Genomic DNA, 115343 nt, shown 5'->3' with positions numbered 1-115343 from the left:
TGATCTGCAAATGTCACAGAAGACGAATCTTACATATGAAAATCTGAACGACCACCTTGAGCAGGTCGATGTGACATTACAAAAAGCTCAGGACGAGGAGGGGGTGGAGGCTGTTGAAGATATTGTTATAGATTCAGAGGGAAATCGTGTAAGTGACAAAGATGAGGCCGCCATTGATTTACAAGGTATCAAAAAATTGCTGCACAATGTATGGGATATTGATAAAGAAAAAATCACCATTATTGGGGAGGGGGGGTCATCTTGAAACAGTTTTTACAGAAGTGGCTGCAGACGTCCGATTCAACTGACAAACCGCCCAAAAAATTCAACTATATTCTTATTATCGGTTTAATTGGATTGTTGCTGCTGATTATAGGCAATGTCTTTTCGTCTTCAGATGAAGCTCAGGAAACGCCTATGGATGATGTTCAGGAAGAGACGGACAAGCAGCCTGCAGACGAAACTCTATCGGATAAAGCAGCGGATTCACCTGAAATGGATGAAGTGGAAAAGAGTTATGAGGAAGATTTGCAGCACATGCTGAATCAAATTGAAGGTGTTTCAGAGACAGAGGTAATGGTTAATCTCGACTCAACAAGTGTAAAAGTATTTGAAAAAAATCTGATAAACGGGCAGCAGGTAACTGAAGAAACAGATGAAAACGGTGGAACGCGTGATATTGAAGATACACAAAAAGAAACAGAAGTGGTGCTGATTAACCGTGGTGATAAGGAAGTGCCGCTGCTTGTCCGGACTGAAAAACCAGATGTAAGGGGGGTTTTCATCGTTGCAAAGGGTGTCGATCATGCCACCGTAGAGAAATGGGTTGTTGACGCAATTTCCAGTGTTCTCGATGTCGCAACGCATAAAGTATCTGTCATGCCAAAATAACAGGAGGGAATTATTATGTTAAAAAAACAGACAGTTTGGCTTTTGACCATGTTAAGTTTGATGATCGTCCTGAGTGTTTATTATATGACGTCGCCGGATAGTGATGGTGATCTGGCTTATAATGATCAGAATGAGAAGGCATCCGAGGAGGCATCATCCGATGAAGCATCATCTCCAGATAAACCGAAAAATGAAGGAGATGAGGATGAAGTGGATGCTGAAGCTGAAGCCGATGTCGGGGACATGTCTAATAGAGGTGAAGATCAGTTGTTCGCAAGCATCCGTATGGACATTCAGGATGAGCGGAGCGAAATGAAAGATCAGCTGGATGACGTAGTAGCCTCCAGCACGGCAAGCGTTGAAGAAAAGAGTAAGGCTAGGGATGAAATGAATCAGCTTAATGAGATATCGAAAAAGGAATCAATTTTAGAGAATTCCATTATCGCAGCAGCTGACTATAAGGATGTACTTGTGCGCCATGACGATGATGTGGTCCATGTTCGCGTTAAAGAAACCAAACAGTTAAGTAATTCTGAAGTTGTGAATATTATGCAAATGGTCCGTGATGAATTCGGCGAGATAACGGTTGATGTTGTCCAGCCATCAGAAGATTAAACGTCTCTGTATTCTTAAAAGAGCGATGTAAGAGAACCGGATGGTTTTTCCTCCGGTTTTTGTTTTGTTTCACCACCACATCACCATAGTCGCATCATAAGCGTATGACTGGTATAATCTTCATACTGGGAATGATTAATTCAGGCAGTATCTGCGTAAATGGTGTCTTGCTCGACTTGAAGTTTTTATTCCATTTATCGTAAAATATGAAAAGGAACGATCCGCACTATTAGTAATCTGTAAATAAGGAGTGCCCTGTATGTTAAAAGTTGAAGAACTGCGTGAACTTGTCAAAATTGTTGACCAATCAACCATTGATGAATTCACTTATGAAACGGACGGAACAACGGTTACGATGAAAAAGACAAATGCACAAATGCCGCCAGCTGTAAACGTAAGCCCAGCCAGTACAACTTCAGAATCGCAAGCACCAGTAAGTGCAGCTGAGCCGGAAGTTAAGGCTGCACCAGCAACAAGCAGTTCGCAGACCGATCAGGCTCATGCGGAGACACAAACTGCAGCGGATTTTGATTATGAGATCGTGTCGCCAATGGTTGGTACATTTTACACGAAACCGGAACCTGAAAGTGATGCCTATGTTAAAAAGGGTACGAAAGTGGCAAATGATTCGACTGTTTGTATCGTTGAAGCCATGAAACTATTCAACGAAATCGAGGCGGAAGTCAGCGGTGAGATAACCGAAATTCTTGTGGATGATGGTGAACTGGTTGAATACGGGCAGCCATTGTTCAGAGTGAAGACCAAGTAAGGAGATGTCTCAGTTGATTAAAAAAGTATTGATTGCGAATAGAGGAGAGATAGCGGTTCGCATTATTCGGGCATGTAAAGAAATGAACATAACCACTGTAGCGGTTTATTCTGAAGCTGATCAAGAAGCGCTTCACGTGCAGCTGGCTGACGAAGCTTATTGTATTGGACCAGCCCTTTCCTCTGAAAGTTACTTAAATTTGACGAATATTATGAGTGTTGCTACGCTGACAGAAGTTGATGCCATTCATCCAGGCTATGGCTTCCTTTCCGAAAACGCTGATTTCGCTGAGATTTGCAAGGCATGCAATATTACATTTATTGGTCCATCTGCTGAAGCGATTCAAAAAATGGGTGTAAAAGACGTTGCCAGAGAAACAATGAAGGCAGCTGATGTCCCAATTGTACCAGGATCAGAAGGTATTATTCAAAATGAAGAGGAAGCCAGAACAGTCGCCGAAACAATTGGTTATCCTGTTGTTATTAAAGCGACAGCAGGAGGCGGCGGAAAAGGGATACGTGTTGCGAGAACTGAAGAAGAACTTGTGAATGGCATTCGCATTACACAGGAAGAAGCGGAAAAATCCTTTGGCAACGCAGGGGTTTATCTGGAGAAATATATTGAAGATTTTCGCCATGTGGAGATTCAGGTTTTGGCTGATAAACACGGTCATGTCATCCATCTTGGCGAGCGTGATTGTTCGATTCAGCGCCGTCTGCAGAAATTGGTTGAAGAGACACCATCACCGGCGATCACACCTGCCATTCGCCAAAAAATGGGAGATGCTGCTGTGAAGGCCGCAAAGGCTGTTGATTATGTTGGTGCCGGTACAATTGAATTTATTTTTGACCGGACGGATGAGACGTTTTATTTTATGGAAATGAATACTCGGATTCAGGTTGAGCATCCGATCACTGAGATGGTAACAGGGGTTGATCTGGTTAAAGAACAGATAAGAGTAGCTGACAATGAACCGCTCCCCTTTGCGCAGGAGGATATCACGTATGAAGGATGGGCTATGGAATGCCGGGTTAACGCGGAAAATCCATTTAAAAATTTCATGCCATCACCAGGTAAAATTGACTTGTATCTGCCACCCGGCGGTTTTGGTGTAAGAGTTGAATCCGCAGCCTATACGGGCTACAGCATTCCGCCTTTTTACGATTCAATGGTTGCTAAGCTCGTGACACACGGCAAAACACGTACAGAGGCCATTGATCGGATGAGACGTTCACTGGATGAGTTTGTTGTTGAGGGTGTTGATACAACGATTCCATTCCATCATCAAATCATGGAACACCCCGTTTTCATAAGTGGTGATTTTAACACGAGATTCCTTGAGGAAAATCCGATTAAAGAAAAGGATGAGGACTGATGAGCGAACAGCCTTTGGTTAATGTAAGTGATGATTTAACTTTGGGAGTTGTTGAGATCGCTCCGGAAGTTATTGAAGTAATCGCTGGGATTTCCGCCTCCGAGGTAACGGGGGTATCTTCCATGCGCGGTAACTTTGCCACTGATGTTGTGGAACGGTTTGGCAAAAAAGCGCATAGTAAAGGTGTTAAAGTTGATCTGACTGAAAATGGCATTCTGATTGATTTGTTCGTCGTCCTAAATTTTGGTGTCACTATACCAAATGTGGCAAAACAGCTTCAGGATAACATTCGTCAAACATTAAAAAATATGACGAATCTGGATATCGCTGAAATCAATGTTCATGTTGTTGGCATACAAATGGAAAGTGCGGACGAACAGGAATAAGTCAAAAGATATGATCTTTTGACTTATTTTTTTGTGAAGTCTGGTAAAATGACCAGCCTTCTGATAGGATAATACTCTGTCTGGCTTTAAGAAAGCTGTTCGTGTTATGATTTGAATACGATATAAATTAAAGGAGTTATGGCTGATGAACCGGCATGCAGCACGAGAAAAAGCAATGCAGATTCTATTTCAACTGGATATAAACGACAAAAACCCTGAACAAGCTATGACTGATTATCTTGAGTCACTTGAAATTGATCCTTATTTGCAGGATCTTGTTAAAGGCGCAGCCGCACATAAAAGTGCAATTGACAACACAATTATAACGCATTTGGAAAATTGGACCATCGACCGTATAGCCTCGGTGGAACGCACGATTTTGCGAATTGCTGTTTATGAACTTGACTGGCAGGATGAGGTGCCGCAAAATGTGGCCATTAATGAAGCGGTCGAACTTGCTCATAAATATGGTGATGATAATTCCGGCAGATTCGTCAATGGTGTGTTATCAAACGTTATCGCATAGGAAGGAGTTGACACGATGGCGGCTAATATTATCGATGGAAAAGCGCTCGCTCACAAATTGAGGGAGACGATAACAGAGGACGTATCACAATTGCGGCAGGATGGCGTTATACCACACTTGACAGTGATTATCGCTGGTGACGATCCCGCTTCCAAGTCCTATGTCAGAGGAAAAGAGAAAGCAACCCAGCAGACAGGTATTTCATTTGACGTGATTGATATGCCAGCAGCGATTTCGGAAAAAGAACTTCTGGATTCAATTCGTGAATTAAATCACGACAAATCCGTTCATGGCATACTTGTCCAGCTGCCTCTTCCAGAACATATTGATGAGCAAAATGTTATTCAGACGATTCATCCTGATAAAGATGTAGATGGTTTTCATCCTGTCAATATTGGCAAATTAATGAGTGGACAGGCTACGTTTTTGCCTTGTACGCCCTATGGCATAATGACAATGCTCGAAGCCTATAATATTTCGGTTAAGGGAAAACATGCGGTTGTGATCGGACGAAGCCGTATTGTCGGAAGGCCGGTGGGACAATTGCTTTTGAACCAGGATGCAACGGTGACGTATTGCCACTCCAAAACACACCAGCTGACAGCTTATGCAGCCAGTGCTGACATCCTTATTACGGCAGTTGGAAAGGCTAATATGATTAACAGTGAAGCGATTAAAGAAGGCGCCGTTATTATTGACGTGGGTATGAATCGCCTTGATGACGGGTCATTGACCGGAGATGTGGATTTCTCATCAGCAGCAGAAAAAGCATCTTACATAACGCCAGTTCCAAAAGGCGTAGGCCCCATGACAATTACGATGCTCCTGAAGAATACTGTTCAGGCCGCTAAAGGACTGTCCTATTTTGCAGGATAACTATTTAACAGTCACTGCGCTGACAAAATATATCAAACAGAAATTTGCGACAGACCCGCATTTAAAGCATATATGGCTAAAAGGCGAGATCTCCAATTTCAAACGTCACAGCCGCGGCCATATGTATTTAACCATAAAAGATGACAACGCACGGATTCAGGCCGTTATGTTCGCAGGCAATAACCGCCGTTTGAAATTTCGTCCGGAAGATGGCATGAATGTGCTGATAAGCGGTGAAATCGGTGTGTTTGAACGATTCGGCCAATACCAGCTATACATTCAGCAAATGGAACCGGACGGCCTTGGCTCTCTCTATTTAGCATTTGAACAATTGAAGGAGAAATTGAATCGGCAGGGCTATTTTGTTCAGGAACATAAAAAGGAACTGCCGGCATTCCCGGAGCATATCGGTATTATGACATCACCAACAGGTGCGGCTGTGCGCGATATTATTACGACGATTAAGCGCCGGTATCCGATTGCCCGGACAACTGTTCTGCCTGTTATTGTTCAGGGCGAGAATGCAGTACAGTCAATTGTAGATGGCATTAGCCGGGTTGACAGGGAAACAGACTGTGATGTTCTGATTGTCGGTAGAGGCGGCGGTTCAATTGAAGAACTGTGGGGATTCAATGAAGAAAAAGTGGCGGACGCTCTGTTCCGCTGTACGATACCTGTTATTTCAGCCGTCGGACATGAAACAGATAGCACAATCAGTGATTATGTAGCCGATGTGCGTGCCCCAACTCCAACTGGAGCGGCTGAGATAGCTGTGCCATCACAGCTGGAACTTCTGGATCGTATAAACGGGCACCGTCGATCATTAACGCGGGCTATGACAGAACAGCTGACTTCCTCTAAGCAAAACGTTCAGCGCATCAGTCAGTCATATGCATTTCGTTATCCAGAACATTTAATCCGGCAGAAAGAGCAAGAGCTGGATAAGCTTGTCGAACGCCTGGACAAATCAGTGAACCTTGAACAACGCCGCAAACACGAGGCATTGACCCATTTGAAGTCGCGTCTTTTGGGATCGCACCCCACAAAGCAAATTAATCGCACTGCCCAAGAGGTTGGCCAATTGAATAAGCAGCTCAATCGACTAATAACACAACAGCTGACTGAAAAGTCGTCCAGGCTGCAAAAGACACTTGAAAAATTATCATTGCTGAATCCACTGGAAACCATGAAACGCGGGTACGCTATTCCTTATACCTCAGAAGGAGAGCTGCTGAGATCAGTTGAATCAACGGCACAGTCTGCTAAGATCAGTGTTAAACTTGCTGATGGGACGCTCGATTGCCGTGTATTAGAGATTAAGGAGGAGACTTATGGAGGAGGAGAAAGAAGCTAATCTGTCGTTTGAAGAAGCTATGCAGCAATTAGAAAAAATCGTGGAAAAACTTGAACAAGGTGATGTACCGCTGGAAAAAGCTATTTCTTATTACCAGGAAGGGATGCAGTTATCTAAACTGTGCAATAACAAATTAACAAATGTTCAGGAAAAGATGACTAAAATCATGAATGAGCACGGCCAATATGAGACCTTTGATGTGCAGGAGGAAGAATGATCGTGCAGCAGGAACTAAATGATTTCATCAATACAACGAAACAGCTGATTCAACAGGAACTGCAAAAACGTTTGCAAAATTTGGATATACCGGAGCGTCTAAAAAATTCAATGCTATATTCCATACGGGCTGGCGGTAAACGCATGCGGCCGGTTCTTTTAATGGCAAGCTATGAAGCCTACCATCATGACAGAGAAAAAGCTCTATCTGCTGCTCTCGCACTAGAAATGATTCACACGTATTCACTTATCCACGATGATTTACCAGCGATGGACGATGATGATTTGCGCCGCGGGCAGCCGACTAATCATAAACAATATGATGATGCAACGGCTGTATTAGCTGGTGATGCGCTGCTGACTTTCGGTTTTGAAGTGATTGCTGCTGATGCGTATTTAACAAGTGAGGAGAAAGTGCAGCTAATTCAGTTGTTATCTGAGGCAAGTGGTCCTAAAGGAATGGTAGCTGGTCAAATGCTGGATATGGAAGCAGAAAAAAAACCAGTGACACTGGCAGAACTGGAAACCATTCATTTGAACAAAACGGGGGAGTTGTTCCGTTTTGCGATACATTCAGGAGCCTATCTTAGCGGAGCCACAGCCGAACAGCTGGCTTATCTGGATCAATTCGCTCATTATCTGGGACTTATTTTTCAGGTTCAGGATGATATTTTGGATGTAAGCGGCGATCCGGAAAAGTTAGGGAAACCAGTGGGCAGCGATAATGAGAATGAAAAGAATACGTATGTCAGATTACTGGGTCTTGAGGGCGCTGCCAGCATGAAACAGGATTATGTCCAGAAAGCGTATGATGCATTATATGGTGCCAATGCCGAAACATCACTTTTGAAGTCGCTGACTGATTATTTCAGTAACCGCGATCACTAATGCCGGCAGGAAATAGAGCAGAATCCTGACTAGTATTTTTTATGTAAATATGTTATATTAAACACGTAAAGGAATGGTGCAGTATTCTAGTCAGCCCTCCGTTTCTGAAGGCGGGCCTAAAAATCCGCTAAAGGGCATATCGATGAAGTTCCTTGTGTCGGCTTGAGGCGCCCAGCCTTGGGTCGGTGCTGGGAGTTAAGGTTTTCGGGCGATCCGCAAAGGCATGCGGGCGTAGACCCGATTACCGTGGAGGCCCATATCTGTCGTGTGGCCTAAGCCTAGGTCACATTATGGAATGGGGTATGAACCTGTGGAATAGGGGAAGGGAGACCTTATTTACAGCGTAGCCTGCCTTGAGTGGTGGTGTGGGGATTAGGGTCTTAATTGGCATTTCAGTGGCCACTGAAATGCTGCAGTACCCCTATGAAATCATCACTGCAAAAGAGGCTAAGAAATGGCCAAAGGTTGCTGAGGAAAACTCCTAGACTGTTCATTGACATTTAAAAGGCATTATAGTGTGGACTAAGTGGTAATCCAGTCCGGCTTCCGGCGACGGAGCTGAGATAGGTTTAAAGGGGAACCGCCCATATGGCAACATGGGGTACCTATCTGGGAAAACCTACTGGACCTAAGCTGCAGTTTTCGCCTTTTAAATGACCATTCCTGTCTATACATATTTGATGAAACAGGAGTTAAAATGAAGCCGCGAACTAGAAAATCACTAAAATTCAGTGTTAGTATTGCCGTTATCACGTTTGTGCTAGCGGCTATTTTTTCAATTGCTTCTGAAGCCGTTCTCAGTAATGTTATTTGGTTTATAGGATTGTTCACCGTTTTTATAATAGTGTTTCTGGGTGTAATCTTTGATATGATGGGGATTGCCGCCACTTCGGCGGTTGAAAGACCATTTCACGCGATGGCAGCAGAAAAAATTACTGGCGCCAAAGAGGCCGTCAGCATTATCCGCAATGCTGATAAGTTTGCCAGTTTTTGTAATGATGTTATTGGCGATATCTCAGGCATTATAAGCGGAACTGCTGCTTCTGCCGTGGTGCTGCAGGTTGCCAATTTATACGGTCAGGATGATGGTGCTTCCTTGCAGGTTGTCTTATCCGTTGTGTTGACAAGCCTTGTTGCGGCTCTGACGGTAGGCGGCAAGGCTATAGCTAAGCATATTGCTATTAATTCATCAACAGATCTGATTTTTTTCGCAGGTCGCGTGATTGCTTTTATCGAAAGCCATTTTAAAATCAAAATATTGCCCAGAGCTGAGAAAAATGAAAAAAAATAATTGCCTTCAAATCTAAAAATTAATAAAAGGGTATTTTGAGATGATAAAAAAGCGAGTAGACAGTCTGCTGGTAGAACGTAATCTGGCTGAGACAAGAGAAAAAGCTAAACGTCTCATTATGGCCGGGCTTGTTTTTAACAATGAAGAACGTTTAGACAAACCGGGTACAAAAGTTAGTGAGACAATGCCACTGTATGTTAAGGGACAAGCATTGCCATACGTCGGACGTGGCGGATTAAAATTGGACAAAGCATTACAGAAGTTTCCCATTGAACTGGCGGACAGAACAATGATTGATGTTGGTTCATCTACTGGCGGATTTACCGATTGTGCACTGCAGCATGGCGCAGTGCTCAGCTATGCTGTTGATGTGGGTTCTAATCAACTGGCATGGAAACTGCGTAAGGACCAGCGGGTTATTGTTATGGAACGGACCAATTTTCGTTATGTTACATCTGATATGATCCAGTACGGCTGCCCGGATTTTGCCGCGATAGATGTATCATTTATTTCCCTGAGATTGCTGCTCCCCGTTTTGAAGCAGCTGCTGCAGTATGACAGTGATGTAATCGCTCTAATTAAACCACAGTTTGAAGCAGGACGGGACCAGGTTGGTAAAAAGGGAATTGTCCATGATAAAAGGATTCATACAGAGGTGCTGAATAGGATAGTTGACTTTGCGGAAAGAGAAGGTTATCAACTGTTAAACCTGACATACTCACCGATAACAGGCGGTAATGGAAACATTGAATTTCTCGCCCATTTAGGCTGGAAAAAAGATCAGGCATCGATTAAGCAATGGACTGACATCGAAACATTAGTCGAAACAGCCCATGCTGAACTGCAGGCAAAAGCAACAGAGTAATCAGGAGTGGGGATATTGTATGAGTAAAATTCAGCGTCATATCAAAATCCGTCAGTTGATAACTGAAAACGAAATTGAAACTCAGGATACACTTGTGGATAAGCTGATAGCACTTGGTTATCATGTGACACAGGCGACCGTTTCTCGTGATATTAAGGATTTGCATCTTGTCAAAGTGCCTTCATCCAATGGCCATTATAAGTACAGTTTGCCTGCCGATCAGCGTTTTAACCCACTGGATAAACTTAAACGCCTGGTTCAGGATGCGTTTGTGAAAATGGAGTATACAAGCCATTTCATTGTACTGAAAACACTTCCAGGAAATGCACATGCCATTGGTGCTTTGATTGATAATCTGGAGTGGGATGAAATTATGGGTACGATTTGCGGTGATGATACATGTTTAATTATTTGCCGTACAGAAGATGATTCAGCTGCGATCCAACAACGCTTCCTGAGTATGCTCTAATGACGGGGTGACTATATGCTTACAGAGCTGGCGATTCGGGACTTTGCTATTATTGATGACGTCTCAATCACATTTACAAACGGTTTAACGGTTTTATCAGGTGAGACGGGTGCGGGAAAATCCATCATTATCGATGCCGTCCATTTGCTGTCAGGCGGACGCGGTTCTGTTGAATACGTTCGTCACGGAACAAAAAAGGCTGAAATCGAAGGACTTTTCACACTTGATTCGGATAATCAGCCTTTATTGGACACTGCAGATATCTATGGCGTCGATATCCAGGACGGGATGGTTGTTCTGCATCGTACCATAACAGCTGCAGGAAAGAGTATTTGCAGAATTAACGGCAAATTAGTAACACTGGCTATATTGAAGGAATTTGGCAAGTACTTAATTGATATTCATAGTCAACATGAGACGCAATCATTGCTGAATGCTGATAATCATATACAACTCCTCGACCTATACGATGAGAAAGCTATTTCCCAAACAAAAAGTGAATATACGGATTTATATGAAAAATTAACCACGTTGCAGAAACGCTATAAAGAATTAAGTGAAAATGAACGGGAAATTACACAGCGACTGGACTTGCTCACGTTTCAGAAGAACGAAATTGAAGGCGCTAATCTGGTGCCGGATGAAGATAAACAACTTGAAGAAGAGCGTAGTCAGCTAGCCAATTTCGAACGCATTTATACCAGTCTTCAGGATGCTTATAATGCTCTCTACGGTGAACAGAGGGGCTTAGAATGGCTGAGCACTGCTAATCAGGCACTGCAAAACAGCCGTGAATATGATTCCTTTATTGCCGAAAAAGCTGAAGAAATGTCTAACCATTATTTCCTGATGGAGGAATTGGTATACGATCTACGTTCCTACACTGAAACGCTGCAGTATGATTCCGGAAGACTGAATGAGATTGAATCGCGTCTGAATGAAATCAGCCATCTCAAGAAAAAATATGGCTCAACCGTTAATGACATTTTGGAATACCTCGGTCAGGTAGAAGAGGAATTGGAAGAAATAACACATAAAGATACCCACTTAACAAAATTGGAACAGCAAATTGCTGACACACGGGAAGATGCCTATCTGGAAGCGAAGCAGCTGCATGATTTGCGTCAGAAAGCAGCTGATGCATTAACAGAGGATATTCATCATGAACTTAAAGATTTATATCTGGAAAAAGCCTCTTTTTCAGTTTCCTTTAATACATCTGAAAAATCTGGGGAAACAACAAAACTTCATCGAAATGGCTTTGATGTGATTCACTTCCGGATTTCAACCAATCCAGGTGAACCTCTAAAGCAGCTGCACAAAGTCGCATCTGGCGGTGAATTGTCCCGTATTATGCTCGCATTAAAAAGATTGTTCGCTAAACATCAGGGTGTGACCAGTGTTATTTTTGATGAGGTAGACACCGGCGTCAGCGGAAGGGTTGCACAGGCCATGGCTGAAAAAATTCAGGAAGTTTCCAATCAATCACAAGTCTTGTGTATCACGCATTTACCTCAAGTTGCAGCTATGGCTGATACCCATAAGCTGATTCAAAAGTATGAAGAAGAAGACCGTACCTCAACCACTGTGGAAGAGTTATCGACAGATGACACCATTACAGAACTGGGCAGAATGATAACCGGTACTAAATTGACGGATACAGCCAAAGATCACGCCACAGAGTTGCTCGAACTGGCTGATAATTACAAAAAACAACATGGATAAAGAGCCGGAATTGGATTTTTCGGCTCTTCTTTTTTCCAGACAATTAAATAATTGTCTCCTTGTTCACTGATCCCACAGTCACAGGAAATGTTACACATCTTTTCTTGAATTTGACCTGTTTAAAACACAAGCGGATCGGTCAAATTAGAAGTACAGAGATAAAGTATTGATATGGGGTTAGGAGGAGGAGAGTGAATTAGGTGAATTATGACAATAAAGTACGGTTCATGGCAGGAATATTGTTTCTCATAACAGTTTTGGCAATTCCTTTCATCTCACCGTTTAATCATTACTTTTCCATTCCTGATCAGGTTATGGCTCATTCAGCAAACAATGATATCGGACCGGCCGACGCTTCTGCAGAACATGTTCAAGCATTTGGATCCAGTGTGTTCTATGCAAAACAATCCAAAAATCGTATGCCTGTTCAACAAACTGCGACTGAAGCAATGACGCAAGCCGATCAATCAGCACTTGAAGATGTAGAAATTGTTCCCGGTGGTCAATCACTTGGTGTACAGCTTAACACGCTTGGTGTCCTTGTTGTCGGTTATCATCAAATTGAAGGCGAAAACGGAAAAATGTCGCCTGGAGAAGAAGCCGATGTTCAAGTTGGTGACATGATTTTGGAGATAAATGGCAAAGACGTGGAAGACATGGAAGATGTTAAGCCTTTTGTTCAAAAAGCAGGCAAATCCGATGAAGAAATGGCTATAACCATTAAGCGGGACAATAAAACTTTTGAGACAGCAATGGAACCGGCAAAAGATGCTAAAGATAAATATCGGATTGGATTGTATATAAGAGACTCGGCCGCGGGAATTGGAACGATGTCTTTTTATGATCCTGCATCCAAAAAATATGGTGCACTTGGCCACGTTATCTCTGATATGGATACACAAAAGCCGATCGAGATCCATAACGGTACCATTGTGCGTTCCAATGTCACGGCTATTGATAAAGGAAACAGTGGAACCCCAGGTGAAAAGCAAGCAAAATTTTCAAATGAAGACGAAAAAATTGGAAACATTACAAAAAATACGCCATTTGGTGTTTTTGGTGAGCTTAACAAATCATTATCGAATAGTCCATACGATGAACCAATGCCGGTTGCATCGCCAGATGACGTCGAAGAAGGTCCGGCAAAGATTTTAACTGTTCTGGAAGGAGAAGAAGTGCAGGAATTTGACGTTGAGGTTGTCAGCAGTGTCCCCCAGAAGTATCCTGCCAAAAAAGGCATGGTTATTGAGATTACAGATGATGAACTGCTGAACGAAACAGGTGGTATCGTGCAAGGCATGAGTGGCAGTCCCATTATTCAGAATGACAAGATCATCGGTGCTGTCACCCATGTATTTGTAAATGATCCAACAAGCGGATATGGTGTTCATATTGAATGGATGCTTCAAGAAGCTGGTATCGAGGGAATACAACAAGGAAACCAGGCGGCTTGAAGAAAGCTGAACTTTAACAAAGGCTTGCTGCAGTGATTTACCCTGTGGCAAGCCTTTTTATATCGGAATCATTTCCAACAAAAGATATCAACTTTTGTCAGATTTCGTCAAATAAGACCGATATTTAAAGAAATACAGAGCAAAAATGCATATTAAGGAAAAATATGAAATTTTTTTATAATAAAAAAAGGATATTCCAATCTTATGTCGAATATATTGTATGGAGATGGTTCGAAGTAAAGGAGGAAACTTGTGTGGAAGAAATTTCAGTTTGTTTAGTGGACGATAATAAAGAATTTGTGGAACTTATGGAAGAGTACTTTTCTGATCTTCAGGATATTAACGTTATCGGAACTGCGTATAATGGTAGGGAATGTCTGGAAATGCTGGAGAAAAAGGAGCCGGATGTTCTCGTTTTAGACCTTATTATGCCGCATATTGATGGTTTGGGTGTTTTAAAAACAATTCGTGATTCAAATCGTAAAAATAGTCCAAATGTTATTATGCTTACTGCCTTTGGGCAAGAGGAGGTTATGAAAAAAGCAGGAGATCTGGGAGCTTCCTATTTCATTTTAAAACCATTTGAACTGGATAATTTAGCTGAGCAAATACGCCAGGTCAAGGGAGCTAAAACAGCCAAGCCATCAATATCAAAAAGGGAAAACAGTCAGGAGCGCAATAAAAAAGATCTTGAAACGAATATTACAAGTATTATTCACGAAATTGGCGTTCCGGCCCATATAAAAGGTTATATGTACTTAAGAGAAGCCATTACAATGGTTTATAATGATATTGAACTTTTGGGTTCGATTACGAAGGTGCTTTATCCAGATATTGCAAAAGCGTACAATACAACGGCATCGCGCGTAGAGAGGGCGATCAGGCATGCAATTGAGGTGGCCTGGAGCCGGGGGAATGTTGAGTCAATTTCACAGTTATTTGGCTATACCGTTAATATTTCCAAAGCTAAACCAACCAACAGTGAGTTCATCGCCATGGTGGCTGATCGTCTGCGTCTGGAACATAAGGCCAGCTGACGGATTCACAGAGACTCACTGAACGATAACACCAAAATATAAAACGCCTTCCTTTATCAAATAATAATGCCAAGTTGATAAGGAAAGGCGTTTTCTGTGATCTGGCTGCCAGTTAATTAAAAAATTTATTGTACAACGCTTTTATAGCTTTATGAAGCTTATCTTTACGTATTCCAAACATAACCGATACTTCAGATGATCCCTGGTTGATCATCTCAATACTGATATTGGCATCAGCAAATGCTGCTGTTGATTTTTCGGCAATTCCGACAGCACTCATCATCCCTTCGCCAACCACCATAACCATCGCAAAGCCATAATCGATTGAGATGGTATCCGGATTCAACTCCTCATGAATTCGGTTGATGACGCTGAGCTCTTTTTCCGCCGTCAGCTCATCATCCCTTATAATAACGGACATATTGTCAATTCCGGATGGTGCATGTTCAAATGAAATGCCTTCGTCTTCGAGGATTTGCAGCAAGCGCCGTCCAAAACCGAGTTCACGGTTCATTAAATACTTACTGACATATAAATTGGAAAAGCCAGTATCACTGGCAATGCCGACAACACCTCTTGATTCTTCATTTTTATTAGAAACGATCATTGTACCTGCACTTTCTGGATTGTTGGTATTTTTAATACAAACCGGTATTTCCGCCTGAAAGGCAGGCATGAGTGCTTCATCATGAAAAACACCAAACCCGGAATATGACAGCTCACGCATCTCTTTATAGGTCAATGTCGTTACTTTTTCGGGGTTTGGGATGATTCTCGGATCAACAACATAAACAGAATCAACATCGGTGAAATTTTCGTATAGATCAGCTTGGACCCCTGCTGCCACAATGGAACCGGTGATATCTGATCCGCCTCTGGAAAATGTCATCAGTTTACCATCCGTTGTAAAGCCAAAAAAGCCAGGTATAACCATAATGCCCTTCTGTTCTCGCATTTCGTATAGTGTTTTGTAGCTGTCTGGTAATATTTGAGCGTTTCCCGGCTCATTACTGACAATAATACCAGCTTCTTCTGGATTAACATATTGCGCATTTAAACCAATGGTATTTAAATACCTGCTGACGATTTTAGCACAGCTGTCCTCACCAATGGATTTTAAAATATCCGTTTTTCTTTGCTGATCAGCTGTTTCAACGCTTGCTGCAGTGTCAATGGCTTCACTAATTTCTGTAAGAATCTCATTAGAAATATCAAGCTCATGGACGATCTTAGCAAAACGTTCTATAATTTTATCTGAAATGCTCTTGTATTCTTTCGTATTAAATTCAACATAACTTAATTCAATTAAACGATCTGTGATCTTTGTATCCGTATCAAATTGTTTGCCAGGAGCGGAAACAACGACAAATTTACGTTCTGTGTCTTCTGCAACGATCGATCCTGCTTTTTTTATTTGTTCACTGCTGGCTACAGAACTGCCCCCAAATTTAGCTACTTTCATGTGACATCTCCCCGTTTAGGCTAATCTCATATTTAGTCATTTTTTTTCGCTTGCTCCCGTTTTTTTCGGTCGCGATGGACGATGAAGCCGCCGACAAATGCAACTCCTCCAAGAAATAACAGCAGGCCGACAACAAACTGAACGTCTGTATGTACAAAAATCGGATAAAATTCGCTGAACAACGCATCACGCATCAGCTTAATACCATAAGCTGAAACAATGCCTGGAATGAGCAGCATCAGAACTGCGATAATACGAATCATAGTTTGTTCTCCTTTTATGCATCTAAGGCCAAACCTTTTTAATTTGTATAAACAGACTCCTCTCAGTATAGCAAAAGTTAGGTAAAATATGAACTGTCTGACTAACTTTTCAGGATAAATATCATTTGTTAGTATAACAGATTGTCTGGTTGCAATATGTTTCAGGATTTGGTACTTTAAAATAAAGCGCTTTCAAAATGAACAGTCGGCGTTAACTTTGGTTAAATATAAGGTTGAGGGATGCATGTCAAAAGTAAAATGGTTGGAACTGGTGTTCATATGCGATATAGTACTATTATGACATATGCATCTGTCAGCAGTTGGTTCTAATACTCAGATAGAAGGCAGGGAGATGCAAGGATGGAACTATTGAATTCTATGGAAACAGATGATTATGAACAACTCGTTTTTTGCCAGGATAAAAATTCAGGGCTGAAAGCAATTATTGCTATACATGATACAACACTTGGGCCGGCACTCGGCGGTACACGTATGTGGACATATAATTCTGAAGAAGAAGCTATAGATGATGCACTGAGACTGGCCAGGGGAATGACATATAAAAATGCTGCGGCAGGTTTGAATCTGGGCGGCGGTAAAGCCGTTATTATTGGTGATCCGAATAAAGATAAAAATCCAGAAATGTTTCGTGCTTTTGGCCGTTATATTGAAAGCTTGCATGGTCGTTTTATTACAGCTGAGGATGTGGGAACAACAGTCGAGGATATGGATCTGATACATGTGGAAACAGATTATGTAGCAGGTTTGTCGCCTGAGGAATCAGGTTCTTCAGGTAATCCGTCCCCTATTACCGGTTATGGGCTTTATACAGGTATGAAAGCAGCAGCAATGGAGGCATTTGCTGATGACTCTTTGAAAGGACGGACAGTTGCTGTTCAAGGGGCCGGCAATGTAGCTTATGCTTTAAGTGATTATTTGCATCAGGAAGGTGCCCGCATCATTGTGACAGATATTAATGAACAGGCTGTTCAGCGAGTGGTTGACGATTTTGGTGCTGAAGCGGTTGCGCCTGATGACATTTACAGTGTAGACTGTGATATTTTTGCTCCGTGTGCGTTGGGTGGCGTACTCAATGATGAAACGATACCGCAGCTAAAAGCAAAGGCAATTGCAGGATCTGCCAACAACCAGCTTAAGGCGGATGCGCATGGTGATAAACTGCACGAGATGGGTATTGTTTATACGCCTGATTTCATTCTCAACTCTGGCGGTGTCATTAATGTGTCAGATGAGTTGAATGGCTACAATGAAAAGCGGGCGATGAAAAAGGTCGGAGCCATTTATGATAATTTATTGCAAGTGTTTTCGATAGCAAGACGTGACAATATACCAACTTATGCTGCTGCCGATCGCATGGCAGAAGAACGCATTCAATCATTGCATGCATCACGCAGTCAATTTTTAACGACTGATAAGAATATCCTGAGCAGACGCAATTAATCATTGGAAAACAGTTGCTTCCACTGGAACATTTTAATTGTCATTTAACGAAGCAACAGCTTATGATGCAGGAAGAGAAGGAAACGCCAGCAATACAATGTGAGAGGGGTTTATCGGTCATGTCAGAAGAATACGATCTCATAATCCTTGGAGGCGGCACTGGTGGCTATGTGGCAGCTATTCGTGCATCGCAGCTGGATATGCGGGTTGCCGTTGTCGAAAAAGGTGAGCTGGGCGGAACGTGTTTGCATCGCGGCTGTATTCCGTCCAAGTCCTTGCTCCAAAGTGCTGAGATCTTCAGACAAACGAAAGAAGCAGGCGAATTTGGAATAGATACAACGAATGTTACACTTAATTTCGCCAAAGTTCAGGAACGAAAAAATCGGGTTGTAGACAGCTTGTACCAGGGCGTAAAAGGTTTGATGAAAAAAGGTAAAATTGATGTATACGAGGGACTGGGCAGAATTTTGGGACCAAGTATTTTCTCGCCAATGCCTGGTACGATATCCGTTGAGTATGCCGATGGCAGTGAGAATACAATGCTTACAGCACAAAATGTTCTGATAGCAACTGGTTCCGAGCCAAGGTCACTCCCAGGCCTGGAAATCGATGGCCAATATGTGCTGACGTCCGACGAAGCTTTGCAAATGGAGGCTCTACCATCATCAATTATTATTGTTGGCGGCGGTGTGATCGGAATTGAATGGGCATCGATGCTCGCCGACTTTGATGTTGACGTGACAGTTATCGAGTATCTGGAACACATTTTGCCAACAGAAGATGAAGCAATCGCTAACGAAACCGAGAAACAGCTCGGGAAAAAAGGCGTTCGGTTTGTAAAAGAGGCCCAAGTGCTTCCAGAGACATTGCAAACAGATGGGCATGTTACGATTGATGCTTATCTAAATGATGCACAAGAAACGTTTTCGGCTGATAAGATGCTCGTATCTGTTGGGCGTTCAGCTAATACATCGGACATTGGACTGCAAAACACCGGTATAACAACCAGCAATGGTGTTATCGACACAAATGATGTTTATCAGACGAAGGATTCACATATTTATGCCATCGGGGATGTTATCGGTGGCATGCAGCTGGCTCATGCTGCCTCGCATGAAGGCATCGTTGCTGTCGAACATATGGCAGATAAAGACCCATTGCCGCTTGTCTATAACAATATCCCATCATGTATTTATGCTGACCCGGAAGCTGCAAGTGTTGGTTTAACGGAAAAACAAGCACAGGAACAGGGATATGATGTAAGAGTAGGCAAGTTTCCCTTCAGTGCCGTCGGAAAAGCGCTGATACACGGGGAATCAGAGGGGTTTGTCAAATTGATTGCTGATTCAAGTATGAATGATTTACTCGGGGTGCATATGATTGGTCCGCGTGTTACGGACATGATATCTGAGGCTGGTCTGGCCAAGGTGCTGGACGCAACGCCTTGGGAAATCGGCCAAAGTGTTCATCCGCATCCGTCCCTGTCTGAAATTGTAGGCGAAGCTGCATTGGCCGTTGATGGCAAGCAAATTCATGGATAATGGTACGAGGAGGAAAAACAATGGCAAAGAATCGCCACGAATCGTTAGGTTTAACAGATGAACAGGCAGTTGATATGTATCGGCATATGCTTTTAGCCCGCAGACTTGATGAGCGAATGTGGCTGTTAAACCGCGCTGGAAAAATTCCGTTTGTTATCTCATGTCAAGGTCAGGAGGCTTCACAGATTGGTGCTTCATTCGCATTCGACAGGACTAAAGATTATGTTTTACCCTATTATCGGGATTTGGGGATAGTCCTTGCATTTGGCATGACACCTAAAGAATTAATGCTGTCAGCGTTTGCTAAAGCAGATGATCCTAATTCGGGTGGCCGGCAGATGCCAAGTCATTTTGGACAAAAGGAAAACCGGATTGTGACTCAGTCATCTCCTGTAACAACACAAGTGCCGCATGCAGTCGGGATTGCTCTTGCCGCTAAAATGGATGACGAAACGTTTGCTTCATTTGTCACATTGGGAGAAGGTTCTACTAACCAGGGTGACTTCCATGAGGGTCTTAATTTCGCTGGTGTACATAAATTGCCGGTGATTACAATGGTGGAAAACAATCAATATGCCATTTCGGTTCCGCTCGATAAACAGTATGCCAGTGAGAATATATCCGCCCGTGCAGCAAGCTATGGGATGCCGGGCGTAACGGTTAACGGCAATGATCCTCTGGCGGTTTATGATGAAGTGAAAAAAGCGCGGGAACAGGCCGTTAATGGTGAAGGTCCAACATTAATCGAAACCCTGTCGTATCGTTTCACGGCACATTCCAGTGATGACGATGACAGTCAATACCGGGAAAGTTCGGAAGTCGAAGAAGCTAAAAAGAACGATGCGCTCATTTCGTATGCTGCTTATTTAAAAGAATCGGGTGCTATGAGCGATGAAACCGAACAGAAAATCAGCACTGAAATAGATAGCATCGTAAATGAAGCAACCGACTATGCGGAAAAAGCAGATTATCCTGAACCGGCGTCAGCACATAAATATGTCTATGAGGAAGTGTAGGGGGGAAACGAATGCCAGTCATGTCTTATATTCAGGCGGTGACCACCGCTTTGCATGAAGAAATGAAACGTGATGATAACGTCTTTATTATGGGTGAGGATGTTGGTAAAAAAGGGGGCGTGTTTGGAGCAACTCAGGGACTGTATAACGATTTTGGCAATCAGCGGGTACTTGATACGCCCCTGGCTGAATCAGCTATCGCTGGTGTCGGTATCGGAGCAGCTATGTATGGCAAGCGTCCTGTTGCAGAAATGCAATTTGCTGATTTTATGCTGCCGGCTGTTAATCAGATTATTTCAGAAGCAGCTAAAACACGCTATCGCTCCAATAATGATTGGCATGTGCCCATGACTATCCGCGCACCTTATGGCGGTGGTATAAACGGAGCCTTATATCATTCACAATCGCTTGAATCGATCTTTGCTAATCAGCCTGGTCTGAAGATTGTTGTGCCCTCGACACCATACGATGTTAAAGGGCTTTTAAAAGCGTCTATCCGTGACAATGATCCAGTGCTTTTCTTCGAGCACAAAAAAGCCTATCGTCTGTTAAAAAATGAGGTGCCGGATGATGATTATGTTCTGCCCATAGGCAAGGCTGATGTAAAACGTGAAGGTTCTGATATTACTGTGATCACATATGGCTTGTCTGTGCATTTTGCAATGCAGGCTGCTGAAAAGCTGGATGAAGAAGGTATCAGCACACATATTCTCGATTTGCGGACTGTCTACCCGCTTGATCAGGAAGCGATTATCCAGGCAGCAGCCGCAACCGGCAAAGTGCTATTGATTACTGAAGACAATAAAGAAGGCAGTATTATTGGTGAAGTGGCCGCCATTATCGCTGAGAACTGCCTGTTTGATCTCGATGCGCCGGTTCAGCGGCTGGCTGGAGCAGAGATACCGGCCATGCCCTTCTCACCAAAGCTGGAGAAATATTTCATGATGAATCCGGATAGGGTCGAAAAAGCTATTCGTGAACTGGCTGAATTTTAACCAGGATAAGAAGGAGCGATTTTGAATGGCAACCGAAAAAATTAACATGCCACAGCTTGGTGAAAGCGTGACTGAAGGTACAATCAGCTCGTGGCTGATTAGTTCAGGAGATCATGTCAACAAATATGACCCAATTGCAGAAGTGATGACGGATAAAGTCAACGCTGAAGTTCCATCATTGTTCACAGGTGTTATTCAAGAGCTTAGTGTTCAGGAAGGTGACACCCTTCAAGTCGGTGAACTTATGGGCTATATTGAAACTGAGGATACTTCGGATGAAGAGGCTGCTGTTTCTTCCGGGCAAGCAGAAGAAAAACAGGGATCATCTGAAGAATCTGCCGGCGATCAGTCAATGAAAAAACGCTACTCGCCTGCTGTCCTTAAGCTTGCACAAGAACATAACATTGATTTGGAGCAAGTAAGCGGTTCTGGCCGGAGTGGACGTATTACTCGAAAGGATATTGAACAGTTGATTGCATCGGGTAAGAAGCCGGAACAAACAGCAACCGGCAAAGATACCGAAGCATCCAGTTCCGCCCAAGTGCAACAGCCAGAACAGGCGGCTGCACAAAAACGGCCAACGCAGTCAGGTGATTCGACTATACCTGTTACTGGGGTCAGAAAAGCCATTGCACAGAATATGGCACGTTCCGCTCAGGAGATACCCCATGCCTGGATGGCTGTTGAAGCGGATGTGACTGAATTAGTGCGCTACCGGGATCAGGTGAAGGATAACTTCAAACAGAATGAGGGCTTCAATCTTACGTATTTTGCTTTTTTTGTCAAAGCTGTAGCTCAGGCACTGAAGGAATACCCACAGCTAAACAGTTCATGGGCAGATGATCAAATTATCCAGCATCGCGATATAAACCTTTCAATAGCGGTTGCCAAGGATGATGAATTGTTTGTACCAGTCATCAAACAAGCGGATGAAAAAAGCATTAAAGGTATTGCAAGAGATATAACTGATCTTGCAAATCGTGCACGCACGGGGCAGCTAACGTCTGAAGATATGCAGGGCGGTACATTTACAGTTAATAACACGGGTGCTTTTGGGTCTGTTCAGTCGATGGGCATTATTAACCCGCCTCAGGCTGCGATATTGCAAGTAGAATCGATTGTTAAACGGCCGGTCATGATTGGGGATATGTTTGCCGCTCGTGATATGGTCAACTTATGCTTGTCTCTTGACCACCGCGTGCTCGATGGATTGATTGTGGGCCAATTCCTGGCGCGTGTGAAGGAAATTGTGCAAAATATAAGCTCTGAAACAACCAGTTTATATTAAGTGATTCAGTGTGCTGGTCTTCTGGTACCAGAAGACGAAGCATTCCAACAGGCCGTCAAGCTTTATGCGTTGAACTCACGGGACAAAATTGATAGGATAAATTTAGATTCAATTAAGATAATACTTAAAAGGGGATAGATGATCATATGGATTTCGATCTGTTCATGAACGATGTCGTAAATGTCGCCCGGGAAGACGTCCGCGACGCTGGATACAAGGAACTGACAACATCTGACTCTGTCGATGAGGCCTTGAACCGCGAAGGCTCCACGCTGGTCATGGTGAATTCAACATGCGGCTGTGCCGGTGGTGTTGCACGACCTGCAGCAGCAAATGCGATTCATTATGATAAGCGGCCCGATCATCTGGTAACCGTTTTCGCTGGACAGGATCAAGAAGCAACTGAAAAAGCGCGGGAGTATTTTGAAGGGTATCCGCCTTCGTCACCATCTTTTGCGTTTCTCAAGAATGGTGAGCTCGTTACAATGCTTGAGCGCTCTGACATAGAAGGTTATAGTGCTATGGATGTCGTCAGCAAACTACAGCAAGTATTTGATGAGCATTGCAGTGAGATATAAACGTATAAGATCATATAAGGCTGTCTCAATTGAAATGGGTCAGCCTTATTTTGTTTTAAGGTCAGTCTGAGCATACCAGGAGGGGAATCAAGGTGAAAATTGGCTCCCGTACGATTAAGACAGCAATTGGTACACCAATTTCTATCTCGTTAGCGCAGCTTTTTGGGCTTTCAAATTTCATCTCGGCAGGCATATTAACAATTCTGTGCATCCAGTCTTCCCGGAAACGGTCAGTTATGACGGCATGGCAGCGTTTTTTGGCTTGTGTGGTGGCTGCTGTACTTTCTGTTCTTTTCTTTGAATTGTTCGGGTATAACCCTATTGCTGTCGGTGCTATGCTCGTTTGTTTTATTCCGGTGCTCGTTTGGCTGAAGGTGACCCCGGGAATTGGAACAAGTTCAGTTATTATTTTAAATTTGTATGGGGCCCAGCATTTATCGGTGACATTTTTGGTTGATCAGTTTTTTGTCATTATTGTTGGTATTGGCGTCGCGTTGCTTGTGAATCTTTATATGCCAAGTATGGATAAACAGCTTAAAAAGAAACAGGACGAACTGGAGCATTATTTCCAGACTATCTTAAATGAAATTGCGCTGTACATACGGAATAAAAATGAAAACTGGGATGGCAAGGAACTGCAGCAGTCTGAAGATTTGCTGGAAGATGCTATGGAACTGGTACTGTTCGACAAAGAAAATCATTTGTTGCGTGCGCATCACCCCTACTACGATTATTTTAAGATGCGGCAAAAGCAGCTGGAATTATTACAAAGGATGCTCCCCCTCGTCAGTCGTCTGCCGGATCAATATACGATTTCCTTTAAAGTCTCCGGATTTTTTGAACAGCTCGCGGAAGCTGTTCACCCCGGAAATACGGCTGTTGTGTATCTCAATGAACTGGAGGGTTTACGGCAGATATTTGATCAGCAGCCCTTACCGACAACGCAGAAAGAATTTGAAACACGGGCTAACTTGTATCAATTACTTCATGAAATAGAAGATTATCTATTAGTTAAGAAGCGGTTTAAAGAGAGTGATGTTAATGAAGCCCAAGGGCATAAAAAAAGACCGGGTTAACGTGAATGCCAGTCTTTAAACGGCCGATGGTATCGTGTTGTCAGTAGTAATCTAAACCGTACCTCGGCCATTTTTATGCCAGTGCGGAAGATAAGACATTTGTTATTATATGAACATTGACAGTCCCATTGTTAACGTTGAAACAAACATGGCCAGAATCATAAGATAGACAACAACTTTTATTCTGCGTTCTCGTTTGGACTTTTTTCCTGCAGCCATTATAATGCCTCCTTCTTTAATCCGTCTCTTAATTAATATTCTAACTTTAATTATGCAACAGAACAAGGGCTGTGATATAATTTATAGGTGTTTAAAACCAGGGGTCTACCTATAAACTGTCTGTGATCGTATGAAGGGCAGTTGTTTTTGCGAATTCTTTCGCCACAGATTGTGTCATATAATTAATAAACAGCCGGCAGCTTCGCAGATACTTGAATCATTAAACTTTTGAATCCAGCATAATACAAACAAGCATCACGGTTATCGTCTATAATGTTAGCAGGAGGCAAATTATGATATCTATAAACCAGGAGAGATTAATCAGCACGTTTTTTGAACTGGTACAAATTGATTCAGAAACAAAACAGGAAAGAGAAATAGCTGATAAGTTAATTCAAAAATTCAGCGATTTGGGGTTGGACGTTACAGAAGATAACAGTCAGGAAACAACTGGCCATGGTGCTGGCAATCTGAGCTGTATTTTGCAAGGCAGCCTCAGTAACGCAGATCCCATATACTTCACATCGCATATGGATACAGTCGTTCCAGGCAAGGATGTTAAACCCGCCATCAAGGATGGTTATATTGTCTCGGATGGAACGACTGTTCTTGGATCAGATGATAAGGCGGGGCTGGCAGCTATCTTAGAAACCATTCGCACACTGCAGGAAAAAGACATCCCGCATGGAGATATACAATTTATCATTACGGCTGGAGAAGAATCTGGGCTGGTTGGTGCTAAAGCACTGGATAAATCACTTATTCAGGCAGATTATGGCTATGCGATTGACAGCAATGGTCCGGTCGGCGATATTGTTGTGACAGCCCCGACGCAGGCTAAGCTGTTTGCTGTTATGAAAGGAAAGACAGCACATGCCGGACTTGCACCAGAGGAAGGTGTCTCAGCGATTACACTGGCAGCCAAAGCTGTTGCCAAAATGTCGCTTGGCCGGATTGATGAGGAAACGACAGCTAATATCGGCCGGTTTGAAGGCGGAAAGCAAACCAATATTGTAGCTGACCGCGTTGATGTGGTAGCTGAGGCCCGTTCTCTCAGTACGGAAAAAATGGATAAGCAAGTTAATGCTATGAAGGAAGCATTCGAAACCGCTGCTGAACAATATGGCGGCAGTGCCGAAGTGGATGTGCAAGTGATGTATCCAGGTTATCATCAAGAGTCTGAGGATAAGGTCGTTGATACAGCCAAAAAAGCTGCCGAAGCAGTTGGGCGCGACAGCCACCTTAAAGAGAGTGGCGGCGGCAGTGATGCAAACGTCATAGCCGGACTGGGCATCCCAACTGTTAATCTTGCTGTTGGCTATGAGGCGATCCATACAACTGATGAACGGATTCCTGTTAATGAGCTTGTGAAAATCACAGAAATGCTAACGGCGATTATACAGGAAACGGCCAAACGATAGTCAGTTTGCCTGCTAAGAGAATAAAACATCTTCTTTGGGGAATATGATATAATAACTATCGGAAACAGCTTTTAAAGGATGTCTTATGATGTCGCAATGGTCTCCAAAAAAAGGCAGGGTTATTTTTCATGTGGACATGAACTCATTTTATGCCTCAGTTGAAACAGCCTATAACCCAGAATTAAAGGGCAGGCCAGTGGCAATTGCGGGCAATCCTGAAGAACGCAAAGGCATTGTCGTAACAAGCAGTTACGAGGCACGGGCTAAAGGCGTCAAAACGACAATGCCGCTTGGACAGGCAAAGAAATTATGCCCGGAATTAATAGTCCTGCGTCCTAACTTTGACCGGTACCGGACAGCATCAAAGGAAATTTTTCAAATGCTTGCAGAGATAACACCCTATATCCAGCCAGTTTCGATTGATGAAGGGTATATGGATATAACCGGCACTGAACAGCATGGCAGTCCGGTTGAAGTTGCTCAGAACCTGCAGCAGCGAATTCACGATGAACTTGACTTGCCATGCAGTATTGGAATCGCCCCAAATAAGTTTCTGGCAAAAATGGCTTCAGATATGCAAAAGCCGATGGGTATCACGATTTTGCGCAAGCGGGATCTTCATGAAAAACTCTGGCCGCTCCCGATTGAAGAAATGCATGGTGTGGGTAGTAAAACGGCAGATAAACTTCGCAGCATCGATATTGCGACAATCGGTGATCTTGCTGCAAGTGACAGCTATCAATTGAAACAAATCTTCGGTATTAATGGTGAACGGCTGCAAAACAAAGCGAATGGAGCGGATATGAGTCCGGTTGATCCGGAAGCTGTTCATGAATTTAAAAGTATTGGCAGCTCCCAGACACTCGCTGAAGATACGACTGATGAAGCGGCAATCCGTAACCTTATGCATGAGCTGGCTGAAAATGTTGAGAGACGTATGAAACGCAAGCAGGCTGTAGGGAAGAGTGTGCAAATTACGATTCGTTATCATGATCGGCAGACGATAACCCGAAGTCAGAAGCTGCCTCAATTTATTGAGCACAAAGAAGATATTTTACACGTCGTTAATGAGTTATTTCGAAAACATTGGAATTTGGAGCCGATCCGTTTGTTGGGTATTACGGTTCAGGATGTTGATGAGAAACAAAACATTGGTAAACAGCTGGATTTGTTCACATATGAGCAGGAAGCTGAAAATGAAACGTTGTATGAAGCGATTGACTACTTATCACAAAAGTATGGGAAAAATCCGTTTATACAGATGGCGTCTGAAAGGAAAGACGAGCCGCGGACAAGTTTCCAGAAAGATTTTCTCGATGATTATAAACATTAGCGCTCCTGCCGGTAAATCAAGCAGGAGCGCCTTTTTGATATGACTTATTTGGATTCAACATTTATCGACGTGAAATCGCCAGCCAGTTCTGTATTCGGGAAAATGGTTCGCGCTTCATCGAGCAGCTGCTGATCATCACCTTGCTGATAGCGGGAGGAGACGTGTGTCAGTACAAGTTTTCCGACCTTGGCTTGGTGGGCAAGATCCGCAGCCTGTTTTGTTGTGGAATGAAAATAGGCTTGAGCAAGATCTGCCTTGTCGTCTCCGAATGTTGCTTCATGGACCAGTACATCAGAGTTCTGAACAAAGGCCTGATTTTGGCCTGATTCGCGTGTATCACCCAGAACTGTGAGCACTCGGCCTTTTTTATCGGGGCCAATAAATGATTGACGATGAATGATCTGCCCCTCTTCGGTCTGGACAGTTTCATGTTCTTTAATTTGCTGATATATCGGCCCTGGCTCAATTCCGGCCGCTTTTAATTTGTCAACGAGGAGTTTGCCAGGTTTATCACTTTCCGTAATCCGAAAACCGTAGCTTGGAAGATTGTGATCCAAAAGTTTGCAGGTAACCTGGAACTGTTCATCCTTGAAAACATCACCCTCTGTGAATTCAACAATCGAAAGCGGATAAGTAAGTGTCGTTCCACTTGATGCGAGGCTTGTTTCAATATATTCCCTGATTCCCCGGGGGCCATAGACGGTTAAACGATCGTTGCCTCCTTGAAATGATCGGCTGCTCAAAAAACCCGGTAAGCCAAAAATATGGTCTCCATGCAAATGTGTAATGAAAACTTTTCTGATTTTCCCCGGTTTAATCGATGTGTGCAGAATCTGATGCTGGGTCGCTTCACCACAATCAAACAGCCAGATGCTGTTTTGTTCCTGCAGCAGTTTTAAAGCAATGGCAGATACATTCCGCTCTTTGGAAGGAACACCAGACCCTGTGCCAAGAAAAACGAGTTCCATTATTTCCAGCCCCGTTCATACTGTTTTGGCCCAGAAATGGCTGCACGGAAGATATAATGCGTCATGTGAAATGGCGTGATTTTTCCGCCCTGATCTGCACAGGAATACATGCACATTGAAGACATGGCAATCCGGTTTTTAAGTTCAACATTGTTAAATGTAATAGGTGAAAAAAGTTTCGTCACGTTAATTCCTCCTGAGTGATGACACTGAAATGCCTGTTAAGAGCTGATAGTGCCGCTTCAGCTTATACAGTCTGACAACCGACGTCGTTCTTATTTAAGAAACGTAACGTTTATTTTATTATATCTTAACGCAATGTTAACTATAAGCGTTCACCCTGTTCCCATTCAAGGATTTAGTTTTTTATGAAAGCCGTGACCTGGTCCGGCTCCTAATCGATGTGTGACTTTTTCTGGCAAACAGGCTATAATGACAGCATGACTGAATCATCATTCATCACTTGGAGGCCTGATTATGAAAATACTTGATAATACGCTCAGTCAGCTGACGATCCCTACGCCATTTCCGGTCGGTGATGTCCATGTTTACTTGCTTAAAGGTGATAAACTGTCACTCATCGATGCCGGTGTTAAAACCAAAGAGGGGTGGGAAGCCCTTAAAACGCAGCTTCATCAGTTAGGGTATGCACCTGAAGATATTGAACAAATTATTTTAACACATCATCATCCGGATCATATAGGCTTAATCGAGCAATTTCCGCGTGCTGAAACGCTGGCAGCCCACCGGAATACCGGGGTCTATTTATCACGTGATGAAGCGTACTTTGCGAAGCATGAGGCTTTTTTTAAACAGCTTTTTGTGGCTTGTGGCGTTCCTGAAGAATTGACAGTCCATTCGGGTGAATTGAGCGGAACGATGCAATTTGCCGGGAAAGGGGAGCTGACAATGACACTCGATGAAGGTGATACGCTTCCTGGTCATCATGACTGGCACGTCATTGAAACAAAAGGTCATGCACAAAGCCATTTATCGTTTTTCCGTGAAAGTGACGGGGCCTTTATCGGAGGTGATCATTTGCTGCATCATATTTCCCCAAATCCAATGCTTGAAGCTCCAATTGCGAGTGACGTGCGTCCTCAGCCTTTGCTGCAGTATCGTTCTAACCTGCTGAAGTGCCAGTCGCTCGGGATTCAAACGGTGTATCCTGGACACGGGGACATCTTTTCAGATGTGAGCACTATTATTCCTGTCCATTTGCAGAATCAGGAGCAGCGGGCAGCGCGTGTTTATCACTTGTTGCAGGAAAAGGCCCAAACACCATTTGCTCTATCTCAGCAGCTTTTTCCGAACAAATATACAAAACAGCTAAGTCTGACGATGTCTGAGACGATTGGCCAGCTGGATTACCTTGAAGACAGAGGATTGGTCACCAGGGTGCTGACAGACGGTATCTATCATTATCATCTTGTTCCCTGATAGAAAGAGCACATTCAGTGCTGCAGCATATATCAGAAAACAGTAAGACATTGCGGTAATGAGTTGGTTCTCTTTCACGCCTGGTGCCCGCCGATTTTCCCGCTGCGTTCGATCGTGATCCCAGCGTTCGTGTAGCTGGCTGCCCTGAGAATGGCGGTGGGACCGTATTTCGCGCGAATAGCATCCATAACATAGCCAATGTCTTTTTTCTTTGACTTATCAGCAAAAAGGTTTAATTGTGTTTCGCCGTCTTCGTACAGATTACCAAGCGTTACATAGACATGTCGTATGCTGCTTATGCCATCGTAAAACGCATGAAAAAGCTGCATGCAGACGTGATAGACGTCCATCGTGATATTGGTGGGTATACTAACAGACCGTGACCGGCTGAATCCGCCGTGTGTTTCTTTAGCGTATGTGATGCCTAAGTGAATGGTTTTACCAGCCTGCTGTTTATTTCGTGCCCGCCGGCATACTTCCTCGCATAAATCGAGAATACATGTCGCCGCCTCGTCACCTGTGTAATCACGCAGCAGGGAGATGCCTTGTCCGAAGCTTTTTTGATCTGTTTTGGTAAATTGGCTGAACACCGGACTCAAATCAATTCCCCAAGCATGCCAGTAAAGCTGTTCACCCATGATACCAAAACGTTTGGTCAGCTGCTTCAGAGGAAAATGGGCCAGCTGTCCGAGTGTTACAATGCCCATCCGGTTTAAATGCTGCTGCATTCGTCTGCCAATCCCCCACACGTCCTGCACCGGAAATGGCCACAATTTTTCTTGAATATCCTCATAGGTGCATTCCGCGATACCATGCCTTTTAGCATGCAGATCCATAACAACTTTAGCCAGGAACTTATTATCGCCTATTCCGATAGAGCAGGTCATCCCGAAGTGTTCTAAAATATCGTGTTTAATACGCCTGGCAATTTGCCACCGGCCGCCGAATAATTGATCCATCCCGTTAACGGTTATCCAGACTTCGTCAACGGAATATTGATGAATGGCTTCTTTCGGTGCATACTGCTGAATAAGCTTGGTGATTTCCAGTGATACCTGCAAATAATCAGCCATATGCGCCGGCGCAATGATTATGTCAGGATCGTCAGGCAGTTCAAAAAAACGGCTGACATTGCTTATGCCATGCTTTTGCTTCAGTGGCGGCGAGGCGGCAAGAACGATGCTTCCAGATCGGTTGACATCACCGACTACAGCGAGTGGCACAGTCATAGGATCAAGTCCTCGTTTAACCGCTTCAATGCTTGCATAAAAGGAGCGGATATCAATACAGAGCACATCATTTCTCGAATAATGGCTATAATCCATGCAAGGTCACCTCATTAAAAGGAACGTTTGTTCTCTATTGTATATCAGCTTGCTGACTTTAAGCAATGGCAATTCATAACAGACAACCGACTTTCTTGAAATGACGGTTGTCATAACACATTAAAAAGCGGCATCGACTTATATATCAGATGCCGCCTTTTTAATGTGTTATACGATTATTACTGACGATGATTGGTATACTGAATAGCTTTTGTTTTATTTTGTATCGTTTGGTATGTATCGTCCGTCAATACCGGAGAAACGGCTGTATTGTCGTCAACTTGTTCGACGGAACTGGCACCAAATACAGCACTCGCAACAGCGGGGTGCTTCAGTACATAGCTTAATGCAAGACTATTCAGTGAGTCACTCGTTTTGATGTTTTCCAGCGTCTGATGAATAGTGGTCAGCTCTTCATAAGAATAATCGAGAAAACCGTTTTGTCCCTTCTTCCTGATCTGTTCGTCTGCACGGTTGCTGAGCATGCCTTTGGCAAGTGGCCCCCGTGCCAGGACACTAATATCGTTTTCATTCAGCAGGTTCAGCAGTTCCTCTTCTGGACGGCGGTCCAGTAAATTATACTGCATCATGACCGCATCCATGTTGGCACGCTGCACATATTCGCGGATAACATTTGGGCGAATTGAGGAAATACCGTAAGCCCTGATCAAACCTTCTTTTTTAAGATTTTCAAACGCTTGAATGGTTTCATCTATCGGATCATCGATTTTACCGCCATGCAGCATATAGAAATCGATATAATCTGTCCCGAGACGGTGCAAACTATCTTTAAGGCCTTGTTCAATGTGTTTTTGCGATGGGTCCCAGAACCAGTCCTCTTTTGCTTGATCAAAGTTATTACCGACTTTTGTTGTTAAAATAATCTGTTCCCGTTTATTTTTAATAGCTTCACCGACTATCTCTTCGTTACGCCCAAAACCGTATAAATCGGCTGTATCAAGATGATTAATGCCGGCATCAAGAGCCCGGTCAATAATTCCTTTTGCTTTCTGACTGTCTGTTCCAAGTGACATGCAGCCCAGCGTCAGTTCTGATACATAAATCCCTGATTGTCCCAGCTGATTCTTTTTCATGATAAGACCTCCATTGAGCTCTGGTTATGTCTATTGTAAGAGAAGGGGCCTGGCAAGTACAATGATTAACTATATGATAAAATAGAAACGATCGTTACGAGAAGGTGGGCGGTATTTATGAAAAAATTTATGGAAACAACCACACAATCTGAAACCATATATGACGGCCGGATTGTGAAAGTTCAAGTGGACGATGTGATGCTTCCGGACGGAAAAACATCCAAACGGGAACTGATTAAGCATGCGGGTGCTGTAGGTATCATTCCGGTAACAAAGGCTAACAAAATCGTGTTTGTTGAACAGTTCCGAAAGCCATTGGAAAAATCGCTGGTGGAAATTCCGGCCGGAAAGCTGGAGAAGGGAGAAGAACCGTCCGTAACAGCATTGCGTGAATTAGAGGAAGAGACAGGTTATACAGTGAACACCCCGAGGTTTATAACGTCGTTTTACACCTCACCCGGTTTCGCTGATGAAATGATGTATCTGTATTTAGCGGAGGATCTGGAACCTGTGGATTATCCGGCTGCCGGTGATGAAGATGAATTTATCGAAATACTTGAGCTGACGCTTGATGAGGCGAAACAGTATGTTAGGGAGCAGCGGATCCATGATGCGAAAACGAACTACGCCATACTATACTTGGAAACACTTGAAAGGATGTAGGCAGTGCTGAAGTCATTTTTTGCAGATATGCATATTCATATTGGACGGGATGTGGACAACCATCCCGTAAAAATTACCGGGGCGAAAACATTAACGCTGACCAATATTTTAAAAGAAACAAGCCGGAACAAAGGCATCCATATGGCTGGCGTGATTGACAGCCATGCGCCCGCTGTCCAGCAGGAAATAAAGGACCTTATACAAGCAGGTCATGCACGGGAACTGGCAGATGGCGGTATTCGTTTTGAAAATGCAACGCTCATACTTGGTTCGGAAATCGAGGTGTACGATGACAATTGTCAGGGCCCTATTCATGTTCTGTGCTTTCTTCCGTCACTGGCTGACATGGAGCATTTTTCTGAGTGGCTGTCATCGAACATGAAAAATATCACGTTAAGTTCCCAGCGGTATTACGGCACGGCAAAAGAGCTGCAGTATAAGGTGAAAGAACTGAACGGCTTATTTATCCCTGCCCATGTGTTCACGCCTTTTAAGAGCACGTATGGGAAAGGTGTGCATCGCTCATTGACAGAAGTCTTTGATCCAGACTTGATCGATGGCATTGAACTGGGACTCAGCTCGGATACGTCAATGGCTGATCAAATCAGTGAATTGCATAACTATCCATTTGTATCCAACTCTGATGCTCATTCACTGCCGAAGATTGCCAGAGAGTATCAGGAAGTCTTAATGGAGGAGCCGTCATTCAAAGAATTTGCCTGGAGTCTGCACAATGTCGAAGGGCGGCAGATAAGCAGAAATTTTGGCATGAATCCATACTTGGGGAAATATCATACGACCGTCTGCAGTCAGTGTCTAACCCCATTGGTCGCGGATGCCGGGAGATGTCCCAGCTGTGGATCAGCTAAACTAGTGAAAGGTGTGTCAGACCGGATTCAGGAGCTGGCCAGTACTGCTGAAGTTAAGCGGGAGCGTCCGCCTTACCTGTACCAGGTGCCATTGGAGTATTTGCCAAAACTTGGGCCGAAAACATTCAGGACCTTGCTGGATCATTTTCAGACGGAAATGAATGTGATTCACTATGCCTCTTTTGCTGAGCTGACCGAAATTATACCAGAAAAACTAGCAACTGCTATTATTGATATGAGAGAAGGGAGATTATCAATTAAAGCCGGCGGGGGCGGTCAATACGGGCGTATCACCTCATCATCCTGAATCGCTGAAAAATAAAATGGTATGTTTGTCCAGAATTCTTCATAGTTTTTACTAGAGGCCAACTAATAAGAACGATGGAGGATTCCGATGTATAACAAACGCGCACTTATCATGAATCACGTACGAGAACATGCTACCATTTATATGTTTATGACCATCTTGTTCTTAACAGGGGTCATTTTTGGAGCTATCATTGTAAACAGCATGAACTTTGTGCAAAAACAGGATTTATTCTTCTACCTCGAACGTTTTTTTGGCGGCATAGCAGATGGAGAACAAATCGGCAGTCATGAAATATGGAAAAGCAGTTTTTTTTATCATGTGAAATATCTCTTGTTATTATTTGTTTTAGGTCTCTCAGTTATTGGGCTCCCCGTTGTCTGGATTTTACTGTTTTTAAAAGGGCTTGTCGTCGGTTTTTCTGTCGGGTTTATTGTCAATCAGCTGGGCATGGGCAGCGGTCTTCTTTTATCATCACTTTCAATAGCACCCCAGAACTTACTCGTTATACCAGTTTATATTGTTGCCGGCAGTTTATCCATGCTGTTTTCGCTGACCTTATTACGAAAGCTTTTCTCACGGACCATATCACAGCCTGTGCTGCAGCCCTTAGGCAAATATACAATTGTTTTCGCTTCATTGCTGGTGATTTCTATGGCCGCAGCGGCTTTAGAAGCTTATGTAGCGAATGGCGCTATGGAATTGTTAATCAAATCCCTTTATAATAGTCAATGAATATTATATAATAACAGTTATTAATAGTGAATTATAATGATTTTATTTTGACATCTTTTATGTGCGGTCCTATAATTGGCGAAAGGGAGGAGAGTCGCCATGGAACACCGGCTGGAACAGATAAAAAAACAACTCCATGCGCAAAGCTATAAGCTTACACCGCAGCGGGAAGCCACTGTACGGGTGCTTTTGGAGCGTGAGACGGATCATCTCAGTGCCGAAGACGTGTATCTTCTTGTTAAAGAAAAGGCACCTGAAATAGGTCTGGCAACTGTTTACCGGACACTGGAATTATTATCAGAACTGAAAATTGTTGATAGAATCAATTTTGGTGATGGTGTTTCCCGTTATGATCTTCGTAAAGAAGGGGCTGAACATTTTCATCATCATCTTGTTTGCACGGAATGCGGAGCGGTTGAGGAAATTACAGATGACTTACTGGGAGACGTGGAAAAGCTGGTGGAAAATCACTGGCATTTTCAAGTAAAGGATCATCGGCTGACATTTCACGGTATCTGTAAACATTGTCAGGAGACAGCCATTGAATCAACAAGTTAAACGAACAAACATGACCTTTTCTGCACAGGAAAAGGTTTTTTGTCTATAGTGCGATAATCGATTGAATCTCACATTTGGCCGTCTACTGTTTTTGAAGCATTTACTTTTCGTGTGTAATCGGTTATTTTGGTATTAGCCTCGCAGTTCCTATGTATAGTGTCATTCTTCTGCTGCATATCTTGTTTACTGGATATGTAAAAGAGGTGACACACGTGAGGCAATTAATCTGGGATATAGTCAAGGTATTTATTATTTTCACAATCTGCACATTCTTTTTTTACTTTAGTTTGCACTATATGCATACTGAATATGAGCAGATTCACCGGTATGATCCTCCAGAGGGTCCATCTGTCAAAGTTTTGAAGATGGATGACAGAAGTTTTATTGATCGGCTGAATTTATTTCTGCGATTAGGGGAGTAATGACAATGCTGGAGCCCGCATTTGATGATTTTCTCCATTATTTACTTGTGGAACGGGGTGTATCTGATAATACGTTAACATCCTATCAGCGGGATTTGAAAAATTATAAAACGTACGTGGAAAAAGTAAGCCGGAAATCAGAATGGAATGATATTGGACGCTCCGATATTATTGGCTTTTTGTATAAATTGAAGGATGATGGCAAATCATCCGCCACCATTGCCAGGGCTATTTCGTCAATCCGGGCATTCCATCATTTTCTCATTCGGGAACAGCTGGTGGATCATGATGCAAGTCTACATATCGAGACACCGAAAAAGGAACGTAAACTGCCTGCTACTTTATCATCGGCTGATGTGGAAGCGCTATTAGCCATCAGCGGGCACACACCTCTGGCGATGCGGAATAAAGCGATGCTTGAATTAATGTACGCCACCGGATTGCGCGTAACGGAATTGGTATCTCTGGAAGTGAGCGACTTGCATTTAACAATGGGGTTTGTCCGGTGTATGGGGAAAGGGTCTAAAGAAAGGATTGTCCCGCTTGGAGATGTAGCCAAAAATGCTATGGATTATTATCTGCAGCACGGCAGAGGACATCTCGTCAAACGGGGGCAGGATCAGAATGCACTGTTTGTCAATCAACACGGCCGGCCGCTTTCACGACAGGGATTCTGGAAGATTTTAAAAGAAATTGCCCGAGATTCGGGTATTAAAAAACAAATTACGCCGCACACACTCAGGCATTCCTTTGCCACCCATTTACTGGAGAATGGGGCTGATTTACGGTCTGTTCAAGAAATGCTCGGTCATGCCGACATATCAACGACGCAAATATATACACATATAACAAAAGCCCGGCTCAAAGATATTTATCAGACTTATCATCCACGGGCGTAACGATTAACTGACGAAAGCTTAATAGACAAGTGGATCAAGACCAGGCAGTCGGACAGCTGATCTGTTTAACTAGATGTCAGACCTCATACAAGGGTTAACATATGACACATGAAATCGGGAAAACAATAGCAGGAGGTATAAAAAATGAAAGATTTTAAACGTATCTTTTTGATTGTTATGGATTCTGTTGGGATTGGTGAAGCGCCTGATGCCAAATCATTTAATGACGCTGGCGCCGATACGCTGGGCCATATTGCAGAACGGATGAACGGTCTGAATATGCCCAATATGGGCCAGTTAGGCTTAAGCAATATCCGGGAAATTCAAGGTGTTGAACAGGCGGAAAAGCCAAAAGCGCATTACACAAAAATGCAGGAGGATTCGAACGGCAAGGATACTATGACCGGTCACTGGGAGATTATGGGTTTGAACATCCAGAAACCATTCCGGACATTTCCAGATGGTTTTCCGGATGAGCTGATTAGTGATATTGAAGCTAAGACAGGCAGAAAAGTTATCGGCAATAAACCGGCCTCAGGGACGGCTATCATTGAAGAATTGGGCCAGGAACAGCTGAAGACAGGAGCACTCATTGTTTATACATCTGCTGATCCTGTTTTGCAGATTGCAGCACATGAAGACGTTGTTCCATTAGATGAATTGTATCAGATATGTGAGATCGTACGTGAACTCACTTTGGATGAAAAATATATGGTTGGCCGTGTTATTGCGCGTCCATTTGTTGGTGAACCTGGTCATTTCGAGCGAACAGCCAATCGCCATGATTACGCGCTGAAACCGTTTGGACGCACGGTTATGAATGAACTGGAAGAGGCGGATTATGATGTAGTCGCTCTGGGTAAAATATCGGATATTTATGACGGCGAAGGCATAACGAAAGCTATTCGCACTTCTGATAATGCGGACGGTATGACAAAATTAGTTGATTCGATGGCTGAGAATTTTACTGGATTAAACTTTTTGAATCTGGTTGATTTTGATGCCAAGTATGGCCATCGTCGCGACCCTGAGGGATACGGTCAGGCACTGGAAGCTTTTGATGAACGTTTGCCTGAAGTTCTAAACCGGCTAAACGAAGATGATTTGCTGATCATTACAGCTGATCACGGTAATGATCCGATTCATCACGGAACCGATCATACACGGGAGTATGTACCGCTTCTCATATACCATACAGGTATTGCATCCGGAAACGAATTGCCGCTGAGAAAGACATTTGCTGACATCGGAGCAACCGTAGCGGACAATTTCGCTATTAAGATGCCTGAACATGGAAAAAGTTTTCTCAATGATATCAAATAAGGAGATGTTCGCTGTGGATAAGACAATGATTAACGAAGCGGCTGACTATATTAGTGCACAGTTAACGGCGAAGCCCGCATTAGGTCTGATATTGGGCTCAGGACTTGGTGTATTGGCTGAGGAAATTGAAAATCCGGTAACCTTTTCCTACAAAGATATTCCGTATTTCCCGGAGTCAACGGTAGCCGGACATAAAGGGCAGCTCGTTGCCGGTGAGCTGGAAGGGCAAAGTGTTATAGCAATGCAGGGCCGCTTTCATTATTATGAAGGGTATTCCATGCAGGAAGTGACGTTTCCTGTACGTGTCATGAAGGAACTTGGTATTGATTCAGTCATCGTGACCAATGCATCAGGCGGCATTAACCAATCGTTTACGCCTGGTAATTTAATGCTGATCACAGATCATATCAATAATATGGGGGACAATCCATTAATTGGTCCAAATGACGCTGCTTTAGGTGAGCGTTTCCCTGACATGTCACAGGTATACGATGAAACATATCTGCAGCATGCAAAATCTTGCGCTGCTGACTTGGGCGTGACGATTCAGGAAGGTGTCTACGTCGGTAATACCGGACCAGTATATGAAACACCTGCTGAGGTTAAGATGCTGCGGACACTTGGCGGTGATGCTGTCGGTATGTCAACTGTACCTGAAGTTATTGCTTCAGGACATGCCGGACTGCGGGTATTAGGCATTTCCTGTATTTCCAATATGGCGGCCGGTATTCTTGACCAGCCGCTGACACATCAGGAAGTGATAGATACGACGGAACAAGTGCGGGACGAATTTCTCAAATTCATGAAAGAAATTATCCGTACACTACCAAATCAGGGTTAGGTGATACGATGCAAATGTATGATATTATTGAAAAAAAGCGTAATGGCCAAAGCTTAACCAGCGAAGAAATTCGGTTCTTTATCAATGGCTATACCGAGGGCGAGATTCCGGACTACCAAGTGAGTGCTCTATTAATGGCTGTCTTTCTCCAGGATATGACGGAAGCAGAGCGTGCGGAGCTAACCTCTGCTATGGTCGAATCCGGCGACCAGATGGATCTTTCGGCTATTAATGGGATCAAAGTTGACAAACACTCAACCGGCGGCGTTGGTGATACGACAACATTAATTCTTGCACCATTGGTAGCATCACTCGGGGCTCCGGTGGCCAAAATGAGCGGACGTGGTCTGGGACATACTGGGGGCACACTTGATAAACTGGAGGCTGTGCCAGGATTTCACGTGGAAGTATCCAGTGATGAATTTGTCAAGCTTGTGAATGAAAATAAACTCGCTGTCGTGGGTCAGACTGGTAATCTGGCACCGGCTGATAAAAAACTGTATAGCTTGCGGGATGTGACAGCCACAGTCAATTCGATTCCTCTGATTGCGAGTTCAATCATGAGTAAAAAAATTGCTTCCGGCAGCGATGCGATTGTTTTGGATGTTAAGACCGGAGATGGCGCTTTCATGAAAGAATTGAACGACGCCAGAGAATTAGCCCGGGCAATGGCCTCAATTGGCAACCGCGTAGGACGCAGCACAATGGCTGTTATTTCAGATATGAGCCAGCCGCTGGGGTATGCGGTTGGAAACGTGCTTGAGGTTGAAGAAGCTATTGAAACATTGCAGGGCAATGGGCCGGCGGATTTAACGGATTTGTGCCTTGAGCTCGGCAGTCAAATGGTCGTTTTGGCGAATAAAGCAGAAACCCTCGATGAGGCGAAAGAACGTCTGAAGGAAAACCTGTCAAATGGTAAAGCCTTAGAACAATTTAAACGTTTTGTGAGCTCGCAGGGTGGTGATGCCCATGCAGTGGATCATCCTGAATTGCTGCCGCAAGCAGCCCATAGAATCGAATTGCCTGCCAAACAATCCGGAACAGTCTCAGAGATTGTAGCAGACCAAATCGGCAAGGCTGCCATGATGCTTGGAGCAGGCAGAGCGACAAAAGAATCCGCGATAGATTTATCAGTTGGTATTGTGCTGAACAAGAAAATAGGTGATCACGTGGACGAAGGGGAGTCACTTTTAACCATTCATGCCAGCACACCCGAAGTTGAAGAGGTGAAAGACAAGCTGTATTCAACCATTTCCATAGCTTCAGGAACTGCTGAGGCACCATCCCTCATCTATGACACGATTACAGAATCATAATTTTTAAACGCATACTGAACAACAGTATGCGTTTTGTTGTATAAGAGCCCGGTTATATGGCAATCCTAGAACTACATTAAGTGTTGGAGGTTAAGCCATGAGGAAATTTGTTTTACTGACTAGCATTATAGGTTCAGTTCTATGCCTGCCGCTGGCTGTTTCAGCAGAGGAAAGTGAACAAGATAACACTGAGGAACAAACAGACCTGGCACCCGACGCCAAGTCAGCTATGATGATTGAGCGTGACACCGGGAAAATATTGTTTGATAAAAATGCGGACGAGCAACTGCCGCCAGCCAGTATGACTAAAATTATGACTCTATTACTTATTATGGAAGCTCTTGATAATGGCGAAATTGATCAGGAGGAAACGATTCAGGTTAGTGAACGTGCAGCATCTATGGGAGGTTCACAAATATTTCTTGAAGCCGGAGAAGAAATGACGGTCGACAATCTGCTTAAAGGTATTGCAATGGCTTCTGGAAATGATGCAAGTGTGGCTTTAGCTGAGCGGATTGCCGGCAGCGAAGACGCTTTTGTTAAACAAATGAACGAAAAGGCTGAAAAGCTGGAGCTGAAAGACACACACTTCGAAAACGCAACTGGACTGCCAGCCGACAATCACTACAGTACGGCTCAAGATATGGCTGTGATGGCGAAAGCGTTATTAAAATATGAATCGGTAACCGATTATACATCGATTTATGAAGATTATTTGCGAAAAGGTGAAGAAAATGAATTCTGGCTGGTCAACACAAACCGGCTGGTTAAATTTTACCCAGATGTTGACGGACTGAAAACGGGCTATACAAACGAGGCTAAGTATTGTTTGACAGCCACAGCTGAAAGAGACGACATGCGAATGATTGCCGTTGTTATGGGAGCGGAAACGACCAAAAAACGAAATGCCAGCATTACCAGCATGCTTGATTATGCCTTTAATCAGTATGAAACAAAAAAATTGTACGAAAAGGGCGATGCTATAACCACGCTCGACTCATTAAAGGCCGAGGATGAGTCGATTGATGTTGTAACCTCTGAATCAGTCAGCACGATCCACCGTAAGGGTGAGGAAGACAAAGACGTATCAGAATCAGTCAGTATCGTATCTGACTGGCGTTTGCCAATTCAAAAAGGTGAAGAGGTTGGCGAATTAGTTATTAAAAATCAGGAGGAAACTTTATCAAAAATACCGCTAATTGCTGATAAAGATGTTCCAAAGGCTTCCTATTTTACACTGCTGAAGAGGACTGTGGAACAAATGGTGAAATAATGGTTTTTTTGCCGAAACTCTTCTTCTTTTGTCAAACAGCAGGAATTGATCATACCTGTGACGAAAGATTATACAGACGGAAATAGGGAGGAGGAACTGGAATGAGTCTGTCTACTGTCTTTGATGTTAAGCAGGATGTCCTTGTTGTGAGGATGTCCGGCGAACTGGATCATCATGAAGCAGAACCATTGCGTAACGAGTGGAAGGACATGATGGATGCTAACGCTGTCAGACATGTCATTTTGAATCTTGAATCGGTAACATTTATGGATAGCTCAGGACTGGGTGTTGTTTTGGGCCGATATAAAGAAGTACTTCAGCTGGGCGGGGAAATGGTTGTTTGTTCCATATCATCACCGGTTCAGCGGTTATTTGATATGTCCGGAATGTTCAAAATCATTCGTCTGGAGGAGAACGAGGAACACGCGTTATCGACTTTGGGGGTGGCTTCATGAAAAATGAAATGAATGTTGAATTCACAAGTATCAGTGAAAATGAATCATTTGCCCGCGTAACTGTAGCTTCGTTTGTGGCGCAGCTGGATCCAACGATGGATGAGCTGACAGAAATTAAAACAGTCGTTTCCGAAGCTGTGACAAATGCGATTATTCACGGCTATAATAATGAACCGGGGCATCTTGTTTCAATAAACTGTGTATTGTATGAAGATGAAGTGGATTTGTTCATAAAAGATGGGGGTACAGGCATCGGTGATGTCGATGAGGCAAGGCAGCCGCTCTACACATCAAAACCTGAATTAGAAAGATCCGGCATGGGCTTTACAATTATTGAAAATTTTATGGATGATCTGGAGATTATATCGTCACCTGAAAACGGCACGACGGTGCATATGATGAAGCATTTATCAAAAAAAACGGTTACTGAATAGAGATGTCTATGGATGTGAATGTTAGACATGATAACCGTCAGGAATCCTTAACGGATGAACAGGTGAGAGCCAACATTCATAAAAGTCAGCAGGGTGATAAACAGGCACGCGATCTGCTGGTGGAAGCGAATGTCAGACTTGTCTGGTCGGTTGTTCAGCGGTTTATTAACCGCGGCTATGACCCTGATGATTTGTTTCAAATTGGCAGTATTGGCCTGATAAAAGCGATTGATAAATTTGATTTATCATATGATGTCAAATTCTCCACATATGCCGTTCCAATGATTATTGGTGAGATCCAGCGATTCATTCGAGATGATGGCAGTGTCAAAGTCAGCCGTTCGTTAAAGGAAACAGGCAATAAAATACGTAAAACACGGGACGAACTGACGAAAAAACTTGGGCGTACGCCAACTGTCCTGGAAATCGCCGATGATCTGAATATAACCTCTGAGGAGGTCGTCCATGCTGAGGAGGCTGTCAAATCGCCACACTCAATTGATGAAACAGTGTACGAAAATGATGGTGCTCCGATCACGCTAATGGATCAAATTGCTGATGATGACGCAGGGTGGTTTAACAAGTTGACACTGCAGGAAGCCATCAGGCGACTGGACGAACGTGAACGATTAATCTTATACTTACGCTACTATAAAGACCGAACACAATCTGAGGTGGCTGACAGACTGGGGATTTCCCAGGTTCAGGTGTCAAGATTGGAAAAGAGAATATTAGACGACATGAAAATCAACATGAACTCGTGAAAAAAGGCTGTCTCCAACACGTTTGGGGCAGCCTTTTTATATGCCTTTGAACATCAGGTTGGAATCGCTGGATAAACCGTCATTTTTAAACATACTTTTGCTTCTAATGACAAACACTAGCTGATACCACATCGTAAAAAGGATGAGCCGCATATGTCAGAGGTTGTCTATTTACGTATGAAAAAAAATATTAGCATTACATCCTTAGGACAAATAACCTTGAAAGAGATTGCGCATATTTCAGCATCTGAACCGCTGCAGCAGGAACTGGAAAGTACACCCATTTACCGTGTTACTAAAAAAGACCGAAACGTGGTGATCGTGGACAGTTTCTTAATTATTGATCATTTAAACAAAACCCGCAGTGATCTCGAATTCCAGCTTGTAGGACCGACACATACGCTTATCCGAGTCCAGAAACAGTTTAAAAAGCCCAGCATTTTGGTGGTGGCGTTTGTCTGGCTTATTCTGTTCATTGGAGCAGCTATGACCATTATGAACTTTCATTATGATGTCAGTATGCAGGAAGTTCAGCAAAAGCTTCATTATCTGCTGACTGGAGAGGTGAATGCATACCCGCTTTGGATGCAGATTCCCTATTCATTAGGAATCGGTGCCGGAATGCTGTTATTTTTCAACCACTGGTTCCAAAAACGCTTTAATGAAGAGCCAAGCCCTCTTGAAGTAGAGATATTCAATTACCAGCAGGAAATGGATCAGTACCTGAGTCATTATGAGAACAAGTTAAATGATAATTAACGTGTTACGTCATCTGCTGGAAATCACGATTGGTTTTGCTTCCGGGATCGCGGTTGGAGGTGGTTTTGTAGCCTTTATAACGCTTTTGGGCATCATACCGCGATTAATCCAGTTAAGTAAGACAGAACATTTAGTTCCCGCCTATATTGTCAGCATCATCTTAGGTTCGCTGTTTGGGATCTATTTGTCGTTCACCGATATGATCTGGCATCAGTCCTTTCTGCTGCTGATTGTATGGGGAGGTTTTCACGGCATATTCAATGGCATGCTGGCAGCTGCTTTAACGGAAGTGCTGAATGTCCTCCCGATTTTATCAAGACGCATACGGATGGAGGATAAATTGTTATGGCTTTTAATGGCCATTGTCTTTGGAAAAGTAGGCGGTTCTTTGTTCCAATGGCTGATTTTTGCAGAATAAGTTTTCGATTATTGCGTGAATATCGATGAATGTCAGAAAAATGGAGAGTAGTTAAATTATGAGTCAAAAGCAAACCAAAAACCCTATATACACAAAGATTGAAAAAAATGAACAATACATGCGTGATAATATTGGTCTGGAAAAGTCGTATGATGTTGAATTCCGGGAAATAATCATTTTAAAACGGAAAGTTCAACTGTATTTTGTTAATGGGCTCTGTGACAGCAGCTCAATACAGCAAATCATGCGCCAGCTTGTTGAAATCAATGATTTTGAAACAAATACGAAAAAAGTACCGGAAATTGTGGAAAATCGCATTATTAATGAGCAGCTGGAGCGGACCAAATCACTCGATGAAACAGTTGACCAGATGTTATCCGGTTTATTGATAGTGTTTGTTGATGGCATTGATTATGCGTTTATTGTAGATGTCCGGAATTATCCAGGACGTCCGCCTAAAGAACCTGACACAGAGCATGTTGTCAGAGGCTCGCGTGACGGTTATACAGAAAATATCATTGAAAACACGGCCTTAACGCGACGCCGTATCCGCGATGCCCGTCTGCGGCAGGAAATACTGAAAGTTGGCGAGCGTTCTAAAACAGATATCTGTTTGAGTTATATTTCTGATATTGCCGACCCCGATCTTGTCAAGGAAGTCAAGGAAAGACTCGCGAAAATTGAAGTTGACGGCCTTTCGATGACGGATAAAACAATAGAAGAGTTTATTATTGATCCTAAATGGAAAGCATACCCGCTAGTCCGTTATACAGAACGTCCAGATGTGGCAGCTACACATGTGATGGAAGGGCATATTCTGATAATTGTTGATACATCACCCAGTGTCATCATTCTGCCGGCAACTTTTTTCCACCATGTTCAGCATGCAGAAGAATACCGTGAGACACCTCTAGTTGGAACGATTATCCGCTGGTCAAGATTCATTGCCATTATGCTGTCCATCTTTCTGCTGCCCTTTTGGCTGTTACTGGCAACAGATCCATCACTGTTACCTAAGGAACTTTCATTCATTGGGCCCAAGGAACAGGGAAATATTCCGATAGCGCTTCAGCTTATAATGGCAGATTTGGGTATTGAGTTTCTCCGAATGGCGGCGATTTACACACCAACACCACTGGCAACGTCGATGGGCCTGATTGCTGCTGTACTGATCGGGCAAATCGCGATTGATGTCGGTATGTTCGGACCGGAAACCATTCTGTATGTATCGATTAGTGCGGTTGGCATCTTTGTGACGCCAAGTTATGAGCTTGGTGTGGCCAATAAAATCGCGAGGTGGTTTTTAATTGCAGCAACAGCTTTATTTGGTTCGATTGGCTTTGTTGCCGGTGTTACGGTTTATATGCTGTATATGATTCAAATAAGAACACTTCGGACACCTTATCTGTGGCCGTTCATTCCGTTTCATGCTGCTGGACTGAAGGCCATTGTCTTCCGCGTTCCGAAACCGTATTCGAACAAACGTCCAGACATCGTTCATCCGCGAAATGATTATCGACAGCCGAAACCTTAATGATGTGCCGCGCTTTTTAATTGAGCGCGGCTTGCTTACATATGCACCCAAAACGGTTTCATGACTTTTTTTTTTGGATTGTGTGTGATAAAGTATTTTACACTTCAGTAAGTTAATTTTTCAGTATTGAATTGGGGGAGAAAATGACAGTGGATCATCCATTTAATATAAACGAATCAGGCCATTTGACTATAGGCGGCATGGATACAATACAACTCTCCCGCAAATATGGAACACCGTTATATGTGTATGATGTAGCGTTAATACGGGAAAATTGCCGTGCGTTTGTTAAGGCCTTTCAGGAGCATGGCGTCAAGGCGCAGGTAGCCTATGCAAGCAAGGCTTTTTCTTCCATCGCCATGCTTCAGGTCATTAAACAGGAAGGCTTAAGTCTTGATGTTGTGTCACAAGGGGAGCTCTATACAGCTCTTCAGGCAGATTTCCCTCCTGACAGAATTCACATGCATGGCAATAATAAAAGTTATGCCGAACTGGCTATGGCCATTGAAGAAGGTATTGGCTGTATCGTTATTGATAATTTTCATGAAATTAATTTAATAACACATCTTCTTGAAGAAAAGGATACGAACATTAATGTTTTAATGCGTGTCACACCAGGTATTGAACCTGATACACATCAGTACATTAAGACTGGCAATGACGATTCTAAATTCGGTTTTAACCTGACAAATGGGCAGGCTGATCAGGCGTTTTTGCAGTTTCAGGAGCAGCCGCGCATGCACTTTTTGGGTCTGCATAGCCATATTGGATCGCAATTATTTGAAACGGACAGTTTTGTCCTGGCATCCCGCGTGCTCTTTGAGAAACTGGCTGCGTGGCAGGAACAGTACAGTGTTGTTCCGGAAGTGCTGAACCTTGGGGGAGGATTCGGCATCCGCTATACAAAACAAGATCAGCCGCTTTCCTACACGGAGCACGTCAGACAGATTATAGGGGCTGTGAAAAAACAGGCAGCTTCTTTCGGTGTTCCTTTACCGGAGATCTGGATTGAGCCAGGTCGGTCTATCGCTGGGAATGCCGGCATCACTTTATATACGGTTGGTTCCATGAAAGACATTCCTGGTGTGCGCCGTTATATTTCAGTGGACGGTGGTATGACAGACAACATACGTCCTGCGCTGTACCAGGCAGAATACGATGCAGTCCTTGCTAATAAGGCAGAACAGCCTCTGGAGGATACGGTTTCAGTTGCCGGGAAGTGCTGTGAGTCAGGTGATATGCTGATTTGGAACTTACCTGTCCCCGCAGTTGATCATCTTGATACGTTAGCTGTTTTTTCAACCGGAGCATATGGTTATGCGATGGCAAGCCATTACAATCGTTTTCCCAATCCGGCAGCCGTTTTTGTGGAAAATGGCCAAGATCAGCTTGTGATAAGACGTGAGACCTATCACGATATGGTCAAAAATGACGTTTCCTACGAGTAATGGATTGTTTTCTATGAAAAGGTCAGCTAAAATGGTAAAAGAAGAAGGGGAAGAATGACAATGCAGAAAAAAGACAGACTAATGCACGCTGTATGACCATCCAGTTGTTAATCTATCTTATTTTCATTGCTGCTCCAGTTGGAAACATCCTTCATGAACTGGGGCATGCGGCGGCAGCAAGATTATTTAGTGCTGATCGTATCACCTTATCAATTGGCACAGGTCATCTGCTGTATCATATGAAGCTGAAGCACATGGCCGTTTTTATTCATCTTATGTTCTTTTTGGGCGGTATGGCAGCCAGTGAAAGACAAACGCCCTATCGGAAGCATGAGCAGATTATAATGGCTGCTTTCGGACCAGTGACAAGTGCTTTAACTGCTGTTTTGTGCTCTGTCGTTTTACCTTTTTATCCAAACCGCTATCTGCTGTTGTTTTTGTTATTTAACGCATGGGTAGCGCTTGTTAATCTGATTCCCTTCCGATTTAATGGAAAACAATCGGATGGTTATACAATCTTTAATGTGATAAGGGAAAAATACGGTTAAGTTTGCAAAGGATGAATGTTTTTGAAACAGCGTAAAAAAAATTTGCTGTTATTGTTTATACTGCTGGGTATTGGCTTCATTTGGGCTTTTGTTTACTGGTTTGTATTCGTTTTATAGAGCAGGGTAAAACAATGCTCATAACATTAATCGATTCACTGTTTAAAAAGCGGGGAAGACTTCCGAAGGGTTACGTTTCATATCGAAGGCCTGTTAATACATTCTGACAGCAAACGATACAGGACAGGCTATTTTCAGGGTATCTTAAAACTTGGTTTGCTGGTGCCATATGGAAGTTATGATTTTAATGAGGGATAAGTATGTTAATTCGTTATAAGAAAAATTATGAAAAGATTGCAATGGGATTATTATCTTTTATGCCCGAGGGAAAAGACGTTAAAAAATTACAGCAAACCATAAAAGAATATGAAACCAACCCGAATTGGTATCTCTTCTTATGGAAAGAGGAGGATGTGCTTGGTGCGATAGGTGTTCGTGTTGAGAATGATCTTAATGCCGTTGTTCAGCACGTATCAGTCAACCCTTCACACCGCAATTCAGGAATCGGCCAGAAAATGGTGAAAGAAATTGAAACGATGTTTGACAATAACTACGCTGTTTGTGCTGATGAGTTAACAAAGTCATTTCTTAATAAATGTATAGATGAAAACGAACTGCAGCAGCATGACGATAAACAATAAGCAAAAGCCATCTCCACATAAACCTGGAGATGGCTTTTGCATGATGAGCCGGTTGGCTTTAGTCAATTTAGAACCAAGCTGCACCGACAATGATAAGAAGAATGAACAATACGACAATCATTGAAAAGTTGCCGCCGCCATAGCCATTAGCCATAATCTTATTCCTCCTTTTTGCTTAACGGATAAATGTTTTTTTGATAACATTTATCGTACATTAATAACTTATGCTGGCATTCCTGTGGTGTGTGGGCATTTATATCAAGTCAGCTGTCACCCTGCCATTTTTTTAATCCAATCCTTAACGAAACCGCATTTTGAGATAGAAGAGGGGAACTGCAGTGAACCAGTCTTATCAAGTAAAAATCGATGCATTTGAAGGTCCTCTTGATCTATTACTGCATTTAATAAATCAGTATGAAATTGATATATACGATATTCCAGTTTCGCAAATAACGGAACAATATATGCATTATATTCACACAATGCAACGTCTTGAGCTGAACGTTGCCAGTGAATACCTGGTTATGGCTGCTACTTTGCTTGCTTTAAAGAGCGAGATGCTGCTGCCGAGTCAGGAAATGACAGAGGAAGATGATGCGTATATGGAAGACCCGCGTGAGGAACTGATGCAGCGTCTAATTGAATACCGCAGATATAAAAATGCGGCCAAACAATTGCAGACTAAAGAGGCTGAGCCGAATCAGCTCTTCACCAGATCGCCTGTATTATCTGAACAGGCTGAATCCAGACCGCCTTCAAGAGGGGATACGTCCATTTATGATATGCTTCACGCGTTGGAAAAAATGTTTGCACGCAAGCAATGGGATGAGCCGCTGGAAACAACCGTGAAAAGCGAAGAAATTCCGATAGGCCAGCGAATGAATGACGTGCTCAGTCTTGTGAAACAATCCCGTAACGGTCTTGTCTTTGATCAATTGTTTGACTATCCGGCCCGCTCACATATTGTAGCTACGTTTATAGCGCTTTTAGAACTTATGAAAAATAATCAGGTCACCTGTACACAAGAAACCCATCTTGATGACCTGTACGTTTTTTATGTGGGGGAATAATCGTGGAAACCAATGAATTAAAAGCTATAGCTGAAGGATTGCTATTTGCGAGCGGAGACGATGGTGTCACGACAAAGCAATTGGCGCAGGTACTTAATATTCAGGAACAATCAGTTAACGATCTGCTGAGGCTGTTACAGAACGATTTTGATCAGCCAGATCGGGGTATGCTGCTGATTCAGTCACATGACGTTTTTCATTTGACGACGAAACCCGGGCACAGCTCGTATTTACAGAAGCTTTTGGACACACCGCAAACAACCAGAATGTCGCAGGCAGCATTGGAAACACTGGCGATTATTGCTTATAAGCAGCCCATTACCCGAACTGAGATTGAAGATATACGCGGCGTTAAAAGTGACCGCCCTGTGCAAACTCTGATGACGCGGGAACTCATTGATGAAGCGGGCAGAAAGGAGAGTCCCGGTCGTCCGGTATTATTCATCACAACAAAAGAATTTCTTACTTATTTTGGTTTAACGTCTCTGGAAGAATTGCCGCCTCTGCCGGACGATATCAGCACAGAAGAGTCAGAACAGGAAGCTGATTTATTTTTTGAACAGTTTTCAGAGCATAAAAATCAGCACAACCATACTTGAACCATATAGATAATTATTGACTCCCTGCATGGCCATGCAGGGAGTTTATAGTGATAAAGTCATATCATCTCATGCGATCTGCATAAACTGTAAGGACAAATTCAGCGTTTTGCAGGAGGATCGGATATGCGTTATACAGCCGTAATACTTGTTTTTCTTCTCACAAGTCTTTTTTTAAGCCCGGCTCATGGACAGGCAAAGCCAGATGTATCAGCTAATAATGCCATATTAATGGAACAATCCACAGGGAGAGTGCTATTCGAAAAACAAGCCGATCAGGAACAGTCGATTGCCAGCATCACAAAAATTATGACGGCCATCGTTGCGATTGAATCCGGGAAACTGGATGAAACGGTAACCATCAGCCATCGCGCTGTTAATGCGACGGGATCTTCCATTTATCTGGAAGAAGATGAGAAAATGAAACTGAATGATCTTATTTATGGATTATTGCTTCGCTCCGGCAATGATGCAGCCGTTGCTATAAGTGAGCATATTGGCGGAAGTATGGAGGGATTTGTCCGTTTGATGAACCAGAAAGCGGCGTGGCTGGGCATGACGCATACATCATTTGCAAACCCGCACGGTCTAGACGCAGAAGGGCATTATTCCACAGCCCGCGACATGGCCCTTCTAATGCGTTATGCCATGGACAATGACATTTTCAGACAAGTAACTGAAACAACCAAGTATAAATCGAATGACCGGGCTTATGCCTGGCAAAACAAACATAAATTGCTGACTGGCAAGTATGATGATGCGAATGGGGGCAAAACCGGCTTCACCAGAACGGCCGGACGGACGCTGGTCAGTTCAGCTAAACGAGACGATATGGAATTGATTGCTGTAACGCTGGATGATCCTGATGACTGGCGTGATCACATTAATCTGTTTAACTGGGGATTTTCACAATACACGATGACACCGGTTGATCAAAAAGGTTCCAGCATTTATCAGATAGCAGAAACCGGTGACCAGGTTAACGGCTATCTGCACCAGGATGTTACATTACCGCTTAATGACAAGGAGCAAGGCCAGATTGAAAGTCAATCGTTTGTCATGCCTAAAGATACACAAACAACAGAAGATGTTATTGGAAAGACCATTTACTTTGTTGATGCTGTGCCGATTCAAGAGGTGTCTATCCATGACGAGCGGCATAAAGCTGGTATTCTGGAGGGAATCGTAACACTTTATCAGAAACTGACAGGATTTGATCCGCATGGTTAATATCATATGGGTATTGATGGCGGGTATAGGCATTATTTACGCGATGATCAATGGAACAATGGACGAGGTTAATGAAGCATTATTCGAGAGTGCAGATGAAGCCGTCACCCTGTCGATTGGCCTGATCAGTATTCTTGTATTTTGGCTAGGGATTATGAAAATAGCTGAAGAGGCAGGGATACTCGCCTTTCTCGATAAGCTATTCCGGCCCGTTATTCTTAGGATTTTCCCTGATATTCCAAAGGGTCATCCCGCAATCGGTTATATATTATCCAATATAACGGCTAATATCTTTGGCTTGGGAAATGCCGCAACGCCAATGGGGATAAAAGCCATGGAACAAATGAAGGAATTAAGCGGATCGGATACCGCTTCACGATCTATGATCACGTTTTTAGCTTTGAACACGTCAAGTTTAACAGTTATTCCGACGACAATCATCTCTATACGGATGCAATATGATTCCGTTTCACCAACAGAAATTGTTGGCACCACCATTATCGCAACGTGTATCTCCTCAGTCAGTGCGTTAATCATCGATCGCATTTTTTATTACAGAAGTCTCAGGAGGAAATGACGATGGCGATTATCACAACCATCAGCAGCTGGCTGATTCCCAGTTTTATTCTAATTGTTTTGTTTGTTGCGGTTTGGAAACGTGTGCCGGCGTATGAGAAATTTGTCGAAGGAGGCAAAGAGGGTGTCCAGATGGCATTTTCTTTACTTCCTTTTTTAGTCGGTATGATTGTAGCCATTTCAATATTACGAAGTTCCGGTGCATTGGACGCTTTAATCGAACTGATCTCGCCTTTTCTGTTGTTTATCGGCATTCCCCCGGAGATTATACCACTGGCAATGGTCAGACCCATTTCCGGAACTGCGGCACTAGGTATGACCACCGAACTAATCGGAACGCATGGACCCGATTCATTTATCGGCAGACTTGCATCAACTATGCAGGGCAGCACAGATACAACACTGTATGTTCTCACCATTTATTTTGGAGCTGTTGGCATCCGTAAAATGCGTTATGCCTTGAAAGTTGGACTATTAGCTGATCTTGTTGGTATAATTGCTTCAGTTATTGTGGTAACATTACTATTTGGTTGAACTGTTAGCGAAGCGTTAACATGTGTTACACAGTTAACGCCATTTTTTTGACTGTTTAATCCAGTATTAGGGAATACAGGTGATATGATGACAAACTCATGGGAACGATTGCAAAAGGTGATTGCTCAAAGCGGTGTTACATCCCGCAGAAAAGCGGAGAAACTGATAACTGATGGAAAAGTCCGGGTCAATCATAAACGCGTTACCGAACTGGGAACCAAGGTTCACTCAAAAGATGACATTGAAGTGAATGGGATACAGCTGGAGAAAGAAGAGCCGGTGTATTACATGCTTTATAAACCAAAAGGCGTTATCTCAAGTTTACGTGATGACAAAGGGCGAAAGGTGGTAACTGATTATTTAGGAAACGTGCCGGAGCGTATTTACCCTATTGGCAGACTTGATTATGACACATCCGGTATACTTTTGTTGACAAATGACGGCAAATTCGCTAATCTTCTGATGCATCCAAGTTATGGAATTGATAAAGTCTATGTTGCCAAAATTGATGGTATTCCGGATAAGCGTGAATTGAACAAGCTGCGTAAAGGAGTTGACTCAGGGGGGGACCGGTTAAAAGTGGTCAGGTATGAAATCCTGAAAACAGACAGACGTAAGAATACGATGATTATTCAATTAACCTTGCATGAGGGCAAAAACCGGCATATAAGACGGATGATGGAGGCACTTGGCTACGCAGTCAGCAAACTTAAACGGGAAAAATATGGCCTGTTAACCCTGGAGCATATGAAGCCGGGAGATTGCCGCTCGCTCACGCCGCATGAAATTAAAAAAATGCGCTTATTGGCAAATGATGAAAATGTCAAATAACAGACAAATTCATTCGTCCGAAATCATGGTATAATCGCAGAGAGGTGAAATAATATGGCAGAGTCACCGGCACGCAATACTAAAAAACATAAAAAAAGGAATCGCCTTATTTTTCGGACGGTTGTATTGATTTTGTTGCTGATTGCTGTTATATATGCACTAATATCGAATCTTAGTGAAGATGAAACGGATGTTGATGTTGGCAAACAGGCACCTGATTTCAAACTTGACCAAATAAATGCCAATAATGAGCGTGAAACGGTGCAGCTGAGTGATCTGAGAGGCAAAGGTGTCATGCTGAATTTCTGGGGCACTTGGTGCAAACCATGCGAAAAAGAAATGCCTTATATGGAGTCACTGTATCCGGAGTATAAGAATAAAGGCATTGAAATTGTGGCTGTCAATCTGGATGCTACAAAATTTGTCGTGCATAAGTTCATTGATAAACACGATTTAACATTTCCAGTTCCCTACGACGATGATGAGGAAGTAATGAATGCTTATAATGTTGAACCGCTTCCAACCACATTCTTTATTAATCCTCAGGGAGAAATTGAAGAAGTTGTCGAAGGGGGACTGACACTGGATAAAATCGAAGGGCATCTGAAAAATATTGAGCCTGATCAGTAAGAATGAAGCAATTGTGAGGGATATGAATGAACGAAATAAAATGTGAATGCGGTCATGTTAATCCCGAAGGAACAGTTCTTTGTGAAGCGTGCGGTAAACCCGTACAGGAAAATCAGCATATTGACGGCAATGATCAGCGAAAGCTGCTTAATATGCGGTATGAGGGGAGTGCGCGCCGCTCCAGAACATATAATAAAACCATTGTTGATAAGATATGGAATTTTTTCTCGTCTGTCAAAGTGGCGGTCTGGTTAATTGTTATTGCTCTCATTGCTTCAGGTGTTGGGACGATTTTCCCCCAGGAACAGTACATACCAGCCGATGCACCTTCCCAGGATCCGTCGATTTTTTATGAAGCCGAGTATGGTATACTGGGCAAGATTTTCTATCAGCTTGGTTTCCATAATTTATACGGTTCATGGTGGTACTTATTAATCATTGCAGCAATAGGGGTTTCTCTTGTCATCTGCAGTATTGATCGCTTTGCTCCGTTGCACAAAGCACTGAAAACTCAAAGACCAAAGCGACACACGCAATTTTTGAAGCGTCAGCGTTTATACAGTGAGACAGGGCATGTAACAGATGAGGAAAAGGACAAACTAGTCACAGGTCTGAAAAAGCGGCGCTATAAAGTATATGAGGAAAATGGTCATATTCTGGCAGAAAAAGGACGCTTCTCCCGCTGGGGGCCTTATGTTAATCATATTGGTCTTATTATTATTATGATCGCGGCACTGTTGCGTATGACCCCATTTATGTATCTTGATGAGTACGTCTGGGTTCGGGAAGGCGAACAAACAGTTATTCCCGGTACAAATGAGGAATTCTATATTAAGAATGAGAATTTTAAGGTGGAAACGTATGACGAAGATGATGAACGTTTTAAGGAGGCCATTGACAAGCAAGGGGGAATGGTGGAAGAAAACTACCAGACCGATGCTGTTATCTATAAAAAATCCGGTGAAAACGTAGCGGGTGAAGACCCAGATCTTGAAAAGGTAAACGAAGGCGATATACGTATGAATCAGCCGATGAAGTTTGACAAATATACATTATATCAATCAGGCTTTCAGAAAAATGAGTTTCAGAGTATGACTTTCAAGGTACATGAAACCGATGACCCTGATGAAAAATCACTCGGATCGTTCACGGTTGATATGACAGATCCGAAAAATACATATCAGCTGGATAACGGGCTCAGTGTAGCTGTCAGTCAATATTATCCTGACTATAAAATGGACGATGGCGAGCCTACATCCAAGACTAACTACCCTAGAAATCCAGCCTTCGTATTTACAGTTGATCCACCTGGTAATCAAGAAGAGGAAATGAGTTTTGTTGGTATAGGCAGAAACGTTGATGCCACAGGAGAAAATGATTATAAATTAGGTATCCAGAATTTTAATACACGTTTTGCCAGCGGCTTGAGTGTAAAATACGATTATACAATTCCATTTTTTATCATAGGCGCTCTTATTTTCATGATTGGTGTCAGCCAGGGTATGTACTGGCAGCATCGCCGGATTTGGCTGCGTCCTGAAGGAGAGGGCATTATGGTGGCCGGTCATACGAACAAAAATTGGTTCGGTTTGAAAAAAGATATTGAATCGATTATTGAAGATACCAATGTAAATATGGTTGACGACCAGCAGGAACTGGAATAACCTAACCGTCCCGTCAAAGGAGGATATAAATGGGTTCATACATTGAAGTCAGCAGTACGATGCTGTATACAGCGTTCATCATTTATCTGATAGCTACTTTTTTCTTTGGTGCAACCATCAGGCAAAAGAATAAGCAGACCGGACGTGAATTCAGTGGAAAAATTGGCATTACACTGACGATCATCGGTTTTCTTGCCCAAATCGTTTATTTTATTACAAGATGGCTGGCCAGCGGACATGCGCCTGTCAGCAATATGTTTGAATTTGTTACTTTTTTTGGTATGTGTCTGGTGTTCGCGTTTATTGTTATATACTTTATTTACAGGGTGAATGTATTAGGCCTGTTCGCCTTGCCAATTGCTTTAATACTGATAGCATTTGCAAGTATGTTTCCAACTGAAATTTCACCATTAATACCATCTCTGCAAAGCCACTGGCTCTATATTCATGTTACGACAGTAGCATTGGCACAGGCGATTTTAGCCGTGAGTTTTGTTGCAGCTCTCATTTATCTGATCAGACAAATTGATCAAACAGTCCGGAGCAAACGAACAACATGGCTGGAAATTATTTTATTTGGCTTGTTTGTCTTTATCGGCTTCAGCGTCATCTCGACAGCCTTTAATCTGTCAGGCTACAGTGCAGAATTTGAGTATTCATCACAGGCACAGGGACAGACAGTCACAACTGACTATCATCTGCCGCCGATTGCAGGCCCGAATGAAGGAGAACTGCTGACTGGTGATCGTATGGAACCCGTGTTCGACGCACCTGGATGGATGCAAGGCGTTGAAGCAGCAAGGAAATTAAATACAATTATCTGGTCTGTTCTGACGGGACTGGTATTATACGGCATTGTACGATTGATTTTACGCAAACGAATCGGCGCCGCTATTCAGCCTTTCCTGAAAAAAGTTAAACCTGATTTGCTTGACGAAATTTCTTATCGTGCTGTTGCTATCGGATTCCCTGTTTTTACACTGGGCGGTATTATATTTGCTGCTATTTGGGCACAGATCGCCTGGGACCGTTTTTGGGGCTGGGATCCTAAAGAAGTCTGGGCATTAGTGACATGGTTCTTTTATGCCGCATTTTTGCATTTGCGTTTATCAAGAGGCTGGCACGGCGAAAAATCTGCCTGGCTCGCAACCGTTGGGTTTGTGGTCATCCTGTTTAATCTACTTGCAGTTAACCTCGTATTAGCAGGGCTCCACTCCTATGCCTGATCGTGAAAGTTTTACGGAATCCGCGATAAAAAAAGGCGTGTAAAACTTTTGAAAAGGGAGGCGTCAAAATGGATGAAAATCCAAAAATCTTAATTGCTGATGATGAAGACCGGATACGCCGGCTTGTTAAAATGTATCTGGAAAAAGAAGATTTTGTGACTGAAGAAGCAGAAGATGGCAAGCAGACACTCGAACTTGCGCTAAATACAGATTATGATGTTATTTTACTGGATCTGATGATGCCGGAAATTGACGGAATTGATGTAGCAAAAGAACTGCGCAAGAAAAAAAATACACCAATTATCATGCTTACAGCAAAAGGTGAAGAATCCAATCGGGTTCGGGGATTTGAGGTAGGTGCGGATGATTATATCGTTAAACCTTTCAGCCCAAGAGAAGTGGTGTTGCGTGTTAAAGCTGTATTGCGTCGTGTCACAGCCCATAATTATGAGGAAGCTGAAAAGCCCACGAAGAACCTGCTTGTATTCCCGCATCTGACGATTGATTACGATGCTCATGAAGTGACGGCTGATGGCACTGAAGTAAGCCTGACACCAAAAGAATATGAATTGCTCTGTTTTTTGGCTGAAGAACCTGATAAAGTGTTCAGTCGGGAAATTTTACTAAAAGAAGTGTGGGAGTATGAATTCTTTGGTGATTTGCGGACGGTTGATACACATGTCAAACGCTTGCGTGAAAAATTAAAGTACGTATCCACGCTTGCGGCCGATATGATTGTAACTGTGTGGGGTGTCGGATATAAATTTGAGGTGGCTGATGCTTAATGTTTTGGCGCAGTGTTGTCGGTAAGCTAGCAATAACTATTTTATTGCTAGTTTCTTTTGTATTATTTATTTTAACGATTCTTTTATTGGAATTCTTTGAATCTTTTCATGTCAGTGAAGCTGAAAATGAAATGATGCAGTCAGCAGGTAAAATGGCCCGGATGATTGAACAATCTGAGGATAGGGGCTTTTCTTTGAAAAATGCGACTCTCATGAAAGATTCGACAAGCCGGATCGTCATTATGAATCGTGATAAAGGGGAGGAGACCCTGGACAGTACTGATGCTATCTTAAATGAGGCTGACACCGACTGGCTGAGAAATGATGAAGAACTGAAGAAAGTATTAAGTCAAACTAAAAGTATTCAAAAAGAGACCGTCCTGCCGAATAGTGGTACTGAAGCAATGGTTGTTGGGACGCCAATTGGACAGGATAGAGCTCTCTATATTTATAAGTCCTTGAAAACCGTTAACAAAACAAAAGCGGAAACGACGAAACTCATTTTTCTGGCAGCAGGTATTGGGATTATTTTAACAATCGTATTTGCTTTCTTCCTGTCGACCCGAATCACAAAACCTTTGATTAAAATGCGGGAAGCTGCGTTAGATTTAACGCGAGGTGAATTTAATACTAAAGTTCCCGTTTTGACACATGATGAGATCGGCGAGCTGGCAATGGCTTTTAATCGAATGGGCAGACAGCTGCATTTTCATATTAATGCGTTAAGGCAGGAAAAGGAACAAATTTCGAGCATTGTCAATTCCATGGCAGATGCCGTTATTACACTAAATCGTAATGGTAATATGCTGTTAACAAATCCGCCGGCACAGCAGTTCATTCAAAATCTAAATTATGAACAGGAAATCAAGTCTTCTGATGAGAATCCGATCACACCCGAGCCACTGAATGAAACATTGAGCAGTGTTATTCAGGATGAAAAAGAAGTTATTCGGGAAATCAATACGCAAGGCCGTACATGGGTAATGATCATGACCCCTTTATATGATCATACAACGATACGCGGAGCTGTAGCAGTTATCCGGGATATGACGGAAGAGAGACAGATGGATAAAATGCGCCAGGATTTTATTGCAAATGTTTCCCACGAATTGCGGACACCAATCTCGATGCTGCAGGGATACAGCGAGGCGATTGTCGATGATGTGGCAGAGACAACAGAAGAAAAGAATGAATTGGCCCAGATCATCCAGGAAGAGTCACTGAGGATGGGCAGACTCGTTAATGAATTGCTCGATCTTGCCCGTATGGAAGCAGGAAGTAACCAGCTGAATAAGGAACAAATTGATACCGATGCCTTTATTGAACGTATTTTAAAGAAATTCAAAGGCCTGGCAGATGACAATCATGTTGAATTAATTGCCGAAAAGCATTTGAGCGTTACTGCCGTCATTATCGATGCTGATCGGATCGAACAAGTTCTTACAAATTTAATTGATAACGCCATCCGGCATACCAAAGATAACGGCTATGTCAAAGTGTCAATTGAAGGGACTGAAACTGTGCTGAATATCGCTATAGAAGATAACGGAAGTGGCATACCTGAAGAAGATATACCGTTTGTATTTGATCGGTTCTATAAGGCTGATAAATCACGAGCGCGAAATAGCGAAAAGAAAGGGACTGGTCTGGGGCTGGCAATAGCTAAAAATATTGTTGAGGCCCATGGCGGAACCATTGATGTAAAAAGTAAACGTGGTGAAGGGACAACATTTGAAATCAATCTGCCGCTGCAGACGTGACAGTTATGACTGTGTATCTGTTTCCCTTGGAAATAACATAATGCTGATGTTCTTGGGTATTTGCTGTGCACGATTAATTGAAAGGTTACAGCGTTTCAATCTGTCAGTGACATGTTATGATGAAAGTAGCTTAATTTTTTTGATTGCTGTCAGTAAAGGAGAGGGGTCAGCGTGCTGTTTAAAGCGGTCGTCCTAACATGTTTTGAAACATTTCTTGATGGGCGGAGCGTCTCAGCTGTGTATCATTTATTAACAGGCAAAAAGTCCATTCAAACAGTTCAGGATGCCCACATTTATCAATTAAACCACTTCTATGGTATTTATCCAGCACTGCGAAAAGAGACATTCGACAACCAGCTGCGAAAAATGGTCCAAGAAGGATTTCTTATACTGAGACCGGATAATACGGCATTGCCAGCCAAGAAAAGCAAGGAACAAATAGATAGCGTAACGGATTCAGTTATGCAGTCCTTCAGGGGTCAGGCGTACCATCGACAAACACTGGTATTCTGGGAACGGCTTCTCTTGATCATTCAAACAATGACAAATAGCCGGATGAATTATTTTCATTTTATCCCGATTATTGATAAACGTGATGTGACAGATTGGGTTAAAAAGCAATATAAACAATGGAAAGCGCAAGAGTCCATTTTTTTGCAGAAGCTGTACGGAGAGCTTTTTCACATGCTGCAGTTTCTGTCAAAAAGGGACGCAGGCATATTTGTTGATAGTCTGACCGGTTATGGTCACTATGGTTTGAGCAGATTTCAGCTGGCTGATCGTTATCAGCTGGAACAGATTGATGTCCCTTTAGTAAGAACAGGTATTTTGCATTATCTTATGACATTGATCGAGCAGAATCCGCGAGCATATCCTCTGTTGGGTCAATTGTTTTTTGACTTGCCGCAAACGACAACCTTGACCAATTCAGCCAGTAAAACCAAAGCTCTATTGGACAAACAGTACACCACTCAGCAGATTGCCAGCGTCCGCCATTTGAAGCTGAACACCATTTATGATCACATGGTTGAAATCGCCCTCTATGATGACACATTTCCGCTTGACGATTATGTTTCGCCGGAGGAACATGCCGAAATACGTACAGCGATTGAAGGTTCAGCATCTTTTAAACTTAAAGCGATAAAAGAACAGGTTAGAGAAACGATCAGTTATTTCCAGATAAGACTTGTTATGGCCGCAGACAGCCTGTCATAGCCAAGGAGGGTATTATGGGACATCTCAACCTCAAGGATCAATTAAAACAGCAATTTCGACTGAACGAATTCCGCACTGGTCAGGAGGAGATTATGACTGACGTGCTACGCGGACGGGATGTACTTGGAATTCTGCCTACCGGTTCTGGAAAGTCACTTTGCTATCAGCTTCCTGCAACACTTCTCGAGGGGCTGACAGTTGTGGTGTCACCGTTGATCTCTTTGATGGAAGATCAGGTGAAAGAATTAAAAGCCATGGGGTTTAAACAGGCAGCCGCGCTGAACAGTTTTATGCATCCGATAGAAAAGAAACGCGTTTTGCAGCAATTAGACAGCTACAAGCTGATTTATTTGTCGCCGGAGCTTTTGCAGCAGAATGAGGTTATCAGACCTTTGGAACATGTGACAGTTGATATGTTTGTTATTGATGAAGCGCACTGTATTTCACAGTGGGGGCACGAATTCAGACCGGACTACTTACGGCTTAGCAATGTCTTGCAGCAATTAAAAGATCCGGTTGTACTAGCGCTGAGTGCTACCGCAACGAAAGACGTCCAGCAGGATATCACCACCGTTTTGAATCGTCCTGAGATGATCAGGCATACTTACCCGATGGATCGGGACAATATTGCCTTTATGGTACAAGACCTTAATGGGGACAGGGAAAAACAAAAATACCTGGCCGATTTATTTGAACACTATCGTGTACCAACATTAATTTACTTTTCCAGCAGGCGGAAAACCGAAGAAATCACCATGTTTCTATCAGATAACTTTCCTTCTTACCGGATTGCATTTTATCATGGCGGAATGGATCAGCTGGACAGGGTAACGGTTCAGCAGCAATTTATGAATGAACAACTCGATATTATTTGCTGTACAAGTGCTTTTGGCATGGGGATTAATAAACAGAACATTCGGCTGGTGATTCATTACCATTTTCCTCTCCAGCTTGAATCTTTTCTGCAAGAGATTGGGAGGGCTGGTCGTGATGGTCAATCAAGTGTCAGTCTGTTACTCTATTCACCAGGAGATGACGTCATCCCCAGATCGATTATTGAAAACGAATTGCCAACGATTGAGGATTTGGACCATTTAGTCAAAAACGTGTATGCTTTATACAGCGATCAGACTCAGTTGCCTTCTGAAGAACAATTGCTGGAAGCATTACAGATAAATGAGACACAATGGCGATTTTTGCGTTATCAGATGGAACAGCATAGCATGATCGAGCAGAACCAGTTACTGAGACAGTCAGAAAATAAGGATGAGGCCATCCGGAAAATCAGACAATTTATCGAAAAAAGGACAACTTTAAAAGAACAAAAACTTCAGGACATGCTTAGCTGGATTCATGAAGATACATGCTTGCGCGAGAGTCTTTACTGCCGTTTTCAGGATGATTACAAGGAGCCATTGTATGGATGCTGCAGCAATTGCGGTTTCTCATTTGACCAATGGAACCCGGTGCAGACACAGTCAGATGACACGTCATTTAAGTGGGAAACTAAATTAAAAAAATTATTGCTTATTGGAGAATACAGCGGTGAAACAAAGTGATATTATAAAACAGCTGACGGATAAGGAATTAACGAGGCAATTATTCTTTTCGCAGCTGCTGCTGTTAAGTCTGGGTCTTGTTTTGAGTTTTTTGCTATTTGACGAAATGGGTGACTGGTTTGACTATATCAGCTGGTCGATAGCAGATATGGGCTTTTATGGGCTGTTGCCCGGACTGCTTATTGTTTGTGTGGACTGGCTCCTTATGGCTATTTTTCCAAAAAAGTACTATGACGACGGCGGGATTAATGATAGAATCTTTAGAAACCGGTCTATAAAAGGTATTTTCGGTCTAACCGTCACAGTTGCTGTAGCGGAAGAATTATTATTTCGGGGTGTCATCCAGACAGAATTTGGTTATATGGCTGCCAGTGTGATTTTTGCACTTATTCACGTTCGCTACTTGCATAAACCGGTTTTGCTTGTTTCAGTTTTATTGATAAGCTTTTATGTCGGTTATCTGTTTATGCTGACTGAAAATATCATGGTAACGATCGTCGCTCATTTTACCATTGATTTTGTGCAAGGGGTGTTTATTCGCTTGCAAAAAGTGAGGTGGGGAGATAATGGAGAACCGGATCAGTGAATCAACCGACCAGGCAGATGAATTAAGAAAACTTGTGAATGACGTTGAAGAAGGTGAACAAGACCAGCAAACTAATCAGGAACAAGAAGAACAGCAGGAGCAGGTCACGCTGCAGGGTTTACCTGGCGAGGATGAGGAAGATGATGTTGATATCCTTGATTTACCGCCTCGTGGTAATGTGCACAATAAATCAAAGTCGCCTATGAAACTAAAAATCAGTCGTGCGTCGACAAGACTGCTGGCTGTTATTGCTATCCTGCTGCTGTTGTTTGGAACAGCGTTCTATTTTTGGGGAGAAGCGTTGTGGTCGACCATTGTCAATATGTAAACAGCTTGGGCAGCCATACATAATCTGACGTAAACGACATACTGGCCAAGTACGAGCCGAGAGCACAAGTTTATGATTTTTCAACATAGTCATGACAGAAATACAAATAATGATTGTAATGTTCAACAATCACACCAGCGGCATATGATATAGTGAAGGAATTCGCCAGTGTTTTAACAGGACTGCCTTTATAAGAAGGGGGGGGATGCTTAATGCGGATTGAACGGGTATCCAATAATCAATTTACGATTTTTTTGACCTTTGATGACCTGAGCGACCGCGGTTTCACGAGAGACGACTTATGGCATGATGCTGGAAATGTAAAAAGTCTGTTTACGGATATGATGCATGAGGCGAGTACTGAACTGGGATTTGAACTGGAGGGCGTTCTTTTAATCCAGGTTCATTTAATGCAGGCCCAGGGAATGCACGTTGTTGTGACGCAAAAAGGAAGCAGTTCCGGCTGGGATGATGATTTCGTGGAGATGAAAGTCATGCTGGATGAGAGTAAAGAATTGATTTTCGTTTTTCATGATTTTGAAGCTGTCATTCAAGTTGCCGCTTATTTAGAGCCATTAAACATTAATGGCGGTCAAATATATCATATGAATAACGCTTATTACATGCTGCTTCACGAAAAAGATCTGCAGCATAATAATCGGGAGAATGTAATCGCCATTATGTCGGAATTTTCCTCGCCAAGTATTGCAACATCTTATCGTTTAAAAGAATATGGTGATCCGATTATGGCTTCGTCTGCCGTTGAGCAAATTATAACAATCTTTCACCGTTAGTCTAAAACCTGTCAGTCCTTGCTAAAGCACTTTTAGAGGGGTTGTTATCTTTTTGAGTTTTTTATTATAACGGATGACGGAAAAACGCTTATCATGTATAGTTGCAGAGGCGTTTTAAATCGTACTATAAAACAAGGAAGTGCCATACGCATGCAAACAGAACACACCATCATTATCGGAGGCGGACCCTGTGGTCTGTCCTGTGCTATTGAGCTTCAGAAGCATGGCTTTAACCCGCTTATTATCGAAAAAGAAAATATTGTCAATACGCTTCACCGTTTCCCGACGCATCAGACCTTTTTCAGTTCAAGTGATAAATTGGAAATTGGTGGAATACCCTTTATAACCGATAAACAAAAGCCTGTTCGCAACCAAGCACTGGCGTATTATCGAGAGGTAGCTGACCGGCAAAATCTGCGAATCCATTCATTTGAAAACGTTACTGACATCCATGCTCTTGATGATTACCATTTCAGAATTATAACGATGAATGAGAGCGGCATCAGCCGAACGTATACAACGGAAAACGTGATTATAGCAACCGGCTATTATGATCAGCCAAATTATATGGGTATTCCGGGTGAAGATTTGCCAAAAGTCTTTCACTACTTCAAAGAAGCTCATCCATATCATAATAAAAATGTGGTCGTTATCGGCGGAAAAAATTCAACTGTTGATACAACACTTGAACTGCACAAAGCCGGAGCTAATATCACCGTATTATATCGTGGTGCTGAATACTCTGAAAGTATAAAACCGTGGATATTGCCGGAATTTGCTTCACTTGTCCGTAAAGGAATTGTCCAGATGGAATTTAATGCACATGTCCAGGAAATTACCACTGATAAAGTATTCTATACAATCGGCAGCGAGACAAAGGAAGTCGAAAATGATTTCGTTTTTGCAATGACCGGGTATCAGCCAGACCTTCATTTTCTAAGAAATGCTGGTATCACCGTCGACAAGGCCACGGGTCGGCCTTACTTTCATGAAGAAACAATGGAAACGAATTTATCTGGCATGTATGTTGCCGGTGTTGTAGCGGCAGGCTATAATAATAATGAAATTTTTATTGAAAATGGCCGCAGACACGGTGGCATAATTGCCAGAGCTATGACACACAAAACATAACGATTTTAAGTTGTTTTTGCATGTTTGCAGACAATTAAACGATCAGAGACTAAAAACAGTTTTCAGGGCCTTTGCATCAGTTCGATGCAAAGGCTTTTTTTGCTGCAAATAAATGCATAAAAAGGTTATATCGTACAAAAATAATGGCATACACAAGGGTACACGCAGGAGGATATAACATGACCTATAAAAAAATCCCTCTTTTCATAATGCTGTCTGCTGTGTTTATCAGTTTGTCATTACCCTGCATGACCAGATCGGCCGAGGCGTTCACTGACCAGGTTATTCAACACGGCGCAGCTGGCGAAGATGTTATTGAACTTCAGGCAAGGCTGCAGTATCTCGGATTTTATGAAGATGATATCGACGGCGTTTTTGGCTGGGGAACATATTGGGCTTTACGTGACTTCCAGGATGAATTTGGCATGGAAGTAGACGGTCTGGCAGGCTCACATGCCAAAGAAAAACTGACTGATGCGAGCGACTATGACAAAGATTTCGTACACGGACAGTTAAATAAGGGAAACGCCTTTACATATTACGGAGGTAAAAAAAACACAAATCAATCTGACACGAACTCAGACACCAATAATCATAATAAAGCGGAGCCAAATGCATCAAATGTTCCGCAAGACTATTCACAAAATGATATTCAGTTAATGGCGAATGCCGTCCACGGTGAGGCACGTGGTGAATCTTTTGTTGGACAAGTTGCAGTGGCGGCTGTGATTTTAAACCGAGTGGAGAATTCATCCTTTCCCAATTCTGTTTCCGGTGTCATTTTTCAGCCTGGAGCCTTTACAGCGGTTGCGGACGGACAAATCTGGCTGAAACCAGATGAAACAGCCAAGAAAGCTGTTCTGGATGCTGCTAATGGATGGGATCCATCAGGACATGCCATTTACTATTTCAACCCAAAAACGGCAACGTCTGACTGGATTTGGTCACGACCACAAATCAAACAAATTGGAAAACACATCTTTGCTAAATAAAAAGGAGTCAGATAACGATGCTGCGATGGATCTTAATTGGTGTTTTGGCATTGGGAATTGCCGGTACAGGATTCTGGGGATATCAGGAACACCGAGAAAAAGAAACCGTTATGATGCAGGCGGAAAACAATTATCAGCGTGCTTTTCATGAACTTTCCTATCATATGGATTTGCTGCACAATAAAATAGGGACGGCACTAGCCATGAACTCAGTTGATCAGCTGTCACCACAAATGGCTGAAATATGGCGTTTGACCTCGGAGGCAACATCCAGTGCTGGCCAGCTGCCATTAACATTAATGCCCTTTAATCAAACAAAAGCGTTTCTTTCAGATATAGGTGATTTCACTTATGAGGCAGCTGTACGCGACTTGGATAAGAAGCCGCTTAATGATAAGGAAATTAAAACATTGCAGAATCTGTATCAGCAATCGGGGGAGCTGAAGAATGAAATAAGACAGGTTCAGCACACCGTACTAAATGATGGTCTTGAATGGATGGATGTTCAAGAGGCTCTGGCTGCTCAGGATAAAAAACCTGGTAACAGTATCATTGATGGTTTTGAAACGGTAGAAAAAAAGGTGCAGGGCTATGCTAAAAGCAACGTTGATTCAGCCCTGACAAAAACGTCAGCAGAAAAGCATGATTATAAGAAGCTGGACGGTGAAACAATCGATCAGCAAAAGGCAATTAAAACGGGGGAAACGCTATTCGGTGCCGACAATCCGGATAATTTATCGGTGAAGGAAAGCGGGGATGGTGCGGAGATTCCTTTATACACCGTAACGTATCAAAATGACCATGAAAAAGGCCATCTTGACATAACAAAAAAAGGAGGGCATCCCCTGACACTAATCGTTGACCGTGAAATAGACAAGAAACATATTAGTTTGAATAAAGGATTAAAGAAGGCAAAGCGTTATCTTGCCCAATACGATTTTGCTAATATGGAGGCTGTCAGCAGTAATCAATATGATAATGTCGGCTTTTATTCATTTGTCTATAATCAGGATGGTGTACGGCTGTATTCTGACACCATTGAAATGAAGATAGCCCTGGATAATGGCGATTTGCTTGGGATGAGCGCAAGGAATTATTTCTCGAATCATAAAGAGCAGGATATACTTGAGCCCGAGCTCAGTATCGATGAGGCAAAAGAAAAAGTTAACCCGGATGTCACAATTAACGAAGAAAACATGGCAGTGATTGACAGCGATCATAATAAAGACGTGCTTGTCTATGAGTTTCTCGGTGTTATGGATGGTGAAACATACCTGATATATATAAACGCAAAGGATGGCAAAGAAGAAAAAGTGAAAAAATTGAATGGAACAGAAATGAATTATACTTCCTAAACCTTTTCTCTCATGGCTATATTTGGCATAATAGGCTTAAGTGTTTACGGAAGGAGGAATGGTATGGAAATCGGCACATCACTCACACTTGAGGCAATCAATCCAGAAACAAATGAAACACAAACCTGCCGCAGTCGTATTATTGATCAACAAGCAAACAAATTAATGATTGATCTTCCAATTGATGATCAGTCCAGCCAAACAATGATTTATGCTGAAGGGACTTCTTTTAAAGTCACATATATCGGGGCAGATAAAAATGTTCATATGTTTGATACGACACTTGTTTCGAAAATTAATGACAATCCGCCGGCTTTAGCTGTTCGCCGACCGGAAGACGCTTCGATCAAAACAGTACAGCGTCGTCAGTTTATACGCGTTAACACTGCAGTTGATGCGGCTATTCATGGAACTAATAATTCATTCACCACTGTGACGTCAGATTTGAGCGGCGGCGGCATGGCCGTCATTGTGCCGCAACATCAGCGATTTGACATTGGTGAAGAGGTCGCAGTCTGGATGGTTCTGCCAATGAATGCAGGTGATTATCATTATATCCATGCCTTGTCTGAGGTCACACGTCTTGATTTAGACAAAGATATAAGAAAAATATCGCTGAAATTCACTTCGCTTAAGCAAGATGATCAGCAGACGATCATTCGGTTTTGTTTTGAGAAGCAATTGGATGCGCGAAAGAAGGAACTAACCTGACGGAATAAAATTTAAATAAGAGTAGAACTTTTTGAAGAAAATATGTTATCCTTTTACTAAAGGGGAGCTTTGAAGATGAACCCAAATTGAACCAGACGATACGGTACTGCTTCTGGCAGCACGTTTGGTTCGAGAGGAAGGAAAGAGCGATGGAAAATGATACAATAGCAATTGCGATAGATGGCCCTGCGGCAGCAGGTAAAAGCACTGTTTCCAAGATTGTTGCAAACAAGCTGTCATTTATATACATAGATACGGGTGCCATGTATCGTGCATTGACATTGAAAGCACTTCGCAGACAGGTCTCCCTTGAGGATGAAGAAATGACTTCCCAGCTTCTGTCTGAAACCAGCATTGAACTTGAGCAGGATCATGACCATCAGCATGTTTTCGTGGATGGTGAAGATGTGACCGATGCCATCCGTTCAGAAAATGTAACCAACAATGTATCCTCCATAGCTAAACAAGCAAGTGTGCGCCAGGAAATGGTTGAACGACAGCAGGAACTGGCTCAAAAAAGAGGCGTGGTTATGGATGGAAGGGATATCGGAACACACGTAATCCCTGATGCGGAAGTGAAAATATTTTTGCGTGCATCGGTTGAGGAGCGGGCAAAACGGCGCTATCAGGAAAATATCCAAAAAGGATTTTCCGTTGATTTTGAGAGATTAAAACAGGACATTGAACAGAGAGACACCATTGACTCGAAACGCGATGCCTCGCCGCTGATTAAAGCAGAAGATGCCATCAGCCTTGATACGACCGATTTGTCGATCAATGACGTCGCAGCAGCTATTTTACAGGAAGCCGGCAAGGTGCTGGCGGATAACGGAGCGGCACAATGAATCTATATCCAATAGCCAAAACGGCCGTGTCATACCTGTTTTACCCTTTGTACCGCATTCAGGTGATTGGGAAAGAGAATATCCCTGAGGACGGTCCGGTGATCATTTGTTCAAATCATATTTCCAACCTTGATCCGCCTGTTGTCGGTATCACTTCCCCCAGAAATATTCATTTTATGGCTAAAGGGGAATTGTTCCAAAAGCCTATTTTAGGCAGGCTGCTGACAAGCATTAATGCCTTTCCGGTCAAGAGAGGCATGAAGGACCGAAACGCGCTGCGTGAAGGTTTAAGCATTTTAGAAAAAGGTCACACGCTTGGATTATTTCCGGAAGGTACGCGCAGCCGTACAGGCCAGCTGGGTCAACCGCTTGCCGGCGCTGGTTTTTTTGCTTTACGGTCCAATGCGGCAATTGTACCCTGCGCTATTATTGGCCCTTATAAGCCAGGTGGCAAGTTGACCGTTGTTTATGGCAAACCAATGAATATGGATGTCTACCGTGAAAAGAAAACATCCGCTAAAGAAGCGGCAGAAGCGATTATGACTGAGATTGGATATTTAATAACAAATCATCGCTCTCAGGATGCATCACTTGACAAATAACCCTAAATATTAGAAGTTATAAAAAGGATGTTTTGTTTTTTGTTGTATGTATTTTAAGGAGGCTAATGGTATGAGTGAATCCAGTAACGAAATAACCCAGTTAAATATAGGAGATCGTGTCACAGGAACCGTTGTAAAAGTGGAAGATAAACAAATTCTTGTCGATATCGGCTACAAGACGGAAGGCATCGTACCTATTGGCGAGTTGTCAAGTCTGCACATTGAAACGGCCAGTGACGTTGTGCAGGAAAACGATTCGCTGACACTTTACGTCAAAAAAATGGATGACGATGATGAAATTATTCTGTCGAAAAAGGCAGTGGATGCCGAACAAGCCTGGGAAACACTGGAAGAAAAATATGAAAATGGTGACGTATTCGAAACGGAAATTAAAGAAATTGTCAAAGGCGGTCTCGTTGCTGATGTAGGTGTTCGGGGCTTTATGCCTGCTTCATTGGCAGAAACTTACTATGTTGAGGATTTTTCCGATTACATCAATCAGTCACTATCAGTCAAAATTGTTGACCTTGACAGAGAGCAGAACCGTGTGATTTTATCCCATAAGGATGTTGTCCTTGATAAAATGGAAGCCGAAAAACAGGAAGTGCTGCAGTCTTTAAGTGAGGGGCAGGTAATTGAAGGCACTGTCCAGCGTTTAACCAATTTTGGTGCATTTATAGACATCGGCGGCATTGATGGCCTGGTTCATATTTCGCAATTAGCGCATGAGCATGTCGAAAAACCTTCTGATGTTATTGCTGAAGGAGATAAGATTAATGTGGAAGTTCTCTCCGTTGATGAGGAGAATGAACGGATCTCTCTTTCACGTAAGAACACGCTCGCTGGACCTTGGGAGAATGTTGAAGATCAGATTTCCCGCGGCGATGTTCTTGATGGAACCGTCAAAAGGCTGGTAAACTTTGGAGCATTTGTGGAAGTTCTCCCCGGCGTTGAGGGTCTGGTTCATATTTCACAAATTGCCAATAGGCATGTTGGCACACCTCAGGAAGTTCTTGAAGTTGGTCAGGAAATTCAAGTTAAAGTTCTTGATGTCAATGAACAGGACGAGCGAATTTCTTTAAGTATTAAAGAGCTTGAACAGGAACAGGAAGCTTCAGAAGTAAAACAATATGAAAAAGATGATGACCAGTCAGGGTTTCAGCTTGGTGATTTCATCGGCGAAAAATTAGATAAGTACAGACATTAAGAAAAAAAGCTCTTTCCATCTGGAAAGAGCTTTTTTCTTGATCAGACCTGGTTATTTAGAAGACTGTGGTAAGACGCTTCTTTCCGAGAAAAAGCAGCCCTCAGATAATATCCTTCCTGTAATGATTGTGGTTCAACCGTTCTTTTGCTAGAATTAATAAAAGCCATGAAAAAAATTAGAGTCATGAATTACATGATTTAGAAAGGATGTTCCTTTCATGAGAAAATCAGTCGTAGCTATCGTCGGGAGACCAAATGTGGGGAAATCCACTATATTTAACCGTCTCGTTGAAGATCGTATTGCAATTGTGGATGATACACCTGGCGTGACACGCGACCGTATTTATGCCGAGGCCGAATGGCTGACAACAACGTTTAATGTCATTGATACAGGTGGCATTGATATGAGCGATGAGCCGCTTATAGTTCAAATGCGCAGCCAGGCCGAAATTGCTATTGAAGAATCAGACGTCGTCATATTCTTATTGAACGGACGTGAAGGCATAACAGCTGCCGATGAGGAAGTGGCGACATTATTATATAAATCCAATAAACCAGTCGTCATGGGTATCAATAAAATTGATAATCCTGAAATGAGCGAAAACATTTATGAATTTTATGCGCTCGGATTTGGAGATCCCTACCCGATTTCGGGGACGCATGGTTTGGGTCTTGGTGATTTACTGGATACCGTTCTAACGTATTTTCCGGAAATGCAGAACGAATCATTGGATGATGACAGCATTCATTTTAGTTTAATCGGCAGACCTAACGTAGGGAAATCACAGCTGGTCAATTCGTTATTAAGCGAAGAACGCGTCATTGTCAGTGAGCAGGGAGGAACGACTAGAGAAGCGATTGACACACCTTTTCGGAAGGATGGTGAGGACTTTGTCATTATTGATACGGCTGGCATGCGCAAACGTGGCAAAGTCTATGAAGGCGCCGAAAAATACAGTGTTATGAGAGCCTTAAAAGCAATTGAACGCTCGGATGTTGTGGCTATTTTAATTGATGCCGAAACGGGCATAAGGGAACAGGATAAAAAAATAGCCGGTTACGCGCATGATGCAGGACGAGGGGTTGTAATCGTTGTTAATAAATGGGACACGGTTGAAAAAAATGACAAAACAATGAATGAATTTGAACAAAAAATTCGTGATCAGTTTCAATACTTGAGTTACGCTCCAATTGTCTTTTTGTCTGCCAAAACCACAAAACGCATACACACATTAATTCCTGCTGTTAAAACAGTCAGTGAAAATCACGCAAAAAGGGTCCCAACCAACATTTTAAATGATGTCATTATGGACGCCATTGCGATGAATCCAACACCAACTGTTAAAGGGCGGCGATTGAAAATACTGTATGCTACACAGGTCGCTGTTAAACCGCCAACCTTTGTCGTATTTGTGAATGATCCCGATTCAGTGCATTTTTCCTACAGACGATTTTTAGAAAATCGTATCAGGGATGCATTTGGTTTCACTGGAACGCCAATTAAAATCTATGCACGAAAACGAGACTAATGATAAGGGGGAGTCATTATGGCACGTGTAGCAGTATTAGGTGCGGGCAGTTGGGGAACAGCTTTAAGTATTGTCCTGGCTGATAAGGGACATGACGTCAGACTTTGGACATACCGCAAAGAACAAGCAGAGACGATTAATACAGTGCACAGGAATGAACAGTATCTGGACGCACCTGTTCCAGAACAAGTCAGAGCTTTTCATAAACTGGACCAGGCTGTTGAGGACGTCTCAGCCATCGTTATGGTTGTTCCGACCAAAGCCATTCGTGAAGTTTGTGAGGAATTAAATAATACCCTGATCCAGCAGCCGGTTATTATCCATGCAACAAAAGGAATCGAACCAGGTTCATTAAAACGTGTATCCCAGGTCATTGGCGAAGAAATGGTTAATTATGACACGGAGGACATAGCTGTTCTCTCAGGGCCAAGTCATGCGGAAGAAGTCGGCAGACGTCTGCCGACCACGGTAACCGTATCATCTCTGAACACAGATAATGCAGCATTTGCACAGGACTTGTTCATCAATGAATCATTCCGGGTGTACACGAGTAACGATGTCACAGGGCTTGAACTGGGTGGCGCTTTAAAGAATATAATTGCCCTTGGCGCCGGTATATCCGATGGACTCGGCTATGGTGATAATGCTAAAGCTGCACTGATTACACGAGGGCTGGCCGAAATAACCCGTCTGGGTGCATCACTCGGGGCGAACCCATTAACGTTTTTAGGCTTGCCAGGGGTGGGGGATCTGATTGTAACCTGTACAAGCCCTCATAGCAGAAATTGGCGTGCCGGCAATATGCTGGGCAAAGGCCATAAACTGGATGAAGTCGTAGACCAAATGGGAATGGTCATTGAAGGAACACGGACCACGAAAGCGGCTTACCAGTTTGCTGAAAAGCAGGAAATTGAGATGCCGATTACGGAAGGTCTTTATAAGATTTTGTTTGCTGATCAGGAGCCAAGGGAGGTTGTTGATCAGCTAATGAATCGGAGTAAACGTGAGGAATTAGATGACATTTCAGCTCTCCAGGGCACAGATTATCTGTCATAACACTTAATCGCCTATCTTTGCATACAATGCGCTTGAGATGATAATGCAAGGAGGCGAGCGTGTGAGTGAGTTCCATGACAAACTTTTTGATAAGGTCCAGCAAAATTCAGATATCAGTTCTCAGGCGATATACCAAGTCGCGGATTCGCTTAATCAGACAGATTTTTCAGATGAGGAGACGATCAGGTCTCTTGTACAGCGTCTGGCAACATTAGCAGACAGCCCTGTTTCAAAAGAGAAAGAGGACAAAATTGTTGAGTCGATAACCCAAAATAATATGCCGGCAGATATGCAATCGATTAATAACCTGTTTAAAAATCAGCCATGATTGGGCAAGTGAGTATACATTTATCCATACACGCGCATAGTATAAAACGCACAAGCATTCTTGGATAGAGTCCGCGGTGGGTATTATTTAGTCAGGCCGGAATGAAGACAGCCCCCTTCATTCCGGATTTTTGTGTGTTTGTGGACATGTCATATGTTATAATATGGAATGTGTTTTGATGGGAGGAGTGGATAATGTGTCAGAAAGTATGCTGAATATGTGGATTTCATTCATTGGGATGGGCCTTCTGATTGTGGCTATGGGACTGATTCTTTTCAGCAGATATAAATTAAAAGGTGTCCTGGCCGGGATTGTGTCTGCTCTTGCCTATATTGCATTGATATTTGGTGCGATTATCATTATATACATCGTGTTCAGCGGTCCAACAGCATAGGAGGCGTTAGACCATGAGAAATACATATTATTTGCTTTTGTGTTCAAGTCTTATGTTATTGCTTTTAAGCGGGTGTCTTTACCCGGATGATGAACTATCGAAAAATCAAAAACCTAATGAATCTCAGTTGGAAGAAGTTCAATCAGCTGTCAATCAGTACCAGGAAAAAACAGACGGATTGCTCCCAATTCGAACCAAATCAGAGGATACGCCTATATTCCGGAAGCACCTGATTGACTTTCAGCCATTAAAACAGGAAAATATTATGACAGAAATACCAGGCACAGCATACGAGAATGGCGGCACTTATGAATATACGATTATTACCCCCGATGATGATCCGCGTGTTAAACTGATTGATCTGCGGATTTCCAATACTATTAGGGACGTAGCAACCCGACTGAACGTCTATCGTTCTGAACATACCTATCCGCCTTTTGGTGAAGAGATTGCTGATGGTGTATTCCGATTGGATTATGAAAAATTGGGACTGGATTCCAAGCCCTATGTAACGAGTCCATACTCACAGGAGAATCTGCCTATTGTCATGGACAAAGAAGGTGATTTGTACGTTGATTACCGGATTGATTTAACAAGGGCGCTGAATGAGTATGATAATGCTTATAAACGGGGTGATGACATCCGTTATATATTAGCGGAAAACACACCATTTGTACCCGCTTATTCGCTTCCATACACGATTCAGAATGGTGACCCTGTTTTCAATCTGGCGGATGATAAATGATAAATAGCATAATAAATCCCTTGTGACATATAGTGTGTTGCAAGGGATTTATTATTTATAACTTAATTATTTCTCTTTTTAAACATATTGAAGTCATAATTTAATAGGACAACGTCATAGGCTTGTAATGTCATCATTCGAAAATTGTCTTGATTTTTGCAAAAGGAGATCGGGAGGGGATCATTTGGAAAAGGTTGATATTTTTAAAGATATTTCGAAACGGACAAATGGCGATATTTATTTTGGTGTCGTCGGGGCTGTTCGTACAGGAAAGTCAACGTTCATTAAGAATTTTATGGAATTGGGGGTTTTGCCTAATATCGCGGATGAAAGTGAACGCAGCCGAGCGCATGATGAGCTGCCGCAAAGTGCTGGTGGAAAAACAATCATGACCACCGAACCCAAGTTCATTCCGAATCAGGCTGTCTCAGTCCATGTCGAAGAAGGACTTGATGTGAATGTCCGCATGGTAGATTGCGTCGGTTATGCTGTTGACGGCGCCAAGGGATTTGAGGATGAAAATGGGCCGCGAATGATTAACACACCTTGGTATGAGGATCCTATACCTTTTCATGATGCTGCTGAAATCGGCACACGAAAAGTTATACAGGAACACTCGACAATTGGTGTGATTGTGACAACTGATGGATCGTTTGGCGAGATAGAACGAGAAGATCATCGGGAGCCGGAAGAGCAGATCGTGGAAGAAATGAAACAAGTTGGAAAACCTTTTATCATGGTCGTCAATTCAACCAAACCAACTAGTCAGGAAACAGAGCTTATGCGCCAGGATCTTACAGAGAAGTATGATATACCGGTTTTGGCAATGAACATTGAAACAATGTCAGAACATGATGTCGATAATGTCATGCGTGAAGCGCTTTATGAATTTCCGGTGCTTGAAGTGAATGTTAATCTGCCAAGCTGGGTAATGGTCCTTGATGAGGATCACTGGCTGCAGCGAGACTATCAGGGGGCCATTCAGTCCACTGTTAAGAATATCCACAGGCTGCGCGATGTCGATCATATTATGAACGATTTTACAGTTTATGATCATATTGACAGAGCCAATCTGGCCGGAATGGATATGGGAGATGGAGTAGCTGAAATCGATCTGCATGCACCAGAATATTTGTATGATGATGTGCTTAAGGAAATCGTCGGTGAAGAGATTCGGGGCAAAGAGCATTTGCTCGAACTCATGCAGACTTTTGCCCATGCAAAACGGGAGTATGACCAAGTAGCAGATGCCTTACAAATGGTGAAGCAAACAGGTTATGGTATTGCTGCACCAACCCTTGAAGATATGAAGATGGACGAACCGGAAATTATACGGCAGGGATCACGGTTCGGTGTCCGGCTGAAAGCCTTAGCGCCATCGATTCATATGGTGAAAGTTGATGTGGAATCTGAGTTCGCACCAATTATCGGAACAGAAAAACAAAGTGAAGAGTTAGTCAGATATCTCATGCAGGATTTTGAGGAAGACCCATTATCCATTTGGGAATCAGATATTTTTGGTCGATCACTGAGTTCCATTGTTCGTGAAGGCATTCAAGCAAAAATTTCGCTTATGCCGGAAAATGCCCGATATAAATTAAGAGATACACTTGAGCGGATTATTAACGAAGGTTCGGGTGGACTTATCGCCATTATTTTATAGCAGCTATACATAGTTGCTATTTTTTTGTTTTTTGGCATTTATTAAAACACGTCAGCACAAGCGTTTATGAATATAAGTTTTCTGATGGGCACCCCCCCTTAAATCATAAAAAAAGGCAGTGATTTTAAATCAAAACCCTATGAATTAGGCACTTATTGTTGAATTTTGTGCGATTCTCGGTTAATATAAGCCTTGTCATCAATTGATTTGGTGATGTGACGTATAAAAAAGACGGATAGGGAACAACTGATAATAGATATTTTTGTATTTTGTTCCTGAATCAATGTTTATTTTTGGGAGGAGGTGAATGACATGAATAAAACAGACTTGATTGATGCTGTTGCAGAAAAAAGCGATCTTTCCAAAAAAGATGCCACAAAGGCTGTCGATGCAGTATTTGAATCTGTCATGGATTCACTTAAAAACGGTGAAAAAGTCCAGCTTATCGGGTTCGGAAACTTTGAAGTACGTGAGCGTTCTGAACGGAAGGGACGCAACCCGCAAACAGGCGAAGAAATTAACATACCTGCAAGTAAAGTTCCTGCCTTCAAACCAGGAAAAGCCCTGAAGGAAAGTGTTAAATAAACGATACTTACATGGGTTCTGAAAAGGGCACGTGGCGGCGTGCCCTTTTTTCTCTTAATACATACGTACTGGCTGCGGTTTTCACAGACTGAGCTTAATTTTAGGACGCAGGGGGTGCAGGTGATGGAAGAGTTTGTTGTCGTCAAAGCACTGGAAGATGGTGTCAATGTTATTGGATTGACGAGAGGATCAGATACGCGTTTTCATCATTCCGAAAAACTGGATAAGGATGAAGTGATGATTGCCCAGTTTACCGAACATACTTCGGCTGTCAAGGTAAGGGGCAAAGCCGTCATCCAGACAAGCCATGGTGAAATGACCAATGAATAAAAGATAACCCAGCTGTCTCAAGTTTATTTTTAATTATGGCACCCAATCAATATTATGCTATAATAGCCTTGTAATTTCATTAAAGGAGAAAGGGCTCAGGTGGTTGCTTTGTATACATCCGACATGGAGATTCGCCATTTAAAAGCGCTCATAAAAGATAAAATGCACCATGACTATATCGAGCAGTATGTGAAGACGCCCTCTCCGGATGAATCTAAATTATGTGTCATGTCGTCAATACTGAAACAATCAGCTGTATCTGAAGAAAGAAAACAACACTATATTGTGACAGCCATGCTAATTCAAATAGCGCTTGACACTCATGATCAGGTAACAGATACAGATGAGTCAGTGTCATGTGATAAGAGTGAAAAAACAAAACAATTATCTGTGCTGGCCGGCGACTACTATAGCGGTTTATATTACTTGATTCTGTCAGAAGCAGAAGAAACTGGTATGACGCGTGCTCTGGCGACTTCGATCACCGAAATTAATGAGTTGAAAATGCAATTATATCATGAAACGTTTCATTCACTAGAGGCATTTATTGATGTTATTAAAACACTGGAATCGCGTTTGATCATGCGTATGGCTGAATTTGTTGGTGAAACAGCGCTCAGCAGTATCGCCGCCGAGTGGCTCATTATTAAAAAGTTGATGACCATCAAACACCATATTATGTCCTCCGGTCTCGATACGGCATTTGACCCCTGGTCTTCCAGTAACCCTGTGACAGATTATCAGACGGTTCTTGACACAATCGATCTTGTTATCAGCAAAGAGAACTCAGTGATTGATAAACAGCTGGCACAGTTCCCGGCACATCTTACGTCTGCTGTATCGCTCATAAGGAATCGTTTGCACCTTTCAACAAACAGTCAAGTACAATAGTGGAGGAAGGGTATCCATGGAACAGCAAACAAAAGAAGAACGCGTCCATCAGGTATTCGAAAAAATTTATGGCGATTACGATTCCATGAATTCAATCATTTCATTTAAGCGGCATAAAGCCTGGCGAAAAGACGTCATGAAGCGCATGAACGTTGAAAAAGGTGCCAGTGCACTGGATGTCTGCTGCGGCACAGGCGATTGGGCACTTTCGCTTGCTGAAGAGGTTGGAAGCAGTGGTGAAGTCATTGGCCTCGATTTTAGTTCGAATATGCTCTCGGTAGCGGAAAAGAAAAATCAATCATTGCAGTACAGTCAGCTCTCATTAATGCAAGCAGATGCGATGGACCTTCCGTTTGCCGCCAACTCATTTGACTATGTGACGATTGGTTTTGGTCTGCGCAATGTACCTGATTATATGGCTGTCCTAAAAGAGATGTATCGTGTTCTTAAACCAGGTGGGACAGTTGTATGCCTGGAGACCTCACAGCCAACCCTGATTGGTTTCCGCCAGGTTTATTATTTTTATTTCCGTTTCATCATGCCTCTATTAGGGAAAATGCTTGCAAAAAGTTATCAGGAATACGCCTGGCTGCAGGAGTCCGCTAAACATTTTCCGGATAAGCAGAAGCTTAAACAAATGTTTCTTTCAGCTGGCTTCATACATGTCAGGGTGAAGTCTTATACTGGCGGCGTTGCAGCGATGCACATGGGAACGAAAGAATGATGAAATGATGAAATGATAAAAGGTGACATGTATGAAACTGTCAAAAACGTACGGACACTTAAAAAAAGAACTTGATGCCATTGAACAAGCCTTGATTGAAGCCATTCAAGCAGACCATCATCTGTTACGCGAGTCTTCCACAAAATTGCTGCAGGCAGGGGGGAAACGGATCCGTCCTGTTTTTGTCCTGTTGTGTGGCCAATTTGGGCGTTTTGATATCGAACGGGCTAAGACAGTTGCTGTCTCGCTGGAGCTTATCCATATGGCATCACTGGTTCATGATGATGTCATAGATGATGCGGCCATCCGCCGTGGAAAACCAACCATTAAACAATTATACGGAAACCGTGTCGCCATGTATACCGGCGACTTCATTCTGGCCAGGGCACTTGAGTATATTACATTTCTCTTGGAGCCTGACGCTCATCATACACTTTCAAGAACGATGGTTGAACTTTCAACGGGTGAAGTTGAACAAATTAAGGACAAATATAACTGGAATCAGAATTTGCGTGACTATTTGCGCCGAATTAAACGAAAGACAGCTCTGCTTATCGCCACAAGCTGCAAAATGGGCGCAATCGCCGCCAATGTTCCAGAAGCATATCAGGAAAAATTATTCCGTTATGGTTATTATATTGGTATGTCGTATCAGATCATCGACGATATACTTGATATCACCGCATCTGAGGCTGAATTAGGTAAACCTGCGGGCAATGATCTTCTTCAAGGCAATGTGACTTTGCCAATGTTATTTGCCATGAAGGATGAAACGTTTTATCAGCAGTTATCTGCGGCATTCAGTGAACCATCAGGGGTGTCCGATAAGGAATGGCAGCAATTACTTGTCACAATGAAAGAAAGTGAAGCAATCCCGCAATCATATCGTTTGAGCGATCGCTACTTACAAAAGGCATTGCAGGAATTAGAAGGTCTGCCCGAATATAAGGCGAAATTCACATTACAGCGCATTGCCAAGTATATCGGCAGCCGCAGATCATAGACTGATTGTGATTTCCCTTAAAATTTGTTAAAATTTCAGGGAAATCAGCAGCAAAATACATAAAAAGGATGTTGACAATGGAACAAACATTTTTAATGATTAAACCCGATGGCGTACAGCGCAACTTAACGGGGGACATTATCAGCCGATTTGAACGGAAAGGATTTAAGCTGGTGGGTGCTAAACTGATGCAAATATCCACTGAACTAGCTAAAACGCATTATGGTGAACATGCGGACAAGCCGTTTTTCGGTGAATTAGTTGAATTCATCACGTCTGGACCTGTTTTGGCCATGGTCTGGGAAGGTGAGCATGTCATTACAACTTCACGTACTATGATGGGCGATACGAAGCCACTTGAAGCTGCGCCGGGAACAATCCGTGGCGACTATGGCATTTCCGTCGGCAAAAATATTATTCACGGATCTGATTCAGCTGAAAGCGCAGAAAAGGAAATGAAGCTGTTCTTTCCGGAAGATGACACAGTATCGTATACGAAACAGGACAGTGAGTGGATTTATTAAATCATCATGACCGCTTCCTGGCGACATGATTTAAGATGAAAAAAGCCTCCCTTTTTGCGGAGGCTTTTTACAAAAGGACAGAACGATTGCAAAAATGATAAATGAGGCGTTCACTATGACAGATGACTACCTGGATTTTGCGGCTGAAATGAAAGCGAAACACGGCATTGATTTAACTTTATATAAAGAAACACAAATGAAACGCCGGCTCACATCGCTGCGGGATAAAAACGGCTTTCAAACATTTCACCATTATTTATCAGCCATTGACCAGAACCAAAGCCTTCTTGATGAATTGCTTGATAGGATAACGATTAACGTCTCCAACTTTTATAGGAATAGCAAGCGGTGGGATGTATTAAGATCGTCCATTCTGCCCCAGCTGTTAAAAAGCAGGCAAAAGCTGACCATATGGAGTGCTGCTTGTTCAACTGGTGAAGAACCCTATAGCGTCGCCATCATGCTTGATCACAATTTTCCGCAGGCAGATTATCAGATTCTGGCGACAGATATTGACGATGGGGTGCTGGAAAAAGCGGCACAGGGGATATATCCGGAACAATCATTAAGAGAATTGCCCTGGTATTTGCGGCAAAAGTATTTTATACAAAAGGAAAATGAGTTTCATCTTGATCATGCGATTAAACGGCGTGTGCAATTTAAAAAGCATGATTTATTGGCGGATGCCTATCCAGCAAATGTTGATTTGATTATCTGCCGAAATGTCCTGATTTATTTTACAGAAGCAGCAAAATCCACTATCTACAAAAACGTTGCCTCTTCTCTGACGCAGCACGGCGTATTATTTGTTGGGAGCACCGAACAAATATTTAAACCAGAAAACTATCGGTTGGATTCAAAGGATACATTTTTTTATCAAAAGAATGAATAACCTTTAAAGTATTTAAAGCGTTTGTCTAATTTGTCAAACGTTTTTTAATGAGAATTTTAACAAAAAACAGATCATTTATGATATAGTATGATAAACTTTAATCTGTATCTTGTTTATTCGATTATGAAAGGTCAATTAGCCTTTATATTTCCTATGCTATAGTGTAAATCGCAAAGGAGGAAGTCTCATGCGTTATTTAACAGCCGGTGAATCACATGGTAAGCAACTGACGACCATTGTAGAAGGGGTACCGTCTAATATGCCTTTGCACCGCGAAGATATCAACGCCTCATTGCTGCGCCGGCAAAAAGGGTACGGACGTGGCAAACGCATGCAAATTGAAAAAGACTTAGCCGAAATCACCAGTGGTGTTCGGCATGGTTACACGTTGGGGTCGCCCATTTCGCTCGTCATAAATAATGATGACTTTCGGCATTGGGTCAACATTATGGGCGAAGATCCTCCGGAAGAAAGGCAAAAATCACGACGGGCTGTTTCACGTCCCAGGCCCGGACATGCCGACCTGAATGGTGCCTTGAAGTACGGTCATCGAGATATGCGAAACGTCCTGGAACGATCTTCGGCAAGAGAGACGGCTGCACGTGTGTCTGCAGGTGCTATAGCCAAAACGCTTTTGAAACAACTGGGAATCGATATCACAGGTTATGTTAAAGAAATTGGCGGTATTACTGCAGAGGAAAATACCAGCCTGGCGGCAGCTGAACGGGAGCGTATCTCTGAGGAATCGCCTGTTCGCACATTGGACGACAATGCTGAGAAGCCCATGATGGATGCCATCGACCAAGCCAAAAAGGATGGGGATTCACTTGGCGGTGTTACGGAAGTTTATGTTGAAGGGATGCCTGCTGGTATTGGCTCTTTCGTACAGTATGATCGAAAGCTGGACAGTCGGATCGCCGGCAATGTTGTCAGTATTAATGCCTTCAAAGGTGTCGAATTCGGTCTGGGATTCGAGGCAGCCCGCCAAAATGGGAGTGATGTGCATGATGAAATCGCCTGGGACGAAACAACGGGCTACTACCGGAAGACGAATCGGCTTGGCGGATTCGAAGGCGGCATGACAACGGGCATGCCTATTGTTGTCAAAGGCGTCATGAAACCCATTGCAACCCTTTATAAGCCGCTTAAGAGTGTTGATATTGAAACAAAAGAGCCGTTCAGCGCCAGCATTGAACGCTCTGATGCCTGTGCCGTTCCTGCTGCAGCTGTTGTTATGGAACATGTTGTTGCCTTTGAATTGGCGAATGCCCTGACCGAACAATTTCCAAATGACCAATTTCCCAAACTTAAACAGGCCGTCGAGGACTACCGCAACGAAATAAGGTGGTTTTAGTGAATGTAACGCACGTCAGGGCAGCAACGCATACCTATAACGTATATGTCGGGGAGAATTTGCGTCACTGGACTGCAGACTATCTTCCTAAGACGTATCCATCTATTTTAATTGTAACGGATGAAAAAGTTGCCCGCTATTACTTAGAAGATGTCAAAAGAAGTTTGTCACAGAAGCATGTTGCCGTTCATACAATTCAGTCAGGAGAGAGCGCAAAGAGCATTGATGTCTTTTATGAACTCCAGACTAAAGCGATTGAATTCGGTCTCGAAAGAAATTCGCTCATAATTGCCCTTGGCGGTGGCGTTGTCGGGGATGTAGCCGGATTTGTTGCAGCGACATTTATGCGCGGTATTGACTACGTTCAAATGCCGACAACAATACTGGCCCATGACAGCAGTGTTGGAGGAAAAGTAGCTATCAATCATGAACAGGGTAAAAATATGATTGGCAGCTTTCACGCTCCCGCTGCGGTCATTTACGATGTCACAACCCTTGCGACTCTTACAGAACAGGAAATCAGATCTGGTTATGCAGAATTGCTGAAGGAAGCACTGTTGTCAGACAGCGCGATGTATGAAGCAGTCATGGCGAATGATTTATCAGCATTGACAAGTGAAAAGCTGTCCCATCAGCTGATAAGCGGCATTGATGTTAAAGCAGCGATTGTTGAGGCTGACGAGTATGAAACGGATCAACGCAAATTTTTAAATCTTGGCCATACATTAGGACACGCATTGGAAACAATACTTGGTTATGGCAGCTGGACGCATGGCGAGCTCGTTGCGATTGGCTTACTGTTTGCTATCTGGGTCAGTGAAAAAATATATGGCGTTAAACTGCCATACAACGCTATATACAGGTGGCTTAAATCTAACGGGTACCCACTGAAGTGGCCGTCAATTAATTCTGAGACCATTTTCACCAAAATGAAAAGTGACAAAAAAACAGTCAGTGGCACCATTCAAATGGTATTGTTGCAGAAAATCGGCCATCCCGTTATGTGTGAAATAGATGATCGTCACATGCTCAGCTATTTGAGGACATTCCAGAACGAACTGCTGTCATCAAATGAACAAGGGGGTAAACAACATGAAAAGTAAACAGGTATTAAAGGATATGACACCCTATCAGCCGGGTAAACAAATTGAAGAAGTTAAAGAGACATACGGGCTGAATAAAATTGTTAAATTGGCATCAAATGAAAATCCATTTGGCCATTCACCGGAAGTGACTAATTATTTCAGCAGGTACCAGTCCTCTTTCAATTTATATCCTGATGGCTACACGGGAGAATTAAGACATGTATTGGCTGACAGGCTGAAAGTTTCAGAAGATCAGCTTATTTTTGGAAGTGGAACGGATGAAATTGTACAGATTATCACACGTGCTTTCCTGTATCCGGGTGTGAATACAGTTATGGCAACACCAACTTTTCCGCAGTATAAACATAACGCCCTTGTCGAGGGGGCTCAGGTTAAAGAAGTGCCAACAGTCAATGGCTATCATAATCTTTCTGCTATACTGGAAGCCATTGATCAAAGAACCAGTGTTATCTGGCTCTGTTCACCGAATAATCCAACAGGGTGCCTCATCCCTCGTAATCATTTGTATGACTTTCTTGATCAATGTCCAAAGGATGTTCTAATCGTTCTGGATGAAGCCTATTTGGAGTATGTCGACAGTACATTTCAGCCGGGGATTTTACAATATCTTCAGCAGTATGACAATGTAATTGTGCTGCGTACATTTTCCAAAGCGTATGGTCTCGCAGGTTTGCGAATTGGCTATGGCATCGCGAATTCGGGCCTTATCTCGGACCTTGACGTTGTCAGAGGACCATTTAATACGTCCACGATTGCTCAAAAAGCGGCTATAACTGCGCTGGAGGACGAGGCTTTTCTTAACGATACCGTCACCCGCAACCAGGCAATTAAACGGTCATTTGAAGCGTTTCTCGATTCGATTGGATGGAACTATTATGATTCTCATACCAATTTTTTGCTTATATCCATGCCGATCAGCGGCGAGCAGACATTCCAATATTTGCTTGAGCATGGTTTTATTGTCCGGGCAGGCGAAGGACTTGGTGTGCCTGATACCGTACGGATAACGATTGGCAGCGAGACAGACATGCAAGAACTCCAACGTGTCTTGTACCAGCTTAATACAGCGATTACTGAGGGGACATGGTCGTGAAACAGACAATTTTAATGATCGGACTGGGACTGATTGGGGGATCGCTGGCCAAGCGTTTTCGCCAGTCAGGGGATTATTATATTATTGGTTATGATCGTAATCAAACGACACTCACATACGCTCTGATCAATCATGTTATTGATGAAACGTGTGAAGATCTGACAGACAGCGCATATCAAGCAGATATCATTATTTTAGGAACGCCGATCACAGAAACCATTCAGTATCTGCAGGAATTGGATCAAATGACTTTTGAACGAGATGTGATCGTTTCTGATGTATCTTCTGTTAAACAGCCGATCGCTGATGCTTCTGATCATTTGCAGAATCCTCGTATTCAGTTTATAGGCGGACATCCGATGGCCGGTTCCCATAAAAAAGGTATTACAGCTGCTAAAGATCATCTGTTCGAAAATGCCATTTATGTACTGGCTCCATCCAGAGATTGTACCGAAGATGCTGTTAAGTCACTGGAACATTTGCTCAAGGAAACGAAAAGCCATATCATCAGACTGGAGGCAAACGAGCATGACGAGATGACCGGGGTAATTTCCCATTTCCCACATCTGATTGCTTCGGCCCTTGTCCAGCAGGCCAAAAAATGGGGGGATACACACGCATTTATTCCACAGCTGGCCGCTGGCGGGTTTCGTGATGTTACCCGCATAGCTTCAGGTAATCCGGATTTATGGCAGGATATTTTCTATCACAATAAAGAAAAACTCGTTCAATTGCTTAATGATTGGATTGAGGAGATGGAAGCACTTAAACAAATGCTAGAGCAGGATTATAAGACGGCCTTAACGGCTTATTTAAAACAGGCCAAAGATTACCGGGACGGACTCGGAGCCCAGGAACAGGGGGCGATTCCGTCCTTTTATGACCTATATGTCGACATACGTGACCAAACAGGAGCGATTGCAACCGTTGCTAACCTGCTGGCAGCCGAAAAGATCAGCATTACCAATATACGTATACTTGAAATACGCGAAGGGATAACAGGCGTGCTTCGTTTAAGTGTTGCAAGTAAAGAAGAACAGTTAAAAAGTTATAAGCTGCTGAAGCAACAAGGCTATGATTTGATGCTTGATGAGTAAATGAATGAAAGGTGGGTGGCTCATTGAAACATGCCGTATTAAACCCTGCATCAGGACCTCTAATCGGGGAGATACAAGTACCTGGTGATAAATCAATAACCCATCGTGCCATTATACTGGGAAGCCTTGCGACAGGCACAACAGTGATTACAAATTTTTTGGCTGGCGAGGACTGCATGCGAACGGCTGATGCATTCAGACAACTGGGTGTACAAATTGAACAGAATGATACCTCTCTGAAAATTCACAGCAACGGTCCCGACGCATTTAAAGAGCCTGTTGCACCGCTTAATCTTGGTAATTCAGGAACAACGGCAAGATTGATGCTTGGTGTCTTGGCTGGTCTCCCGCTGTTCACGACGGTTTATGGTGATACATCCCTGACATCCCGGCCGATGGACCGGGTTGTCAGGCCGCTCAAAAAAATGGGGGCCCGCATTGACGGCTGCGCATCCGGATCATTGTTACCTATGGCAATTAGAGGTGGAGGGCTCAAAGGAATGCAGTACACACTTCCTGTCCAAAGTGCTCAAGTTAAATCTGCCGTTCTTTTAGGTGGGCTATTGGCTGATGGACTGACCGAAGTGATCGAAAAGACTCCCACCCGAAACCACACTGAAAAGATGCTCCGGGCTTTTGGAACTGACATAAGTGAAACAGACGGCCGGATTCGGCTGACAAATCAAACTGCATTAAAAGGAACAGACGTTCATGTTCCCGGTGATATATCCTCTGCCGCTTTTTTCATGGCAGCTGCAGCGATCGTACCGGGGAGCCAATTAACGCTGGTTAATGTCGGACTAAACGAGACGCGTACAGGTGTGATCGATGTATTAAAACAAATGGGAGCAAGTATAACAGTCTCCAACCAGCAAGTGATGGCTGGTGAATCGTTTGGTGACGTCACGGTAACCCAGCAAAATCTTCAGGGCATCATTATTGAAGGCGACATCATCCCGAAGCTCATTGATGAGCTGCCAATTATAGCTCTTGCTGCTACACAGGCTGAAGGCCAGACAGTTATCCGCGATGCGGGTGAATTGCGTTTGAAAGAGACGGATCGAATTGAAGCCATCACGGATGGATTGATCCGCCTCGGTGCCCGGGTTACACAGACAGAAGATGGTATGATAATCAGAGGAACTTCGCGATTGACCGGTGGAAAGGCATCAGCGTATAATGACCACCGGATTGCTATGATGCTTGCAGTTGCATCACTTAGAGCCAGTCATGACGTTGTGATTGATGATACATCATCTATCGATATTTCTTACCCCGGGTTTTTTCGGGATTTGCGCAAGCTTACAAGTAATTGGTAAAGAATCTGTTTCAGGCAGATTCTTTTCTGTTTACAGATACATCCCAGATCTGTATGATAAACTGATATGATTACCGTGAAAGAGAAAGGATGTTCCCCATGGATCCTATCATTATGGAAGCCGTTCATTTGATGGAGGCGCAACAATCTGATGAAGCCATTTCAATGCTGGAGGACTATTTGCCAAAGGCAGATGATGAGGAGAAATTTACCATTGCTGAATTATTTACGCAATGGGGTTTTTTAGCTGAAGCAGCCGATTTGCTGGAAGAACTCATGCAGCGTTTTCCTGCTGAAAGCGAGATAAAAATTATGCTGGCAGATGTCTATATCGAACAGGATAACGACGAAGAAGCTATCAATTTGCTGAATGAGATCACGGAAGAAGACCCGGATTATGTACAGACACTTATCCAGCTGGCAGATCTCTATCAGGCTCAAGGATTGTTTGAGGTGGCGGAACAAAAACTGTTAACTGCCAAGCAGCAGGAACCAACTGAGCCTGTTATTGATTTTGCTTTAGGCGAGCTGCTGTTTTCGAATGGCGACTACCGGGAAGCTATTACGTATTACGAAAAAGTCCTTCAGGTTACAAAAGAAATGGCTAATATATCAGTTAATGACCGTTTAGCCGAAGCCTATGCGGCATCCGGCGAATATGAAACAGCACTGGAACTGTACCAGGATATTGACAGTGAACACCCGGATACGATGTTTAAATATGGTTTCACAGCCTTGCATGCAGGACGCCGTGATATAGCAATTAAAGCGTGGCAGAGCGTTATTGAACAGGATATGTATTATCATACAGCCTATTATCAGCTGGCTAAAGCATATGAAGATGAAGGCATGATCAATGAGGCCTTTAAGACAGCTAAACAGGGTATTCAAATTGATGAATTTAATAAAGAGCTGTACTTTTTTGCTGGGTCAATAGCCCATCAGCTGGGTAAAGATGAAGAAAGTGAAAAGTGGGTTAGAGAAGCCATTGCCCTTGATCCCGATTATAAAGAGGCGCTGTTATTTATGGTTGAATTGCTAAAGCAAAAAGACAAGCACGAAGATATCGTTGAGCTTATTACCAGCGTCCAGGATACTGAGGCAACCGATCCTCTTTATGAATGGGAACTGGCAAGAGCCTATAATGAATTAGAATCTTATCAGAATGCATTAACCCATTATCAGGAAGCATACAATCATTTAAACCAGGATAGCGATTTCCTGAAAGAATATGGCTATTTTCTGACAGAAGAAGGAAGAATCGAAACGGCTCTGCAAATATTTGAAGCTTATTTAGCTATCCAGCCAATGGATGCAGACATTGAAGAGTATGTTGAGCGTCTGAAGGATACGCAAGATACTTAACGTTCATGGACTAATTTTGAGGAGGCCTCGATCCTGATGCAATCGCCTGTTTCCGTTCAGGATAAAAAGAGTTTTATCGAATGGTTTTTGAGTCATTATCAACTGAAAAAACGTGAAAGCGTGTGGATTCTCAATTATATCCTTAATCACCAGACACTTCTGTCAAACGTTCATTTTGTGCGCGAAGCTAAATTCTGTCCCAGAGGGTTTATTATAAGCAGCACCAGTTCGACTGAGACAGCCTTTCGCTTTCACAAAAAGCAGCTTGTGACGACGGACCCTGAAAAAGCGTTTCATGATATTCGTATGAATCAGAACACACCTCTGTATATTCAGTTAAGCTTCCAGAATGAGAATCAGAATGCATTATATGCGGCCGTACTTATCGATAATCCGTTTCTTCCGGATGATTATTTTATCACCGCTGAGGATCAGGAAAGGGCACAGAAAATATTAGAGAAAACAATTTATGACTACCAGCTCAAAACCATACAAGAAAACATCAATAAGGCTCTGGATAAGCGTCATAAGCAAAACTTCAATAAATGGGTGAAGCAGTTGCATAAGTTAGAAAATACGGATGGCTAATTAAAGCAGAATAGCCAGCAGGTAATTAAAATAGTCAGTCATACTGGCTATTTTTTAGTTTAAGTTTCCTGACAGACAATGAAAGGGGTTTCTAAGGTTGCTTTTCCTGGTATCAGTGGGCTAATATAAAGTTAAATAACCTATTTTAGAATAAATGTATAGACAGGAGGAAAAGACGCAAACTATGAAATGGACTAAGGAAGATCTGCAGCAATATAGTGAGGCTAAAGAATATGTAGATACTGCCATTATTCCATTGCTTCCCTTTCAGTTGTCAGATGATGCCAATCTTGAGCACAACGCATTTCAGCGCGATATGATCACTTTATTCACGCGCGAGCTTGAAAAGGAACTGACTGGCCGGGTCGTTTTAACACCGGATTTCGCTTATCTGGCAACAGCAGATAAGAAAACGGAAATGGATCGTTTGCACACATGGGTTAGTGATATTCGCTCACAGCCGTTTAGCTACATATTTTTTGTCACTCTGGATTCAGATTGGAAAACCAGGGAAGAGGAGTTGGAAGGAACATTATTATGGCTTCAATCAGCTGCTTTCGAATCCATAAAATCAAATGAGCTGCAAAGTTTTATGCGCAGTCAGGTGCAGGAAATAACAAAGTTAATACGTTCCTATTGGAAAAAAGTTTGAATTAAACGCATATTTTTTCGATTTCATCTCAAGCATCTGATATACTTAAAGAAGAGGCACACTGCAAATCAGTACAGAAAATGGAAAATATTGACCGGATCAAGAGTTTACGCTATGATAGCAGTGTCCTAGTAATTTGATTATATAATAAGGTCCGTGAAAAATGTATAGAGGGGGGAAATTTAATGAGCAAAGACAAACAACCTGTATCCCGTCGTCAGTTTTTGAATTACACGCTTACAGGTGTAGGTGGATTTATGGCCGCTGGCTTAATCGTTTCGCCATTAAGAATGGCAATTGATCCAGTTCTGCAGAAAGAAACAAATGATGGCGATTTCAGCAACGTTCAGATTGCCGTCGATGATATTACAAGTGAACCACAGCGCGTGGACTGGGAGATAAGCCAGCAAGATGGCTGGTATGAATCCGATGTAACTAAATCAGCGTGGGTTTTTAAAAATGACAATGGCGACATCGTTGCGCTTTCGCCAATCTGTAAACATCTTGGTTGTGTTGTTTCATGGGAAGGCAGCGATGACCATCCCGATAAGTATTATTGCCCTTGCCATGGCGGGCTGTACTATAAGGATGGCGAAAATGTTCCAGGAACACCGCCGCCAAAGGGATTAGATATTTATGAACAAAAAGTCGAAAATGGTATGTTGTTTCTGGGTAAGGCAGTACCAAGAGAGGAGGATTAAGGGGCAATGCTGCAAAAGTTATATGATTGGATAGACGAGCGCGTTGATGTAACACCATTATGGCGCGATTTGGCAGACCACGAAGTCCCTGAACACGTTAATCCGGCTCATCATTTTTCCGCATTTGTTTATTGTTTTGGCGGACTGACTTTTTTCGTCGTGGTTATCCAAATACTTTCCGGCATGTTCTTGACGATGTATTATGTACCGGATATCGAAAATGCTTGGCGTTCTGTTTACTATTTGCAGACAGAAGTGGCACATGGCCAGATTGTGCGTGGAATGCACCATTGGGGAGCCAGTGTGGTAATCGTCATGCTATTGCTACATACGTTGCGTGTGTTTTTCCAGGGCGCATACAAAAAGCCGCGTGAGCTTAACTGGATGGTTGGTGTCCTGTTGTTTTTCAGCATACTTGGACTGGGATTCACCGGTTACCTTCTGCCCTGGGATAACAAATCATACTTTGCAACTGAAGTCGGATTAAATATTGCATCAGACGTCCCGTTTATTGGGGACGAACTTAAAACATTACTTGCTGGCGATGAAGATATTGTCGGTGCCCAGACATTGACCAGATTTTTTGCGATTCACGTCTTTTTCCTGCCTGCTGTATTGTTCGTTTTACTGGGTGTACACTTTATCTTAATCCGTAAGCAGGGAATATCCGGACCATTATAATAAAGAGGAGGGTGAGCTGTGCATAAGGGTAAAGGAATGAAGTTTGTCGGGGATTCCCGTATCTCCGCTGAACGCAAACCGAATATACCAAAAGACTACTCAGAGTATCCTGGCAGGACTGAAGCGTTTTGGCCGAATTTCCTGTTGAAAGAATGGCTGGCAGGATCTGTATTTTTAGTCGGTTTTCTTTGTCTCACAATAGCCGACCCAACCCCGCTTGAGGGAATGGCTGATCCAACTGATGCAGGTTATATACCACTGCCTGACTGGTACTTCTTATTTTTATATCAATTGCTGAAATATGACTTTGCCAGTGGTCCATTCGTTTTAATTGGTATTATCGTTATTCCCGGATTGGCTTTCGGCGGGTTGCTATTAGCTCCTTTTCTGGATAAAGGTCCGGGCAGACGGCCCCATCGGCGTCCCGTTGCTGTTGGCATGATGCTTCTGGCACTTGTTTCGGTCTTTTGGCTGACCTATGAATCGGCATCTGAAGTTAATTGGGAACAGCGGGCGGAGGCTAATCAGCCCATTCCGCCATCTGAACAGACAGATATTGACAAGGATTCCGATGGCTATAAAGTATTCAAGGATAATTGTATGAGCTGTCACGGTGAAGATCTTCAAGGAGGAGCGTCGGCACCACCATTAATTGGTGTTGATCATTCTGTTGACGAGGTTAAGGACATTGCCCAAAATGGAATTGGATCTATGCCGGCAGGTCAGTTTTCAGGATCTGATGAAGAATTGCAGACACTTGCTGAATTTATAGTGTCCGTGAATAAAGATGAGGATGACAACTAGCTTGTCAGTTAAAAACACCTTTGCCAAGCACTGCTGGTGAAGGTGTTTTTATTCTAATAAGAAAGGAATATGTCATGATAAAATACATATTGGGTGATAAACGGGTATTATGGTTGCTGTTTATCATCAATTTTTTCGGTACAGTTTACGGATTTTATTGGTATCGTTATCAAATGGCTGAAACGCCAGCCCTTTTTCTGCCTTTTGTTCCTGACAGTCCGACGGCCACCCTCTTTTTTACGATTGTGCTGCTGTTTTTTCTTTTCAGGAAGAACGCTCCTTATATTGAAGCATTGGCCGTGATAAGTTTATTTAAATATGGTGTTTGGGCAGTTGCTATGAACTTACTGACATTAGCTGTAGAAGGATCACTGGGATGGCCGGGCTATATGCTGATGGTCTCGCATGGCGCTATGGCAATTCAGGGTCTCTTGTATGCCCCGTTTTATAAAATTGCAGGGCGTCATATAGCTGTTGCAGCTGTGTGGGTTCTTCATAATGATATCATTGATTATGTTTTTGGACAGATGCCCGTCTACTCGTCGTTAATGACTTATATGAATGAGATAGGCTATTTTACCTTTTGGCTCAGTATTGTATCAATTGGGCTGGCTTACATTTTAACCATTAAGGCAAAAAATCGCAGTATGACAAGTAATATATGGATTCATTAACACATACATTGTAGAGAAGATGTTATGTGAGGTGACACCATGAAGGACTTGAAGCGTTTACTGGTAATTGCGCTGTGTTTAGTGGCTGCCAGCCTTTTATCAGCACCGATGATCGCCTTTGCAGATTCTCATCCAGCTGATGCTGCTGGCAATGTGACGATGGTACCGTTTTACTGGGTAGTAGGCATCGTTGGCGGATCGATAGCCATTACATTGACGTATGTCAGCTGGCGTAAGTATAAAGCCGAAAAACGGAAACAATCTGATAAAAATTCAAATAGTTGACGGTCTTTGACTAACAGCCTAGAATAACATTTACGGAAGTATAAAAAGTGATGGAGGAATGAACATGCTCGAGGGTATTGGCGGCTATTTAATTTATATAGCGCTTCTAATGATTATTCCGATATGGGCGCAATCAAAAGTAAAAAAGACGTATAAAACATACTCCAAAAAAGCGACATCATCTGGTATGACAGGTGCTGAAGTTGCTCGTCAGATTATGAATGAGAATGGTATCTATGATGTACAGATTCGGGAAACAAAAGGAACGTTATCGGATAATTACAATCCGCAAAAAAAGACACTCAATCTTTCCAAAGACATCTATCATGGCCAGTCGATGGCATCTTCCGCTATTGCTGCACACGAAGTAGGACATGCTATTCAGGATGACCAGGACTATGCGTTTCTAAGATTCAGACATGCTTTAGTCCCAATCGCTAATACGGGCTCCAATTTGTCTATCTTCTTTTTATTGGCTGGCATATTTTTTGATATGACCAACATGATTTTACTTGGTATTGTCTTCATGTCTGCCGCTGTGCTTTTCCAGCTGGTGACACTGCCGGTGGAATTTGATGCTTCCAGCCGAGCCATGACACAACTCGTATCAACTGGTGTCATACGCAATAATGAAGAGCGCGAGACAAAGAAAGTCCTGAATGCTGCTGCGTTAACCTATGTGGCTGCTGCGCTTGTCGCTGTTGCTGAATTAGCTCGGTTTATATTCATTTATAGCGCAAGCAGTGAGTGATAACACAGCTTACAATATAATACTTGCAGGAAAAATGGGGCGCATTTGGAGTCTGCGGCCCATTTTTCTTTGTTTGCTTAACCGTTACACGAGACGCATCAGTCCTGAAGTTTATTTTTATTTTCGTCCAGAGTAAAGCCTTCTCCAACAACATCATGCACGGGACTCATAGCTACAAATGCCTGGGGATCAATCGCATCAATCATGTTTTTCAGCCGGACGATTTCATTTCGGCCAACAATGCAGTACAGGACATCACGTTTTTCGCCTGTGTAACTTCCACGTCCATCTAAGACCGTAACGCCTCTGTCCATTTTTTCAATAATGGCTTGTGCGATCTCCTGGCTGTGTCCGGATATGATTGTTGCCCCGCGGGCCGCGTAAGCACCTTCCTGAATAAAATCGATAACTCTTGAGCCAACGTAAACGGCGAGCAATGTGTACATTCCCTGTATCATATCCAAATAGGTGATAATAGAGGTTGCAATAACCAGCAGATCAAATAAAAACATGGTTCTTCCCATTGTCCAGCCGGCATACTTATTGACAAGTCTTGCGAGAATATCAACGCCGCCTGTTGTACCGCCGTAGCGAAAAATAATTCCCAGACCGATGCCAACAAAAACCCCCGCAAACAAGGATGCAAGTGTCATATCAGACTGCAGATCAATCTGCAGAGGATTTATTTGAAAAAGGTCCAAAAATAGGGAAACAGCGAAGGTTCCAATAATCGTGTAAATAAATGTGTTGCGTCCAAGATATTTCCATCCAATGAAAAAGATCGGGACATTAAGAACGATATTCGAAATGGATGGATCCCAATTCCACAGAAAATAGAAAAGCAGCGTCAGCCCTGTAAAACCACCTTCACCAAGGTTATTTTCCATATTAAAATGTACAAGACCAAACGCAAAAATAGCCGATCCAAGCAAAATAAACAGGATATTTTTTAACTTAAGCCCAAACAGCATTCGAGAACCTCCTTTCCTGTTAAATCAGATAGTGCTTATTATAAGCTTGCATGTAAAAAGCAATCAAGTCAAAAAAGGCCAATAATTTGTCAAAATGGCTGCTTTTAGCTAAGATGAAACCAGATTAACTTCTAATAAAGAGGCGATGGACATGACGACAGATCACCCGGCTTTTCAGACAGATCAAATGCAAAAACGGGTTGATGATTACATATCCCAATTTAAAGAAGGGTATTTTTCACCGCTGAGCCTCATAGCCAGACTAAGTGAAGAAACAGGTGAACTGGCCCGGGAAATCAATCATTATTATGGTGAAAAGCCTAAAAAAACAACGGAAAAAGTAAATACGGTCGAAGACGAACTTGGTGATATCCTATTTGTCTTAACTTGTTTCGCCAATTCACTTGATATTGATCTATCTGAAGCTTTTGATACGTCAATGCAAAAAATCGAAACACGTGACAGCGATCGCTGGACACATAAAGACTAACACCGTCATTCAACAGCACAGGAGGATGAAATGATGTCAATTAATATTGTTATTGCCGGACCCAGGGGAAAGATGGGTTCCGAAGCTGTACAGATGGTCAGTCGTAACAAAACGTTCGAATTGGCTGCCTGTATTGATCGAAAGAATAATGGCCAGACCCTAAACGACCTTGATGGCGCTCCCGATTTAGATGTCCCCATTTTTGACGATCCTGAGCAATGTTTTCAAAAAGTGGATGCAGATGTTTTGATCGATCTGACTGTGCCTGGGACAGGTTTTGAGCATACAAAAGCAGCCCTTTTACAGGGGATTCGTCCAGTTGTGGGAACCTCCGGCTTTACGAACGATCAAATTACTGAACTGGAGAATTTGGCAGCGCAAAACAACATTGGTTGTATCATCGCTCCCAATTTTGCCGTTGGAGCCGTCCTGATGATGCAATTTGCCAAAACAGCTGCTAAATACCTGCCGGATGTTGAAATCATTGAAAAGCATCATGATCAGAAACTGGACGCGCCTTCAGGTACAGCTGTTAAAACGGCTCAGATGATGCAGGAAACACGAGAAAGCAAACAGCAGGGCCATCCAGACGAAAAAGAAGTTATGGATGGTGCACGGGGTGCTGAAACGGATGGCGTGCACATTCATAGTGTCAGGCTGCCTGGACTTATGGCGCATCAGGAAGTTGACTTCGGAGGCCCTGGTCAGACCCTGACTATCAAACATGACTCTTACAACCGCGCATCGTTTATGGAAGGGGTTAAACTTTCGGTGAACACGGTTATGTCATTAAACGGACTTGTTTATGGACTGGAAAATATACTTGAATAGGCGAGTGGTTCCATGAATATCGCATTGATTGCTCACGATAAAAAGAAGCCGGAGATCCTTCATTTTTCCAAAAAATACCGGCACACGCTTCAGGAACACAACCTGTTTGCCACGGGTACAACTGGTGAAAAGATCGCCGAGGGGACGGGTTTATCGGTACATTGTTTTCAATCCGGACCCATTGGCGGAGATCAGCAAATAGGAGCAAAGATTGCCAATAACGACATGGACATCGTCATTTTTTTCCGCGATCCGCTGACAGCACAGCCGCATGAACCGGATGTCAGTGCTCTGTTGCGCTTATGTGACGTTCATCTCATTCCGCTGGCAACTAACCCGGCAGCAGCTGAGATACTAATCCAGTCTCTACAGCGGGATGATATAAGACAGAGTGTTAAGGAAATGAAACAGGAAGGTCCTATCACATGAAAAAAATAGGTATCACATGCTACCCGACAGTCGGTGGCTCAGGTATTATCGCTACAGAATTAGGGATGATGATGGCAAAAGACGGTCATGAAATCCATTTTATAACGTCCAGCCTGCCATTCCGTCTAAACGAGGTCCATCCCAATATTTATTACCATGAAGTCGAACTTAATCATTATCCGGTGTTTCAATACCCGCCATTTGATCTTGCGCTTGCCAATAAAATGGCAGAAGTCATCGACCAGGAGAAACTGGATGTCCTGCACGTTCATTATGCTATGCCGCATGCTGTCTGTGCCATCCTGGCAAAAGGTATCGCTAAACATGACGTCAAGATTGTTACAACCCTGCATGGGACTGATATCACGGTGCTCGGCATTGATCATTCGCTCAAGAAAATGATTAAGTACGGCATCGAACAATCTGATGCTGTTACAGCTGTTTCCGACAGTCTTGTCAACCAAACGTACAATACTGTTGAAGCTGACAAAGCTATACGGGTCATTTATAACTTTGTCAATGAAGACGATTATGCAAAAACGGACAACCCATCAATCCGTGAACAATATGGCATTGCAGCAGATGAAAAAATTGTCATTCACATTTCCAATTTCCGTAAAGTTAAGCGGGTCCAGGATGTTATCTACACATTTCAGCAAATTAAAAATGACGTCAAGGCTAAACTTCTTTTAGTTGGCGATGGTCCGGAATACTCCGAAATGTATCAGCTTGTATCTGAACTCGGACTTAACGAGCACGTTTTGTTTTTAGGCAAACAAAAAAATGTCAGTGATCTGCTATCAATTTCTGATTTAAAATTGCTGATGTCGGAAAAAGAAAGTTTTGGCCTGGTTCTTCTGGAGGCTATGTCTTGCGAAGTACCTTGTATTGGCACAAACACAGGAGGTATTCCGGAAGTGATCGAACATGGTGAAACCGGGTTTATTGTTGAACCCGGTGATATCGATTCAGCTGCGGGCTATGCCGTTTACTTACTTCAGGATGATGATTTAAAGAAGCAATATGCTCAAAATGCTTTGACATATGCCCGAAAACACTTTTATTCAAGGGATATTGTCAAACAATACCTTGATTTATATGATGAACTTATCAGTGACATGAGTGGTGATGCAGGTGCCGGTACCTAAACAATTTGAACAAGCATGTGATATACTGAAACGAATGGAATTAAATGGTCACAAAGCCTACTTTGTTGGTGGCTGCCTCAGAGACTGGCTTCTTGGCCGGCCTATTGGTGACATTGATATTGCTACATCTGCTCATCCGCAGACAGTTCAGCAAATGTTTGAGAAAGTCATCCCTGTCGGCTTACAGCATGGGACAGTGATTGTAAGATACGATCAGCAGTCTTATGAGGTCACAACATTCCGAGTGGAAGATGACTATTCAGATCAGCGCCATCCTGACGCCGTTCAGTTTGTTCAGACAATTGATCAGGATCTGCAGAGACGCGATTTCACGATAAATGCTTTGGCTATGAACCGACACGGGATCATGATTGACCCATTCAATGGCAAGGAAGATTTGGAAAAGGGCTTGATTTGTACCGTCGGAAACAGCTATGAACGTTTCCGGGAAGATCCGCTCCGTATTCTGCGCGCTCTCCGATTTTCCAGTCAGCTTGGTTTTCAGATTGAAGAAGCGACTCTAACAGCGATGAATACGTTGAATGCTGGTATCGCAACGATTGCTGTAGAACGGATTGCCCAGGAGACAGCGAAATTCTTCGAAGGGCAGTATATTAATACAGGCATGCATTATTTTAAGACAATAGCACTCTCCGGCTATTTACCCATTTTAAAAGATTATCCAGCTATAACAGGGCGTATACCGCAGCATATGAAATCGTTAAAGTCTTTCGGGGCAGTCATTGCCTTGTTCCACTGGATTGAACCAGCCATACCCATTCAAGAGTGGGTGAAGCAATGGAAATGTTCTAACCAGATTAAACATGACGCTTCTGCCTTAGCTGAAGCTCTGTCGTATTATCATAGCAAAGGGCTGGATCACTGGCTTGTCTATAGTTTAGATGCGAATGTTTATAGTGATTTTTGCAGATTAGTTAATATACTGCTTACTGAAGATTTGTCAGCGTATGCAGTCAGGCAAATTGAAGCTTCACTTCCCATCCATTCCAAGAAAGATCTGGAAATTGATGGAACAGAACTGCGCCGGGTTTTTCCTGCTTACGAACCTGGCCGCTGGATTGGCAGAACGCTTGACCAGCTTGAAAAACAGGTTGTGACAGGACAGCTTGCGAACCGTCAGGAAACTTTAAAGGAATGGTTAAAATGCAATCCACCCGTTATCACTTAATTGAACTATTAACGACGACTGAGGGTACATACATCTCCGGTCAATTATTATCTGACCGTTTGCATATCTCGCGCAGTGCTATCTGGAAACATATGAAGGAATTAGAAAAGGATGGCTATGTCATTGAGGGTATTCCCCGTAAAGGGTACCGAATTGTTCAGTCACCGGATAAAGTAAGTCCAAATACGATTCAATGGGGTTTGGAGACTGAATGGCTGGGCCAAAAAATTATCCATAAAACATCGACAGAATCAACACAGGAAATAGCCCAGCAAGCTGCCCGCAACAATGCTGAACATGGAACGGTGGTCATAGCTGACGAACAGACAAATGGCCGGGGACGGATGGGCCGTGCCTGGAAATCAGCCAAAAATAAGGGTGTATGGATGAGTTTGATCTTGCGCCCAGCAATAACGCCTGCTGCAGCAACACGGCTAACACTCTTAACAGCAACAGTTCTTGCCGATGTCATAACAAAACAAACAGCAGCAGCGCCAGCTATCAAATGGCCGAATGATCTGCTTATCAACCATAAAAAAATAGCTGGCATATTAACTGAAATGCAGGCTGAACAGGACCGGACTCAGTATGTCATTGTAGGAATTGGCGTGAATGTCAATCAGACACTCTACGATTTTGCTGCACCCCTTAAACAACAGGCAGCTTCTATCAAGTCAGAAACAGGTGAGGACCAGCCGATTGTTCCACTGATTCAGAGTCTGCTGCGCTCGTTTGAGAAAACGTACGATGCCTTCATTGACATCGGTTTTTCTGGTATAAAAACAAAATGGGAAACATATGCATACCGCATCGGTGAAAGAATTAGAGTACAGACAAACCAGACAGTATTTGAAGCTGTTTTGGCCGGTATTGCAGATGATGGGGCATTGCTTGTTCAGACAGATGCTGGTGAAACGCAAAACGTGTATTCCGGTGAAATTTCCTGGCTTACGTAACGGGGCATGATACATATGTTCCCTGGGTAAGTTTAACGAGAGTAAGGTGGCAAAATGAATGAAAAATATGTTGTAATTGATTTAGAAACAACCGGTCATTCACCGGTAAATCCAGATAAAATTATTGAAGTAGGCATTGTTGTCATTGAAAATGGCACCATAACAGATGATTTTTCAACTTTTTTAAATCCGAATATGCCAATTCCTGCCTTTATAAGCAATTTAACAGGAATCTGTGACAAACACGTGGAAAATGCACCTGTGTTCGCGGAAAAGGCCGCAGAAATTACTGACTTATTTGCTGGAGGCTACCTTGTGGCTCATAATGTGCCGTTTGATTTCGGCTTTTTAAACGAAGAGCTTACTGCAAGTGGTTTTCCGGCTTTACATAATGCTGTGTTAGACACAGTCGAGCTTGCACGTTTTCTTTATCCCCAGGCTCCGGGATTTAAATTAGGGCAGCTGGCAGATTACTTGCAAATTCATCATGATGAGCCGCATCGTGCCATTACCGATGCCCGTATGACAGCTCACATATTATTAGCTTTGCTGCAGAAGCTGCGATCACTGCCATATGAAACAATAGATCATTTGCTGTGGCTGGAAAAGGACTTGGACTCGGATTTATACCATTTATTAGACCAGCAGAGGCAGAGACTTGCTTATTTATCTGACAAGCGTGCTGATAGTGATGTCTACAGGGGACTTGCGATTAAAAGCATGGCTAATGCCAAATCTGACCTTCCGCAGGTTGACACATTCTTTGGAGAATACCTGGATGCCATTTATGAAACGCAAGGTACAATGGAACAGCAGATGACGCACTATGAAAAACGGACCGGTCAGCGCACCATGTCCGAGACAGTATACGATGCGTTCCAAACGAAGCAGCATGCATTGATCGAAGCAGAAACCGGGACTGGAAAATCGCTGGCTTATCTGCTGCCTGCTGTCTATGAAGCTGTAACCACACAGAAAAAAGTCGTTATCAGCACATATACGACCCAGTTGCAGACACAGCTGCTTGAAGAGGAAATACCATTCATTCGCAGACTTGTTCCTTTTTCTTTTGATGCCGCGTTGTTAAAGGGCAAACAGCACTACATCAGTCTGGAAAAGTTTGAACGGGTTTTAGCCTCAAGGGAATCAGATAATTATGACATCACTCTTACTAAAGCCATGATACTTGTCTGGCTGACTGAAACGGAAACAGGGGACATTGATGAAATTCAGCTTCCTTCCAGCGGCTATGTGTTCTACCGGCAAATCTCAACCGACGCTGAGGGACCGCCTGATCCGTCATCAGTGTGGTTCTCCCGTTCGTTTTATCAGCGTGCCCGCAAAAGAGCGCAGCAGGCTGATATTGTTATAACAAATCATGCGTTACTGTGCACAGACATCTTTAATGACTTTCAATTGCTGCCATCCTACGATAAAGCCATTATCGATGAGGCGCATCATTTGGAAGAAACAGCCTCTAAACACTATGGTCTGCGGCTTCATTATGTCTATGCCCAGAATATTCTGTCGCAAATTGGCGAAACAAAGAGTGAAAATTGGCTGGCCAAACTGCTGCAGCGCGCGTCAGGCAGTGAAACCGTTTATTTTCCGGAAGAAAAATGGAACGCTATTCATAGCAAGGCAAGATATGAACTCGATGATTTGTTCCGCATGCTGTTTCAGTATGTCATCGACCAGAAAAAGACGCGTAAAACATTCAGTGATATTGGAAGGACACAATACCGCTTTTATGAAGAAAAAGAAGACGATGCGTCCTGGTCAGTCATAAAAGAAATGGTCACAAGGCTGACATCTTATCTCCGTGATCTGATTCAGATGCTTTCGCAGCTGAAAGAAAAACTGGAAGGATCCGCTGACCACAGTGATGCAAATGACTTGCCTAAACACATGGATTCGCTTCAGTCAATCATAGACCGCGCGGAACAACTCTTCTTAACATCGGATGACCAGATGGTGAAGTGGATGGAAATTGAAGCGCACGGCGCAAAAAATGCTGTGTATTTATACAGTGAACCGACCAATATTTCAGCACTGCTGGAAAATGATCTTTTCAATCAAAAGGACAGCATTGTTTTAACCAGTGCAACGCTGTCGATTCGAAATTCATTTTCGTACAGTCAGAAAAGACTTGGGCTCTCTCCGGAAAATCTGCTGACAGCCAAGATTCCGTCACCATTTCCCTACCAGGAACAGGTGCAGCTCATGGTTCCCAATGATTTTCCGGACATAAGGTACGGAAATCAGGAGGCATTTATCCAAGCGACATGTGAAGCCATTATTTCTCTGGCGCATATAACAGATGGGCGTATGCTGGTATTATTCACATCTTATGATATGCTCCGTAAAGCCTATGCTTTATTAAGTGAAACCATTGATACTGACACGTATATGCTAATTGCCCAGGGTATTTCCAGTGGCAGCAGGACCAGACTGAAAAAGAATTTTCAATCATTCAATCAGTCCATTCTTTTAGGTACAAGTTCATTTTGGGAAGGTGTTGATGTCCCCGGACAGGACTTATCATGTCTTGTGATTGTAAGATTGCCGTTTGAACCGCCAAACCATCCTGTCTATGAAGCCAAGTCCAATTCGCTGCAAAAAGAGGGGAAGAATCCCTTTTTTGACATGGCTTTGCCTAACGCCGTTATCCGGTTTAAACAGGGATTTGGACGCCTTATACGTTCAGCCAGTGACCGGGGCATCGTATTTGTCTGTGATGCACGTATTATAAAAGCAAAGTATGGCACGTTCTTCACCGACTCTATCCCATCGGTGCCACAAACGTATGATTCGACACGTGAACTAATTAAAAAGGCAGCCGAATGGTTTTAACGAATGCGACGGATCACAAAGAAAAATACTGATGCAGTCGCACTGCATCAGTATCCAGAGAGTATGGGGCCGGAAATTTTGTTGAAATTTAAAGGAAACACATTTGCCGCAATGCTTGTTATACGGTATGCTGTAAATGCAAATCTGCTCATTTCATTTCAACGTTACTCGTAGTGTTTGCATCACCATTAACGGTATAAGTAGCAAAATATGATAAAGCTGACAGTCTTTATTAACGGAGGCTAAATAATGGTTATTCAAAGCCGGATATATCACAAACAGGATATATTGAAGAATGTTTAATAAAATCACCAGGATGACGTTTCCGGCGTGGCTCAAATGGGTGTGCGGCAGCATAGGTCTGTTGCTTATAGTGAGTATTATTTTCGGTGTATATTTGTATCAGACCATCGAGGATTCCCGTACAGCCGACTTTGACCGTGTAAGGGAGCAGGTTCTTAAAGAAACGTCCTTAAATACCGTTAATAAAATTCAGCGTTATCATGGTGAAAAAGCTTATTACACAGTCTATGGAAAAGCGAAAAAGGGGAAAATGATCGTTTTTTATCCTTTCGATACGGACCAGGCTGAAGCTCTCACAGTGCAACAATCAGATATGGTTTCCAAAGAAACAATTCGAAATCAGTGGAACAGCGAATGTTCATCATGTACAATGATCGGCATAGATCCGGGTGTCACTGCAGAAGATGAAGATGGGCCAGAACCGGTTTGGGAAGCGACCTATAAAGACGCAAAAAATCGATATGTTATGGCGCTTTTTTCTATTTTTGACGGCACAAAGATCAAGCTGCAGCGTTATAATCAACTAATCGAGGGAGAGTGATTCAATGGAATTGGCAAATCGGGTTAAATCATTAACCCCTTCAGCTACACTGGCCATCACAGCTAAGGCAAACGAACTGAAGAGTGCGGGATACGATGTCATCGGACTTGGTGTCGGGGAACCGGACTTTAATACACCCGCGTATATTCTTGATGCAGCCGAGGAAGCGATGCGTCAAGGGTTAACCAAATATACACCATCAGGCGGTATACCGGAATTGAAAGGGGCTATTACAGCTAAACTTAAACGTGATAATGAACTGACATATGCTTCTGATGAGGTGATTGTCACAACAGGGGCCAAGCATGCTTTGTACACCCTTTTTCAGGTGCTTCTGAATAAGGGAGATGAGGTGATTGTCCCCGCGCCATACTGGGTAAGTTACCCTGAACAGGTTAAATTAGCTGAAGGACAGCCTGTCTATGTTAATGCTGACGAACAGAATGACTTTAAAATCACACCTGATCAGTTAAAACAAGCTATTACACCGAGAACAAAAGCTTTCATTATCAATTCACCAAGCAATCCAACTGGTATGATGTACAATCAGCAGGAACTGGAACAGCTGGGAAACGTTTGTGTGCAGCAGAATGTGTTAATGATCTCTGACGAAATTTATGAAAAATTAATTTATTCCAGTGATGATCATGTATCTGTCGCGGCACTATCTGATGAATTCAAAGCCAATACAGTCATTATTAACGGCGTGTCCAAATCACATGCAATGACAGGCTGGCGAATTGGCTATGCCGCTGGGCCCAAGGACATTATCCAGCCTATGACCAGTCTCGCATCCCATTCAACCTCTAATCCAGCATCAATCGCTCAGTATGCGGCACTGGCCGCTTACCGTTCAGACGATCAGCCAGTTAACCAAATGCGGGAGATATTTCATGAACGGCTGAATCTCATGTATGATTTGCTCAAGGATATACCAGGTATTTCCTGCGTTAAACCAAAAGGAGCTTTTTATCTATTCCCGAACATACAGGAAGCTGTTCGTAAAGGCGGATTTGATTCAGCTGACGACTGGGTCAAAGCTTTGCTGGAGGAAGAAAAAGTTGCTCTGGTTCCGGGAAGCGGATTTGGCGCCCCGAGCAACGTAAGATTATCATATGCTGTTTCAACTGAAACACTGAAGGAAGCTGCCAAGCGAATCAGGCGATTTGCAGAAGTGCATTCATAATACTGGAAACGCACGATCTGTAAACCAGAAACCTATGGGTCTTAACAACCATTGTCAGAAAAACCCTTGCCCTTGAAGTGCAAGGGTTTTTTCGCCGGACAGTTCTGAATGTAAGTGAATGCCTGTATTAACAAATATCGGCGGGATCGTATAATGATAACAGCACATTTTTAATGACTTCGTTTAAGATTCATGGCCTTATCGTGCTATACTTGGAAATGAGGTGTATCATGTATGGCAAAATTTATTTCATATCAGGATATCTTACTGAACCAAGTGCCTGTACCCGTTCAATTACTTGATAAATATGCCGCATTGGGTCTGACGGAAAGAGAAGTCATGGTTATTTTGCAGCTGCTGCGATTTTTACATGAGAAAAATGACTTTCCGACGCCTGGTGATTTGGCCAATCATTTAACTATCACTGAAAAGGAATGCGCTAATATTTTGCGCAAGCTTATTCAGCAGCAATTTTTATCCATTGAACAATTTAGAAATGAGCAAAACGAAATAACTGAGGCGTATAGTCTTAATCCATTATGGGAAGTGTTATTTGCTGAAAAACAGGAAGCGAAAGAAAACAATGATGGAACAATCTTTATCTTATTTGAACAAGAGTTTGGACGGCCTTTATCACCCTTTGAAATTGAAATGATCAATACATGGCTTGATGAAGATAATCTGCCGCCTGAGCTTATAAAAGCTGGCTTGAGAGAATCAGTATTAATGGGGAAACTTAATTTTAAGTATATTGATCGTATTCTGCGTGACTGGAAGAAGAAAGGTATTCAATCAGTTGAAGAGGCGCGCCAAAGCAGTAAAGCCTTCCATCAAAAACAAGCGCCCAAACAGGATTCCGGCAGCTCTGAACGGGATACATCGATTTATTATAATTGGCTCGAGGAGGAATAGGGGAATGTTGAACAAATCCCAGGTTCAGTACTGTCTGGATGTAATGAAGGAGATGTATCCGCAAGCACAGTGTGAATTGGATCATGCGAATCCATTCGAACTTCTGATTGCGGTTGTACTATCAGCTCAGTGTACAGATAACTTAGTCAATAAAGTTACCTCTTCACTATTTCAAAAATATACCACACCAGAGGATTATCTGGCTGTTCCCTTAGAAGAGCTGCAGCAGGATATTAAATCGATTGGCTTATACCGCAATAAATCCAAAAATATCCGTAAGCTTTGCCAAATGCTTATTGATGATTACGGCGGAGAGGTGCCAAAGACAAAACAAGAACTGATGAAACTGGCAGGTGTCGGCCGTAAAACAGCTAATGTCGTCGCATCTGTTGCCTTTAACGAACCAGCAATTGCCGTCGATACACATGTGGAACGCGTCGCTAAACGTTTAGGAATATGCCGCTGGAAGGATTCAGTGCTGGAAGTAGAGCAAACGCTGATGCGAAAGGTCACAAAAGACGAGTGGGCGGATACGCATCATCGTATGATTTTTTTCGGCCGGTATTATTGTACAGCCAAGAATCCGCAATGCTCAGAATGCCCGCTTTTGACGTTATGCAGGGAAGGGCAGAAACGCATGAAAAAGAAAAACGCTGCCAAAACCTAAAGAGACAGCTCCCAAAATTGGGAGCTGTCTCTTTTTAAATGGACGATCAATTTTCGTCCCCGCCATCTTCGTTATCTTCGTCATTTTCGTTATTTTCGTCATCACCATTTCCCTGATCATTATTACCATTATTTTGGTTATTCTCGGATTGGTTATCGTTATTTCCATTCTGACTATCATTTTGAGGATTGTTATTATCCTGCTGGTTTCCCTCTGACTGATTATCAGAATTATCTTCTATTTCAATCTGGGTGCGGTTCGATTCGCCCTTGTTACCTTCATTCTGACCAATCGGGGTCACGGTTATTGTGTACGAACCCGGCTGCACGCCTTGAATGATGATTCCGTTCGATGCGACCGTTTGTGTCTGCTGCTGGCTGTTTCCACCGGCCACGGCAACTTCAAATTGAGCTGGCGGTCCATCATATTGCCAGGATACATCTATATTTGAATTGTCCCGTTTAGCGTTCAGATTGCTAACACCGGGGATATCTCCTTCATCTTCTCCTTCATCTTCTCCTTCATTTTCATCTTCGTCTCCGGGCACTTTAATGGTCGCAGAAGCCGGATCACTTGTATGGCCATCATCATCTCTCGCTACCACTTGAATATCATATGCGGCATCTGACTCCACATCAGAAATTTCCATCGACGTATCATCGGTTGACGACAGTTTCTGCATGTCGCCATCATCGATACGCGCACTGACGTCATAAGAAACATCATCGTCTGAATCGTAGTCCCATTCAAGTTGAATCGTATTGGCATCTTCATCATAGTTAGCTTCCAAGTCACTGACTGGATCAAGATCCTCAAAATGTTCGGATGTTTTCGTTGGTTCTGTCCCCTTCACAAACAGTTCGTTTACAATTTTAGACGACGGCGTATAATCACTAGGCAATTTGGCAGGGTCTGTACCCTTTTCTACGGGTACTTCCACAACTGAATCAGGTTTGGTGAAATCTGCTGTCTCCGTATCTTTCGACAGTTCCGCCATCATGTTTTTATATAACGCTTGTGATACTTTTGTATCAGGGACAGCTATATTATTATTATTAAACCCGGTCCAAACCGAAACGGTATAATTTGTCGAATAGCCACTGAACCAGGAATCCGGTGAACCATCCACACCTTCTCGTGTCGTGGTGCCTGTTTTACCAGCATCCGGCAAACCAGGTACGTTCGCTTGTGTGCCGGTTCCTTCTTCAATGACGGTCTGCAGCATATCGGTGATCATATAAGCCGTTGATTCGGACATCGCCGCCTCAGGCTCTGGTGTTAATTCAACCGTTCTGCCGCTGTCTGGAAATTCTACCTTTGTCACAGCATAAGGCTTGTTATAGACACCATCATTACCGAACGCGCTGTACGCACCCGCAAGTTCAAGCGGATTCGTGCCAATTTTGCCTCCGCCAATGCCATCGGTTAGTTTCATATCTGTATCGCCAATTGAAATGCCAAGACCTTGAGCAAATGACTTAGCATGCTTAAGCCCGACTTTATCAAACGTTTTAACAGCTGGAACGTTCAGTGACTGCTGCAGAGCATAACGCATGCTGACCCAGCCATAATACTGACTTGCCCATGTTGTAACTGTTTCATCACTTCCAGCAATATCATAGGGGCCATCATCATTTAATTGATGATACGTTGACCACTTTTCATTTTCGATGATTGGGCCATAATCCATGATTGGTTTGAATGTCGATCCTGGCTGACGATCTATATCCGTTGCATAGTTATACCCATCATTTTTAAGGCCGCCGCGGGCACCGCCAATCGCGCGTATAGCACCGGTTTTTGTATCCAGAACAGTCATACCGGCCTGCATTTTATGTTCCTTATCCTGGGAATCGACAATCGATTCAGGGTATTTTACTGGATTATCGGCATCATCAGAAAGTAAGAATTCAACACGATCCTGGGCGTCCTGATCAATCGTTGTATAAATCTTTAACCCATCTGTGTAAATATCAGCGCCGTCAACTTTTTCTTTAACCTCGTCACGCACTTCCTGCAGAAACGCCTGATAAGGCGTTGGATCAGGTTTTTTGTCTCTCAGAAGCGAAGGGATGTCCACATCTTTGGCTTCTTTGGCTTCACTTTCCTTTATAGTGTCATTAGCTACCATGCGATCCAACACAGTATGCATCCGATCCTTCATGACATCTGGATGCTCAAATGGATTATAACCCGTTGGTCTCTGCGGTAAACCAGCCAAAATAGCCGCCTCTGGCAATGTCAGTTTACTGAGATCGCTTTTGCCAAAATACAGCTCAGCTGCTCTTCCAACACCATAGGCCTGATTGCCATAATAAATCTTGTTCAAGTAAAATTGCAGTATCTCTTCCTTGGAATATTGCCGCTCCAGCTTCAGGGCAAGCCACATTTCCTGTACTTTAATACTTATTTTCTTTTCCGGTGAGAGAAAAGATTTTTCCACAAGCTGCTGTGTGATAGTACTGGCACCTTCAGAACCAAAGCCATTTTTCAAGTTGGCAAGGATAGCTCCGCCCACCCGGTAAAGATCAACACCATGGTGTTCAAAGAAACGTGTATCTTCGGTAGAAATAACCGCATCAATCAAGACTTGCGGCAATTCATCATATTCAACTTTCGTACGCTGCTCGCTTCCTGCCAAATCTGCAAAAAAATCGCCGTCCATATCATATAATTCAGATGAATAAGGTGATTCGAGTTCTGATGCATCAATTGCTGGTGCTGTGGCAATATAATACGTGAACAGTGCTCCAACACCGATACCAATAGCGAGTACAGCAATACCAATAATCAGAAGCACTTTCTTCCAAGTGGGTTTTTTGGCCGTTTTTTTCTGTTTTCTTCTAGCAGTGCGGGACTGGCCATTTGTCGCCATAACGCATCCTCCTTCAACCTAAAAGTAAAGCTGATCAATAATGGTCAGGTAGTCAACTCTTGCCTGATAATGAAATGGAATGCGATAACCCTGACGCTGAATTGTTTCATACGGGATCGACTTTTTCCCGCCATTTAAATGATTATCCCAGAATGGGAAAAATGTTTCAGCAGGGATGCAATAGGTTTCATTATAGACAGAAAAACGAATAATTAAAAAGGTTATACCGCCGTGCGTGGCTATCGATTTCATATGGCTTATTTGATGTTCATGAATGTTGCCAAGCGGGAACCTAGTCTTATTTTTTGTTTCCTTGGCTTCAAAGTCAATATGCTGTCCACGATATATGCCATTGTAATCGGTAGTAGAAGGCTGCTTAAAATAGCCCTCTGTAATAACAGCGGCACTCCGCTTGGGATAATGAACGTTAACGATTTGAACAGGTGTCGGCTTTTTATGGATCATAGCCTTATCCATTTCACGATAAAACGTGTTGGTTGCGTTTATATCCGCTTCCAGTGTCATCCCCCGATTACTAAAGCTCATGGTTTGATTTGCTGCCGATGGACGGCGGGAATACTGACTTTTTTTGCCGTTTGGATAATCCACTGATACGCCTCCTAAACCTGATTACAGTATCATATCAAAAAAACCAATCATTGACTATATATACGTAAAAAAGGAGTTATTGCATGACAACTTTCCGGTGGCACAACCATGATTATATCCATTATATACGATCCCAAACCGATAAGCACAACGTGGATAATATTGCTCGTACGAAAGCTTATCAGCGTTTTTATGCCGCTTTTCCGGAAATTAAGTGGGCTTTTTTGGCCAGTATGGTTTCCCGGAATGCAGGCTGGAATATGACGGACTTATGGCTGTCCCCTTTTATAGCAATCCTTTCAGCCAGGCAGCGCTGGAGCATGTTTATGACTTATGAACGTTCTAACTGGCTTATCTTTGCAGATGCCTATCCGCAATTATTGCTTTATCAGCTTTCGATAGATACCCAGCAGTCACTGTTTCATTTATTACCGGCGTTTCAGGTTTCCCGCTACATGCAACAGGAGTGGGAAGTGTTTTGGCAGCATCAGGATGCTGAGCGCCTAATGCTGGCGCTTATCATCAATGAGCAAAATGTTATTGAGCATCCTGTTATTAAGCAGGACTATTTTAAGTACCGTGTTTTCCTGCGTCCAGCATATTTCCTGCAGGATTTTTTCCTTTTAAACGCTGTTTTGCTGCCAACAGCATCACAGCATGTATATGGTGCATTCGTTCATGACTTTACAAGTATTAATAAACGAATTGAAATGGGGAAAACACTCGCCTCGATTGTGTTCCACCCGCAGGTTTACCGCCCGTTGCTTGAATTTGCCCAGTCAGTTGAACATACCGGCTCACGGCGGGATTATGAACGCTATTGCGGTATAGAGATAGAAGCCGCTCCTCTGCTGCGTTCGGTCTATCCGGTCATTGCTCATCAGGATAAATGGCGGCGAGACTGGAATAAACGAAAAAGGGTTCAAGCAAAGTGGCTGGCCACTGTATCCTTAACCCCAGATCCCCAAATTAAAAAGCAATTTTATAACCGGCGACGGCTGATGTATGCTTACAGTCATGTCAAAGATATTTTAACGTAAAAAAAGGATTTGTGATAGCACAAATCCTTTTTATAAGACATTCTTCCTAATTTAGACACGTATTTTCTGTACCATGTTTATGCGTTTCAGGTTGAAGGGCGGTTCGGGCCGTCTAATTTTTTATCGCGGCTGCGGTTTGCTTGTTTCTGATGATGGCGGTTTGTTTTTTGTTCAGATGGTTTCTTTTTGCCCATATGCTTCCCTCCTAACAGTCTTTAGTGTGTCTAAAAAACAAGGATCTACACGGTTTTTAGCATGCTTCTTCTAGTTTTGTCGGACAGGAAGGGAATAGGGGGCAAAACACGAAATACGACTATAGGTATTATAAAAAAGGAGATGTTTTCCTAATGACCATCCCTCTTAAACAACACCAATCCAAGCAGAAGCAGGAAGCCGAAAAAGCACTAACCAAACTAGCTGATCAATTACATCTAATGGAAGAAAAAATAACAACAGTTAGCGATGGACGTTTCGAGAAGTCTTATCAGCCGCGTTTTAAACAGCATAAATAATATCAGTTGCATTAATATTCGAAGCTGCCATGTTACTGCTTCTCATTTGAATTTGCCTCCATTTCAGGAAAAGGTCGTTATACCGGCTGTTTTTTAACAATCTGAATGGTAAACTGGAAATGGCCATTAAACTATAGCAGAGGATAGGATTGGTATGACGTTAGAACAGCAAACCAGACAGCTTGTTGAACAGCTTGATCAATTGAAAGCAATTTATGAGGCAAATAATCCACCGGAAAGCAAACTCGATAAAGCTTTTTTTGAAATGGTTAAAAAGCGCACAGAACCTGTTTATGCACTACTCGCCGAATGGGAGGAAAATGCACTCAGGGCTGTTAAAGAACGAAAGATAAATATGCATCCGCAGCAGGTCTCATCAACACGCGAGAATATGGAGCTTTTGCTGCTCAACAGTTACTATGTTGACGTGAGACGCAAGCAGTATATGGAATTTCATCACTCCATCCAGTTCATTCTGGATCAGCTGCTTAATGAACTGAAAAAGGTCTGAATCCCTTTACAAACCACATATTTTTGCTTATAATATTCTCTCACTCACATTATAGGAGATGAAATAAGATGGGGTCACAGACATTACTGGATAATGCAAATGAAATGAAAGCACGAGCTTATGTTCCTTATTCCGGTTTTCCAGTTGGCGCTGCTCTAATAACGGGATCTGGAAAGGTCTATACAGGATGCAATATTGAAAACGCTGCCTACCCAGTCAGCTGCTGTGCTGAACGTGTAGCTATCTTCAACGCTATTTCGGATGGTGAGTATACGTTCACGGAGATGGCAGTCGCGGCTGATACAGAACGGCCAGTCCCGCCATGCGGTTCATGCCGTCAAGTTATGAGTGAATTTTTTGATCATGACACGGTCATTTATTTAACAAACAACAATAATGAAACGAAGCCTGTCACAGTTGATGATCTGCTGCCATTTTCATTCCAGTCAGATGATATGGACAAATGAGGCCAGCATGCTCAGCCCCATTTGGTGAAGCGTGAAGTTGGTATGAGACAACAAACGGGTATCATGTTATACTGAATTAGGCATACATGACATCATAAGGTCATATAAATTCCTATGGACAGGTATTGTTATATACATGAATAATTGACAGTCTGAGGTGAACGGAGAAATGAGTGCCAATCAGATTCAGCTGACAGGAAAAGATATACTGGAAAAAGAATTTAAAACAGGTATGCGAGGCTACAATCAGGAAGAGGTCGATGAATTTCTGGATACAGTTATACAGGATTATGAAACTTTCCAGCAGGAGATTGATAGACTGCAGCAGGAGAATGAGCGGCTCAAAAAACAGCCTGATCAGGCGAAAAGCCGCACATCTGCACCGAATCACCAAGTCAATTACGATATACTTAAACGTGTGTCCAACCTTGAAAAAGCTGTTTTCGGCAAAAAATCGACAGATTCCGAATCATGATTAAAATTACCAGTGTATTTGTTTAAGATTTGTGCTATAATGAATGACGAAATGAATTGAGTACTTGCGTAATCGCTGTATATCTATCATATACAGAGGAAAGTCCATGCTCACACAGGCTGCGATGCCTGTAGTGTTCGTGCCTGATGAAGTCATAAGTCAGGGTAGCCCGAACAAGCTAACGGCAGTGGAACATCCTAAATCAAATGACAGGGATAATGACACTTGAAAGTGCCACAGTGACGCAGCTGGATTGGAAACAGTCCGGGTGGAACGCGGTAAACCCCACGAGTGAGCAACCCAAATATTGGTAGGGGCATCCTTGATTAGGGAATTGAACCGAAAAAGGGACAGGCATAGGTTTATGTCTGTAGATAGATGATTACGACCGGATGTACAAGGCTGACCACCGCAAAAGTACCACGGAACAGAACATGGCTTATCAAGTATTCAATGGTCTTTTAACGATTAACGGGTAACCTTTCTGATACAGTTCAGAAAGGTTTTTTAAATGACGCCAGCATGTGGTAAACTGATTATGCTTTTACTCTAAAACGAAAGGAAAAACGTTATGGCACAAACAGTAAGGTTGCTAGCAACAGCAGCTATGGGACTGGAATCAGTCGTTGCACAAGAAGTTAAGCAATTAGGTTATGACGTGCAGGTTGATAACGGCAAAGTTATGTATGATGCGCCCATATCAGCTATCCCTCGCAGTAATTTATGGCTTCGGAGTGCGGATCGCGTCAAGCTGCAGATAGGACAATTTGAAGCTGCGACGTTTGATGACTTATTTGAAGCGACAAAAGCATTGCCATGGGAACAGTTTATAACTGAAGAGGGGAAATTCCCTGTTTCAGGAAAGTCAGTGAAATCAACGCTGCACAGCGTCCCCGATTGTCAGGCTATCGTCAAAAAAGCGATTGCGGAGCGTTTAAAGTTAAAGTACGGTGTAGCCGGAAAATTAGCTGAAACGGGTGCGCTATTTAAAGTTGAAGTAGCGATACATAAAGATGAGGCTGTATTGACTATTGATACATCTGGTTCGGGATTACATAAGCGGGGCTATCGCACAGGGCAGGGTGAAGCTCCATTAAAAGAAACCATGGCAGCAGCCCTGGTTCTGCTGACGAATTGGAAACCGGATGAACCATTCCTTGATCCATTCAGCGGTTCGGGAACGATTCCGATCGAAGCTGCATTAATCGGTCAGAATATCGCACCTGGCTTTAATCGCGATTTTGCTTCTGAAGAGTGGAAATGGATTAAGAAGCGTTATTGGGACGAAGCCTTTGAAGAAGTAGAAGATAAAGCCAATTACGATCAGAAGCTTAACATTAGGGGATCGGATATCGATCACAAGCTGATTGGCATTGCGAAAAGTAACGCTGAAGAGGCAGGACTTGGTGATCTGATTACCTGGAAACAAATGCAGGCACGTGATCTGACAATTACGGCGACCAATGGCTATTTGGTAACGAACCCGCCATACGGTGAACGCCTTGGGGACAAGTCGGAAATTGCTTCACTTTATCAAGATTTAGGCAGCATTATGCACACACACCCCTCATGGAGTGTCTATATCCTATCGGCATTTGCCGAATTTGAGAAATACTACGGCGAAACAGCTACAAAAAAACGAAAACTGTTTAACGGATTCATTCAGACTGATTATTATCAGTACTTCGGAAAAAAACAGAATAACGTATGAAAAATGGTACATTTTACGCAAAAACAGGGGCAAAAGCGCCCCTGTTTTTTATTTAAATAATCTATTGGATAAGTGTTATATTTTTGCCGAAAATAGCCAAACTATCTAACACGGTACGGTTAGGTTGTAACATATAAAGGAGGATCATCGAGTGATTAGCTCAGTAGGCATCGGGATCCCACCACACGATATGACTCAAGCATCTATTAAGTCTTTGGTTAAAAACATTTTCAGCAGTGAGGAAGAACGATTGGTTAACCGGCTGTTACCAGTCTTTGACCATGCGCAAATTGACAGACGACAGTTAGCAGTTGATGCAGACTGGTTCAAACAAGCGCATTCATTCGAAGAGAAGAATACGCTTTATCAAAAGCTTGCCGTTAAACATTCACTGCAGGCAATTGATGCTTGTTTAACGAACCAGCAGTATTTGCAGCAGACTGTCCCCTATGAAGCAATCGATATGATTATATTTGTTTCCAGTACAGGATTGGCCACACCATCATTGGATACGTTCTTGATGAGTGAACGCCCGTTTCGGGAAGATGTTAAACGGATGCCGCTTTGGGGCCTTGGGTGTGCAGGAGGTGCAAACGGTCTGGCGCGAGCTCATGATTGGATCAAGGCACACCCTGATCAGAATGTGCTCCTTGTCTGCTGTGAATTATGCAGTCTCACCTTTCAAAAAGATGATGTGCAAAAAAGTAACATTGTTGGAACGGCGCTGTTCGGAGACGGTGCAGGAGCAGCACTGGTGATAGGGGACGATTCGCCGCTAATGGCATATGGAAAAGGTTCTAAGCCGCGTATTGCTGATACCAGTT

The 115343-nt window shown here is 43.0% G+C and carries 126 protein-coding genes and 1 other RNA gene (2 of these 127 cut by a window edge); 115 read left to right on the top strand and 12 right to left on the bottom strand.

The window, feature by feature from the left end:
• From spoIIIAF to spo0A, 17 genes are all read left to right on the top strand, one after another.
• Positions 1 to 265: the 3' portion of a stage III sporulation protein AF gene (gene spoIIIAF, locus ACZ444_RS08660; protein ID WP_382361114.1), read on the top strand. The gene continues 374 nt to the left of window position 1, outside the view; the window shows 265 of its 639 coding nt (coding positions 375-639); its start codon lies off the left edge, out of view; the stop codon is at positions 263 to 265.
• Positions 262 to 891 (top strand): stage III sporulation protein AG, encoded by a 630-nt coding sequence (gene spoIIIAG / locus ACZ444_RS08655; RefSeq protein ID WP_382361117.1) that lies wholly within the window; start codon positions 262 to 264, stop codon positions 889 to 891. Before spoIIIAF ends, spoIIIAG begins: the two co-directional genes overlap by 4 nt.
• Before the next feature lie 15 nt (positions 892 to 906).
• On the top strand, positions 907 to 1506 hold the full coding sequence (locus ACZ444_RS08650; RefSeq protein ID WP_382361120.1) for a SpoIIIAH-like family protein: 600 nt from the start codon (positions 907 to 909) through the stop codon (positions 1504 to 1506).
• Positions 1507 to 1765: 259 nt separating this feature from the next.
• Entirely contained in the window at positions 1766 to 2275 is a 510-nt protein-coding gene (gene accB, locus ACZ444_RS08645) for an acetyl-CoA carboxylase biotin carboxyl carrier protein (RefSeq protein ID WP_382361123.1), read from the top strand.
• Positions 2276 to 2288: 13 nt separating this feature from the next.
• A complete protein-coding gene (gene accC / locus ACZ444_RS08640) occupies positions 2289 to 3650 on the top strand; it encodes an acetyl-CoA carboxylase biotin carboxylase subunit (protein ID WP_382361126.1) in 1362 nt (453 codons plus the stop codon).
• Positions 3650 to 4036, top strand: a complete 387-nt coding sequence (locus ACZ444_RS08635) for an Asp23/Gls24 family envelope stress response protein (RefSeq protein WP_382361129.1) — start codon at positions 3650 to 3652, stop codon at positions 4034 to 4036. The genes accC and ACZ444_RS08635 overlap by 1 nt, the downstream gene beginning before the upstream one ends.
• A 145-nt stretch (positions 4037 to 4181) precedes the next feature.
• A complete protein-coding gene (gene nusB, locus ACZ444_RS08630) occupies positions 4182 to 4562 on the top strand; it encodes a transcription antitermination factor NusB (RefSeq protein ID WP_382361132.1) in 381 nt (126 codons plus the stop codon).
• Positions 4563 to 4577: 15 nt separating this feature from the next.
• On the top strand, positions 4578 to 5438 hold the full coding sequence (gene folD / locus ACZ444_RS08625; protein ID WP_382361135.1) for a bifunctional methylenetetrahydrofolate dehydrogenase/methenyltetrahydrofolate cyclohydrolase FolD: 861 nt from the start codon (positions 4578 to 4580) through the stop codon (positions 5436 to 5438).
• Positions 5428 to 6792 carry an exodeoxyribonuclease VII large subunit gene (xseA, locus tag ACZ444_RS08620; protein ID WP_382361139.1) on the top strand — a complete coding sequence of 455 codons (1365 nt, stop codon included), beginning with the start codon at positions 5428 to 5430 and terminating at the stop codon, positions 6790 to 6792. The genes folD and xseA overlap by 11 nt, the downstream gene beginning before the upstream one ends.
• Positions 6770 to 7009 carry an exodeoxyribonuclease VII small subunit gene (locus ACZ444_RS08615; protein ID WP_382361142.1) on the top strand — a complete coding sequence of 80 codons (240 nt, stop codon included), beginning with the start codon at positions 6770 to 6772 and terminating at the stop codon, positions 7007 to 7009. Before xseA ends, ACZ444_RS08615 begins: the two co-directional genes overlap by 23 nt.
• Positions 7006 to 7896 carry a polyprenyl synthetase family protein gene (locus ACZ444_RS08610; RefSeq protein WP_382361145.1) on the top strand — a complete coding sequence of 297 codons (891 nt, stop codon included), beginning with the start codon at positions 7006 to 7008 and terminating at the stop codon, positions 7894 to 7896. The genes ACZ444_RS08615 and ACZ444_RS08610 overlap by 4 nt, the downstream gene beginning before the upstream one ends.
• 697 nt (positions 7897 to 8593) lie before the next feature.
• On the top strand, positions 8594 to 9187 hold the full coding sequence (locus ACZ444_RS08605) for a hypothetical protein (RefSeq protein WP_382361148.1): 594 nt from the start codon (positions 8594 to 8596) through the stop codon (positions 9185 to 9187).
• A 40-nt stretch (positions 9188 to 9227) separates the two neighbouring features.
• Positions 9228 to 10052 (top strand): TlyA family RNA methyltransferase, encoded by an 825-nt coding sequence (locus tag ACZ444_RS08600; RefSeq protein ID WP_382361151.1) that lies wholly within the window; start codon positions 9228 to 9230, stop codon positions 10050 to 10052.
• A 19-nt stretch (positions 10053 to 10071) separates the two neighbouring features.
• A complete protein-coding gene (gene ahrC / locus ACZ444_RS08595) occupies positions 10072 to 10521 on the top strand; it encodes a transcriptional regulator AhrC/ArgR (protein WP_382361154.1) in 450 nt (149 codons plus the stop codon).
• A gap of 15 nt (positions 10522 to 10536) precedes the next feature.
• On the top strand, positions 10537 to 12246 hold the full coding sequence (recN, locus tag ACZ444_RS08590; RefSeq protein WP_382361157.1) for a DNA repair protein RecN: 1710 nt from the start codon (positions 10537 to 10539) through the stop codon (positions 12244 to 12246).
• Between the two features lie 227 nt (positions 12247 to 12473).
• Positions 12474 to 13700 carry a SpoIVB peptidase gene (spoIVB, locus tag ACZ444_RS08585; protein ID WP_464433828.1) on the top strand — a complete coding sequence of 409 codons (1227 nt, stop codon included), beginning with the start codon at positions 12474 to 12476 and terminating at the stop codon, positions 13698 to 13700.
• A gap of 254 nt (positions 13701 to 13954) precedes the next feature.
• Entirely contained in the window at positions 13955 to 14737 is a 783-nt protein-coding gene (gene spo0A, locus ACZ444_RS08580; RefSeq protein WP_382361163.1) for a sporulation transcription factor Spo0A, read from the top strand.
• Between the two features lie 112 nt (positions 14738 to 14849).
• On the opposite strand, the gene ACZ444_RS08575 is transcribed toward spo0A, so the two are convergent.
• Positions 14850 to 16199 carry an aspartate kinase gene (locus ACZ444_RS08575; protein ID WP_382361166.1) on the bottom strand — a complete coding sequence of 450 codons (1350 nt, stop codon included), beginning with the start codon at positions 16197 to 16199 and terminating at the stop codon, positions 14850 to 14852.
• 32 nt (positions 16200 to 16231) lie between these two features.
• On the bottom strand, positions 16232 to 16462 hold the full coding sequence (locus ACZ444_RS08570; RefSeq protein WP_382361170.1) for a DUF2627 domain-containing protein: 231 nt from the start codon (positions 16460 to 16462) through the stop codon (positions 16232 to 16234).
• Between the two features lie 360 nt (positions 16463 to 16822).
• Here ACZ444_RS08570 and ACZ444_RS08565 point away from each other — a divergent pair, with 360 nt between their 5' ends.
• The 7 genes from ACZ444_RS08565 to ACZ444_RS08535 all read left to right on the top strand — a co-directional run bounded on the left by ACZ444_RS08565 (position 16823) and on the right by ACZ444_RS08535 (position 24417).
• The gene (locus tag ACZ444_RS08565) at positions 16823 to 17923 is read left to right on the top strand and encodes a Leu/Phe/Val dehydrogenase (RefSeq protein WP_382361173.1); all 1101 of its coding nucleotides are present in this window, start codon (positions 16823 to 16825) and stop codon (positions 17921 to 17923) included.
• A gap of 119 nt (positions 17924 to 18042) precedes the next feature.
• A complete protein-coding gene (gene lpdA, locus ACZ444_RS08560) occupies positions 18043 to 19464 on the top strand; it encodes a dihydrolipoyl dehydrogenase (RefSeq protein ID WP_382361175.1) in 1422 nt (473 codons plus the stop codon).
• Positions 19465 to 19484: 20 nt separating this feature from the next.
• The gene (locus ACZ444_RS08555; RefSeq protein WP_382361178.1) at positions 19485 to 20480 is read left to right on the top strand and encodes a thiamine pyrophosphate-dependent dehydrogenase E1 component subunit alpha; all 996 of its coding nucleotides are present in this window, start codon (positions 19485 to 19487) and stop codon (positions 20478 to 20480) included.
• 11 nt (positions 20481 to 20491) lie between these two features.
• Entirely contained in the window at positions 20492 to 21475 is a 984-nt protein-coding gene (locus ACZ444_RS08550; RefSeq protein ID WP_382361181.1) for an alpha-ketoacid dehydrogenase subunit beta, read from the top strand.
• Positions 21476 to 21500: 25 nt separating this feature from the next.
• Entirely contained in the window at positions 21501 to 22763 is a 1263-nt protein-coding gene (locus ACZ444_RS08545; protein ID WP_382361184.1) for a dihydrolipoamide acetyltransferase family protein, read from the top strand.
• A 146-nt stretch (positions 22764 to 22909) separates the two neighbouring features.
• Positions 22910 to 23341, top strand: coding sequence for a BrxA/BrxB family bacilliredoxin (locus ACZ444_RS08540; RefSeq protein ID WP_382361187.1), 432 nt, complete (start codon positions 22910 to 22912; stop codon positions 23339 to 23341).
• Positions 23342 to 23433: 92 nt separating this feature from the next.
• A complete protein-coding gene (locus tag ACZ444_RS08535) occupies positions 23434 to 24417 on the top strand; it encodes an aromatic acid exporter family protein (RefSeq protein WP_382361190.1) in 984 nt (327 codons plus the stop codon).
• A gap of 105 nt (positions 24418 to 24522) precedes the next feature.
• Here the strand turns inward: ACZ444_RS08535 and prli42 are convergent, their stop codons facing one another.
• Positions 24523 to 24636 (bottom strand): stressosome-associated protein Prli42, encoded by a 114-nt coding sequence (gene prli42 / locus ACZ444_RS08530; protein ID WP_382361193.1) that lies wholly within the window; start codon positions 24634 to 24636, stop codon positions 24523 to 24525.
• 293 nt (positions 24637 to 24929) lie between these two features.
• Here prli42 and ACZ444_RS08525 point away from each other — a divergent pair, with 293 nt between their 5' ends.
• Complete coding sequence (locus tag ACZ444_RS08525; protein WP_382361196.1) at positions 24930 to 26057, top strand: M20/M25/M40 family metallo-hydrolase; 1128 nt, start codon at positions 24930 to 24932, stop codon at positions 26055 to 26057.
• Between the two features lie 88 nt (positions 26058 to 26145).
• Positions 26146 to 27390 carry a DNA polymerase IV gene (locus ACZ444_RS08520; RefSeq protein WP_382361199.1) on the top strand — a complete coding sequence of 415 codons (1245 nt, stop codon included), beginning with the start codon at positions 26146 to 26148 and terminating at the stop codon, positions 27388 to 27390.
• A 44-nt stretch (positions 27391 to 27434) separates the two neighbouring features.
• Here the strand turns inward: ACZ444_RS08520 and rnz are convergent, their stop codons facing one another.
• Positions 27435 to 28358, bottom strand: a complete 924-nt coding sequence (gene rnz / locus ACZ444_RS08515) for a ribonuclease Z (protein ID WP_382361202.1) — start codon at positions 28356 to 28358, stop codon at positions 27435 to 27437.
• The gene (locus tag ACZ444_RS08510) at positions 28358 to 28543 is read right to left on the bottom strand and encodes an oxidoreductase (RefSeq protein ID WP_382361205.1); all 186 of its coding nucleotides are present in this window, start codon (positions 28541 to 28543) and stop codon (positions 28358 to 28360) included. The genes rnz and ACZ444_RS08510 overlap by 1 nt, the downstream gene beginning before the upstream one ends.
• Positions 28544 to 28835: 292 nt before the next feature.
• Between ACZ444_RS08510 and ACZ444_RS08505 the strand changes: the two genes are divergently transcribed.
• Positions 28836 to 29798 (top strand): MBL fold metallo-hydrolase, encoded by a 963-nt coding sequence (locus ACZ444_RS08505; protein ID WP_382361208.1) that lies wholly within the window; start codon positions 28836 to 28838, stop codon positions 29796 to 29798.
• A 74-nt stretch (positions 29799 to 29872) separates the two neighbouring features.
• Here the strand turns inward: ACZ444_RS08505 and ACZ444_RS08500 are convergent, their stop codons facing one another.
• Positions 29873 to 31123: a DNA polymerase IV gene (locus ACZ444_RS08500; RefSeq protein ID WP_382361211.1), complete on the bottom strand. Its 1251-nt coding sequence runs from the start codon at positions 31121 to 31123 to the stop codon at positions 29873 to 29875.
• A 179-nt stretch (positions 31124 to 31302) separates the two neighbouring features.
• A complete protein-coding gene (locus tag ACZ444_RS08495) occupies positions 31303 to 32217 on the bottom strand; it encodes an aldo/keto reductase (RefSeq protein ID WP_382361213.1) in 915 nt (304 codons plus the stop codon).
• A 117-nt stretch (positions 32218 to 32334) separates the two neighbouring features.
• Between ACZ444_RS08495 and ACZ444_RS08490 the strand changes: the two genes are divergently transcribed.
• The 19 genes from ACZ444_RS08490 (at position 32335) to ACZ444_RS08400 (ending at position 48481) form a co-directional block, all read left to right on the top strand.
• On the top strand, positions 32335 to 32880 hold the full coding sequence (locus ACZ444_RS08490; RefSeq protein WP_382361214.1) for an NUDIX hydrolase: 546 nt from the start codon (positions 32335 to 32337) through the stop codon (positions 32878 to 32880).
• A 3-nt stretch (positions 32881 to 32883) separates the two neighbouring features.
• On the top strand, positions 32884 to 34056 hold the full coding sequence (locus tag ACZ444_RS08485) for an endonuclease Q family protein (protein WP_382361216.1): 1173 nt from the start codon (positions 32884 to 32886) through the stop codon (positions 34054 to 34056).
• A gap of 87 nt (positions 34057 to 34143) precedes the next feature.
• On the top strand, positions 34144 to 34791 hold the full coding sequence (spoIIM, locus tag ACZ444_RS08480) for a stage II sporulation protein M (RefSeq protein ID WP_382361218.1): 648 nt from the start codon (positions 34144 to 34146) through the stop codon (positions 34789 to 34791).
• Between the two features lie 99 nt (positions 34792 to 34890).
• Positions 34891 to 35349 (top strand): ferric iron uptake transcriptional regulator, encoded by a 459-nt coding sequence (fur, locus tag ACZ444_RS08475; RefSeq protein WP_382361221.1) that lies wholly within the window; start codon positions 34891 to 34893, stop codon positions 35347 to 35349.
• Between the two features lie 149 nt (positions 35350 to 35498).
• The gene (locus ACZ444_RS08470) at positions 35499 to 35771 is read left to right on the top strand and encodes a DUF4227 family protein (RefSeq protein WP_382361224.1); all 273 of its coding nucleotides are present in this window, start codon (positions 35499 to 35501) and stop codon (positions 35769 to 35771) included.
• Between the two features lie 5 nt (positions 35772 to 35776).
• Positions 35777 to 36670 carry a site-specific tyrosine recombinase XerD gene (xerD, locus tag ACZ444_RS08465; protein ID WP_382361701.1) on the top strand — a complete coding sequence of 298 codons (894 nt, stop codon included), beginning with the start codon at positions 35777 to 35779 and terminating at the stop codon, positions 36668 to 36670.
• A 144-nt stretch (positions 36671 to 36814) separates the two neighbouring features.
• On the top strand, positions 36815 to 37993 hold the full coding sequence (gene deoB, locus ACZ444_RS08460) for a phosphopentomutase (RefSeq protein WP_382361227.1): 1179 nt from the start codon (positions 36815 to 36817) through the stop codon (positions 37991 to 37993).
• Between the two features lie 25 nt (positions 37994 to 38018).
• Positions 38019 to 38834: a purine-nucleoside phosphorylase gene (locus tag ACZ444_RS08455; protein ID WP_382361704.1), complete on the top strand. Its 816-nt coding sequence runs from the start codon at positions 38019 to 38021 to the stop codon at positions 38832 to 38834.
• An 8-nt stretch (positions 38835 to 38842) separates the two neighbouring features.
• Positions 38843 to 40150, top strand: a complete 1308-nt coding sequence (locus ACZ444_RS08450; RefSeq protein WP_382361230.1) for a pyrimidine-nucleoside phosphorylase — start codon at positions 38843 to 38845, stop codon at positions 40148 to 40150.
• A 97-nt stretch (positions 40151 to 40247) separates the two neighbouring features.
• Positions 40248 to 41423 carry a D-alanyl-D-alanine carboxypeptidase family protein gene (locus ACZ444_RS08445; protein ID WP_382361233.1) on the top strand — a complete coding sequence of 392 codons (1176 nt, stop codon included), beginning with the start codon at positions 40248 to 40250 and terminating at the stop codon, positions 41421 to 41423.
• Positions 41424 to 41524: 101 nt separating this feature from the next.
• Positions 41525 to 41878: an anti-sigma F factor antagonist gene (gene spoIIAA, locus ACZ444_RS08440; protein WP_382361236.1), complete on the top strand. Its 354-nt coding sequence runs from the start codon at positions 41525 to 41527 to the stop codon at positions 41876 to 41878.
• Complete coding sequence (gene spoIIAB, locus ACZ444_RS08435) at positions 41875 to 42312, top strand: anti-sigma F factor (protein WP_382361239.1); 438 nt, start codon at positions 41875 to 41877, stop codon at positions 42310 to 42312. Before spoIIAA ends, spoIIAB begins: the two co-directional genes overlap by 4 nt.
• Before the next feature lie 8 nt (positions 42313 to 42320).
• Positions 42321 to 43076 carry an RNA polymerase sporulation sigma factor SigF gene (gene sigF, locus ACZ444_RS08430; RefSeq protein WP_382361242.1) on the top strand — a complete coding sequence of 252 codons (756 nt, stop codon included), beginning with the start codon at positions 42321 to 42323 and terminating at the stop codon, positions 43074 to 43076.
• 153 nt (positions 43077 to 43229) lie between these two features.
• On the top strand, positions 43230 to 43835 hold the full coding sequence (locus ACZ444_RS08425) for a stage V sporulation protein AA (RefSeq protein WP_382361245.1): 606 nt from the start codon (positions 43230 to 43232) through the stop codon (positions 43833 to 43835).
• Complete coding sequence (locus ACZ444_RS08420) at positions 43825 to 44253, top strand: stage V sporulation protein AB (RefSeq protein WP_382361248.1); 429 nt, start codon at positions 43825 to 43827, stop codon at positions 44251 to 44253. Before ACZ444_RS08425 ends, ACZ444_RS08420 begins: the two co-directional genes overlap by 11 nt.
• A gap of 58 nt (positions 44254 to 44311) precedes the next feature.
• On the top strand, positions 44312 to 45787 hold the full coding sequence (locus ACZ444_RS08415; protein WP_382361251.1) for a spore germination protein: 1476 nt from the start codon (positions 44312 to 44314) through the stop codon (positions 45785 to 45787).
• A gap of 143 nt (positions 45788 to 45930) precedes the next feature.
• The gene (gene lysA, locus ACZ444_RS08410) at positions 45931 to 47235 is read left to right on the top strand and encodes a diaminopimelate decarboxylase (protein WP_382361254.1); all 1305 of its coding nucleotides are present in this window, start codon (positions 45931 to 45933) and stop codon (positions 47233 to 47235) included.
• A gap of 92 nt (positions 47236 to 47327) precedes the next feature.
• Positions 47328 to 47783 (top strand): site-2 protease family protein, encoded by a 456-nt coding sequence (locus ACZ444_RS08405; RefSeq protein ID WP_382361257.1) that lies wholly within the window; start codon positions 47328 to 47330, stop codon positions 47781 to 47783.
• A 317-nt stretch (positions 47784 to 48100) separates the two neighbouring features.
• Positions 48101 to 48481, top strand: coding sequence for a GNAT family N-acetyltransferase (locus tag ACZ444_RS08400; RefSeq protein WP_382361260.1), 381 nt, complete (start codon positions 48101 to 48103; stop codon positions 48479 to 48481).
• Positions 48482 to 48548: 67 nt separating this feature from the next.
• Here ACZ444_RS08400 and ACZ444_RS08395 read toward each other — a convergent pair whose 3' ends face one another.
• Positions 48549 to 48635, bottom strand: coding sequence for a YjcZ family sporulation protein (locus tag ACZ444_RS08395; protein WP_382361707.1), 87 nt, complete (start codon positions 48633 to 48635; stop codon positions 48549 to 48551).
• 184 nt (positions 48636 to 48819) lie between these two features.
• On the opposite strand from ACZ444_RS08395, the gene ACZ444_RS08390 reads away from it, so the two are divergent.
• The 50 genes from ACZ444_RS08390 (at position 48820) to ACZ444_RS08145 (ending at position 93843) form a co-directional block, all read left to right on the top strand.
• Entirely contained in the window at positions 48820 to 49551 is a 732-nt protein-coding gene (locus ACZ444_RS08390) for a segregation/condensation protein A (protein ID WP_382361263.1), read from the top strand.
• A 2-nt stretch (positions 49552 to 49553) separates the two neighbouring features.
• The gene (gene scpB / locus ACZ444_RS08385; protein WP_382361265.1) at positions 49554 to 50150 is read left to right on the top strand and encodes an SMC-Scp complex subunit ScpB; all 597 of its coding nucleotides are present in this window, start codon (positions 49554 to 49556) and stop codon (positions 50148 to 50150) included.
• Positions 50151 to 50276: 126 nt separating this feature from the next.
• Positions 50277 to 51380 (top strand): D-alanyl-D-alanine carboxypeptidase family protein, encoded by a 1104-nt coding sequence (locus ACZ444_RS08380; protein WP_382361268.1) that lies wholly within the window; start codon positions 50277 to 50279, stop codon positions 51378 to 51380.
• Positions 51373 to 51957, top strand: a complete 585-nt coding sequence (locus tag ACZ444_RS08375) for a nucleoside recognition domain-containing protein (protein WP_382361271.1) — start codon at positions 51373 to 51375, stop codon at positions 51955 to 51957. The genes ACZ444_RS08380 and ACZ444_RS08375 overlap by 8 nt, the downstream gene beginning before the upstream one ends.
• Before the next feature lie 2 nt (positions 51958 to 51959).
• Positions 51960 to 52490 carry a spore maturation protein gene (locus ACZ444_RS08370; protein ID WP_382361274.1) on the top strand — a complete coding sequence of 177 codons (531 nt, stop codon included), beginning with the start codon at positions 51960 to 51962 and terminating at the stop codon, positions 52488 to 52490.
• A gap of 87 nt (positions 52491 to 52577) precedes the next feature.
• Positions 52578 to 53321 (top strand): pseudouridine synthase, encoded by a 744-nt coding sequence (locus tag ACZ444_RS08365; RefSeq protein WP_382361277.1) that lies wholly within the window; start codon positions 52578 to 52580, stop codon positions 53319 to 53321.
• Between the two features lie 54 nt (positions 53322 to 53375).
• Positions 53376 to 53951 carry a thiol-disulfide oxidoreductase ResA gene (gene resA, locus ACZ444_RS08360; RefSeq protein ID WP_382361280.1) on the top strand — a complete coding sequence of 192 codons (576 nt, stop codon included), beginning with the start codon at positions 53376 to 53378 and terminating at the stop codon, positions 53949 to 53951.
• Positions 53952 to 53977: 26 nt separating this feature from the next.
• Entirely contained in the window at positions 53978 to 55615 is a 1638-nt protein-coding gene (resB, locus tag ACZ444_RS08355; RefSeq protein ID WP_382361283.1) for a cytochrome c biogenesis protein ResB, read from the top strand.
• Positions 55616 to 55644: 29 nt separating this feature from the next.
• Complete coding sequence (gene ccsB, locus ACZ444_RS08350) at positions 55645 to 56841, top strand: c-type cytochrome biogenesis protein CcsB (protein ID WP_382361286.1); 1197 nt, start codon at positions 55645 to 55647, stop codon at positions 56839 to 56841.
• Between the two features lie 68 nt (positions 56842 to 56909).
• Positions 56910 to 57626 carry a response regulator transcription factor gene (locus ACZ444_RS08345; protein WP_382361289.1) on the top strand — a complete coding sequence of 239 codons (717 nt, stop codon included), beginning with the start codon at positions 56910 to 56912 and terminating at the stop codon, positions 57624 to 57626.
• A complete protein-coding gene (locus tag ACZ444_RS08340; RefSeq protein WP_382361292.1) occupies positions 57626 to 59386 on the top strand; it encodes an ATP-binding protein in 1761 nt (586 codons plus the stop codon). Before ACZ444_RS08345 ends, ACZ444_RS08340 begins: the two co-directional genes overlap by 1 nt.
• A gap of 171 nt (positions 59387 to 59557) precedes the next feature.
• On the top strand, positions 59558 to 60601 hold the full coding sequence (locus ACZ444_RS08335) for a YpbB family protein (protein ID WP_382361295.1): 1044 nt from the start codon (positions 59558 to 59560) through the stop codon (positions 60599 to 60601).
• A 14-nt stretch (positions 60602 to 60615) separates the two neighbouring features.
• Positions 60616 to 62160: a RecQ family ATP-dependent DNA helicase gene (locus ACZ444_RS08330; protein WP_382361298.1), complete on the top strand. Its 1545-nt coding sequence runs from the start codon at positions 60616 to 60618 to the stop codon at positions 62158 to 62160.
• Positions 62147 to 62746 (top strand): CPBP family intramembrane glutamic endopeptidase, encoded by a 600-nt coding sequence (locus tag ACZ444_RS08325; protein ID WP_382361301.1) that lies wholly within the window; start codon positions 62147 to 62149, stop codon positions 62744 to 62746. Before ACZ444_RS08330 ends, ACZ444_RS08325 begins: the two co-directional genes overlap by 14 nt.
• On the top strand, positions 62727 to 63074 hold the full coding sequence (locus tag ACZ444_RS08320) for a hypothetical protein (protein ID WP_382361304.1): 348 nt from the start codon (positions 62727 to 62729) through the stop codon (positions 63072 to 63074). The genes ACZ444_RS08325 and ACZ444_RS08320 overlap by 20 nt, the downstream gene beginning before the upstream one ends.
• Positions 63075 to 63286: 212 nt before the next feature.
• Positions 63287 to 63868 (top strand): genetic competence negative regulator, encoded by a 582-nt coding sequence (locus tag ACZ444_RS08315; RefSeq protein ID WP_382361307.1) that lies wholly within the window; start codon positions 63287 to 63289, stop codon positions 63866 to 63868.
• Positions 63869 to 64018: 150 nt separating this feature from the next.
• Complete coding sequence (locus ACZ444_RS08310) at positions 64019 to 64999, top strand: YpdA family putative bacillithiol disulfide reductase (protein WP_382361310.1); 981 nt, start codon at positions 64019 to 64021, stop codon at positions 64997 to 64999.
• A gap of 209 nt (positions 65000 to 65208) precedes the next feature.
• Positions 65209 to 65991, top strand: a complete 783-nt coding sequence (gene sleB, locus ACZ444_RS08305; RefSeq protein WP_382361710.1) for a spore cortex-lytic enzyme — start codon at positions 65209 to 65211, stop codon at positions 65989 to 65991.
• 17 nt (positions 65992 to 66008) lie between these two features.
• Positions 66009 to 67346, top strand: a complete 1338-nt coding sequence (gene ypeB / locus ACZ444_RS08300; RefSeq protein ID WP_382361313.1) for a germination protein YpeB — start codon at positions 66009 to 66011, stop codon at positions 67344 to 67346.
• 63 nt (positions 67347 to 67409) lie between these two features.
• Positions 67410 to 68057 (top strand): flagellar brake protein, encoded by a 648-nt coding sequence (locus tag ACZ444_RS08295; RefSeq protein WP_382361315.1) that lies wholly within the window; start codon positions 67410 to 67412, stop codon positions 68055 to 68057.
• A 149-nt stretch (positions 68058 to 68206) separates the two neighbouring features.
• Positions 68207 to 68902 carry a (d)CMP kinase gene (cmk, locus tag ACZ444_RS08290; protein WP_382361318.1) on the top strand — a complete coding sequence of 232 codons (696 nt, stop codon included), beginning with the start codon at positions 68207 to 68209 and terminating at the stop codon, positions 68900 to 68902.
• Positions 68899 to 69504, top strand: a complete 606-nt coding sequence (locus ACZ444_RS08285) for a lysophospholipid acyltransferase family protein (RefSeq protein ID WP_382361321.1) — start codon at positions 68899 to 68901, stop codon at positions 69502 to 69504. Before cmk ends, ACZ444_RS08285 begins: the two co-directional genes overlap by 4 nt.
• 70 nt (positions 69505 to 69574) lie before the next feature.
• Positions 69575 to 70711, top strand: coding sequence for a 30S ribosomal protein S1 (rpsA, locus tag ACZ444_RS08280; RefSeq protein ID WP_382361324.1), 1137 nt, complete (start codon positions 69575 to 69577; stop codon positions 70709 to 70711).
• Between the two features lie 217 nt (positions 70712 to 70928).
• Entirely contained in the window at positions 70929 to 72239 is a 1311-nt protein-coding gene (gene der, locus ACZ444_RS08275; RefSeq protein WP_382361327.1) for a ribosome biogenesis GTPase Der, read from the top strand.
• Positions 72240 to 72257: 18 nt separating this feature from the next.
• Entirely contained in the window at positions 72258 to 73295 is a 1038-nt protein-coding gene (locus tag ACZ444_RS08270) for an NAD(P)H-dependent glycerol-3-phosphate dehydrogenase (RefSeq protein WP_382361329.1), read from the top strand.
• 61 nt (positions 73296 to 73356) lie between these two features.
• Positions 73357 to 73623 carry a stage VI sporulation protein F gene (locus tag ACZ444_RS08265; protein WP_382361332.1) on the top strand — a complete coding sequence of 89 codons (267 nt, stop codon included), beginning with the start codon at positions 73357 to 73359 and terminating at the stop codon, positions 73621 to 73623.
• A 196-nt stretch (positions 73624 to 73819) separates the two neighbouring features.
• Positions 73820 to 74017 carry a DUF2768 domain-containing protein gene (locus ACZ444_RS08260; protein ID WP_382361335.1) on the top strand — a complete coding sequence of 66 codons (198 nt, stop codon included), beginning with the start codon at positions 73820 to 73822 and terminating at the stop codon, positions 74015 to 74017.
• A gap of 13 nt (positions 74018 to 74030) precedes the next feature.
• Positions 74031 to 74762, top strand: coding sequence for a hypothetical protein (locus tag ACZ444_RS08255; RefSeq protein WP_382361338.1), 732 nt, complete (start codon positions 74031 to 74033; stop codon positions 74760 to 74762).
• Positions 74763 to 74946: 184 nt separating this feature from the next.
• On the top strand, positions 74947 to 76425 hold the full coding sequence (gene spoIVA, locus ACZ444_RS08250) for a stage IV sporulation protein A (protein ID WP_382361341.1): 1479 nt from the start codon (positions 74947 to 74949) through the stop codon (positions 76423 to 76425).
• Positions 76426 to 76737: 312 nt separating this feature from the next.
• Positions 76738 to 77010 carry an HU family DNA-binding protein gene (locus ACZ444_RS08245; protein WP_382361344.1) on the top strand — a complete coding sequence of 91 codons (273 nt, stop codon included), beginning with the start codon at positions 76738 to 76740 and terminating at the stop codon, positions 77008 to 77010.
• A 123-nt stretch (positions 77011 to 77133) separates the two neighbouring features.
• Positions 77134 to 77340, top strand: a complete 207-nt coding sequence (gene mtrB / locus ACZ444_RS08240; RefSeq protein WP_382361347.1) for a trp RNA-binding attenuation protein MtrB — start codon at positions 77134 to 77136, stop codon at positions 77338 to 77340.
• A 123-nt stretch (positions 77341 to 77463) separates the two neighbouring features.
• Positions 77464 to 78231: a heptaprenyl diphosphate synthase component 1 gene (locus ACZ444_RS08235; protein WP_382361350.1), complete on the top strand. Its 768-nt coding sequence runs from the start codon at positions 77464 to 77466 to the stop codon at positions 78229 to 78231.
• Positions 78232 to 78247: 16 nt separating this feature from the next.
• A complete protein-coding gene (locus ACZ444_RS08230) occupies positions 78248 to 78955 on the top strand; it encodes a demethylmenaquinone methyltransferase (protein WP_382361353.1) in 708 nt (235 codons plus the stop codon).
• A gap of 31 nt (positions 78956 to 78986) precedes the next feature.
• Positions 78987 to 79958 (top strand): heptaprenyl diphosphate synthase component II, encoded by a 972-nt coding sequence (gene hepT / locus ACZ444_RS08225; protein ID WP_382361356.1) that lies wholly within the window; start codon positions 78987 to 78989, stop codon positions 79956 to 79958.
• A gap of 77 nt (positions 79959 to 80035) precedes the next feature.
• Positions 80036 to 80482: a nucleoside-diphosphate kinase gene (gene ndk / locus ACZ444_RS08220; protein ID WP_382361359.1), complete on the top strand. Its 447-nt coding sequence runs from the start codon at positions 80036 to 80038 to the stop codon at positions 80480 to 80482.
• Between the two features lie 115 nt (positions 80483 to 80597).
• Positions 80598 to 81374, top strand: a complete 777-nt coding sequence (locus tag ACZ444_RS08215; protein WP_382361362.1) for a CheR family methyltransferase — start codon at positions 80598 to 80600, stop codon at positions 81372 to 81374.
• A 187-nt stretch (positions 81375 to 81561) separates the two neighbouring features.
• Positions 81562 to 82728, top strand: coding sequence for a chorismate synthase (gene aroC, locus ACZ444_RS08210; protein WP_382361364.1), 1167 nt, complete (start codon positions 81562 to 81564; stop codon positions 82726 to 82728).
• Positions 82728 to 83831 (top strand): 3-dehydroquinate synthase, encoded by a 1104-nt coding sequence (gene aroB / locus ACZ444_RS08205; RefSeq protein WP_382361367.1) that lies wholly within the window; start codon positions 82728 to 82730, stop codon positions 83829 to 83831. The genes aroC and aroB overlap by 1 nt, the downstream gene beginning before the upstream one ends.
• On the top strand, positions 83821 to 84927 hold the full coding sequence (hisC, locus tag ACZ444_RS08200; protein ID WP_382361370.1) for a histidinol-phosphate transaminase: 1107 nt from the start codon (positions 83821 to 83823) through the stop codon (positions 84925 to 84927). Before aroB ends, hisC begins: the two co-directional genes overlap by 11 nt.
• Positions 84918 to 86024 carry a prephenate dehydrogenase gene (locus ACZ444_RS08195; protein WP_382361373.1) on the top strand — a complete coding sequence of 369 codons (1107 nt, stop codon included), beginning with the start codon at positions 84918 to 84920 and terminating at the stop codon, positions 86022 to 86024. Before hisC ends, ACZ444_RS08195 begins: the two co-directional genes overlap by 10 nt.
• Before the next feature lie 23 nt (positions 86025 to 86047).
• Positions 86048 to 87343, top strand: a complete 1296-nt coding sequence (gene aroA / locus ACZ444_RS08190; RefSeq protein ID WP_382361376.1) for a 3-phosphoshikimate 1-carboxyvinyltransferase — start codon at positions 86048 to 86050, stop codon at positions 87341 to 87343.
• 98 nt (positions 87344 to 87441) lie between these two features.
• Entirely contained in the window at positions 87442 to 88707 is a 1266-nt protein-coding gene (locus ACZ444_RS08185; protein ID WP_382361379.1) for a tetratricopeptide repeat protein, read from the top strand.
• A gap of 36 nt (positions 88708 to 88743) precedes the next feature.
• Positions 88744 to 89295 carry a ReoY family proteolytic degradation factor gene (locus tag ACZ444_RS08180; protein WP_382361381.1) on the top strand — a complete coding sequence of 184 codons (552 nt, stop codon included), beginning with the start codon at positions 88744 to 88746 and terminating at the stop codon, positions 89293 to 89295.
• 184 nt (positions 89296 to 89479) lie between these two features.
• A complete protein-coding gene (locus ACZ444_RS08175) occupies positions 89480 to 89947 on the top strand; it encodes a DUF2487 family protein (RefSeq protein ID WP_382361384.1) in 468 nt (155 codons plus the stop codon).
• A 185-nt stretch (positions 89948 to 90132) separates the two neighbouring features.
• Complete coding sequence (locus ACZ444_RS08170; RefSeq protein WP_382361387.1) at positions 90133 to 90648, top strand: QcrA and Rieske domain-containing protein; 516 nt, start codon at positions 90133 to 90135, stop codon at positions 90646 to 90648.
• A gap of 6 nt (positions 90649 to 90654) precedes the next feature.
• Positions 90655 to 91329 (top strand): menaquinol-cytochrome c reductase cytochrome b subunit, encoded by a 675-nt coding sequence (qcrB, locus tag ACZ444_RS08165; RefSeq protein WP_382361390.1) that lies wholly within the window; start codon positions 90655 to 90657, stop codon positions 91327 to 91329.
• 18 nt (positions 91330 to 91347) lie between these two features.
• On the top strand, positions 91348 to 92133 hold the full coding sequence (locus tag ACZ444_RS08160; protein ID WP_382361393.1) for a menaquinol-cytochrome c reductase cytochrome b/c subunit: 786 nt from the start codon (positions 91348 to 91350) through the stop codon (positions 92131 to 92133).
• Positions 92134 to 92207: 74 nt separating this feature from the next.
• Positions 92208 to 92807 (top strand): lipoprotein heptaprenylglyceryl N-acetyltransferase LhaT, encoded by a 600-nt coding sequence (gene lhaT / locus ACZ444_RS08155; protein ID WP_382361396.1) that lies wholly within the window; start codon positions 92208 to 92210, stop codon positions 92805 to 92807.
• Positions 92808 to 92846: 39 nt separating this feature from the next.
• Entirely contained in the window at positions 92847 to 93092 is a 246-nt protein-coding gene (locus tag ACZ444_RS08150) for a sporulation protein YpjB (RefSeq protein ID WP_382361399.1), read from the top strand.
• Between the two features lie 64 nt (positions 93093 to 93156).
• A complete protein-coding gene (locus tag ACZ444_RS08145) occupies positions 93157 to 93843 on the top strand; it encodes a zinc metallopeptidase (protein ID WP_382361402.1) in 687 nt (228 codons plus the stop codon).
• A gap of 98 nt (positions 93844 to 93941) precedes the next feature.
• Here the strand turns inward: ACZ444_RS08145 and ACZ444_RS08140 are convergent, their stop codons facing one another.
• The gene (locus ACZ444_RS08140; RefSeq protein WP_382361405.1) at positions 93942 to 94814 is read right to left on the bottom strand and encodes a YitT family protein; all 873 of its coding nucleotides are present in this window, start codon (positions 94812 to 94814) and stop codon (positions 93942 to 93944) included.
• A gap of 151 nt (positions 94815 to 94965) precedes the next feature.
• Between ACZ444_RS08140 and ACZ444_RS08135 the strand changes: the two genes are divergently transcribed.
• The 11 genes from ACZ444_RS08135 to nth all read left to right on the top strand — a co-directional run bounded on the left by ACZ444_RS08135 (position 94966) and on the right by nth (position 106319).
• Positions 94966 to 95304 (top strand): nucleotide pyrophosphohydrolase, encoded by a 339-nt coding sequence (locus ACZ444_RS08135; protein ID WP_382361408.1) that lies wholly within the window; start codon positions 94966 to 94968, stop codon positions 95302 to 95304.
• Positions 95305 to 95334: 30 nt separating this feature from the next.
• On the top strand, positions 95335 to 96135 hold the full coding sequence (dapB, locus tag ACZ444_RS08130; protein ID WP_382361411.1) for a 4-hydroxy-tetrahydrodipicolinate reductase: 801 nt from the start codon (positions 95335 to 95337) through the stop codon (positions 96133 to 96135).
• Positions 96136 to 96147: 12 nt separating this feature from the next.
• Complete coding sequence (mgsA, locus tag ACZ444_RS08125) at positions 96148 to 96564, top strand: methylglyoxal synthase (protein WP_382361414.1); 417 nt, start codon at positions 96148 to 96150, stop codon at positions 96562 to 96564.
• Positions 96561 to 97712 (top strand): N-acetyl-alpha-D-glucosaminyl L-malate synthase BshA, encoded by a 1152-nt coding sequence (gene bshA / locus ACZ444_RS08120; protein ID WP_382361417.1) that lies wholly within the window; start codon positions 96561 to 96563, stop codon positions 97710 to 97712. The genes mgsA and bshA overlap by 4 nt, the downstream gene beginning before the upstream one ends.
• Positions 97693 to 98901, top strand: a complete 1209-nt coding sequence (locus ACZ444_RS08115) for a CCA tRNA nucleotidyltransferase (RefSeq protein ID WP_382361420.1) — start codon at positions 97693 to 97695, stop codon at positions 98899 to 98901. The genes bshA and ACZ444_RS08115 overlap by 20 nt, the downstream gene beginning before the upstream one ends.
• Positions 98868 to 99857, top strand: a complete 990-nt coding sequence (locus tag ACZ444_RS08110; protein WP_382361423.1) for a biotin--[acetyl-CoA-carboxylase] ligase — start codon at positions 98868 to 98870, stop codon at positions 99855 to 99857. Before ACZ444_RS08115 ends, ACZ444_RS08110 begins: the two co-directional genes overlap by 34 nt.
• A 54-nt stretch (positions 99858 to 99911) precedes the next feature.
• Entirely contained in the window at positions 99912 to 102710 is a 2799-nt protein-coding gene (gene dinG / locus ACZ444_RS08105; RefSeq protein WP_382361426.1) for an ATP-dependent DNA helicase DinG, read from the top strand.
• Positions 102711 to 103005: 295 nt separating this feature from the next.
• Entirely contained in the window at positions 103006 to 103554 is a 549-nt protein-coding gene (locus tag ACZ444_RS08100; RefSeq protein WP_382361429.1) for a cell wall elongation regulator TseB-like domain-containing protein, read from the top strand.
• A gap of 4 nt (positions 103555 to 103558) precedes the next feature.
• Positions 103559 to 104740: a pyridoxal phosphate-dependent aminotransferase gene (locus ACZ444_RS08095; RefSeq protein WP_382361432.1), complete on the top strand. Its 1182-nt coding sequence runs from the start codon at positions 103559 to 103561 to the stop codon at positions 104738 to 104740.
• A gap of 234 nt (positions 104741 to 104974) precedes the next feature.
• A complete protein-coding gene (locus ACZ444_RS08090; protein ID WP_382361435.1) occupies positions 104975 to 105652 on the top strand; it encodes a DnaD domain-containing protein in 678 nt (225 codons plus the stop codon).
• A 4-nt stretch (positions 105653 to 105656) separates the two neighbouring features.
• Positions 105657 to 106319 carry an endonuclease III gene (gene nth, locus ACZ444_RS08085; RefSeq protein ID WP_382361438.1) on the top strand — a complete coding sequence of 221 codons (663 nt, stop codon included), beginning with the start codon at positions 105657 to 105659 and terminating at the stop codon, positions 106317 to 106319.
• Positions 106320 to 106365: 46 nt separating this feature from the next.
• Here the strand turns inward: nth and ACZ444_RS08080 are convergent, their stop codons facing one another.
• Positions 106366 to 109194, bottom strand: coding sequence for a transglycosylase domain-containing protein (locus tag ACZ444_RS08080; protein ID WP_382361441.1), 2829 nt, complete (start codon positions 109192 to 109194; stop codon positions 106366 to 106368).
• 18 nt (positions 109195 to 109212) lie between these two features.
• Positions 109213 to 109803 (bottom strand): Holliday junction resolvase RecU, encoded by a 591-nt coding sequence (gene recU, locus ACZ444_RS08075; RefSeq protein ID WP_382361444.1) that lies wholly within the window; start codon positions 109801 to 109803, stop codon positions 109213 to 109215.
• An 83-nt stretch (positions 109804 to 109886) separates the two neighbouring features.
• On the opposite strand from recU, the gene ACZ444_RS08070 reads away from it, so the two are divergent.
• Entirely contained in the window at positions 109887 to 110843 is a 957-nt protein-coding gene (locus ACZ444_RS08070) for a DUF2515 family protein (protein ID WP_382361447.1), read from the top strand.
• 86 nt (positions 110844 to 110929) lie between these two features.
• On the opposite strand, the gene ACZ444_RS08065 is transcribed toward ACZ444_RS08070, so the two are convergent.
• Positions 110930 to 111037 (bottom strand): spore protein, encoded by a 108-nt coding sequence (locus ACZ444_RS08065; protein ID WP_382361450.1) that lies wholly within the window; start codon positions 111035 to 111037, stop codon positions 110930 to 110932.
• Positions 111038 to 111190: 153 nt separating this feature from the next.
• On the opposite strand from ACZ444_RS08065, the gene ACZ444_RS08060 reads away from it, so the two are divergent.
• The 7 genes from ACZ444_RS08060 to ACZ444_RS08030 form a co-directional block, all read left to right on the top strand.
• Positions 111191 to 111355: a hypothetical protein gene (locus tag ACZ444_RS08060; RefSeq protein WP_382361453.1), complete on the top strand. Its 165-nt coding sequence runs from the start codon at positions 111191 to 111193 to the stop codon at positions 111353 to 111355.
• A 154-nt stretch (positions 111356 to 111509) separates the two neighbouring features.
• The gene (locus ACZ444_RS08055) at positions 111510 to 111866 is read left to right on the top strand and encodes a DUF1798 family protein (RefSeq protein WP_382361456.1); all 357 of its coding nucleotides are present in this window, start codon (positions 111510 to 111512) and stop codon (positions 111864 to 111866) included.
• 68 nt (positions 111867 to 111934) lie between these two features.
• Positions 111935 to 112333, top strand: a complete 399-nt coding sequence (locus ACZ444_RS08050; protein WP_382361459.1) for a cytidine deaminase — start codon at positions 111935 to 111937, stop codon at positions 112331 to 112333.
• A 169-nt stretch (positions 112334 to 112502) separates the two neighbouring features.
• On the top strand, positions 112503 to 112808 hold the full coding sequence (gene gpsB / locus ACZ444_RS08045) for a cell division regulator GpsB (RefSeq protein ID WP_382361462.1): 306 nt from the start codon (positions 112503 to 112505) through the stop codon (positions 112806 to 112808).
• A 60-nt stretch (positions 112809 to 112868) separates the two neighbouring features.
• Positions 112869 to 113255, top strand: an RNA gene (gene rnpB, locus ACZ444_RS08040) — RNase P RNA component class B.
• A gap of 124 nt (positions 113256 to 113379) precedes the next feature.
• Positions 113380 to 114519, top strand: a complete 1140-nt coding sequence (locus ACZ444_RS08035; RefSeq protein WP_382361465.1) for a THUMP domain-containing class I SAM-dependent RNA methyltransferase — start codon at positions 113380 to 113382, stop codon at positions 114517 to 114519.
• Positions 114520 to 114670: 151 nt separating this feature from the next.
• A protein-coding gene (locus ACZ444_RS08030) for a type III polyketide synthase (RefSeq protein ID WP_382361468.1) crosses the window boundary here: on the top strand, positions 114671 to 115343 show its 5' portion. It continues 416 nt past the right edge of the window; the window shows 673 of its 1089 coding nt (coding positions 1-673); the start codon lies at positions 114671 to 114673; its stop codon lies off the right edge, out of view.

The organism is Lentibacillus kimchii (genome assembly GCF_055381965.1).
Note: the sequence above shows the minus strand (reverse complement) of the source record. Positions and strands in the feature narration are given on the sequence as shown.

Coding starts and splice junctions, on each gene's coding strand:
- ACZ444_RS08650 (WP_382361120.1), top strand. CDS start 907: ATGTTAAAAAAACAGACAGTTTGGCTTTTGACCATGTTAAGTTTGATG.
- accB (WP_382361123.1), top strand. CDS start 1,766: ATGTTAAAAGTTGAAGAACTGCGTGAACTTGTCAAAATTGTTGACCAA.
- ACZ444_RS08635 (WP_382361129.1), top strand. CDS start 3,650: ATGAGCGAACAGCCTTTGGTTAATGTAAGTGATGATTTAACTTTGGGA.
- nusB (WP_382361132.1), top strand. CDS start 4,182: ATGAACCGGCATGCAGCACGAGAAAAAGCAATGCAGATTCTATTTCAA.
- folD (WP_382361135.1), top strand. CDS start 4,578: ATGGCGGCTAATATTATCGATGGAAAAGCGCTCGCTCACAAATTGAGG.
- ACZ444_RS08615 (WP_382361142.1), top strand. CDS start 6,770: ATGGAGGAGGAGAAAGAAGCTAATCTGTCGTTTGAAGAAGCTATGCAG.
- ACZ444_RS08610 (WP_382361145.1), top strand. CDS start 7,006: ATGATCGTGCAGCAGGAACTAAATGATTTCATCAATACAACGAAACAG.
- ACZ444_RS08605 (WP_382361148.1), top strand. CDS start 8,594: ATGAAGCCGCGAACTAGAAAATCACTAAAATTCAGTGTTAGTATTGCC.
- ACZ444_RS08600 (WP_382361151.1), top strand. CDS start 9,228: ATGATAAAAAAGCGAGTAGACAGTCTGCTGGTAGAACGTAATCTGGCT.
- ahrC (WP_382361154.1), top strand. CDS start 10,072: ATGAGTAAAATTCAGCGTCATATCAAAATCCGTCAGTTGATAACTGAA.
- recN (WP_382361157.1), top strand. CDS start 10,537: ATGCTTACAGAGCTGGCGATTCGGGACTTTGCTATTATTGATGACGTC.
- spoIVB (WP_464433828.1), top strand. CDS start 12,474: ATGGCAGGAATATTGTTTCTCATAACAGTTTTGGCAATTCCTTTCATC.
- ACZ444_RS08575 (WP_382361166.1), bottom strand. CDS start 16,199: ATGAAAGTAGCTAAATTTGGGGGCAGTTCTGTAGCCAGCAGTGAACAA.
- ACZ444_RS08570 (WP_382361170.1), bottom strand. CDS start 16,462: ATGATTCGTATTATCGCAGTTCTGATGCTGCTCATTCCAGGCATTGTT.
- ACZ444_RS08565 (WP_382361173.1), top strand. CDS start 16,823: ATGGAACTATTGAATTCTATGGAAACAGATGATTATGAACAACTCGTT.
- lpdA (WP_382361175.1), top strand. CDS start 18,043: ATGTCAGAAGAATACGATCTCATAATCCTTGGAGGCGGCACTGGTGGC.
- ACZ444_RS08555 (WP_382361178.1), top strand. CDS start 19,485: ATGGCAAAGAATCGCCACGAATCGTTAGGTTTAACAGATGAACAGGCA.
- ACZ444_RS08550 (WP_382361181.1), top strand. CDS start 20,492: ATGCCAGTCATGTCTTATATTCAGGCGGTGACCACCGCTTTGCATGAA.
- ACZ444_RS08545 (WP_382361184.1), top strand. CDS start 21,501: ATGGCAACCGAAAAAATTAACATGCCACAGCTTGGTGAAAGCGTGACT.
- ACZ444_RS08540 (WP_382361187.1), top strand. CDS start 22,910: ATGGATTTCGATCTGTTCATGAACGATGTCGTAAATGTCGCCCGGGAA.
- prli42 (WP_382361193.1), bottom strand. CDS start 24,636: ATGGCTGCAGGAAAAAAGTCCAAACGAGAACGCAGAATAAAAGTTGTT.
- ACZ444_RS08525 (WP_382361196.1), top strand. CDS start 24,930: ATGATATCTATAAACCAGGAGAGATTAATCAGCACGTTTTTTGAACTG.
- ACZ444_RS08520 (WP_382361199.1), top strand. CDS start 26,146: ATGTCGCAATGGTCTCCAAAAAAAGGCAGGGTTATTTTTCATGTGGAC.
- rnz (WP_382361202.1), bottom strand. CDS start 28,358: ATGGAACTCGTTTTTCTTGGCACAGGGTCTGGTGTTCCTTCCAAAGAG.
- ACZ444_RS08505 (WP_382361208.1), top strand. CDS start 28,836: ATGAAAATACTTGATAATACGCTCAGTCAGCTGACGATCCCTACGCCA.
- ACZ444_RS08500 (WP_382361211.1), bottom strand. CDS start 31,123: ATGGATTATAGCCATTATTCGAGAAATGATGTGCTCTGTATTGATATC.
- ACZ444_RS08495 (WP_382361213.1), bottom strand. CDS start 32,217: ATGAAAAAGAATCAGCTGGGACAATCAGGGATTTATGTATCAGAACTG.
- ACZ444_RS08490 (WP_382361214.1), top strand. CDS start 32,335: ATGAAAAAATTTATGGAAACAACCACACAATCTGAAACCATATATGAC.
- spoIIM (WP_382361218.1), top strand. CDS start 34,144: ATGTATAACAAACGCGCACTTATCATGAATCACGTACGAGAACATGCT.
- fur (WP_382361221.1), top strand. CDS start 34,891: ATGGAACACCGGCTGGAACAGATAAAAAAACAACTCCATGCGCAAAGC.
- ACZ444_RS08470 (WP_382361224.1), top strand. CDS start 35,499: ATGTATAGTGTCATTCTTCTGCTGCATATCTTGTTTACTGGATATGTA.
- xerD (WP_382361701.1), top strand. CDS start 35,777: ATGCTGGAGCCCGCATTTGATGATTTTCTCCATTATTTACTTGTGGAA.
- deoB (WP_382361227.1), top strand. CDS start 36,815: ATGAAAGATTTTAAACGTATCTTTTTGATTGTTATGGATTCTGTTGGG.
- ACZ444_RS08455 (WP_382361704.1), top strand. CDS start 38,019: ATGATTAACGAAGCGGCTGACTATATTAGTGCACAGTTAACGGCGAAG.
- ACZ444_RS08450 (WP_382361230.1), top strand. CDS start 38,843: ATGCAAATGTATGATATTATTGAAAAAAAGCGTAATGGCCAAAGCTTA.
- ACZ444_RS08445 (WP_382361233.1), top strand. CDS start 40,248: ATGAGGAAATTTGTTTTACTGACTAGCATTATAGGTTCAGTTCTATGC.
- spoIIAA (WP_382361236.1), top strand. CDS start 41,525: ATGAGTCTGTCTACTGTCTTTGATGTTAAGCAGGATGTCCTTGTTGTG.
- spoIIAB (WP_382361239.1), top strand. CDS start 41,875: ATGAAAAATGAAATGAATGTTGAATTCACAAGTATCAGTGAAAATGAA.
- sigF (WP_382361242.1), top strand. CDS start 42,321: ATGGATGTGAATGTTAGACATGATAACCGTCAGGAATCCTTAACGGAT.
- ACZ444_RS08425 (WP_382361245.1), top strand. CDS start 43,230: ATGTCAGAGGTTGTCTATTTACGTATGAAAAAAAATATTAGCATTACA.
- ACZ444_RS08420 (WP_382361248.1), top strand. CDS start 43,825: ATGATAATTAACGTGTTACGTCATCTGCTGGAAATCACGATTGGTTTT.
- ACZ444_RS08415 (WP_382361251.1), top strand. CDS start 44,312: ATGAGTCAAAAGCAAACCAAAAACCCTATATACACAAAGATTGAAAAA.
- lysA (WP_382361254.1), top strand. CDS start 45,931: ATGACAGTGGATCATCCATTTAATATAAACGAATCAGGCCATTTGACT.
- ACZ444_RS08405 (WP_382361257.1), top strand. CDS start 47,328: ATGACCATCCAGTTGTTAATCTATCTTATTTTCATTGCTGCTCCAGTT.
- ACZ444_RS08400 (WP_382361260.1), top strand. CDS start 48,101: ATGTTAATTCGTTATAAGAAAAATTATGAAAAGATTGCAATGGGATTA.
- ACZ444_RS08395 (WP_382361707.1), bottom strand. CDS start 48,635: ATGGCTAATGGCTATGGCGGCGGCAACTTTTCAATGATTGTCGTATTG.
- ACZ444_RS08380 (WP_382361268.1), top strand. CDS start 50,277: ATGCGTTATACAGCCGTAATACTTGTTTTTCTTCTCACAAGTCTTTTT.
- ACZ444_RS08375 (WP_382361271.1), top strand. CDS start 51,373: ATGGTTAATATCATATGGGTATTGATGGCGGGTATAGGCATTATTTAC.
- ACZ444_RS08370 (WP_382361274.1), top strand. CDS start 51,960: ATGGCGATTATCACAACCATCAGCAGCTGGCTGATTCCCAGTTTTATT.
- ACZ444_RS08365 (WP_382361277.1), top strand. CDS start 52,578: ATGACAAACTCATGGGAACGATTGCAAAAGGTGATTGCTCAAAGCGGT.
- resA (WP_382361280.1), top strand. CDS start 53,376: ATGGCAGAGTCACCGGCACGCAATACTAAAAAACATAAAAAAAGGAAT.
- resB (WP_382361283.1), top strand. CDS start 53,978: ATGAACGAAATAAAATGTGAATGCGGTCATGTTAATCCCGAAGGAACA.
- ccsB (WP_382361286.1), top strand. CDS start 55,645: ATGGGTTCATACATTGAAGTCAGCAGTACGATGCTGTATACAGCGTTC.
- ACZ444_RS08345 (WP_382361289.1), top strand. CDS start 56,910: ATGGATGAAAATCCAAAAATCTTAATTGCTGATGATGAAGACCGGATA.
- ACZ444_RS08340 (WP_382361292.1), top strand. CDS start 57,626: ATGTTTTGGCGCAGTGTTGTCGGTAAGCTAGCAATAACTATTTTATTG.
- ACZ444_RS08330 (WP_382361298.1), top strand. CDS start 60,616: ATGGGACATCTCAACCTCAAGGATCAATTAAAACAGCAATTTCGACTG.
- ACZ444_RS08320 (WP_382361304.1), top strand. CDS start 62,727: ATGGAGAACCGGATCAGTGAATCAACCGACCAGGCAGATGAATTAAGA.
- ACZ444_RS08315 (WP_382361307.1), top strand. CDS start 63,287: ATGCGGATTGAACGGGTATCCAATAATCAATTTACGATTTTTTTGACC.
- ACZ444_RS08310 (WP_382361310.1), top strand. CDS start 64,019: ATGCAAACAGAACACACCATCATTATCGGAGGCGGACCCTGTGGTCTG.
- sleB (WP_382361710.1), top strand. CDS start 65,209: ATGCTGTCTGCTGTGTTTATCAGTTTGTCATTACCCTGCATGACCAGA.
- ypeB (WP_382361313.1), top strand. CDS start 66,009: ATGCTGCGATGGATCTTAATTGGTGTTTTGGCATTGGGAATTGCCGGT.
- ACZ444_RS08295 (WP_382361315.1), top strand. CDS start 67,410: ATGGAAATCGGCACATCACTCACACTTGAGGCAATCAATCCAGAAACA.
- cmk (WP_382361318.1), top strand. CDS start 68,207: ATGGAAAATGATACAATAGCAATTGCGATAGATGGCCCTGCGGCAGCA.
- ACZ444_RS08285 (WP_382361321.1), top strand. CDS start 68,899: ATGAATCTATATCCAATAGCCAAAACGGCCGTGTCATACCTGTTTTAC.
- rpsA (WP_382361324.1), top strand. CDS start 69,575: ATGAGTGAATCCAGTAACGAAATAACCCAGTTAAATATAGGAGATCGT.
- der (WP_382361327.1), top strand. CDS start 70,929: ATGAGAAAATCAGTCGTAGCTATCGTCGGGAGACCAAATGTGGGGAAA.
- ACZ444_RS08270 (WP_382361329.1), top strand. CDS start 72,258: ATGGCACGTGTAGCAGTATTAGGTGCGGGCAGTTGGGGAACAGCTTTA.
- ACZ444_RS08255 (WP_382361338.1), top strand. CDS start 74,031: ATGAGAAATACATATTATTTGCTTTTGTGTTCAAGTCTTATGTTATTG.
- ACZ444_RS08245 (WP_382361344.1), top strand. CDS start 76,738: ATGAATAAAACAGACTTGATTGATGCTGTTGCAGAAAAAAGCGATCTT.
- mtrB (WP_382361347.1), top strand. CDS start 77,134: ATGGAAGAGTTTGTTGTCGTCAAAGCACTGGAAGATGGTGTCAATGTT.
- ACZ444_RS08235 (WP_382361350.1), top strand. CDS start 77,464: ATGGAGATTCGCCATTTAAAAGCGCTCATAAAAGATAAAATGCACCAT.
- ACZ444_RS08230 (WP_382361353.1), top strand. CDS start 78,248: ATGGAACAGCAAACAAAAGAAGAACGCGTCCATCAGGTATTCGAAAAA.
- hepT (WP_382361356.1), top strand. CDS start 78,987: ATGAAACTGTCAAAAACGTACGGACACTTAAAAAAAGAACTTGATGCC.
- ndk (WP_382361359.1), top strand. CDS start 80,036: ATGGAACAAACATTTTTAATGATTAAACCCGATGGCGTACAGCGCAAC.
- ACZ444_RS08215 (WP_382361362.1), top strand. CDS start 80,598: ATGACAGATGACTACCTGGATTTTGCGGCTGAAATGAAAGCGAAACAC.
- aroC (WP_382361364.1), top strand. CDS start 81,562: ATGCGTTATTTAACAGCCGGTGAATCACATGGTAAGCAACTGACGACC.
- hisC (WP_382361370.1), top strand. CDS start 83,821: ATGAAAAGTAAACAGGTATTAAAGGATATGACACCCTATCAGCCGGGT.
- ACZ444_RS08195 (WP_382361373.1), top strand. CDS start 84,918: ATGGTCGTGAAACAGACAATTTTAATGATCGGACTGGGACTGATTGGG.
- ACZ444_RS08185 (WP_382361379.1), top strand. CDS start 87,442: ATGGATCCTATCATTATGGAAGCCGTTCATTTGATGGAGGCGCAACAA.
- ACZ444_RS08180 (WP_382361381.1), top strand. CDS start 88,744: ATGCAATCGCCTGTTTCCGTTCAGGATAAAAAGAGTTTTATCGAATGG.
- ACZ444_RS08175 (WP_382361384.1), top strand. CDS start 89,480: ATGAAATGGACTAAGGAAGATCTGCAGCAATATAGTGAGGCTAAAGAA.
- ACZ444_RS08170 (WP_382361387.1), top strand. CDS start 90,133: ATGAGCAAAGACAAACAACCTGTATCCCGTCGTCAGTTTTTGAATTAC.
- qcrB (WP_382361390.1), top strand. CDS start 90,655: ATGCTGCAAAAGTTATATGATTGGATAGACGAGCGCGTTGATGTAACA.
- lhaT (WP_382361396.1), top strand. CDS start 92,208: ATGATAAAATACATATTGGGTGATAAACGGGTATTATGGTTGCTGTTT.
- ACZ444_RS08150 (WP_382361399.1), top strand. CDS start 92,847: ATGAAGGACTTGAAGCGTTTACTGGTAATTGCGCTGTGTTTAGTGGCT.
- ACZ444_RS08145 (WP_382361402.1), top strand. CDS start 93,157: ATGCTCGAGGGTATTGGCGGCTATTTAATTTATATAGCGCTTCTAATG.
- ACZ444_RS08140 (WP_382361405.1), bottom strand. CDS start 94,814: ATGCTGTTTGGGCTTAAGTTAAAAAATATCCTGTTTATTTTGCTTGGA.
- ACZ444_RS08135 (WP_382361408.1), top strand. CDS start 94,966: ATGACGACAGATCACCCGGCTTTTCAGACAGATCAAATGCAAAAACGG.
- dapB (WP_382361411.1), top strand. CDS start 95,335: ATGATGTCAATTAATATTGTTATTGCCGGACCCAGGGGAAAGATGGGT.
- mgsA (WP_382361414.1), top strand. CDS start 96,148: ATGAATATCGCATTGATTGCTCACGATAAAAAGAAGCCGGAGATCCTT.
- bshA (WP_382361417.1), top strand. CDS start 96,561: ATGAAAAAAATAGGTATCACATGCTACCCGACAGTCGGTGGCTCAGGT.
- ACZ444_RS08115 (WP_382361420.1), top strand. CDS start 97,693: ATGCAGGTGCCGGTACCTAAACAATTTGAACAAGCATGTGATATACTG.
- ACZ444_RS08110 (WP_382361423.1), top strand. CDS start 98,868: ATGGTTAAAATGCAATCCACCCGTTATCACTTAATTGAACTATTAACG.
- dinG (WP_382361426.1), top strand. CDS start 99,912: ATGAATGAAAAATATGTTGTAATTGATTTAGAAACAACCGGTCATTCA.
- ACZ444_RS08100 (WP_382361429.1), top strand. CDS start 103,006: ATGTTTAATAAAATCACCAGGATGACGTTTCCGGCGTGGCTCAAATGG.
- ACZ444_RS08095 (WP_382361432.1), top strand. CDS start 103,559: ATGGAATTGGCAAATCGGGTTAAATCATTAACCCCTTCAGCTACACTG.
- ACZ444_RS08090 (WP_382361435.1), top strand. CDS start 104,975: ATGGCAAAATTTATTTCATATCAGGATATCTTACTGAACCAAGTGCCT.
- nth (WP_382361438.1), top strand. CDS start 105,657: ATGTTGAACAAATCCCAGGTTCAGTACTGTCTGGATGTAATGAAGGAG.
- ACZ444_RS08080 (WP_382361441.1), bottom strand. CDS start 109,194: ATGGCGACAAATGGCCAGTCCCGCACTGCTAGAAGAAAACAGAAAAAA.
- ACZ444_RS08070 (WP_382361447.1), top strand. CDS start 109,887: ATGACAACTTTCCGGTGGCACAACCATGATTATATCCATTATATACGA.
- ACZ444_RS08065 (WP_382361450.1), bottom strand. CDS start 111,037: ATGGGCAAAAAGAAACCATCTGAACAAAAAACAAACCGCCATCATCAG.
- ACZ444_RS08060 (WP_382361453.1), top strand. CDS start 111,191: ATGACCATCCCTCTTAAACAACACCAATCCAAGCAGAAGCAGGAAGCC.
- ACZ444_RS08055 (WP_382361456.1), top strand. CDS start 111,510: ATGACGTTAGAACAGCAAACCAGACAGCTTGTTGAACAGCTTGATCAA.
- ACZ444_RS08050 (WP_382361459.1), top strand. CDS start 111,935: ATGGGGTCACAGACATTACTGGATAATGCAAATGAAATGAAAGCACGA.
- gpsB (WP_382361462.1), top strand. CDS start 112,503: ATGAGTGCCAATCAGATTCAGCTGACAGGAAAAGATATACTGGAAAAA.
- ACZ444_RS08035 (WP_382361465.1), top strand. CDS start 113,380: ATGGCACAAACAGTAAGGTTGCTAGCAACAGCAGCTATGGGACTGGAA.